This is a genomic window from Streptomyces iranensis, assembly GCF_017874715.1.
Classification (GTDB): Bacteria; Actinomycetota; Actinomycetes; order Streptomycetales; family Streptomycetaceae; genus Streptomyces; species Streptomyces iranensis.
On record NZ_JAGGLR010000014.1, the window covers coordinates 115343 to 228760 of the forward strand.

The window sequence follows — 113418 nt, forward strand, 5'->3', positions numbered from 1 at the left end:
CGAACCCGTCTTCGCGGCCTGCCGGGAGGCGGGCGTGCCGATGATCCGGGTCATGGCCGAGCTGGGACCCGACGGCTATGCCGCCTCGGTCCGGCGGGCCCGGCGACGGCTGGAGGACGCGGCGCCGCTCGCCGAGGGATATGGCGTCCAGGTCGGGGTGCAGCCGCACCACGGGCGCTATGTGTCCTCCGCGCTGGGGGTGATGGACCTCCTCGACGGCCTGCCGGTCCAGCACTTCCGGGTGATCTGGGACGCCGCCCATGACGCGCTGGCGGGCGACGATCCGCGGATCACCCTGCCGCTGGTCGCCGAGCGGCTCGGCATCGTCAACCTCAAGAACGCCATCCACAAGCGCACCGAACCGGCCGGTGAGGCCGTCGGCGGGCACTGGAAACCCTGGTTCGTGCCAGGGTCCGAAGGGCTGGCCGACTGGTCGGCGGCGCTCGGGCAACTGGCGGAGCTCGGCTTCACGGGCCCGGTGTGTCTGTCCGGGCAGTACTCCGACCCCGGTGTCCCGGTCGAGAAGCGCCTGGTGGCGGATCTGGCGGCGGCACGCGGTGCGGCGGGCGCCGTATGACGGCGCGTGGCGCGGCGGGCGCCGTACGTCCTGGGAAGAGCGGGAGAACGTATCCCGGGGGGAGCGGGAGAACCCCGCGCCCCCACTCCCCCCGGCTCCTCCTCCCAGAGGCTCCTACGGCAGGCCGCCCGGCTCCGGGCCCCGGTAACCAGGACGGGACGAGGCGTCGATGCCCACCTCGTAGCGGATACCGGGGTGGAGGGTGTTGCCCCCGACCCGGGCGCCGGTCGAGTGCTGGGCGAGGCCGATGGCGTGGTGGGTGGGCGCGGCGAACTCATTGCCGGTGATGGTGGCGTTCCGCACGTCCTCGAACATCAGGGCCTGGGAGGCGCGCAGTGTCTCGCAGTGGTTGCCCCTGATGGTGAAGTCGCCGGTGGTGCCGTGGCCGTCGCCCTCGCCGTCGTTGGGGCCCTCGGCCATCAGGCACATGTTGTCGATGTCCTCGCAGCGGTTGTTCTCGATGCGGACACGATGGCTGGGCGGGGTGTCGCTGGCGAAGGTCTGCATGCAGTCCGCGTGCCGGCCATGGCTGTTGTCGGTGTCGCGGACGGTGTTGTGCGCGATGGTCAGATCGTCGCCGAAGAACCGGATGCCATCGCCGTCCCCGCCCCTCGGGCCGATCACGGTGTTGTTCCGCACGGTGACACGATGGCCGGTCAGCTCGATCCCGGGTGCCTCCGGCCGTACGGACCGGAACCTGTCCACGATCACATCGTCGGCCTCGACGGTGATGCCGTCCACCGCGTCCCCGCCCCCGGCGTAGGTGATCGGGTGCGCCCGGCTCCCGCCCTTGGTGATGACCAGTCGCCGCCGCGACAGATCGCCGTCGAAGCAGACGGTGTCCCCCGGCTTCGCCCGGCGTGCCGCCTCCCGCGGGGTGGCGGCGTGCAGAGTGCAGTGCTCGGTCCGCTTCCCGGCGGTGAGCGACGCCGTCGGCCCGGCGGCGCCCCGGTCCTGGGGCCATGACGGACGCGCCAGGGCGGCCAGGAGGGCGAGGACCGAGACGGCGAGGAAGCCGAGGACGAGTCTCCAAGTGATCCGCATGGCGGGAACCGTAGAGCGGGACCCCGGGGACCGGTCCCGCCGTCAGCCGTGCGGCGCTGGCGTCCGGTTCACTCCAGCGTCACCATACGCCCCTAGGTTCACTCCGACACATGGAAGGGCGTGATCCCCGATGGAGACGCACAGAACGCAGCGAAAGAGACTCAGGAGCCGATCGGCGCTGGTCGGCGGGGGAGTGGCGGTGGCGGTCGGCGCGTTGCTCGCCCCGCTCGTCGAGGCCCCCGCGGCGAGCGCGGCGCCACGGGCCGACGAGGTACGCCACCCCGTCGACCACGTGGACCCGCTGATCGGCTCCGCGGGCGGTGGCAACACCTACCCGGGCGCCACCCTGCCGTTCGGCATGATCGCCTGGTCCCCGACCAGCACCACCGGCGACCAGACCAACACCGCGGCGGCCAACGGCTATTCGTACGACACCACCCGGGTCCGGGGCTTCAGCCTCACCCATGTCAACGGCGCGGGCTGCCACCCCGGAGCCGCGGGCGATGTGCCGATCATGCCGTTCGTGGGCGAGGTCGACAGCTCTCCCACCGCCGACACCAAGGACCAGAAGTACGCCGCCACCTTCTCGCACGAGAAGGAGAAGGCCGAGCCCGGCCACTACCGGGTGGGGCTCGACTCGGGCGCGGCCGCCGATCTCGCGGTGAGCGAGCGGGCCGGTGTCGCCGACTTCTCCTTCCCCCAGGACGCCCCGGCCCGTCTGCTGTTCCGCACCTCCAACTCGCTCAACGGCAGCGAGAACGCGCACATCGAGATCGACCGCGAGCGGCACAAGGTCACCGGCTGGGTGCTCACCGGCGCGTTCTGCGGACGGCGCGCCAACGGCGGGGAGAACAACCGCAAGACCTACTACCGCCTCTATTTCAGCGCCTCGTTCGACCGCGCCTTCTCCACCGTGGGCACCTGGGAGAACGACCGTCTCTCACCCGGCGCCACCACCGCCGACGGCGGCGAGGGCTATCTCACCGGCGCCGACCGGGCCGGGCGCGGCTCCGGCGGATACGTCGGCTTCGACACCGCGCGGGACAACGATGTCCGCATGCGGCTCGGCATCTCGTACGTCTCCCTCGCGGGCGCCGAGGCCAACCTGCGCGCCGAGATAGCGCCCCGGGCGAGCGTCGCCGACGTGGCCGCCGCAGGACGGGCCGCCTGGGACCGCCGGCTGCGCGCCATCCGCATCAGCGGCGGCAGTGAGCCGCGCCGCACCGCGTTCTACACCGCCCTCTACCACACGCTCCAGCAGCCCAACCTGATCAGCGACACCGACGGCCGCTACCCGGGCATGGACGGCGCACCGCACCGGATCGAGCGCGGGCAGACGGCGCAGTACAGCAACTTCTCCGGCTGGGACCAGTACCGCGCCCAGGTGCAGCTGCTCGCCCTGCTCCAGCCCGAGGTCGCCGGGGACTTCGCCCAGTCGCTGCTCAACTTCGCCCGGCAGAACGGCGGGGTGTGGGACCGCTGGGTGCACATCAGCGGCGCCACCCATGTGATGACCGGCGACCCCTCCGCCGCCACGCTCGCCACCTTCTACGCCATGGGGGTGCGGAACTTCGACGCCAAGGGCGCCTTCGACTCCCTCTACCGCCAGGCCACCGTCCCCCACCCCGACGGGCTCTCCGACAAGGGCTGCCCGGGGCAGTGCGAGGGCCAGCGCCCCGGCCTCGCCCAGTACCTGGAATCCCGGTACGCCGCACAGGACGCCTGCCACTGCTGGGGCGGCGCCGCGGAGACCCTGGAGGACTCCGTCGCCGATGACGCGCTCGCCCGCTGGGCCCGGCTGCTCGGCCGCACCAAGGAGGCCGACGAGCTCGGCGCGCGCGGCGGCTACTGGCGCAATGTGTTCAACCCCCGGGCCACCGGCACGGCGGGCTACGTCCAGGCCAGGAACCGGGACGGTTCCTGGGTGACCCCCTTCGACCCCGCGTCCGACCGGGGCTTCGCCCAGGGCAGCGCGGCCACGTACACCTGGATGGTGCCGCAGGACGTCCAGGGGCTCGCCGAGGCCATGGGCGGCCGCGACAAGGCGGCGGCCCGGCTGGACGGCTTCTTCCACAAGCCCGACGGCTCCTGGTCGGTCCGCGGCGGCGACCCGCTCCGCTACGACCCCACCAACGAACCCGGCATCCACGCCCCGTGGCTCTACAACGCGCTCGGGCAGCCCTGGAAGACCCAGGAGACGGTGCGCCAGATCGTCACCACCGTGTACGGCACCGGGCCGAAGGGGCTGCCCGGCAATGACGACCTGGGCACCATGTCCGCGTGGTACGTGTTCGCGGCGCTCGGCCTCTATCCGCAGGCCCCCGGGCGTGCCGAGGCACTGCTCACCGGTCCGCTCTTCCCCCGAGCGGTGATCGCCCCGGCGGGGCAGCGGCACGCCCTGACCATCGACGCCCCGGACGCGTCCGACACCCACCCCTATGTGCACGCGGTGCGGGTGAACGGCAGGCCGCACGACACCTCATGGCTCGACGGCTCCGTCGTGCGCCAGGGCGGTTCGCTCTCCTTCGACCTGGCCGACCGGCCCGACACCGGCTGGGCCACCGACCCGGGCCGGCTGCCCCGCTGACGCGCTAGGCCGTCGCGTCGGCGAACGTGTCGGCGCGGATATGGGTCATGGGCCGGCCCACCACCCGGTACCTGCCGTTGGGCACCCGGTCGGACCGGGACACGTGCACGGTGAGCGGGCCGGCCCACTCATAGCCCTTGTCCTCCGCATGGCGCATCAGATGGTCCGTCAGCTCCTGCCCCACATGACAGCCACGCCGGGTGAGCTCCTCGTGCACCGGGTCGGCGAGCTCGACGTCATAGACATTGGGCACGACCACCCGGGTCGGTCCGCACACCACGGTGTGGCTGTCGCATTCACGTTTCAGCGCGCCGAGGAGTTCGACGGGCTCGCTGCGGACCACCTTGGCGAGCAGCGATGCCTCCCAGCGCTCTATCGCCCGTTCCCATCGGTTCAGCGTCTGCATGCCCTCCCGCGTTCCCGGAACGGATCACCTCATGCCCTCGTCGGCGCGGCTCACCGTCATCTGCGCCCTTCACCGTCGCTACGGGTCCGCCGGAGCGTGAAGGTGTCCACGGGCTCGATACGGCCGTAGAGCCCGGTGACCGCGTAGTAGGTCACCGACATGGTGGTGGGGCCGCCCGGCCTGGTGCCGGGGTCGACGGTGAACGCGGCGAAGCCGTACGGGTTCACCCGGTCGCGCACCGCCGACCACGGGGCCGTCTCCGTCACATAGACCGGCGTCCTCCGGCCGTTCGCACCGGCGTCGCCGACCCCGGTGATGACATTGCACCGCGGGGTGTCGAACAGGACGTCCATCGACGGGATCGAGGTACCACCGCCACCGATGACCATGTGCACCGTTCCCTCGCCGGTGTCCACCAGATCGGTACGGGTGGCGGCGGGGGTCGGCGTCATCGTGTCGTTGGGCTCCCGGCCGCGGATCGGGTGGGAGCGCTCATAGTGGTGTTCATGGCCGCAGACGACCAGGTCGACGCCGTACTCGTCGAAGAGCGGCAGCCACTCCTGCCGGATGCCGAGGTCGGCGCCGTTGCCCGGGTGGTCGGCCGTGGAGACGACCACCTGGTGCATGACGACCACAATCCAGTCGATGGCCCGGTCGGTCCGGGCCCGGGTGAGCTCGGCCTCCAGCCAGCGCCGCTGCGCCCCGCCGGAGTAGCCCCGTACATAGGTGTTTCCGGCGTCCTGAAGGGCCACGTCGTCATTGGCCAGGCTCACGACGCGCACCGAGCCGACGGTGAAGGCGTACCACAGCCCCTGGGTCTCGTCGTCGCCGCCGTTGCCGGGCAGTGAGAAGTACGCCTGGTAGGCGGCGAACCCGAGCGGCCCGTTGCCCAGCTCGTTCTCGTGGTTGCCGACCGCGGGCATCCATGGCCGGAACCGCGAGGACCGGCTGGTCATGTCGAACCAGTCGGCCCAGGTGCGCAGCCGGTCCTCGGACAGATTGGCGTAGCACAGATCGCCGTTGATGAGATGGAACAGGGGCGCGACCCGCTCGACTGCGGTGGTCACGTCGTTGGCGTACGGCGAGCCGAGGTTGTCGTTGAGATAGCTGAGCTTCTCGGTGATCTTCGGCGGCCTGGGACCGTTCAGCTTGCCCACCGTGGGCGTGCCCTGGTCGCCGAAGCTGGTGAAGGTGAACGGCGCCCGGCCATCCGGTCCGGTGCGGAACGACCCCGCCTCCGGCGTCGCCCCGTCGTGGACGGCGGCGTAGACGTAGTCGGTGCCGGGGCGCAGCCGGCTCAGCCGGGCGTGGTGGACGTACATGCTCTGCCGGGACTTGGCGTCGCGGTAGAAGGTGGTCCGCGCGGTGACCTCGGTGCCCATGCCATGGGCCGGGGTGCCGAGCATGACGCGCGGCCGTCTCACCGGGACCGGTGTCTGCCAGGACACCACGACCTCCCGGGCGGCGTCGGCCCCGAACTGCAGATGCGGCCCGCTCACCGGTGGCATCCCGGCCCCCTCCGGCCGGGTCCACAGCACCGGCGAGGCCGCCACCGCCTCCTGCTGGGGCAGATACGTGCCCGCACCGGCCGCCGCGGCGCCCGCCACGCCCAGCAGCCCCCGGCGGCTCACCCGGGACGTGGTGGACGTGGTGGCCGCCGTTGCCGGTCCGGTGGCCGACGCCGCCGATGTGGTGGCCGTGTTCTTCGGTGTCGTCGTCATGAGGGCGAAGCTCCCACGCACCCGCCGTCGCCGGACACCGTGGCGCCGTGAACAGCGCGGTACGGCGGGCTACCGGCGGACGACCGGACGGCGAACCCCGACAACCATCTCGGTGGACAGTGGCGGATGTGCGTTGCCAGGGGCGGTGGCGGCGCCGCACGCTGGTGTCCGTGAGCGATCGGGACGAGGAGCTGCGCGGGCTGGACGCGGTGCTGCAGGAGCTGCGCCACGCCCGCCACGGGCTGTACGGACCGCTGGTGCGGGAGCGCTTCCTGGGCGGGCTGCCGGCCGGCGTCACCCCGACCGGCTACCGGGTGCTGCGCTTCGTCGAGGCCAGCTCCCCACCGCCGCCCACCGTGTCCGACATCGCCGCCCTGCTGCTGTCCGACCGGGCCCGCGCCGTGCGCGTCGTGGACCGGCTGGCGGCGGCGGGGCTGGTGACCCGGGTGCGGGACACCGTGGACCGGCGGATCCGGAGGGTGGCGCTGACCGGCACCGGGCGCCGCCATGTCGCCCTGGCGGCCGCCCGGCGGACCCGGCTGCTGGGCGAGGCCATCGCGGACTGGCCGGACGAGGATCTCGCCCGGCTGACGGACTACCTGGAGCGGCTCAACGCCTCCGTGGCCCGCCATCTGCCGGTGTCCGGCGCGTCCGGGGCGTCCGGCGTGCCCGAGGTGTCCGGCGATCGGTGACGCGGGGCCGGGGCGCCACCGGCCCCGTGTCACCGCCGCGGGTGCGCCGCGCCGTGAGAGGGGCCGTCGGCTACGCCTTGGACGCCCGGAAGTTCCGGAACAGCAGATAGGTGTCGAGGATGTCCGACGAGGCGCTTTCGACCGAGCGGTAGATGCCCCACTTGGGCCGCTGGTAGTCGTCCTGGTCGGGCATCTTCACATTGGACATGCTGCCCTGGACCGCCACCGGGGCGCCGGACCCGGTGCCGTTGCGCACCACGCAGGCCGCCTTGCCCTTCGAGCCGATGGTGAACGTCCACTCGATGGTGATCCACTTGTTGCGCAGCGGCGCGAGGTTCGTCGAGGCGATGTCCGGTGAGCCGGAGTTGGCGTACGCACGGGCCCGCAGCAGCTCCGTGCTGCCGCTGCGGCCCAGGTCCAGGGTGATGTACGGACCGCCGTTGTCCACCGGGGTCTTGGTCTGGAAGATATGGGTGAACTTGCTGGTGCCGTGCAGCGAGGTGGGCATGAACATCTCGTAGCCGAGGCTCCACGTCTCACCGTCGCGCATCTTCAGGGCGGAGCCGTCCTGCACCATGCCCTTGGACTCGGTGCGCTGGCGGTCGCCGCCCCCGGTGGTGTCCCGGTCGTCCTTCCAGATGTTGAAGCGGTAGTGGTCACCGCCCTCGACGAGCACGTACTTCCGGTCGGGGTGAGCGCCGCCGCGGTCGGCCTCGATGCCCTCGAACGCCTTGAGCCCGTCGCTGGACGGGTCAGGATGCCAGAGCAACTGCGCGGCCGCGGCGCGCGAGGCGGCGGAGGCCGGGGTGGCGCCCGAGGTCAGCTGCCCGAGGGCGATCGGTGTTCCGACGGCTGCCGCGGCCATCGAACCGAGGACGCGGCGGCGGCTCAACGGGTGGGGAGGGGGGAGTTCTGCCATGGTCGTTGACTTCCTTCCTGATCCGGTAAAGGAGCGGCGTGCTCATGGCGCACCACGCAGGTTGGACCGGACCAAATGGACCGTCAAGGCTCACGGGGGGTTCTTTACCCGAGAATTGGTTCAGGTAGCTGAACAAAATCTGCCGCTTTCTGGTGCATATGGCGGCATCTCCGTCCCTGATTTTGAGCGTTTGTTCGTTCTTGTGAACTCGTAGACAGTGTCTACGCACTTCTGGTAGACAGTGTCCATGGCTGAGCGTGAGCAGGACACAGGTCTCCGGTCCCGGTTGGTGGACGTCGGAGTGGAGCTGGTGGACGAGGAGGGCGTCGGGGCCCTTTCGCTGCGGGAGATCGCCCGCCGGGCCGGGGTGTCCCACGGGGCCCCGCGGCGGTACTTCCCGACACACCTGTCCCTGCTGTCCGCCATCGCGCGACGCGGCTTCGAGAGCCTGGCCGCCCAGGCCGGTGAGGCGATCGCCGCCCATGAGGGCGATCCACGTGCGCAGTTGACGGCGCTGGCGCGGAGCTGGCTCGACTTCGCGCTGACCAACCGCGGCATGTTCGAGCTGATGTTCCGTCACGATCTGCTACGGAGCGACCACTTGGGCCTGCGGGAGACGAGTCTGCCGCTCTTCGCCACCCTCGTCGACCTGGTGGCCGGGGTGCGGCCGGACTCCGGCGCGGAGCCACGGATCGTCGCGGGTGCGCTGTGGGCGAATCTGCACGGCATCGCCCAACTGTGGGGCTGGGGCAGCCTTCAGCTCGCGGTGGGAGGCGACGATCCCGAGCCGCTGCTGCGGGCCGCGCTCGACGCACACCTCGGCCCGGAGGCCCGATGAGCTCCCCGCGCGGACGGCGCCTCACCCTCGTCGCGAGCGTCACCGGAGCCGTGATCGTCGCCCTGGACGGCACCGTGCTGACCGTCGCCCAGCCCCGGCTGCAACGGGACCTCCATGCCACGTTCGCCCAGGTGCAGTGGACCAGTACGGGATATCTGATCGCCGTGGCGAGTCTGCTGGTCTTCGCGGGCCGCCTCGGCGACCGCTACGGCCACCGACGCGTCTTCGCCCTCGGAATGCTGGGCTTCGGCGCCGCCTCGGCGGGCATCGGGCTCGCGGGCGGCATCGGCTGGGTGATCGGACTGCGGGTCGCCCAGGGGGTTTTCGGGGCGCTGCTGCAACCCGCCACCCTCGGGATGCTGCGGGCCGCGTATCCGCCCGAACGGCTCGGCCGGCCCGTCGCGGTGCGGACCGGTGCCATCGGGCTGGCGGCCGTGGCCGGTCCGCTGGTCGGCGGGGCGCTGACCACCCATCTGGGGTGGCGGGCGGTGTTCTTCGTCAATGTCGCGCCCGCCCTCGCCATGGGTCTGGCGGCACTCGCCGTCCGGGCCCCTTCGGCACTCGCCGTCCGCCCTCCGGCTGCGCCCCGTGAGACCGCCCGGCCGCGGCTCGATCTGCCCGGTGCGGGCCTGCTCGCGGTGGCGCTCGCCGGGCTGGTGCACACGCTCGTCGGCATCCCGGAAACCGGCTGGACCGTGGCGACCGCGCTCGGGCTCGGGTGCGCCGTGTCGGCCGGGGGCGTCTTCGTACGGCATGAGCGCCGGACGGCGGATCCGCTGGTGCCGCCGGGCGTGCTGCGGTCGGGCACCGCGGGCCCGGCGCTCGGTGTGCTGGTGGCCGCGTCGGCAGCACTATTCGGGGCGCTGTTCCTCGGCACGTACTACCTCCAGGACGTGCTCGCGCTGGATCCGTTCGACAGCGGGCTGCGGGCGTTGCCGCTCGCGGTGATGATGGTGCTGGGCGCGCCGGTGGCGGCGCTGTTGACGCGCCGTCAGGGGCCTCGCCGGACGGCGGTGGCGGGGATGGTTCTGGTGGCGGCCGGTGTGCTGCTGATGTCCCGTCTCGGCCGGGGCTCGGGCGCGGAGGTGACCGGTGGCTGCTTCCTCCTGCTGGGCGCGGGTTTCGCCACCGTGATGGTCACCGCGACCACCGTCGTCGTGCGCGACGCGTCCGTGGACACCGCCGGGGTGGCGGGCGGGCTCCAGCAGACCGCCATGAACATCGGGCCCGCGCTGGGGGTCGCCGCCGCGACCACGCTGATGAGCGTGGCCGGGCGGGGGGACACCGCCGGACGGCCGCCTGGCGACGGGCCGCGCTGGGCGGCCGATGTCTTCCTCTCGGCGATGGGACCGGCGCTGACGGTCCTCGCGGCCGTGGCCGCGGCCGGTGTGCTGCCGGCCACCAGGCTGCCCGGCCGTGCGGCGGCGCGGCGGCCCGGGGATCAGCCGGTGGAAGAGCTCCCGGACGGGCCCCCGAGGTCCGAGATCGCGTCGAGCGCCTGACCCCACCGCGGGTGCGTCGCCACCTTCTTCAGATGCATGCCCATGACCCGTTCGCCGAGCGTGGGGTCCATGTCGTCCGACAGCTGGAACGCCGAGAGCTTCGCGATATGGGGGAGGATCTCGTCGTCGCCCGCGATGTGCACCGGGTCGTGCAGATACCGGTCCAGTGCCTCCAGATCGGCCACCGCCGCGCAGTAGGCGTGGGTGAAGCCCTCGGCGGAGTCGCCGAGGAACTGGCCGGCGGTGGAGAACGAGACCGCCTCCACCGCGCCCGTCCGGCGCATCGCCGCCAGAACCTTGGCCTTCTCCTTCTCCGTCGTGCCGTCCTTGAAACTGAACCGCAACACATTGACCAGCATGGGTGGTTCCCTTCGTGGTTGAACTGGTTGGTTCAAATTAGTGGCCGAATCAGTCAATGAACAAGAGGGTTGGGATTCTTGAACCAATGAGTTCAGTTCGAGGTGTCGTGGGATACGATGCGCGGATGACGGCAGTGACAGCCTCGTCCGGGCGAAAGGTTCCGCGAGGGCGTATCGACAAGCGGCAGGCGATTCTCGACGCCGCGTTCACGGTCTTCGCGCGCCGGGGGTACGGACAGGCGTGTGTCCAGGAGATCGCGAATGAGGCGGGGGTCGCCAAGCCCACGGTGTACAACCACCTCACCGACAAGGAGACCTTGTTCCGCCATGCCATCGAGGCCGCTGCCGACGCCGTGATGGCGGAGAACCTCGCCGTCGTCGAGCGGCTGCGCGAGCCCGGCGACGATCTGCGCGCCGCCCTGGAGGACATGGCGTACCGGATGCTCCAGGTGTGCTGCGGTGAGCGTTCCCGTGCCCTGCGGCGGCTCACCTACGCCCAGGCGGCCGACTTCCCCGATCTGATCGAGACCGTCCAGGGGCGTACGGCCGTCCGGCTCGGTGAGGCGCTGGCCGACCGGCTGGCCCGGCTGTCACTGTCCGGGCGGCTGCGGCCGGGTGATCCGGCGCAGGCCGCTGAGCAGTTGCTCGCGCTGCTCACCGGTCCCATGGAGGTGAGGTCCCGGCTGGGCACCCGCAAGGTCTCCACGGCCGAGGCGCGCACGGTCGCCCGGTCCGCGGTGGACACCTTTCTGCGGGCGTACGAAACCGCCGCCACCGGCCACCCCTGACCCGAGGGCCGGGGGACCGGTGGCGGCGGTGTGTGGCAGGTGTTCTCGGCTCAAACGAGGGCGACCAGCAGATCGCCGCCCTCCACCTGCTGAATCGCGTTGATGGCGATGCGCGACACGGTCCCGCTCCTCGGGGCCGCGATGGTGGCCTCCATCTTCATCGCCTCGATCGTGCCGATGGTGGCACCGGCCTCCACCTGGTCGCCCTCGGCCACCGCCAGCGTCACCACACCCGCGAAGGGCGCCGCCACATGGCCGGGGTCGCTCCGGTCGGCCTTCTCGGTGGCCGGCACATCGGAGGCCACCGAGGTGTCCCGCACCTGGACCGGGCGCAACTGCCCGTTCAGCGAGGCCATCACCGTACGCATACCGCGCTCGTCGGCGTCGCCGATGGCCTCCAGCTCGATCAGCAGCCGGACACCGGGCTCGAGGTCCACCGTGTACTCGTGCCGCGGGCGCAGCCCGTAGAAGAAGTCCTTGCTGTCCAGCACGCTGGTGTCGCCGTGGGCCTGCCGATGCGCCTCGAACTCCTTGGTCGGACCGGGGAACAGCAGCCGGTTCAGCGTGGCCCGCGGATCCTTCTCCAGCTGCTCCCGGTCCTCCGTGGAGAGCTCCGCGGCCGCCGGCTTGGCGGCGGCACGGCCCTCCAGCGCCTTGCCGCGGAACGGCTCGGGCCAGCCGCCCGGCGGATTGCCCAGCTCGCCGCGGAGGAACCCGATGACCGAGTCCGGGATGTCGTACCGGCCGGGCTGCGCCTCGAAGTCCTCCGGCGACACCCCCGCCCCCACCAGGTGCAGCGCGAGATCGCCGACCACCTTCGACGACGGGGTGACCTTCACCAGATGGCCCAGGATCCGGTCCGCCGCGGTGTACATCGCCTCGATGTCCTCGAAGCGGTCGCCGAGGCCCAGCGCGATGGCCTGGGTGCGCAGATTGGACAGCTGGCCGCCGGGGATCTCGTGGTGGTACACCCGTCCGGTCGGCGAGGCGAGGCCCGCCTCGAACGGTGCGTAGATCTTGCGCACGGCCTCCCAGTACGGCTCCAGTCCGCCGATCGCCTCGAGGTCGAGCCCGGTCGGCCGGTCGGAGTGGTCGGTGGCGGCCACGATCGCCGACAGCGACGGCTGCGAGGTGGTGCCCGCCATGGAGGCCACCGCGCCGTCCACCGCGTCCGCACCGGCCTGGACCGCCGCGAGATAGGTGGCGAGCTGACCGCCCGCGGTGTCATGGGTGTGGATGTGCACCGGCAGGTCGAACTCCCGGCGCAGCGCGGAGACCAGCTTCGCCGCGGCCGGGGCGCGCAGCAGCCCCGCCATGTCCTTGATGGCCAGCACATGCGCGCCCGCGTCCACGATCTGCTCGGCGAGCCGCAGATAGTAGTCGAGGGTGTAGAGCCGCTCCGAGGGATCGGACAGATCGGAGGTGTAGCAGAGCGCCACCTCGGCGATCGCGGAGTTCGTCTCCCGTACCGCGTCGATCGCGGGCCGCATCTGCCCGATGTCGTTCAGCGCGTCGAAGATCCGGAAGATATCGATCCCGGTGGCCGTGGCCTCCCGTACGAAGGAGGTGGTCACCTCCGTCGGGTACGGCGTGTAGCCCACGGTGTTGCGGCCGCGCAGCAGCATCTGCAGACAGATGTTGGGCACCGCCTCGCGCAGCTTGGCCAGCCGCTCCCAGGGGTCCTCGGCGAGGAAGCGCAGCGCCACGTCGTAGGTGGCCCCGCCCCAGCACTCCAGCGACAGCAGCTGCGGCACGGTCCGCGCCACCACCGGGGCCACGGCCAGCAGGTCCTTGCTGCGGACCCGGGTGGCCAGCAGCGACTGGTGGGCGTCCCGGAAGGTGGTGTCGGTGACACCGATGGTGGGCGACTCGCGCAGCCGGCGCGCGAAGCCCTCCGGACCCAGCTCGGTGAGCTGCTGCTTGGAGCCGGCGGGCGGCTCGCTGTCCGGCACCGGGGGCAGCTTGGTGGTCGCGTCGATCAGATGGGGCCGCTCGCCATGGGGCTTGTTCACCGTGATGTCGGCGAGATAGGTGAGCAGCTTGGTGCCGCGGTCGGCGGAGTGGCGCGCCGTCAGCAGATGCGGCCGCTGCTCGATGAACGACGTGGTGACGTGCCCGGCCCGGAAGTCCGGATCGTCCAGCACCGCCTGGAGGAAGGGGATGTTGGTGGACACCCCGCGGATGCGGAACTCGGCCACCGCGCGCCGGGCGCGGCCGACCGCGGTGGCGAAGTCCCGCCCCCGGCAGCTCAGCTTGACCAGCATCGAGTCGAAGTGGGCGCTGATCTCCGCACCGGCGTGGGTGGTGCCACCGTCCAGCCGGATGCCCGAGCCGCCCGGGGAGCGGTACGCGCTGATCATCCCGGTGTCCGGGCGGAAGCCGTTGGCCGGGTCCTCGGTGGTGATCCGGCACTGCAGCGCCGCGCCCCGCAGATACACGGTGTCCTGGGCGAGGCCGAGGTCGGACAGCGTCTGACCGGCGGCGATCCGCAGCTGCGACTGGACGAGATCCACATCGGTGATCTCCTCGGTCACCGTGTGCTCGACCTGGATCCGCGGATTCATCTCGATGAACACATGGCGGCCGTCGCGGTCCAGCAGGAACTCCACCGTACCGGCGTTGCGATAGCCGATCTCCCGGGCGAACTTCACCGCGTCCTCGCAGATCCGGGCCCGCAGCTCCGGATCGAGGTTGGGCGCGGGGGCCAGCTCGATCACCTTCTGGTGGCGCCGCTGCACCGAACAGTCGCGCTCGAAGAGATGGATGACATCGCCCTGCCCGTCGGCGAGGATCTGCACCTCGATATGGCGGGGCTCCACCACCGCCTTCTCCAGGAAGACCGTGGAATCACCGAAAGCGGACTCGGCCTCCCGCGCCGCCGCCTCGATGGACTCGCGCAGCGTCTCCCGGCTCTCGACCCTGCGCATCCCGCGCCCGCCGCCACCGGCGACGGCCTTGACGAACACCGGGAAGCCGAGCTCGTCCGCGGCCCGGACCAGCTCGTCCACATCGGCCGACGGCTCGGAGGAGCCGAGCACCGGCACCCCGGCCGCACGGGCCGCGGCCACCGCGCGCGCCTTGTTCCCGGTGAGCTCCAGGATCTGCGCGCTGGGACCCACGAACGTGATCCCCGCCTCCTCGCAGGCACGCGCGAGATCGGGATTCTCGGACAGGAAGCCGTATCCGGGGTACACCGCGTCCGCGCCCGCCTGGCGCGCCGCGTTGACGATCTCCTCCACGGAGAGATAGGCCCGCACCGGATGGCCCGGCTCGCCGATCTCGTACGCCTCATCGGCCTTCAGCCGGTGCAGTGAGTTGCGGTCCTCGTGCGGGAACACGGCGACGGTTCTCGCGCCCAGCTCATAGCCGGCGCGGAAGGCGCGAATGGCGATCTCACCACGATTGGCGACCAGCACCTTGCGGAACATGCCCGATCCCTTCTACCTGCCCGTTACCAACACACACGCTTGTCGGCGAACCCTACTGCCGCCCGCCACCTGGGACGCCCGGGGTGTGATCGAGTTCTCGTGGATGGCGGGCGGCACGGCATCCGGCCCTCTCGTCCATGGTCCCCGGGGATACACAGAGTGGCCCTGCGACCGCACCGGGTGGTGCTATACATGGACCCGGAACGCCGCTTCAACGCTGGGATCGGTGGGGGATGGAGCCAGGAGCCATCGGCGTCGGGGCGCGCGCGGCCGCGGCGGCGGCCGGTCCGCTGATCCGCAGACTGTTCGCCCAGCCGGCCCCGGGCGCCGAGCTGGTCCACCAGCCGGTGCGCATCTCCGGCCTGGTCGCCTGGCGGGGCGAGAAGCGGACCCTGACCGAGGACGACGTCCGCAAACTGGTCGGGGAGCTGGTCGAGCGCGCGGCCACCGCCAACCCCAATGAGCCCGCCGTCCCCGAGGGCGAGCGTCAGGCCGTCACCGACGCGCTGACGACGACCCTGCTGGCCCTGGGCCATATCGGCATGGCCGACGTCCAGGCCGTACGCCTGGGGTACCGCACCCTCGCCCACACTCTCAAGAAGCGGGTCCCGCAGGCCACCCGCCAGCTCAGCTCGGACGGCACCCACCTCTACAACAGCCTGCTGGACCTCAGCTGTCTGCAGATCCTCCACTTCTTCAGCCAGCGCTCCACCTTCATCGCCCGCACCCTGGCCGAGGCCACCCAACAGCTCCAGGAGCAGTCCCGGCAGCTCGGCATCCTGCTGGAGCGGGTCCCGCAGCCGGTGCGGGACGCCGGTTTCGAGCACCGCTACAGCGAGCACATCGTCGACAAGCACGGCATGCTCCGGATCCTCGGCCTCAGACTGCGCCACCAGGAAGGCGACAGCTGGCCCCTGGACGCCGCCTATCTGAGCCTGGAGGCCACCGCCCCCGAGGGCCCCACCCCCGAGGGCCCCGCGCCCGAAGGCCTCGGCGCCTACCACCACCCCCGGCCCACCTCGGTGGCCCCGCGCCGGGTGGAGATGCTGCTCCAGGGGCAGCGCCGGGTGCTGCTGCGCGGCCACGCCGGATCGGGGAAGACCACCCTGTTGCAGTGGCTCGCCACCACCACGGCCCGCCGCGCCTTCCCGGCCGAGCTCGACGAGTACAACGACTGCGTCCCCTTCGTCCTGCAGCTGCGCACGCTCACCCGGCGCGAGGCGCTGCCCAGCCCCGCCGGCTTCCTCTCCGCGGTGGGCAGCGTCCTCGCCGACGCCCAGCCGGACGGCTGGGCGGTCCGCATCCTGGAGTCCGGGCGCGCCCTGCTGCTGATCGACGGGGTGGACGAGGTGACCCAGCACCACCGGGAGCGCACCCGGGAGTGGCTGCGCGAACTGCTCGCGGCCTACCCCGACGTGCGCTGCCTGGTGACCGTGCGCCCCTCCGCCGTCCAGGACGGCTGGCTGCGCCGCGAGGGGTTCGCCGAACTGTGCCTGCTGCCCATGGGACGCGACGACATCGCCGCGTTCATCAGGCACTGGCACCGCGCGGCACGCGCCGAGTCCGCCGGTGAGCAGGAGCGCGCCCGGCTCGAAGCGCTGCGGACGGCGCTCACCGAGACCGTGGCCGTCAACCAGAGCATCGCCCGGCTCGCCGAGAACCCCCTGATGTGCGCGCTGATCTGCGCCCTGCACCGGGACGAGCAGGCACGGCTGCCACGGGACCGCAAGGGGCTCTACGAATCGGCGCTCGAGCTGCTGCTCGTCCGGCGGGACGCCCACCGCAGCATCGACGCCCCCGAGGGCATCCACCTGTCCAAGGAGGCCCAGCTGCGGCTGCTCTCCCGCATCGCCGCCTGGTTCACGCTGCAGAAGCAGTCGGAGGCCGAGCAGGAGGATGTGGTCGAGGGCGTCCTCGCCGAGACGCTGCCCTCCATCCGGGAGGCCCAGGAGCAGGGCGGACCACAGGAGATCTTCCGCTATCTGCTGCTGCGCAGCGGACTGCTGCACGCCCCGACCGAGGACTCGGTCGCCTTCATCCACCGCACCTTCCAGGACTACCTGGGCGCCAAGGCGCTCCAGGAGACCCGCTACTTCAACACGATGGTGCGCAACGCGCACGACAACCAGTGGGAGGACGTCATCCGCATGGCGGTCGCCCACGGGGACCGCAAACAGTGCGGTCAGCTGCTGCGCAAGCTCATCAAACGCGGTGACGACGTGCGCAGGCACCGCCACCGCCTCCATCTGCTTGCGGCCGCCTGCCTGGAGCACGCCACCGAACTGGACCCCGAGGTCCGGCGGGATGTGGAGGAGCGGATGGCCTCGCTCATTCCGCCGCGCACCATCGAGGACGGACACACTCTGGCGGCCGCCGGATCCGTGGTGCTGGATCTGCTGCCCAAGGAGCCGGACGGGCTGGGGGACGCGGAAGTGGCGGCCGTGGTGGCCACGGTCTGCCGGATCGGCGGCGAACCGGCCCTGGGCCGCCTCAAGCGGTTCCGCCACCACCCCTCGCCCGCGGTCCACGGGCAGTTCATCGAGGCGTGGGACACCTTCGACTGCGGGCCGTTCGCCCAGGAGATCCTGTCCCACCTGCCGGAGAACTCCCTGTTCACGGCGAGCTCCCGCGATCAGCTCCATGAGCTGCGCCGGATGGGCGGCCGGGCCACCACCCAGTGCACCGGTCCGATCAGGACCGTGGACTTCGCCACCGAGCTGGTGCCGGACGTCCTCAAACGCCTCAGCGTCTTCAACAACCCGCTCCTGGACGACCTGGCCTTTCTGCACACCCTCCCGAGACTCACGGAGCTGATGATCGGCCACTGCCCGGAGGTCAGAGGCGTCGAGCGGCTCGCCGGCCTTCCCATCGCCCTCCTGGCGCTGTACGCGACCACCGTGCTCGATGGCATGGAGGCCCTCGGCTCGCTGACCGCCCTGGAGACGCTGGCACTCGATCTTCCACTGCCGTGCGGCGCGCTCGGCGGTCTGCCCGTGGACGCGCCGCTCACCGCGCTCTACATCGGCCCGGCCACGTATGCCACCTCCGGGATGCGGGGCATCGGGCGATGGCCGACCCTGCGGCACATCTCGCTCTTCGACTCGGTACGGCTCTCGGCGGCCGACCGCTCCGAGATCCTCTCCCTGCCGCAGGTGGAGTCCCTCAGCCTCACCGGGGAGAGCGTCGCCCGGATGCGCGAGGCCGTGCCGATGCCGGGCATCTCCCATCTCTCCCTCGCGGGCGCCGTGGAGGCCGGGGACCTTAACCCCCTGCGGGACGCGTTTCCGGGGCTGCGGCGGCTGTTCCTGTCCTGGCGCCCGGGTCAGGGGCCGGTGGTGGACCTGACGCCGCTGAGCGGGATGCGGGAGCTGATCGTGCAGGTGAGCAATGCCGACCACGTCAAGGGCGTGGGCCGTTTCCCCGACGGCCGCGCCCTGGTGGTCCCGGCGCCGGCGCGCTGAGCCGGGCGCCCACCGGCGACCGGCTCAGCCACGCTCGTACGGGACCGGGGCGCCCTCGTACGGGACCGGGACTCTACGGGACCGGGCTCACCACTCGGCGAGCGAGCCGTCCGCATGGCGCCACACCGGATTCCGCCAGGCGTGGCCACGGCGGTCGGCGGCGCGCACCGCGGCCTCGTCCACCTCGATACCGAGTCCCGGGCGGTCGGTGCGCGAGAGCTGCCCGGCGGTGAACCGGAAGGGCTCCGGATCGGCCACGTAGTCCAGGAGTTCGGCGCCCTGGTTGTAGTGGATGCCGATGCTCTGCTCCTGGATGAGGAAGTTCGGCGTGGTGAAGGCGATCTGGAGACTGGCGGCGAGCGCCACCGGGCCGAGCGGGCAGTGCGGGGCGAGCTGGGCGCCGTGCGGCTCGGCGAGGGCGGCGATGCGCCGCAGCTCGGAGATGCCGCCCGCATGCGAGATATCGGGCTGGAGGACGGCCACCCCGGCCCGCAGCGGGGCGATGAACTCGCGCCGCGAGTACAGGCGCTCACCGAGCGCGATGGGGATGGGGGAGGCGTTCACCAGGTCCGGGACGATGTCCATGTGCTCGGAGAGCACCGGCTCCTCGACGAACAGCGGCGCCGCCTCGGCGAGCAGCGGCAGCAGCCGGCGGGCGTTGGCGGGGGAGACCCGGCCGTGGAAGTCGAGGCCGAAGTCGCGGTCGTCGCCGAGGACTTCACGGGCGGTCTCGGCGCGGCGCACCGCCGCGCGTATCTCCGCGCGGGTGGCGACCGGGGTCATCCGGCCGCAGCCGTTCATCTTGACGGCGGTGAACCCCGCCTCGATCTGCGCGGTGAGCGCGTCGCGGATCTCCTCGGGCTCATCGCCGCCGATCCAGGCGTATGCGCGGATCCGCTCCCGTACCGGACCGCCGAGCAGCTGGTACACCGGTACGCCGTAGTGCTTGCCCTTGATGTCCCACAGCGCCTGGTCGAGCCCCGAGACGGCGCTGGAGAGGACCGGCCCGCCACGGTAGAAGCCGCCCTTGGTCATCACCTGCCAGTGGTCCTCGATCCGCATCGGGTCCTGGCCGATCAGATACTCCGTGAGCACCTCGACCGCGGCGCGGACCGGTTCGGCCCGCCCCTCGACCACCGGCTCACCCCAGCCGACCACCCCCTCGTCGGTCTCCACCCGGACGAACATCCAGCGCGGCGGGGCCAGGAATGTCTCGATACGAGCGATCTTCACGGGCGGTGTCCTTCCCTGGGAGGGGCGCGGCTGCGAGGATAAACGATAAATTACGAGAACTTCGCATGCCTTCGGGGCCGAAAAAGACCTTGTGTCACGCCATGGCGAGTTCCGGCGATTCCGCCCATCATGCCGCCATGACAGCAAATCTGACGCGTCGTCACATTCTTGGTCTGGCCGCCCTGCAGAGCGCGGCGGCCCTCGGACTCACCCGTATCGGCCTCACCCCGGCGGCCGCGGCCGAGAGCGCCGACCACTTCCCGGCCGTCGTCATCGGCTCCGGCTACGGCGGGGCCGTGGCCGCGCTCCGGCTCGGCGAGGCGGGCATAAGAACGCTCGTCGTGGAGATGGGGCGGTTATGGGACGACCCGGGCCCCGACGGCCGGGTCTACTGTTCGATGACCGCCCCCGACCAGCGCTCCATGTGGTTCAAGAGAAGAACCGAGGCACCCCTGTCCACCTTCCTGTGGCTGGACGTCATCAACAAGGACATCACCCCCTACCCCGGCGTCCTGGACCGCGTCCGCTACCCCGGCATGTCCGTCTACGTGGGCCGCGGGGTCGGCGGCGGCTCGCTGGTCAACGGCGGTATCGCGGTCACCCCGCCGCGCTCGTACTTCCAGCAGATGCTGCCGCAGGTGGCCGCGGACCCGATGTACGACACCTACTTCCCGCTGGCCAACCGCATGCTCGGCGCCACCACCGTGCCGTCGGCGTGGTTCGAGGCCACGGAGTGGTACACCTACGCCCGGGTCGCCCGCGCCCAGGCCGCCAAGGCGGGCCTGAAGACCGTCTTCGTGCCCAACGTCTACGACTTCGACTACATGCGGCGCGAGGCCGACGGAACGGCGACCAAGTCCGCGCTCGCCCAAGAGGTCATCTACGGCAACAACTTCGGCAAGCGCAGCCTCGACAAGACCTATATCGCCGCCGCGCTCGGCACCGGCCAGGTCACCCTGCAGACGCTGAGCCGCGTCCGCGCCCTGCGGCGGGCGCCGGACGGCACCTATGTCCTCACCGTGGAGCGCGTCGACACCACCGGCACCGTCGTCGCCACCGACGAGATCACCTGCGGTTCGCTCTTCCTCGGCGCGGGCAGCCTCGGCACCACCGAACTCCTGCTGCGCGCCCGGGAGACCGGCGCCCTCCCCGAGCTGAGCGCGGAGGTCGGCCGGGGCTGGGGCGGCAACGGCAATGTCATGCTCGGCCGCGCCAACCACGTATGGAACCCGACCGGTGCCCGGCAGTCGACCATCCCGGTGATGGCGATCGACGACTGGTCCAACGCCACCAATCCGGTGTTCGCCGAGATCGCCCCGCTGCCGTCCGGCCTCGAGACCTGGGTCAGCCTCTACCTCGCCATCACCCGGAACCCCGAACGCGCCACCTTCACCTATGACGCGGCGAAGGACACCGCCGTACTCAACTGGACCCGCAACCAGAGCGCGCCCTCCGTGGCCGCGGCCAAGGCGCTCTTCGATCGCGTCAATTCCGCGAACGTCACGATCTACCGCTATGACCTCTTCGGTGACACCCGGGCATTCGCCGACGACTTCTGCTACCACCCGCTGGGCGGCTGCGTCCTGGGCCGGGCCACCGACGCGTACGGCCGGGTGACCGGCTACGACGGGCTCTATGTGACCGACGGCTCCCTCATCCCGGGCTCCATCGGCGTCAACCCGTTCGTCACCATCACCGCCCTGGCCGAGCGCACCATGGCCCGGGTCCTGGCCGAGGACCCCGTCGGTGGCCGGTGACCCCGCCGGGGGCGTGCCCGCGCCGTCAGCCCAGGGCCCGGTCCAGGTTGAACGCGGCGCTGATGAGCGCGAGATGGGTGAACGCCTGCGGGAAGTTGCCGATCTGCTCACCGGTGCGGCCGATCTCCTCGGCGTACAGCCCGACATGGTTGGCGTACGTGAGCATCTTCTCGAAGGCCAGCCGCGCCTCGTCCACCCGGCCGGCCCGGGACAGCGCCTCGACGTACCAGAAGGAGCAGATCGAGAAGGTGCCCTCCTCACCACGCAGCCCGTCCGGACTCACCGTGGGGTCGTAGCGGTACACCAGCGAATCGGCCACCAGCTCCTCGCCCAACGCGTCCAGGGTGGACAGCCACTTGGGGTCGGTGGGGGAGATGAACTTCGACAGCGGCATCATCAGCAGCGAGGCGTCGAGCACCTCCTCGCCCTCGCGCTGCACGAAGGCGCGCCGCTGCGGCGACCAGCCACAGCGCATGATCCGGCGGTAGATGTCATCGCGCGCCGTCGACCAGCGGGACATGTCCGCGGGCAGTCCGCGGTGGCGGGCGATGCGCATCGCCCGCTCGATCGCGACCCAGCACATCAGCTGCGAGTACAGGAAGCGCTGTGGACCGGCGCGGGTCTCCCAGACGCTCATATCGGGCCGGTCCCAGTTGTCGCACACCCAGCCGACCAGTTTGCACACGGCGTCCCAGTGGTCGCTGGACAGCGGCTGCCCCCACTTGTCGTAGAGGTAGAGGGAGTCCACCAGCGCCCCGTAGATGTCCAGCTGGAGCTGGTGGACCGCCGCGTTGCCGACCCGGACCGGGGACGAGCCCAGATGCCCCTCCAGCTGGGGGAGCATCTGCTCGGGGATCTCGCTGCGGCCGTCGATGCCGTACATGATCTGCAGCGGGCCGCCGGGGCCGTCCCCCAGCGCGATGCCCTCGGACAGGAAGCGCACGAACGCCTCGGCCTCCTGGGTGAAGCCCAGTCTCAGCAGCGCGTAGATGCAGAACGCGGCATCACGGACCCAGACGTATCGGTAGTCCCAGTTGCGCTCGCCGCCGATCTGCTCGGGCAGGCTGGTCGTCGGGGCCGCCACGATGGCGCCGGTCGGCGCGTAGGTGAGCAGCTTGAGGGTGAGCGCGGAGCGGTGCACCATCTCCCGCCACCGCCCGCGGTAACGGGACTGCGCGAGCCACCGGCGCCAGTAGCGGACGGTGGCGTCGAACAGCTCCTCCGCCTCCGCCTGCGGACAGTGCCGCGGCTGCACCGTACCGCCGATCCGGTCCAGCGCGAACACCGCGGCCTCGCCCTCGACCAGCTTGAACGTGGACACCGCATCGGGCCCGTCGACCTCCACGGTGACGCCGGAGGTCAGCGCCAGCGACAGCTCGGGGGACTCGAAGATCGTGAGGCCCTTCTCGGCGCGCACCGTGTGCGACTGCCGGCCGTAGTCGAACCGGGGCGCCACCCGGGCGGTGAAGGGCAGCGAACCGCGGACGCACAGCACCCGGCGGATCAGCCGGTGCCGGTCCGCCTCGCGCGAGTCGTCCACGATCGGCATGAAGTCCTGGACCTCGGCGACCCCGTCGTCCGCGAAGAAGCGGGTGATGAGGATGTTGGTGTCCGGGAAGTAGAACTGCTTCGTCCGGGCGGGCACCTCGGGTGTGAGCTGGAAGGAGCCGCCGCGGTCGGCGTCGAGGATCGACGCGAACACACTGGCGGCGTCAAACCGGACCGGGCAGTACCAGTCGATGGTGCCGCGCGTGTCCACGAGCGCGGCGGTGCGCAGATCGCCGATCAGACCGTGCTCGGCGATCGGCACATAGCGGGACGCGTCCGTCGGGCGGCGGATGCTCTCGGCGACGGTCATCGGAACCTCCCGCGCTGGGGGAGAGGCTGGAAACCCTTGGGCGGCGCGGACTCTCACTTCACCATACGACCGACGGACCGGTCCGGCGCAGCGCCCGGCCCACCAGGCGCCCCCGGCGCCCGCGCCGCACACGGACGCTGCCTCCGCGTCACCGGCCGTCACCATATGTGGCCGCGGGAGCCGGATGTCCGGCGGGGCTCCCGGCCCTCAGCGCAGGGCGGCGCTGGGGGCCGCAAGCCAGGACGCGACCGCCGCCGCGATGGGCTGACCGGTCTCGAGCTCGACAAAGCCGAATTGGCCGCCCTGGTTGCACTCCAGGAACCACCACACGCCCTCGGCGTCCTCGGCGAAGTCGAAGGCCCCGTAGGCAAGGCCGGTGAGCGTCATGTACTCATGCACGGAGCGGATGATTCTGGCGGGCACATCCACGGGTTCCCAGCGGTGTCCATGACAGCCATAGCGCCCATCCACCTGGCCGGAGGCGGCGGTCTTGCGCGCGGCGAATAACTGGCTTCCGACGCAGATCAGCCGGATGTCCGCCGCTTTGGGAATGTAGCGCTGAAGAAGGGTCGCGCCCGCCGCGACATCGGAGAAATCCGTGTCCGGTCCGATACGGGTGGTGGGCAGCGCGACCGGCGGATCGACGGACGGCGGACCGGAGGCGGATTTCACCACGATGTCCGAGTACTGGACGGCGAAATCGCGCGCCGCGCGCGGATAGGTGGTGACGAGAGTCGAGGGCACGGCGAAACCGCTGTGCTGGGCGACCCGCAACTGGAAGGGTTTGTGGCGGGCCGGTTCGGCGGCCGCGGGATGGTTCATCCAGTGTGCCGTTGTCGCGTAGAGCATCCCGTACAGGGCCTGTCCGCACTCGGCCGTCAGCCACTCCGACGGATTCGCCGCGTGCGCCGCCGGACGCCCCGGCCTGCGCACCCAGATGGACCGCACGCCGTGGATGCTGACGAGGCGTCCCTCGGTCGACAGAAATCCCGTGAAGTCACCACGGTCGAATTCGACCGACAGGGCGGCCTGATCCGGAAGGTCCGCCGGATCGAAACGCACCAGAGGGACGCCTTGTTCGCGCAGCTTCGCCACCACCAAGTCGGCAGTGACATCCTGGCGACAGGTCAGGATGAGTACCGTCATCGACGTGTGTGCAGGTCAGTCGTCGAAGTGCGTCTTGGAGCCGGCTGTGGACGTGGTCGTGCCGGTCGCCAGCAGCACCGCCCGGTCGGCGATGGCCGGACGGCCGTCGGAGAGGACATTCAACTGCAGGGCGGCGCTATAGGCGTAGGGAACACTGGCCGACGACCGCTCGGCGGGGATTGCGTGCTTCAGTACGAAGGGCTGCATGAGTGACCTCTTGGTGCTCCATGTATTCGTCTATCCACCACGCAACAGTACGTACTAAAAGTCTACGGCACTCACTAGCGGCGATTTTGTCCTGTGTACGGCGATATGAAGTGTGTCACAGGCTTCGAAGGCAACATATGCCTCAGGAATTGCGTCTTCGAATAGTCGGCCTGTTCCGGGGGAGCACCGGATCCGCCCCGGCGTTCCGAGGCGGACCACCGGGCTTGACCGCCCGTCGGGTCAGGACGTCCGTCCGCCCTCGCGGTGGGTTACGCGGATCTTCGACTGGCCGTGCGGCAGCTCCTCCCAGTCCGCCATGAAGCGCGCGGCCAGACCGTGTTTCTCCGCCAGGGCGATGAGCGTCTCGGTGCGGTAGTAGAAGTCCTCCCGCAGCACCTGGTGTTCCACGCCCTCGGTGCGGTCGAAGGTGAAGTCGAACCAGCCGCCCGGCGCCATGACACGGCCGACGTGGGCCAGGCACTCCTCTATGACCGGCAGTGGCGAGTGCGAGAACACGCTGTGCGCGTGCACCACGTCGAAGTGGGCGTCGGGCAGGAACCGCAGTGTCAGATCGCGGACCGGGGTGAGGGTGGGCAGGCGGCCCTGGAGCCCCTGGCGCACCAGCGTGTCCTGCGCGGCCGCGAGGATGTCGGGCGAGATGTCGATGCCGAAGTAGTGGCCCGGCTCCAGATAACTGATGAACCGCCAGCCCGCCCGCAGATTGCCACAGCCGATCTCCAGCATCCGGTGCTCCGGGCGCAGCCCGTGGCCGAGGAGATAGTCGAACTGCATCGCGCCCAGCGCCAGCCACCGCTCATGGCTGTGGCTGCCGACCGCCGCCTCCGGACTGGTACGGGTGTCCGACCGCATCACCGCGCGGTAGTACGAGACGTGGTCCGGATAGCGGTAGCGCAGCCAGGCGTCCCGGGTGGCACGGACCAGATGGCGCGGTACGCGCTGCGGATGGCGCAGTGCGTAGGAGACCCGGTGGCCGAGGGCGGAGCGGTTGACGCTGAGGTTCTTGGCGGGCATGGGGACTCTCTCGTGCTGGTGGTGGGGACGCGGTGGCCTGGTGGCCCATGCGTTCCCGCGTCGTCGTTGTCCGTACCAGCCTCGGCGCCGTGGCGGCGGCGGGGATCGGCGGAGCGGCCCCGGTCAGGAGGCGGTCCGGGTGACCGCCGTATCAACCGATCGGATGATGCGGCGCCCGGTCCGGCGCGTTAGGACTGGCTGAGGGAGTGAACCGAAGAGCAGAAGAGCAGGGGAGGGTCCGGGGTGCGGTCGGCGGTCGGGGCGGTCGGGGCGGTCGGGGCGGTCGGGCGGTCCGGGTCCGGGTGGGCCCGGTGGCCGGGGGTGTGGTCGGCGTGGTCCGGGCGGTCCGGATCCGACGGGCCGGACGATCCGGACGAGCGGTGGCTGACCGCGGTCCTGCACATCGCGTTCTTCCTGCTGCTGGGGTCCTCGCTGATCCGCTATCTGATCCGGGACACCGGCAGCGCGCCCAACGGCTGGGTCATCGCCCTCTTCGTGGCCTTCGGCGCGCTCTATCTGCCCGGCCGGTGGCCGGCGCCCGCGCCGAGCCCCGGCGGCCGGCCCTCCGGCCGCTATCTGGTCTGGCTGACCGCGGTGCTCGCCGCTTGGGTCGCGCTGCTGGTCCTCGCGCCGAGCGCCGCCTGGTGTGCCATGCCGCTGTTCTTCACCGGTCTGCACACCCTGCCCACCCGGTTCGCGGTGCCCCTGGCCGCCGTGCTCACCGCGCTGGTCGTCGCCTCCAAACTGCGGTTCATGCACGACGGCTTCGACCCCAACGCGCTGATCGCGCCGCCCGCCATCGCGGCCGTGGCCGCCGCCGTGCTCATTCATCTGCGGCGCCAGTCGGCGCGGCAGCGGGTGCTGATCGACGACCTGGTGCGCACCCGCCGGGATCTGGCCGCGACCGAGCGGCGGGCGGGGATCCTGGCCGAACGCCAGCGGCTGTCGTCGGAGATCCATGACACCCTCGCCCAGGGCCTGTCCAGCCAGCGGATGCTGCTGCAGGCCGCCGACCGCACCTGGGAGACGGACCCGCGAGCGGCCCGGGGACATATGCGGAACGCGGCGGAGATCGCGTCCCGCAGCCTCGTCGAGGCCCGCCGGTTCGTCCAGGACCTGGCCCCGGCCGACCTCGCCGAGGGCTCGCTTGCCCAGGCGCTCGGCGCGCTCGCCGAGCGGGAGAGCCGGGCCGGGCGGACAGTGGACTTCCGGCTCGACGGACCGCTCGGCCCGCTGCCGGAGCGGGTGGAGGCGGCGTTGCTGCGCATCGCCCAGGGCGCGCTGGCCAATGTGCGGGAGCACGCCGGGGCGAGCCGGGCCGGGCTCACCCTGACCTGCCTCGGCGACCAGATCTGTCTGGACATCGCCGATGACGGCCGTGGTTTCGACACCGACACCGACACCGACAGCGACGCCGTCCCGGTCCCTGGGGCGGACCGGTCGCGCGGACACGGGCTCCCGGCCATGCGGGCTCGCGTACGGCAGCTGGGCGGCACGCTCACCGTCGAGTCCGCACCGGGCGAGGGGACCGTCGTCTCGGCCGCGATCCCCGTCGAACCCCTTCCCGCTCCCGTCCCCGACCGCCCCGTGGAGGCCACGCCATGAGCCCGACCCCGTCCCCGACCCCGTCCCCGACCCCGTCCCCGACGCCGTCGGCCACCCCCGCCATCAGGCTGCTGCTCTGTGACGACCATGCCGTGGTGCGGGCCGGGCTGCGGGCGCTGCTGGCCAGCACCGACGGCATCGAGGTGGTCGGCGAGGCGGGCAGCGGCGAGGAGGCCCTCGCCATGGCCACCCGGCTCCAGCCCGCTGTGGTGCTGATGGATCTGCAGCTGGGGGAGGGGATGGACGGGGTGACCGCCACCCGGCGACTGGTCTCCGGTGACCCGCCCGCGCCCCGTGTGCTGGTGCTCACCATGTTCGACACCGACGCCGACATCACCCGTGCCATCGAGGCGGGGGCCACCGGCTATCTGCTCAAGGCCGAGCGGCCGGAGGAGCTGTTCGCGGCGATCCGGAACGCCGCCTCCGGCCGTACCGCGCTGTCGGCCCCGGTGGCCGACCGGGTGCTGGCCCGGATGCGCAGCCCGCGCCCCGGGCTGTCCGAGCGGGAGCGCGACATCCTCCAGCAGCTGGCCCGTGGCCTGGGCAACCGGGAGATCGCCCGTGCCCTGTTCATCAGTGAGGCCACGGTCAAGACTCATCTGGGACGGATCTACGGGAAATTGGGGGTCGAGACCCGGGCCGGGGCGGTGGCGGTGGCCACCGAGCGGCGGTTGCTGCCTTGACGGCTGACGGCTGACGGCTGACGGCTGACGGCTGACGGCCGACGGCTGACGGCTGAGAGCGTCAGATCGCCGGCCGGCTGGGCAGCGGCGTCCGGTCCTGGTCGGGCAGTACGAGCGTCCGCGTGGGCAGCGGGATCTCGATGCCCTCGGCGCGGAACCGGCGGTGCAGCTCCTTCATGAACTCATGCTTGATGAGGTACTGATCGCTGAACTCCAGGGCCCGCAGAAACACCGAGAAGTCGATGCCGGACTCTCCGAAGGTGTGGAAGCGCACACTCGTCTCGTGGTCGACGACCCCGCCCTCGACCCCGGACATCACCTTCCCGGCGACCTCGATGGTCACCCGCTCGACATGGTCCAGATCGCTTCCGTAGCCGACCCTCGCCTGGACCATGACGGACATCTGCTGCTCGGGCTGGTGAAAGTTGGTCATGATGGTGTTGCCCAGCTTGGCGTTCGGGATGATGACGAGGTTGTCCGACAGCTGCCGTACCGCCGTGTTGCGCCAGTTGATGTCGACCACATACCCCTCCTCCCCGCTGCTGAGCCGGATGTAGTGGCCGGGCTGCACCGTCTTGGAGGCCAGGATGTGCACCCCCGCGAAGAGGTTGGCCAGCGTGTCCTGCAGGGCCAGCGCGACCGCCAGACCACCCACGCCCAGGGCGGTGAGCAGGGGAGCGATCGAGACGCCCAGCGTCTCCAGCAGGATCAGCACACCCATGGCCAGGACGGCGATCCGTGTGATGTTGACGAAGATGCTGGCCGTTCCCGCCACTCCGGAGCGGGACAGCGCCAGCGAGCGCACCAGGTCGGCCACCACTCGCGCCGCCGTGACCGTGGTGACCAGGATCAGCACGGCCACCAGCGTCTGGTTGACGTCATGGCCGACCGTGCGGTTCAGCGGCAGCGCGGCGGCCGCGGCGGCGACACCGGCGGCCATCGACGCCCACGGGGCCAGGGTGCGCAGCGTGTCGACGATGATGTCGTCGCCGCTCCACCGGGTGGAGCGGGCCCGCTCGCCCAGCCAGCGCAGCGCCACGCGCAACAGCACACCACCGGCCGCCCCGCAGACCAGGGCCGCTCCGACGACGATGACATCGTGCAAGGTGAGAGCCCGGTTCATCGGCCACCGTCCGCTATCCCGGAAAGCGCGTCAGAAGCGGCCGTGCGGCATGCCGTCGTCGGTGCGGCCTCCGGTCTGGAATTCAGTGGGATCACCTTGTCACCTGCTCGTGCCTGGGTTCTACGGGTGGTGCCGGGCGTACATGTGTACGGCTCCGGCGTAAGGTGCCATCCTGCCGCATGTGATGAGGGCCGAATGACGGGATGCCCCGCTACCGCACGTAACCCGCCAGGCAGGGGGCGGCGCGCCACCGCGCTTGACGCACAGGTGTTTTGTGGTGGAATCAGGTCGTATGGACAGCCGCCGCAGTGACGTGGACGACGGGGAGAGGGGATGGCCGTTCCTGGCGGCCGCCTACGCCTTCGTGGTCACGATGTGCGGTACGACGCTGCCCACCCCGCTCTACTCGCTCTACCAGCGGGAGTTCGGCTTCTCCTCGTTCATGGTCACGGTGATCTTCGCCGTGTACGCGGCGGGGGTCATCGTCGCACTGCTGCTGCTCGGAAGTGTGTCCGACTTCGTCGGGCGACGGCCCGTCATGCTGGCCGCGCTGGTGCTCTCGGGCCTGAGCGCGGTGTGCTTTCTCCTCGCCCAGGGACTGCCGGAGCTGTTCGCGGGCCGCACCCTGTCGGGGCTGTCCGCGGGTCTGGCCACCGGCACCGCCACCGTGACGGTGATCGAGCTCGCGCCCGAGCATCGACGCCGTGGCGCCACCCTCCTCGCGACCGGGGCCAACCTGGGCGGGCTCGGGCTCGGCCCGTTGCTGGCGGGGGTGCTGGCGCAGTACGCCCCGGCGCCGCTGAAGCTGGTGTTCGTGGTGGACCTGGTGCTGGTGGCGGTGAGCGCCGCCGTGGTACTCGCCCTTCCGGAGACCGTACGGAAGCGGAGCCGCCCGCCGCTGCGGCCGCAGCGGCTGCGGGTGCCCAAGGAGATGCGCTCGACGTTCGCGGCCGCGGCCATGGCGGGTTTCGCGGGCTTCGCCACGCTGGGCCTGTTCACCTCGGTGTCGCCCACGTTCCTGAGCGAGGTGGAGGGGGAGAGCAATCTTGCGGTCGCCGGTGCCGTGGCGTTCTCCGTGTTCGCCGCCTCGGTCGCCGGGCAGGTGCTGGGGCGGCGGCTGGGCCCGGGACGTTCGCTGCCCGGGGGATGCGCGGTGCTGGTGGCCGGTATGGCGGCCATCGCCGTCTCGCTCGCGATCGCGTCACTGGAACTGCTGGTGCTGGGTGCCGTGATCGCCGGGACGGGGCAGGGACTGTCGTTCCACGCGGCCGTACGGGTGGTGACGGAGAGCAGCCCGGCCGATCACCGCGCCGAGGTCACCTCCGCCCTGTTCGTGCTGATGTATCTGGCGATCTCGATTCCGGTGATCGGCGTGGGCGCGCTCACGGTCGCGGTCGGGCTGCGGTCCGCCGGGCTGATCTTCACGGGCTGCGTGGCCCTGCTGGCCGTGGCCACCCTGCTGCGGCTGCGGGCGCTCTCCGCGGAGGCGCCCGGCCGCTGAGGGCCGGCCGCCGGGGCCGGCCGCCGTGAGTCAGCCGTTGAGGGCGTTCCGCGCTACAGCTCCAGGACCGTTCGCACCGGCAGATGGTCGCTGGGGAACTGGCCGCCCCGCGAGTACGTGTCGATGACGGCCTGGCGGGTGCGCACACCGGGTGAGGCCAGGATCCAGTCGATCCGGTCGCCGTCCGGGACCAGCGGGCCGAAGCCGTGGAACGTCCCGTACAGCGGGCCGCGCCGCTCGGCGGTGTCCCAGGTGTCCACCAGCGTGCCGCCGCCCAGCATGGCGTCGTAGACCGGGTTGCCGTGGGCCGCCACGTTGAAGTCACCGGTCACGATGCGGGGGAGCGCGGAGTCCAGACCGCCGAGCCGCTCGGTGATCAGCGCGGCGGAGCGCTCACGGGCGTTCTGGCCGCGGTGGTCCAGATGGGTGTTGAGGGCGTAGAACTCCTTGCTGGTATGCCGGTCGTGGAAGCGCACCCAGGTGACCATCCGGACCACGGCCCCGCCCCAAGTGTTGGAGCCGATCACATTCGGGGTGTCGGACAGCCAGAAGTGGTCGTACTCGAGGGGTTCGAGCCGCCCGGTGTCGTAGAAGACGGCCATGAACTCGTCCCGGCTGCCTCCCATCCGTCCGGTGCCGATCCACGAGTAGCGCTGCCCGAGGTCGTGGGCGATGTCGCGCAGCTGGCCGTACAGCCCCTCCTGAGTGCCCAGCAGATGGGGCCGGGCCTGGCGCAGCAGCTCCCGCATGACGGGGCGGCGCTGCCCCCAGGAGTTGGGCTCGGCGTCGGCGGCGTAGCGCAGATTGAACGTCATGACGGCCAGCCGGGGACCGTCGGCGGGGGCGATCGGGGTGACGGGGGCGGCCGCGGCCACGTTCTGCGGCTGGGAGGCGAGCGGAAGCGCGACGGCCGTCGCGGCCGCGGCGCGCATACCGTGACGGCGGCTGAACACAGGTGCGGGCATGGCTCCTCCAAGGTCTTGAAGGTGCGGTGACGGCCTCAAGTGTCGGACCCCACGGTGTGGGGGGTGTGTCCTGCGGTGGCCGTCCGGTGGAACGTACGGTCACGCCGAGCCGATCTCAAGAGCGCCCGCGGAGGCCGCCGGTGACGAGGGATTCCGCGAGTGACGGGAGTGGCCGGGAGTGGCCGGGGGTGCGCGGGGGCGGCGATGGGTAGGGAGGCCGGTAGTCGTCGGAGACGGAAGGGGCACCCGGGATGACCGTACGGCCGCTGACCTTCGTCGTGGGGACCGGACGCTGCGGTTCGACCGCTCTGTCGCGCATCCTGCGGCTGCATCCGGATCTGCTCAGCGTGAGCGAGCTGATCGCCTCGCTGGAGCCGGACGCGCTGCCCGAGGCGCCGCTGACCGGGTCGGAGTTCTGGCGGATCCTCGCCACTCCGCGCTCGTTCGCCAACCGTGTCATCCGCGATGGCATCCCGCTGCCCGAGTACCGGTATCCGCATGTCAAGGGGCGGTTCTCGGTGGCGGGCGGTGGCATTCCGGCGGTGTGCATGATGACGCTGCCCCATCTCACCGACGACCCCGACGCGCTGTTCGACGCCCTGGAGCCGGAGCTGTCCCGGCGGCCCGCGGCGCCGGTGGCTGATCACTACCGGGCGCTGTTCGGCCTGCTGGGGGAGCGGTTCGGCCGACGGGCCGTCGTGGAGCGGTCCGGCTATTCGCTGCGCTCGGTGCCCCGGCTGAGAGAGGCCTTCCCCGAGGCCCGGTTCGTCCACCTCCACCGGGACGGTGCCGACTGCGCGCTCTCCATGAGCCGCCACCCCGGATTCCGGCTGATCCAGCTGATGACGGAGCGCGCCACGAGCACCGAGGACCTTCCGGCCGGTCTCGCCGCGCTGCTCAGCGACGACGAGGCCGATCTGCGGCCGCTGTACGAACGGTCCGTGCCCGTGGCCGAGTTCGGCGAGCTGTGGTCGAGCACGATCGTCGAGGGGCTGGGGCATCTGTCGCGGCTCCCCGCCGCGATTCGGATGTCCCTGTCGTACGAGGGCCTTCTCGACGCGCCCGAGAGCGAGCTCACCCGGCTGGCCCACCACCTCGGGGTGGAACCCCTCCCGGAGTGGCTGGCGGCCGGACGCGCCCTGCTCGACGGCGACCGCCGCGGCACGGCCGCCGCGACCCTGCCGCCCGCCGAACTGACCGCCCTGCGCGAGAGCTGTGCCCCCGGTGCCCGTGCCCTGAGCCTGGCCCACGGTGGGTGAGAGGGGCCCACAGCCCGGCCCACGGCGGATGAGCGAGCCCCGGCGCCGGATGCGATAGGCCCGGCGTCAGGCCGTCGCCGCCTCGATGGCACCCCCCGACTGCTCGACCGCCACCGCCCGCAGCGCCTCCAGCAGGGCGGCCACCGCGGGCACCCTGGCCGCCTCCGGCCGCAGCAGCGCGCAGACATGGCGCCGGGGCCAGTCGTCCAGCGGGCGGGGCTCGACCCGCGGATGGGGCCGGGGGAGCAGCCCGAGGCCGTCCATCAGGGCGATGCCCACCCCGTCGCCCACCAGGCCGAGGGTGGTCGCCTGGTCATCGGTCGTGGTCACCACCCGGGGTTCGAACCCCGCCTCCGCGCAGCGCCGCAGCAGCCGCTCGCGGTCCCGCTCCAGGATCCACCGCTCCCGCGCCAGATCGGCGAGGCGGACGCTGCGCCGCCCCGCGAGCGCATGGCCGCGCGGCAGCACCACATGGCGGCGGTCGACCAGCAGCGGGACCCGGCGCAGCGGGGTCTCCGCGGGCTCCGCCGCCTCTCCGGGCTCGTCGTCGGCGACGATCGCCAGATCCGTCTCACCCGCGTTCAGCAGCCGGTACGCGTCATGGGAGGCGGTCTGGCCCAGCTCGACCTCCACCTCGATACGGGAGGCGCCCAGCCTGGCCAGCGCCGCGGGCAGCACGGCGACACAGACGCTCTGCACCGAGGACATCCGCACCCGGCCACGGGTGCGCGCGGCGAGCGCCTCGAACTCGTTCTCCACGTCCCGCAGCCCGGCCAGCACTCCCCGGGCGCGCTCGGCGAGTCTGTGCCCCGCGGGCGTGAGCCGCACCCCCCGTCCCGCCTTGACCGTCAGCGGCACGCCCACGGCACGTTCCAGCGCGCGCATGTGATAGCTGATGGCCGGTTGGGTGTAACCGAGATGGTCCGCGGCGGCGCTGTACGAGCCGGAGCGACAGACCTCTGCGAGCACGGTGAGCTGGCGAAGTTCGATCACCACAGGAAGATAGAAATCGTTTATCAATTCCCGAAAGACTTTAATTGGACGCGTGATCGATAGGCCGTCAAAATCATGGTGACGGATTTCGCCCGTACTCGCCCATTGGACTGACCGATCGGACACGGCCCCAACCGCACTGGCTGACCGTACGGTCATAGCCCGCCCACGACGGTTTCCTTCCCGACGATCCGGCCGGACCGGCAAGGGGAACCGGGCGCGGTGACTTTCCTCCCTCCGCCCGAATCCCCCGCTGGAATGGATGGATGGTGCCCGATGCATGATGGCTGGAATCGCATGACTCCGGTGGTCGCGGAGAACAATCCCTTCCATCAGATGTCGCTCAACGAAACCGTTCACCCTCCGCTTCCGGAAGTGGTGGACGCCGTCCTGCGCACCGCGCGGACCGCCCACCGTACCCTGGATGCCCTCGGCAGCGGGCTCTGTCAGGCCCTCGCCGCACATCTGGGAGTGGAGCCGGAGCACGTGCTCGCCGGACCGGGCTCCGGCGCGCTGCTCCAGCAGCTCTTCGCCACCCTCACCGGACCCGACACCCACACGGTGCACGCCTGGCCCTCCTGGGAGGCGTACCCGATGATGGCGGCCAACGCCGGATCCACCACCGTCCGGGTGCCGCTCACGGGATACGACCACGATCTGAAGGCGATGGCCGACGCCGTCACCGACCGCACCCGCATGGTCCTGCTGTGCACCCCCAACAACCCCACCGGCACAGGGTTGGAGCATGACCGGATCCTTCGTTTCCTGGACCGGCTCCCCGCACACGTCACCGTCGTCATCGACGAGGCGTACCGGGACTTCGCCGACCCCGGCGCCATCGCCGACGGCATCGCCCTGCACCGCGCCGATGAACGGGTCTGCGTGGTACGGACGTTCTCCAAGTCGTACGGGCTGCTCAGCCTGCGGGTCGGCTATCTCGTGGCGCATGAGCCCGTGCTCGCCCCGCTCCGCACGATCCTGCCCTTTTACCGGGTGAGCGCCGTGGCGCAGGAGGCCGCCATCGCCGGGCTCGGCGCCCATGAGCGGGTGCTCCGGCAGTGCGCCGAGACCGCCGGGGAGCGCGACCGGCTGCACCGGATCCTGCTGGACCAGGGCTGGGAGGCGCCCGCGAGCCAGGGCAACTTCCTGTGGCTTCCCATGACATCCGGCGTGGAGCGCTTCACCCAGTTCTGCGCCGACCACGGCGTGGTGGTGTGCGGCAAACCGGGCGAGGGGATACGGGTGACCGTCGCCGAGCCCGAAGCCAATCAGGCGTTCGCGGAGCTCGCCGGGAAGTACCGGGAGGCGTCCCGGTGACCCCGCCCGACGTCGCGGTCACCGAGGTGGCCGACCCGCTGGCCGAGGCCGCCCCGACCATGGAGCTCCTGCTGCGCGAGCTCGACCGGCGCTGGCCGCGGGAAGCCGAACGCCTCCACCAGATCTCCCGGTACGCCCTGCTCCCGGCCGGGAAGCTGCTGCGCCCGCTGCTGCTCATGGAGTCGGCCGAGGCGGTGGGCGGCGGCGGACCCGCCGTCGTACCGGCCGCGCTGAGCGTGGAGTACCTCCATGTGGGATCCCTCGTCCACGACGACGTCATCGACGGGGACACCATGCGGCGGGGCCGTCCGTCCGTCGCGGCGCGCTACGGCACCACCGACGCCATCGTCACCGGGGACGCCCTGATGCTGGGCATGTTCGGCGCGCTCACCGACGGCGCCGAGGACACCGGACTGCTGACCGAGGATGCTGGACTGCTGACCGAGGACGCCGGACTGCTGACCGAGGACGCCGGACTGCTCACCGAGGACGCCGGTGGGCTGCCGCCGGGCCGGGTCCTCGGCGCGGTGCGGGTCTTCGCCCGCGCGGGCGTCGACCTGTGCCGCGGCCAGGCGATGGAGGGCGAGCTCAGGGGCGATCTCGGCTGCGGACTCGACCGGTACCTCACCATGAGCGCCCTGAAGACCGGGGCGCTGTTCCGGGCCGCCTGCCGGGGCGGGGCGATCCTGGGCGGTGGATCCCCCGCCCAGCAGCACGCGCTCACCTCCTACGCCGAACATCTGGGGCTGGCCTTCCAGATGCACGACGACCTGCTGCCGTACACCAGCGACAGCCGGACCACCGGCAAGTCCGCGCTCAGCGACATCGCGGCCGCCCGGCCCACCTTCCCCGTCCTGCTCTGCCACGCCATGGCCGGCGCCCCGGCCCGCGTCCGGCTGGAGGCGGCGCTCGGCGGCGCCCTGCCCGCCGCCGACGCGCTGAGGACGGTGCACGAACTGCTGGAGACGACCGGCGCGCTCACCGCCGCGCGGGACCGGGCCACGGCCCAGGCCGACCGCGCCAAATCCTGTCTGGAGTCGCTGCCCCGCTCCCGGGCCACCGCCGTACTCGCGGCGGTGGCCGATCTGTCGGTCAGCCGGGACCGGTGACGCCGTGGCGGCCCCGCGCACCGCACTCCTGGCCCATCTGCAGACCTGGCGCCCGTACACCCTCTGGTACCCCGGGCTGGTCGGACTCGCCGGAGCCACCCTCGCCGGAGCGCACCCCACCACGGGGCAGTTGACGGTGGCCTGGGCCGCGCCGACCCTCGGCTGGGTCGCCGGCCACTATCTCGGCGACTACTACGACCGTGACCTCGACGCGCTCAGCAAGCCCCAACGCCCCATACCCTCCGGGCGGTTGAGCCCACGCACCGCCGTGGCCACGGGCATCGGCTGCATCGTGGCCGTCGCCGTGCTCGCCCTGTGGGCCAACTGGCGCGCCGTGGCCGTGGCCGCCGCCGCCATGGCGGGCATCGTGGCCTACAGCCGCGTCCTCAAGGGGCGGGGCCTGCCCGGCAATCTCATCCGCGGCGTGCTCACCGCGCTCACCGTGCTCTTCGGCGCGATGGCCGTCCAGCCGTGGCCACCGTGGCGGGCGCTGCCCTTCGCGCTGGTGTTCCTGGCCCATGACACCGCGTCCAACCTCGTCGGCACCCTCCGCGACGTCGAAGGCGACCGCGATGGCGGCTACGCCACCGTGCCGGTGCGCCGGGGCCTCCGCAGCGCCACCCACACCGCCGCCGCGCTGTATCTGGCCTCCGTGGCCGTGGCCTGCGCCGCCACCGGGCTGGTGCCCAGGGACACGGCCGGGTATCTCGTACTGCTGTCGGCGGCGGCGCTGTGCGGCGCGGGCGCCTTCGGGCTGTTGCTGAGAGCCTGTGTCATATCCCCGGCCGGGCGTGCGACGTCTGGCACGCTCCCCCAGCTACCGCTGGGAGGTGCCCCCTCTCGCGGCGTTGCCGAAACGCCCACGTGGCTCCGCCACGAGGGCGCTCCGGCGCCTTGCGATCGCACGCCCCAGACGCCGCACGCTGATCCGACCGGGGATATGACACAGGCTCTGAGGTCACCGGGACACCTCGCCCCCGCGCTGGCGCTGCGCGCCCACGGCGTCCTCGTCGCCGAACGCCTGGTGCTGGCCGCGGCGGTGGTGGCCGCGGGCGCCGGAGCGGCACCCGCCCTGGCGCTGCTGACGCCGCTCCTCGCGGTCAGCGTCATCACCCAGAGCCGGATGCGGTCCCGCCATGAATTCCCCGCGCCGCCCCTGGCCGACGGCGGGCCCACCCTCCCCGATCCCCGCCCCTGAGACGGCGCGCCACCAGCAGAAGGGTTCGATCGCATGCCCGCTTCCGCCTTGACCGAGAGCGTCGGCACGGCCATCACCACGGGTGCCGAGGCGCTCCTCGCCCACCGGCGCGACGACGGCGCCTTCGTCTTCGGCGCGCACCACGCCTCCCCGCTGAACACCGCCGGGGCCCTCACCGCACTGCACTTCGCCGACCCCGAGGGCTCGGCGGAGACCATCGAGCGCGGTGTCACCTGGCTGTGCGAGACCCAGCGGGACGACGGCGGCTGGGCCATGCGCTCGGTGCCCACCGAACCCCTCACCACCGCGCTCGCCGCCGCGGCGCTCCACCTGCTCGCGCCCCGCCGGGCGGCGTCGGCCGTACGCGCCGCACGGGCCCGGTTCGAGGAGCTCGGTGGCTCGGCGGCCGTCCCGGAACCCGCGATGACCGCCCTCATCCGCCAGTTCCACACCTTCGCCGGACTGCCCCACGAGGGCGCCCAGCGCCGACTCCCCCTGGAGCTGCTGCTCTTCCCCGGTCTCAGCCGCCGCCTGCTCAGCCTGCGACTGCCGATCTACGCCGGCCAGGCGCTCGCCCAGTCCGCCCACCGCCGCCGCGGCCCGGCCGGCCGTGCCCTGGACCGGCTGGCCCGGCCGAGGGCCCTGGCCATCATCCGTGACGCGTATGAACGCGAGGGCGCCACCGGCGGGTTCAGCACCGACCCCTGGCTCACCGGACTCATCTGCCTGGGCCTCGCCCGCTCCGGCCAGGCGCCCGACCTGGTGAGCGCCGCCGCCCGCTGGCTCCGCTCGGCGGCGAACCCCGACGGCTCCTGGGATCTGATGCCCCTCGATGTGACCTGGACGAACTTCACCACCGCCGCGCTGATCGAGGCCGGTCACGCCGACGACCCCCAGCTGATCGGCACCCGCGAGATGCTCCACCGCCACCAGCAGCCCGAACCGTTCGACGCGCTCGGCTGCCCGGCCGGCTACTGGGGGTTCTCCAGCCCGCGCAGCTGGCCGATGGCCCTGGAGACGGCCGAGGCCGGCGCCATCCTGCTCCGGCTGCCCGGCGGCGCGGACGACCGCCATGTGCGCGCCGGGCTGGCCTGGCTGACCGCCACCCAGGACGCGGCCGGGTCCTGGAGCCTCGCCGTACGGAACAGCAAACCCGGTGGCTTCGGACCCTGCCCCCAGATGACCGCCAAAGTCGTGGGCGCCCTGCTCGACTCCGGGGCCGGGGCGGACGACCCGCGCGTGGTCAGGGCGGTGCGCTGGCTGGTCGGCCGACAGCGCCCCGACGGCTCGTACGAGGCCATGTGGTACCGCGGCGGCACCCCCGGCACCGCGTCGGCGCTGGAGGCACTCAGCCGGGCGGGCCGTACCGAGGAACACCACCGGGCGGCGGGCCGGGCCAGGGACTGGCTGCTGCGCACCCAGCACCCCGACGGGTCGTGGAGCACGGGGGAGCGCACCGGGCCGGGCACCACCCGGCGGGGCACCGTCGAGGAGACCGCCTGGGCGCTGCGCGGGCTGCTCGCCGCCGGGTCGAGCCCCACCGACCCGGCCCTCGCGGCGGCGGCCCGCTGGCTCGTCGACGCCCAGCGGGCGGACGGCGGCTGGACCCCGGCCCCGGTCAACGAGTACATCCGCGGCTGTGCCCGCTACGCCGACGACGGCATCGCGGCGGGCCTGGCGGTGCGGGCCCTGGCCCACTACCGCTCGGCGGAGGCGGCGGAGGTCGTGGAAGCCACACGCGAAAGCGGCTGTCGCCGCGAGAGGGGTATGCGCGAGACCGGCACCCGCGCATCCGGCCCGCGTGAATCCGGCCCGTGTGAATCTGGCCCGCGCGAGGCCGGTCCGAGTGAATCCGGCATGAGCGAGACCGGCACCCGCGGATCCGGTCCGCGCGAGGCCGGTCCGAGTGAAACCGGTATGAGCGAGACCGGTATGAGCGAGACCGGCCCCCGCGCATCCGGCCCTCGCGAATTCGGCCCTCGCGAATCCGGCCCGTGTGAATCCGGCCCCCGCGCATCCCGTCCGCGCGAGGCCGGTCCGAGTGAAACCGGCATGAGCGAGACCGGCACCCGCTCATCCGGCACCCGCGGAACCCGCACCCGGGAAACCGGCACCCGGGAATCCGGCACCCGGGAATCCGGCACCCGGGAAACCGGCACTGACGAAGGAGGCAGGCGATGAGCCCCGATGTGCTGGTGTGCGGGGCGGGTGTCGGCGGTCTCGCGGCGGCCCGCGCGCTCGGCGGCCTCGGACTGGACGTCCTGGTGGTCGACAAGCAGCCGAGGATCCGCCCGATCGCCAAGGGCGAGGTGCTCCAGCCGGGCGCGCTGCGCCTGCTGCGCTCCTGGGGCGTGGAGAAGCGGCTCGACGCCCAGGGCGCGGTCCGGCTCGGACGGCTGGTCGTCCGCGATCCGCGCGGCACCGCGCTGATGTCCCTCGACTACGGCCAACTGCCCGCCCCCGACCAGTGGTTGCTGGCCCATGATCACACGGCCATCCTCGCCGCCCTGGCCGAGAGCCTCGGGCCGGGTGTCGAACTGCGCCGGGGTGTGCGCGCCGAGGCGCCACTGCGCGACGAATCCGGCCGGATCACCGGACTGCGGCTGGCCGAGGGCGGCAGGACCCACGAGGAGCGGGCCCCGCTCGTGGTCGCCGCCGACGGCATCTCCTCTCGGCTGCGGTCCTGGGCGGGCATCGAGGCCCAGCGGGTCGACTACCCGCACCGGCTGGTCTCCTTCGACATCGGCGACGCCGACGCGGCTGCGCGGGCCGACGACTTCTCCGCGTACGTCACCGACCGGGGGCTGCGGCTGCTCTATCCGCTGCCCGGTGGGCGGCTGCGGCTCTACCTCCAGGCCGGGCCCGATGAGCTGCGCGGCGTCAGGGCACGCGGGGAGTCGGCCGACTGGGCGGCCAGGGCGCTGTCCCAGGTGCCCGCCCTGGAGCCGCTGACCGCGTCCCTGCTCGCGCATCTCGACAGCCGCCAGACGCTGCCCGTCGGACGGCTGCTGTCGCCCCGGCTGGCCGGTCACGGCCTCGCGCTGGTCGGCGAGGCCGCGTACGCCGTCCATCCGATGGCCGCGCAGGGCATGAACACCGCCATCACCAGCGCAGGTGCCCTCGCCGAGCGGTTGTCGGGCCATCTGGAGCGCACCGGCGAGATGTCGGCCGCGGCGGTGGACGGCGCGCTGCGCGACTACCACGACCGGCAGCTGCCCCTGCTCGCCCAGGCGGCCACGACCAGCGGCAACGCGGCGCGGATGGTCACCGATCTGTCGTGGCGCGGCCGGGTCCTGGGCCGCCGGGCAGTCCGTCACACCGGCGCCAACCCGCGGCTGCTGCACACCGTCACCCACAACATGTCGGGCCTCGGCCCGCGCCCGCTGACCCTGCTGGACCGGCTGCAGCAGCTCGGTCTCCTCCCAGATCCGCGCGCCCTCCGAGTGCCGACCGCACCGGCCGGCCGACCGCAACCCATGTGAGGACGGTTTCCCATGCCCACTCCCGAACTGGTCGTGTCCCCCGTCTCCGGAGCGCTCGGCGCGGAGATCCGCGGTGTCGATCTGACCGAGCTCACCGACGAACTCTTCGAGCACATCCATGAGTTGCTGCTCAAGCACCTCGTGGTCTTCTTCCCGGACCAGGAACACCTCACCCCAAAGGCGCATATCGCGCTGGGACGGCGGCTGGGAGAGCTGGAGGTCCATCCGTTCCTGCCGAAGGCCGACGGCCATCCCGAAATCGTCGTACTGGACGCGGACCAGGGCGCCAAGGCCGACGAGTGGCATATCGACGTGACCTTTCAGCCCAATCCGCCGGTCGCCTCGATCCTCCATCTTCAGGTGTGCCCCGCCTCCGGCGGGGACACCATGTGGAGCAACCAGTACCTGGTCTACGAGGCGCTCTCCGAGCCGATGCGCGAACTCCTCGACGGGCTCACCGCCGTCCACGTCCTCAACACCCCGCAGACCGGCGAGCACTCCGCCGAACACCCGGTGGTGCGGATCCACCCCGAGACCGGCAGGCGCTCGCTGTACGTGACGCGCATGTGGACCTCGCACATCCCGCAGCTCAGCCGCCCGGAGAGCGACGCCCTGCTGCAGTTCCTCTTCGAGCACTCCGAGTCGCCCCGGTTCAACTGCCGCTACCACTGGCAGCCCGGGGCCGTCGCGATGTGGGACAACCGCGCCACCCAGCACCTGGCGGTCAACGACTACACCGGGCCCCGGAGGGGGCAGCGGGTGACCGTCCTCGGCGACCAGCCCACCGGCGACACCCCGCGCTGGAAGGAGTACCGGCCCGCACCCGACGAGCGCTACTACCCGCGCCACGTCACGGCCCGGTACGGCTACCGGTGACAGCCCGCCAGGACCGCCAGGACCGCCAGGACCGTTGGGCCCGTCAGCGGCTCGGGCGTCGCCGTCGTACGGTGGCGGCGACACCCGCGCCGAGCACCAGCACGGACGCGCCACCGGCGAGCAGCACCGGAGTGGTGTCGCCGTCGCCGTCGCCGTCGCCCTCGTCGGCGGCGGAGGAGGTGGCCCGGGAGGGCGTGGCGGCGGCACGGGACGCCTCCGTAGGCTCCGTGGCGGACTGAGACGGCGGGGCGGCGGCCTCGGACGGCGGGGCCGCGTCCGACGAATCCTTCGCCGGGGCCCTCAACACCACATCGGAGCAGGAGTAGTAGGTGTCCGGGGTGCTGGTGTTCCGCCAGATCGTGTAGAGCAGCTGACGGCCGGTCCGGTCGGCGGGCAGCGTGGCCTTGATGTGGTAGGCGTCGTCCACCAGCGCGGGGTCCTTGGCCGTGGCGAACGGCTTCGCCTCCAGATCCGACCACGTCAGCGGCCGCTTGGGATCGTAGCCCTCCTTGGTGAGGTACAGCTCGAAGGTCCCCGTGTGCGGGATGGTCGACCGGTAGGTGAGCGTGAGATCCGCCCCGGCCGACAGCCGCGTCGAAGGCCAGTCGGCGCGCGGCAGGTCCAGACCCCGGTATGCCTCCAGGCCCCCGCTGCACAGCCTTCCGTCCCGGATCCGCTCCCGGTCCTTGCCCGCCACCCCCGCGATCCGCAGATTGTCCCAGTCCGCGGCCGCCGGGTCGCCCGCGGCTCGGGCCGCCCGGCACGCCGCCGACCGCGCCGCGCCCCCGCCCTCGGGGGAGCAGGCGAACGTCCGGCTCACCGGGTCCGTCGGCGCCCCGTGCGCCTGCGCGGGCGGGGCGGCCAGCGCCGTGAACAGACAGGGGAGGGCCCCGAGAAGAGCGCCCACGGCGGCGGTGCGGTACGAGGTCATCCGGTGCGGCCCTCCGGGGTCGGTGCGGCGACGGGCGGCTCGCCCGTCCCGAGGGGTACGGGAAGCCCGGCCCGTGCGTTCAACGGGCCGCCGTAAGCCGGGCCATGACGGCGTACAACCATCCGCCATCTCCACATGTCTCCCTAGGCAGACGCAAACAGCGCCTACGCCCATGAAGAATCATTAAGGGGGACAAATGAATCTTTCTCGCCGTATGGCCGCCACCGCGGTTCTCGCCACCGCCATCGCGGGCACCGTGGCCCTGACGCCCCAGGCGTCCGCCGCCGCCACGGCCTCGTACAACGGTGTGTGCGGCAGCGGGTACAAGGTGGTGAACTCGGCGCCCATCGGCTCCAAGGGCACCGTCTTCCTCACCTACAACTCCGCCAAGGGCAAGAACTGCGTGGTCACCGTCCGGAACACCACGGGCAAGCCGGTTCCCATGTTCGCCTACCTGTACGTTCAGGGCGCCGACGAGTCGGCCGAGGACGGCGGCGCGTACACCTCGTACGCGGGCCCGGTGTACGGCGACGGGCGCGGCAAGTGCGTGGACTGGGCCGGGGGCATCGACAACCAGTCCACCTGGACCTACGGATCGAACTGCGGATCCCTGAAGGCCTACCGCGTGACCAAGGGCTGGTAAGCCCGAAGCCACACGGTCGGCAGAGCCGGCGGGGGAACACACGGGGGAGCGGCGGCCACCTCTTTCAAGGTGGCCGCCGCCATCGTCGTGCGGCGCGAGCCGCACCGGTCGGCTTACGTCTGGCGCTCGGTGAAGGCCACCGCGTGGGTGTCCAGCACGGTGTGGAGCTCCGCGAGGCGGTAGGCGGCGCCGTCGGAGCGGACCACGCAGCGGACCACACCGCTCGCGATCGGGGTCACCTGGCCGTCGGTGATGTTGGTGGCGTACATATAGGACACCACCGAGATGTCATCGCCGTCGACCCGCTCGATGTGGATGTTCGAGGCGTTGTGGCGCAGCGGATACCCGGCCGCCTCGCGGTGCTTCCGCTGCCAGGCGATCACCTGCTCGCGGCCCCGGTTGTCGGAGGCGATGAACTCCTCGTACGGGGACGTGCCGGTGTCCGAGCGGGAGGTGATGTGGACGTCCTCCGTCAGCAGCTCGGGCCAGACGTCGAACTGCCCCTCGTCGAAGGCGAACCACCAGCGGTGGATCAGCTCATGGACCGCCAGACGATCGAGCATGCGGAACTCTCCCCCCGAAGATTCAAGTGATCGACAGCATATCCCGCGGCCGCCAGTACGGTGGCCCCATGCCCGCCGTCCACGACCATCCCCAGCGCTGCGAACGCCCGCTCCGCGGCCGCATGGCGGCCATGGGGGCCTTGCGCCGCCATGACGCCATCGAGGCGGGCTGATGACGCCCGCGCACACCCCGCTGCGGCAGGCCGAGGAGATCTACCGCCGGGTGGCGTTCGACACCTTCGCCCAGGATCTGAAGATGGGACTCAACCTGGGGTTCTGCCGTACCTTCGCGGTACCGGAGATCGCCCGGGTGCTCACCGCCACCGGCCGGATGACCCGGCACACCCGGGCCCGCGCCAAGGCGACCGGCGAGCTGATGTACGGGATGTTCCGCCACGGGCTGGACGGCGAGGAGGGCGAGCGGACCGTCGCCGCGCTGAAGCGTCTGCACGCCCCCTGGGTCATCAGCGATGACGCCTACCGCTATGTGCTGGCCTGCTTCGACCTCGCCCCGATGCGCTGGTGCGCCGCCTACGCCTGGCGGGCGCCCACCGACACTGAACGGGACGCGTCCCACACCCTCTATCTCGCCCTCGCCGAGCGCATGGGCATTCCGGACGTCCCGCCGGACCGGCGGGAGTTCGAGGCGTGGATGGAGGACTTCGAGCGGGCCCACTTCACCTTCACCCCCGAGGCCCACGCCCTGTGGGGAGCCACTCGGGACCTGCTCGCCGGGCGCGTACCCGGTGTACTCGGCCCGCTCGCGGGCAGCGCCGCCGACTGCCTTCTGGACGACGGGCTGCGCCGGGCGCTCGGCGTTCCGCGGCCCCCGGCGCCGGTCCGCGCCGCGACCCACTCCGCGCTGTGGCTTCGCGCCGTCGTCGGGCGGGCGCACGGAAGAATTCGCGGAAGGCACCGACCCACCGGTATGGCAATGGTGCAATAGCCATGCAGGCTCTGGTATCAAACCTGGCCGTGGCCTCACGCTGCCGCGTTGAGCTGCGCATTGCCCGTCACAGGTGGAGGAACGTTCATGCACCCAGTCACCGGCTCCCGCGCTTCCGTCCCCGCCATGGGCCGCGCCCCCCGCCTGTCCGCCGACCGGGTCCGGACGCCGCCCCGGATGCCCGCCGCCCGTCCGCCGATCCGGTCGCGGGCCGACGCCGAGACCGTGGCGCTGCTGCACCGCGCCGCCCGGGTGCTCATCGAGGAGGTACCACGGCTGACGGACCGTATCGTCGCGCTGATGAAGGAGCGGGAGCCCGCCTACCGTTCCACCGTCGTGGACCCGCACGAGGTGTGGCGGGAGGTGCACGACTCGCTCAGCCACAATGTGCGCTCGCTGGTGCACCCCAAGGAGACGCGCGAATCGGCCCGGTCCTGCGCGTGGCGGATCGGCACCGACCGCGCCGCGCAGGGCTTTCCGCTGGACGCGCTGCTGCACGCGTACCGGATCGGCTGCACCGTGGTCTGGGAGCAGCTCCTGGAGACCGCCTCGAAGGAGGATCCGCTCGGCGCCCAGTCGCTGGTCCATGTCGCCGCCGATGTGTGGAACTTCGTCGACGAGCACTGCACCCTCGTCGCCACGGCCTACCAGGAGGTCGAGCGGCAGCTCTCCTGGCACCGGGAGAACCGCTACCGGATCATCGTCGCGGCCCTGCTCGACGGCACCGCCCGGGTGAGCGACTTCCCCGAGGCTGAGCAGGTCCTCGGCCTGCCCGAGCAGGGGCGTTACGCGGTCGTGGCGCTGGAGGACGCCGACGCGCCGTGCCGGACGCCGCACTCCGTCGAGGTGGGCGACGGACTCCGTACGGTCTGGCACACCGCGGAGGGCACCGCCCACGCCATCGTGCTGCTCGGCGAGGGCGGGGGCGAGGGCGACGGCGGCAGAGGCAGCGGCAGCGGCCCGGAGCGGCTGGTGCGCGGGCTGGAGGTGCCGCCCGGCGCACGGGCCGGGGTCAGCCCCGCCGTGACCGGCCTCGCCGCGATCAACACGGCCCGCCGGCTCGCCGATACGGCGCTGCGCACCCGCCCGGCCGCCGGGTCGGCGGCGCTGCTGGAGGAGCGTTATCCGGAGGCGCTGGTGGTGTCCTCCCCGGACCTCGGCACCGCGCTCGCCGACCGGATGCTCGGACCGGTCCTGGCGCTGGAGTCCGCCGACCGGGAGCTGCTGCTGACGACGCTGGCCGCCTGGCTGGAGGCCGGAGGGTCGGCGCGCCGCGCGGGCGGGCTGCTGTTCTGCCACCGCAACACGGTGCTCAACCGGCTGCGCCGCTACGAGGAGTTGATCGGGCGTTCGCTGGACCACCCGCGCGAGATCATGGAGTTGTCGCTCGCGCTGTCCGCGCACCGGCTGCTGACGCCCTGAGATTCACCCGTCTGCCTGAGCCGATGTGGGCGTGCACAACGCCCCCGCGCCGATCATGTGCGCCCGTCACACGGTCCGCCGGTTGGGCTGTACGCGACCCTCCTGACCTGCTGTCGTGGCGTTTCCGTCCCGGCGAACCGGGACGGAACCCGCACAAGGAGCCGCGACATGTCCGACCACGACCACCCCTGGGGCCCGTTCCCGTCCACCCCGTCCCGCACCGCGCCCCGCACCGCCACGTTCCCGCCCCGCCCCGCGGCGCCGCCTCCGCCGACACGGCGCTCACCGTGGCAGCGGCCGTGGCCCTGGTCGGCGCGGGCGGCCTGCACCGCGCTCGCCTGCCATGTGGCCGCCGTGGTGGTCAACTGCGCCGCCGAAGGCGTCGTCGACCTCGGCGCGGGCGGCGGGTTCACCGTGGGCGCCATGCTGATCGGCCTGGACACGGCGGTGCTGCTCACCGTCCTGGTCCGGGCCCACCGCCGGGCAGGCGCCGCGGGGGAGGGGGATCGGTGAGCTTCCTGGACCCCAGAACGCTCGCGTTCGTGCTCTTCGCGGGCTTCATGGCCGTCTCGTTCCTGCTGTGCATCCTCGCGGCCACCGGCAACGACGACCCCACCGAGTTCTACCTGGGCACCGGCGCGCTCAGCCCGATGCAGAACGGCCTGGCCATCGCGGGCGACTACATCTCCGCCGCCACCGTGCTCAGCACCACCGGCACCATCGCCCTGGCGGGATTCGACGGGGTGCTCATCGCCACCTCCACCGTGCTCTCCATCCTGATGTTCATGCTGGTCCTCTCCGGACCGCTGTGCGGACGGGGGCGGTTCACCCTCGGCGACGTCCTCTCCGAGCGGCTGAGCGAGCGCCCGGCCCGCACCGGCACCGCCGTCGTGGTGCTGGTGGTCGTCATGCCGCTGCTGCTGGTCCAGCTCAACGGCGCGGGCGCCATGCTGGCCCTGCTGCTCGGCATCCCCGGCAGCGGCGCGGTCACCGGCTGCACCATCTTCATCGGCTCGCTCATGGTCTGCTACGCCGCCCTCGGCGGGATGAAGGGCACCGGATTCGTCCAGATCCTCAAGACGGTGCTGCTGCTCGCCGCGTTCGTCCTGCTCGCCTGTCTGGTGCTGAAGCGCTTCTCCTGGAACCCGGCCACCCTCTTCGACGCCGCGGCCGACGCCAGCGGCTACGGCGACGGCTTCTGGCAGTCCGGCCGCCAGTACGGGGACTCCCTCAGCGGCCGCCTGGACGTCATCAGCGTTCAGCTCACCCTCGCCCTCGGCGCGGCCTGCATGCCCCATCTCACCATGCGGCTCCACCCGATCCGCAGTATGCGGGCCGCCCGCGCCGCCACCACCTGGGCGGTGGGCGCGGTCACCACCATCCTCGGGCTGATCGTGATCGTGGGCGCCGGAGCCACCGCCGTCGTCGGCGCCCGCGCCCTGCGTGCCTCCGACCCCACCGGCAGTAACTCGTTGCTGCTGTTGACCCTCGCCCTGGACCCGGCGGCGCAGGAGGCCGACCAGAGTCTGCTCTTCTCCGTCGTGGCCTGCGCGGTCGTCGCCACCACCCTCGCGGCGGTCGCGGGACTCACCCTGGCCGCCGCGGCCTCCCTCGCCCATGACGTCCTGGCCAAGGTCGTCTTCAAGGGCGGGCTGTTGGCGAACCGGGAGCTGGCCGCAGCCCGTACGGCCATCGTGGCCGTCGGCGTCGTGGCCGTCGTCCTCGCCATCGTCACCCAGCACTGGAACCGGCAGGTCCTGATCTCCTTCACCTTCGCGGCCGCCGCCTCGGCCCTGCTGCCGGTCGTGCTCTACGGCACCCTGTGGCGCGGCTTCACGGTGAACGGACTGCGCTGGGCACTGTACGGGGGGCTCCTGCTCACCGCCGTGGCCATCGCCTTCTCCCCGGCGATCTCCGGCAACCCCCTCGCGGTCTTCCCCGGGCGCGACTTCCACTGGTTCCCGCTCCGCAATCCGGGCCTGATCACCGTTCCGGCCGGCTTTCTGCTCGGCTGGCTCGGCTCCCGGTTCGGGGGCCGCGGACGGCGGGCCCGGCATGTCCAGGACCAGTCGCGGGGGGACACGCCCTACGCGATGCGCACCGGCTGACGCGTGGAGCCCTTACGGAGTCCGGGCTCCGGCCCTCGCCTTGGCGCGCCGGTGGGCGGCCACCCGCTCACGGGTCGCGCACCGGCGTGAGCAGTAGCGGCGTTCGGGTCCGCTGCCCACGGTGAGGAAGACATCGCCGCAGCCGGGGGAGGAGCACAGACCGCCGGGCGGGCGCTGCCCCTCCCAGAGCAGCACGGTCAGCGCCAAGCACGAGGAGGCGAGGAACCACTCGCCCCAGGGCGCCTCGTCATCGCTGTCCAGGTGGGGATGCCAGGGCGAGCGGCCGTCGTGCGAGCTGAGCCGGAGGGGGCCGGTGCCCTCCCGCAGCAGCCGGTTCAGCACCCCGGCGGCCTCGTCGACATGACCGGCGGCGAACACCTCGCGCAGCCGCAGCGCGGCGGCACGCATCCCCGCGACATCGTCGGCGGTGAGCTCGAGCGGGCCGGACTCGCCGTGGTCGAGCAGAAGCCCGGCGATCGCGGCGGGGTCCGGGCTCGGCTCCGTGGTCAGGGCGTTGACGAGGGCGGCGGTGCGCCGGGCGGTGGCCCGCACCGAATGCCGGGTGGACCAGTCGTCGTTCGAAGGCGGTGGCACGACGCCAACGTAACGCACCTGGCGAGGTTTTGCGTTAGCCCCGTAACGTGCTCGGCATGCCGGGGCGTTACGCGATGGGGTGCTATCTGGGCGGGGCGGCCGCCGCCCGCGCGGGGGACGAGACGTCCGGTCCCGCGCTGCTGCTGGCCGGGCCGGTGCTCACCGGTTCGCCCTCCTCGGGCTCGGCGCTGCTGGCGGGCATCATGGCCGCGGCCGCGGTCGGCGGACCGCTTTTCGGGGTACTGCTCGACCGCTCGGCCCGGCCGGGCCGGCTGCTGGCCGCGGCGCTCGCCCTCTACGCGGCGGGGCTGGCCGCGATCCTCCTGGGCCTGGGGCGGGTGCCGTTCGCCCTCACGGTTCTCCTCGCGGTGGGCGCGGGGCTGCTGGGACCGGCCCTGTCCGGCGGATGGACCTCCCAACTGCCCCGGGTGGCGCCGCCCGCGGGCCTCCCTCGCGCCACCGCGCTCGACGCGATGACGTTCAGCCTCGCCGCGCTGGTGGGGCCCGCACTCGCCGGGGTCGTCGCGGGTGCGGCCGGGGCACCGGCCGCCGTGGCGGTGTCCATCGCGCTGATCGGCCTCGCGCTGCCCGCCGCCTGGGCGCTCCCCGCGCCCGCGCGATCCGCCCGGTCGGCCCCACCGCCGGGCACGTCGGTCGTCACCGATCTCACCGCCGGGCTGCGCGCCATCGTCCGCAACCGGCCCCTGGCCCGAGCCACCGCCACCTCCGTCGTCTCCTGCGTGGGCCAGGGCGCGCTGCTCATCTGCTGGCCGCCGCTCGGCGCGGCCGTGCTCGGCGGCGCCGACCGCGGCGCCCTGCTGCTGTCCGCCACCGCCGCGTCGGCCCTCGTGGCCAACGCGGTCCTCTCCCGCCGCCCCCGCCCGCCGCGCCCGGACACCGTGCTCCTCGGCGGAGCCCTGCTGCTCGTCCTCGCGCCCCTGCTCGCGGCCACCGGCCACCCGGCCGCGCTGATCGCCGCCGTGCTGCTCACCGGCGCCGCCGAGGGTCCTCAGCTCACGGCCCTGTTCGCGATCCGCCACCGGGAGGCGCCCGAGCGGCTGCGCGGCCAGGTCTTCACCACCGGCGCCAGCCTGAAGATCACCGGCTTCGCCCTGGGAGCTGCCCTCGCCGGTCCGCTCGCCACCTGGTCGCCGCCCGGCGCCCTGGTGGCGGCCGGGGGGTGCGAGGCGCTCGCGGTTCTCGTCTTCGTATGCTTGCCGGACCCTGCGGAGGCTGTCGCTCCGCTTCCGCCCCCCGGGGGGGGCTGTATGACAGAGCCATGTCAGGCATCATGACCTGCATGGAAGACCTGAAAGACCTGCTCCCCGTCGAGGCCGTCCGGCTCGACGTGCGGGCGGCCGACTGGCGTGAGGCGATAGGCGCCGCCGGCCGTCTGATGGTGGAAACGGGAGCCACCACCGACGAGTACACCCGCGAGATGGTCGTCAACGTCGAGGAGAACGGGCCGTACATCGTCATCGCGCCGGGTGTGGCCTTCGCCCACTCCCGGCCGTCCCCGGCGGTGCTGTCCACCGGGATGTCCTGGGTCCGACTCGCCGGGCCCGTGGAATTCGGGCATGAGTCCAACGACCCCGTCACCCTCGTCGTCGCCCTGGCCGCCCAGGACTCCGCCGCGCACACCTCCGCGATGGCGAGCCTGGCACGGCTCCTGGGCGACCCCGACACGGCGGCCGCCCTGGCGGCCGCGCCCACCCCGGAGGCGCTGCACGCCGTACTGGCCGGGGAGCGGCCGGAGGACGACTCCGAGACGTCCGAACCCGCCACCACCCCGGAACCCGCCGAGCCCCGGGCGGGCTCGCTGCACAAGATCCTCACCGTCTGCGGCAACGGCGTGGGCACCAGCCTGTTCCTCAAGAACACCTTGGAGCAGGTGCTGGACCGCTGGGGCTGGTCGAGGTTCGTCACCGTGGAGGCCACCGACACCATCTCCGCGAAGGGCAAGGCGTCCGAGGCCGTGGTCCTGCTCACCTCCCGTGAGATCGCCAGGACCCTGGGCGATGTGGGACGGCCGGTCAAGGTCGTCCAGGACTTCACCAGCACCGCCGAGGTGGACGCGGTGCTCCGGGACACGTACGACGTCTGAACGACGGGGACTGAGGAAGTACCATGGGCTGGTTTGTCACCCTTGCCACGTTTCTCGTCAATGAGATTCTGAGCGAGCCCGCGTATCTGATCGGCATCATCACCGCCGTCGGACTCATCGCGATGAAGAAGAGCACCGGGCAGATCATCGGCGGCGCCATCAAGGCGACCCTCGGGTTTCTGCTGATCGGCGCGGGAGCGGGGCTGGTCACCGACTCCCTCGCCCCGCTGGGCACCATGATCCAGGGCGTCACCGGCGCCCACGGCGTCATCCCCACCAACGAGGCCATCGTCGGCATCGCCCAGGACCAGTTCGGCTCACGGGTCGCCTGGCTGATGATCCTGGGCTTCGTGGTCAGCCTGCTGCTGGCCCGGTTCACCCCGCTCCGCTATGTCTTTCTGACCGGGCACCACATGCTGTTCATGGCCACGCTGCTGACCGTGGTCCTGGCCAACGGCGGCCGCTCGACCATCGCCGTGGTGGCCATCGGCGGTGTGCTGCTGGGCATCATGCTGGTCGCGATGCCCGCGTTCGCGCACCCCTGGACCAAGCGCGTGACCGGCAGCGACACCGTCGCCATCGGCCACTTCGGCACGGCCGGTTACATCGTGGCGGGCGCGGCCGGAAAGGTGGTCGGCAAGCGCAGCCGCTCCACCGAGGAGATGAAGCTGCCCGAGGGGCTGCGCTTCCTGCGCGACTCGATGGTGGCCACCGCCCTGTCGATGCTGCTGATCTACCTGGTCATGGCGGTCCTCCTGCTCGTCAAGGAGGGACAGCAGGCCGCCTTCAAGGCGTTCGCCACGGGCACCGGTGGCGCCGTGGCCACCGACACCGGCAACTATCTGATGCAGTCCGTGATGCAGGGGCTGCAGTTCGGCATCGCCGTCGCGGTGATCCTCTTCGGCGTCCGTACGATCCTCGGTGAGCTGGTCCCCGCCTTCCAGGGGATCGCACAGAAGGTCGTCCCCGGCGCCCTGCCCGCGCTGGACGCGCCCATCGTCTTCCCGTACGCGCAGAACGCGGTGCTGATCGGCTTCATCTCCAGCTTCACCGGCGGGCTGATCGGGCTGGCCCTGCTCACGTGGGTCTTCAACCCGGCCTTCGGCCTCGCCCTGGTGCTGCCCGGACTGGTGCCGCACTTCTTCACCGGCGGCGCGGCCGGGGTCTACGGCAATGCCACCGGCGGCCGGCGCGGCGCGGTGGTGGGGGCGTTCCTCAACGGGCTGCTCATCACCTTCCTCCCCGCCCTGCTGCTCAAGGTGCTCGGCGCGTTCGGCGACCAGAACACCACGTTCGGCGACGCCGACTTCGGCTGGTTCGGCGCGCTCATCGGCAACGCGGGCAAGGCCGGTGGCGCCGCCGGGCTCGTGGTCATCGTGCTGCTCGGCCTCGCGGTCCTCGGGGGCGCGATCCTGGTGCAGAAGCGGGTGGTCGACACCGGCTGGGACCCGGGCGCGGCGCGTGACGCCCTGATGCCGCGCGAGAGCGTGGTGGCGCCCGCCGAGGCGGGCGCCACCACGGCCGCCTACGCCAAGATCCCGCCGCCCGCGGGCGCTCCCGCACCGCCGCCCGCGCCCTGACCGGCCGTGCCGCCCTGGTGGTCCCGCCGACGGGACCACCAGGGCGGGGGCTCACGTCCGCTTGACGTAGTCGCGCAGGTGGACGGCGGTGAGGGAGCCGCCGGTGTCCACGAGGTCGGCGGGGGTCCCGGTGAACACCACCTGACCGCCGTCGTGCCCCGCCCCGGGACCCATGTCGACGATCCAGTCCGCATGGGCCATCACGGCCTGGTGGTGCTCGATGACGACGACCGTGTTGCCCGTGTCGACAAGCCGGTCGAGCAGGGCGAGCAGCTGGTCCACATCGGCGAGGTGCAGTCCGGTGGTCGGCTCGTCCAGGACGTATGTCGAGCCGCTCCGCGCCATGTGGATGGCCAGCTTCAGCCGCTGGCGCTCACCCCCGGAGAGCGTGGTGAGCGGCTGGCCCAGCGCCAGATAGCCCAGCCCCACCGCGGCCAGCCGGTCCAGGATCACCCGGGCCTGACCGGTGGTGAAGAACTCCAGTGCCTCGGCCACCGACATGCCCAGGACATCGCTGATGTTCCGCCCGCGCAGCCGGTACGTCAGCACCTCCGGCCGGAACCGCTTCCCCTCGCAGCCCTCGCACACCGAGGCCACCTCGGCCATCATGGCGAGGTCGGTGTAGATCAGCCCGATGCCCTTGCACCGCGGGCAGGCGCCCTCCGAATTGGCGCTGAACAGCCCCGGTTTGACGCGGTTGGCCTTGGCGAACGCCGTGCGGACCGGATCGAGGAGCCCCGTATAGGTGGCCGGGTTGCTGCGGCGGGAGCCACGGATCGCCGACTGGTCCGCGACGATCACCTCCTCCCGCCCGGACAGCGACCCAAGGATCAGGGAGCTCTTGCCCGATCCGGCGACACCGGTGACGACGGTGAGCACACCGAGCGGGATGTCCACGCTCACGTCCCGCAGATTGTGCAACCGGGCGCCCCGCACCGGCAGTTGCCCGGTGGGCCGCCGCACCTTCTCCCGCAGCCGCACCCGGTGGTCCAGATAGCGCCCGGTCAGGGTGTCGGAGGCGCGCAGGCCCGCCAGGTCGCCCTGGTAGCAGATCCGCCCGCCCGCCACCCCGGCGCCGGGCCCCAGGTCCACCACATGGTCGGCGATCCGGATGGTCTCCGGTTTGTGCTCCACGACCAGCACCGTGTTGCCCTTGTCCCGCAGCTGGAGCAGCAGCCGGTTCATGCGCTCGATGTCATGCGGATGCAGGCCCACCGTGGGCTCGTCGAAGACATAGGTGACATCGGTCAGGCTGGAGCCCAGATGCCGGACCATCCGCACCCGCTGGGCCTCGCCGCCGGACAGGGTGCCGGACTCCCGGTCCAGGCTCAGATATCCCAGGCCGATCTCGACCAGTGAGTCGAGGAGCGCGCGCAGGCTCTCCAGGACCGGCCCGACGGAATCGTCCCGGATCCCGCGTGTGAACTCCGCCAGATCGCTGATCTGCAGGGCCGAGCAGTCCGCGATGGAACGGCCGTCGATCCGGCAGGACCGGACGGCCTCGCACAGCCGGGCGCCCTCACACTCGGGGCACTCGGTCAGGGTCATGGCCCGGTCGGCGAACGCGCGCATGCGCGGCTGCATCGTCTCCCGGTCCTTCGCCAGGTACTGCCGGCGGACCTTGGTCACCAGCCCCTCGTAGGTGAGGTTGTTCTTCCCCACCTTGATCTTGGTGGCCGGTTTGTGGAGGAAGTCCTCCCACTGGGCCGGGGTGTAGTCCCGGAGCCTGGTATCGGGGTCGAAAAGGCCGGAGGCCGCCATAACCTGCCAGTGCCAGCTGTCCACCTCGAATCCGGGAACGGTGATCGCCCCCTCCTTCAACGACTTCTCCCTGTCGATGAGTTGGCCGACGTCGATGTCGGTGACCCGGCCGAGCCCCTCGCACCGCGGACACATGCCCTCGGCGGTGTTGAAGCTGAAGGCGAGGGGAGGGCCGACGTACGGGCCGCCGATCCGGCTGAACAGGATCCGCAACAGGGTGTGGGCATCGGTGGCGGTGCCCACGGTGGAACGGGAGTTGGCGCCCATCGGCTCCTGGTCCACGATGATCGCCGCGCTCAGATTCCGCAGCGAGTCGACGTCCGGACGGCCGAGCGTCGGCATGAAGTTCTGGACGAACGCCGTATAGGTCTCATTGATCAGCCGCCTCGACTCCGCGGCGATGGTGTCGAAGACGAGCGAGGACTTACCGGATCCGGAGACACCGGTGAAGACCGTGAGCCGTTGCTTCGGAATGTTCACACTCACGCCCTGGAGGTTGTTTTCCCTGGCGCCACGGACCTTGATTTCGCTGACATCCATGCCTTCAAGTGTTTCATTGAAGTGCACGTTGAGACTTTTCCCGGCTTTCTGCCCAACCCCCGCCGGACACACCGCGATGGAGCCGACGATAACCTTCAACTCGCCCGTGAACCCTCGACCCGAAGGTGACGAACCGTGAGCCGTACGGACGCCGCGCTGCGCCCCGTCGATCTGGCCCGTATGGCGGGTGTCTCCACCCAGCAGATCCGCAACTACGTCGACGCGGGCATCCTGCCCCCGGCCACCCGCACCCCCGCCGGATACCGCAGACTCGACGGCCGGCACCGCAGAGCCCTGCTGACCTACCGTGCCCTGATGCCGGGATACGGCGCGGAAACCGCCCGCGCGGTCATGCGGGCCGTCCACGACGAGGACGTCGCCCTGGCGCTCACCCTGGTCAACGCCGGTCATGCGGCGCTCCATGACCAGGGGCTCTCCCTCCAAGCGGCGGGGAAGGCGCTCGAAGCGGTCGCCGAGCAGACCCCGGACGCGTCGGCGCCGTCACGCTCCGGGCCGCTGCGCATCGGCGAGGTGGCCGCCCGTCTGGGGTTGCGCACCTCGGCCCTGCGGGTGTGGGAGTCCGCCGGTCTGCTGCGCCCCCGGCGCGACCGGAGCACCGGGTACCGCGTCTACGGGCCGTCCGACGTCCGGGACGCCCGGATGATCGACCTGCTGCGCCAGGTCCGCTATCCGCTGCCCCAGATCCGGCCCGTCCTCGACGGCCTGCGCCGCACGGGGAGCAGCGAGGCCCTGCGCACGGTCATCGCCCGACGTCAGGAGGGGCTTGCCCAGCGCGCCACGGCGATGCTCGAGGGCTCCTGCCGGCTGCATCACTACCTCACCGACAACGCGCCGCCCGAGGACCGATGAGTTCCCGGCGGGGGAGCGGTCTGTAGGGGTAAAGGCTCCCCAACGCAGGAGGTACCGATGGCCAGCGACGGATTCACCACGTGCCTGTGGTTCGACGGCCAAGCCGAAGAGGCGGCGCAGCACTACATCTCGATCTTCAAGAACTCCAGGCTCGGAGGGATCACCCACTACACCGGGGTCGAGCCCGGCGGCCCGGCGGGGAGCGTGCTGACCGTCGAGTTCGAGGTCAACGGACAGAAGTTCGTGGGGCTCAACGGCGGGCCGGAGTTCACCTTCAGCGAGGCCATCTCCTTCCAGGTCCACTGCGCGGACCAGGACGAGGTGGACTACTACTGGAGCAGGCTCTCCGAGGGCGGTGAAGAGGGCCCCTGCGGCTGGGTGAAGGACAAGTTCGGGGTTTCCTGGCAGGTCGTCCCCACCGCCCTGCTCGGCATGATCGCCGACTCGGACCCGCAGAAGGCCAAGCGGGCCACCGAGGCGATGATGAAGATGGGCAAGCTCGACATCGCCGCGCTTCAGGCGGCGTACGACGGCGCGTAATCCATCGTGGTGGGCGGGTGGGCGGCGCCCGTACGGCATCCGGTCAGGCTGCCGTACGGGCGCCGCCCAGCCGTGTCGATATGCGGCCCCGCCGCGTGGGACCAGCCACGACGGCGCCGCGGTCGGGCAACGACGCATCGCGCCACTTCCCGCGGAGCGCTCAGCGGCCGTGGGTGAGGTCCGCGGGGTCGGTGTTGGCACCGCAGAGGAGCACGGCGACCTTCTCCCCGGGCCGCGGCCGGTAGGCGCCGGAGGTCAGCGCCGACAGTGCCGTGGCCGCCGCGTGCTCGACCGCGATCCTGCGGTCGTCCCACAGCGCCCGGCGCGCGGAGACGATCGCCTCGTCGGACACCAGGACGGACCGCACCCCGTCCTTACGGGCCCACTCCAGGGCGGCCGAGGACACATGGCGGGCCCCGAGCGAGTCCGCCGCCACCGAGTCCACCGGGACGTCGACCACCGCACCGGCCTCCAGCGCGGCGTTCAGGGCCCGGCATCTGTACGGCTCCACGGCGACGACCCGCACCCCGCGCTCCAGGGCGGACACCGCGACCCCGGTGAACAGTCCGCCGCCCCCGACCGCCACCACCACGGTGTCCAGGTCGGGCCGGGTCTGGAGGATCTCCTCCATCACGGTGCCCGCGCCGGCGGCGATCAGCGGGTGATCGTACGCGTGCGACAGCAGGGCACCGGTCTCGGCGGCGTGCTTCTGGGCGGCATCCCGCGCGTCGGCGTACTCGGTGCCGATCTGATGGACCTCGGCGCCGAGCCGGCGCAGCCGGTCCACCTTCACCGCGGGCGCGGTCTCGGGGACGAACACGGTGGCGGGCACGGAGTGCCGCGCGGCCGCCCAGGCGCACGCCAGCCCGGCGTTTCCGCCCGAGGCGATGACGGCCCCCGCGTCCGGCAGGGTGCCCGCCTCCCGGTGGGCCCTGATGAAGTTGAACGCACCCCGCGCCTTGAAGGTGCCCGTGTACTGCAGGAACTCCAGGGCCAGCCATCCCTCGGCCGCATCCCACGCCCCCTGCTCCACCGGCGCGAGCGCCACGGGCCGGATATGTCCCGCGACCCGCTGGGCCGCGGCTGTTACGTCCTCAATGGAAACAGTCACTGAAACACTGTAACAACCACTGGTACGCTCGGTCCGTGCGAAACAACCGGGGCCGAGCCGACCAGCCCACCCTGGAGGCCATCGCCGAGGCCGCCCTGACCGTCGTCGACGACGAGGGGCCCGAGGCGCTGAGCTTCCGCAGGGTGGCGCAGCTGCTGGGGGTCTCCCATGCCACGGTCTTCCGCCGCTGCGGCGACTTCGACGGTCTGGTGAACGCGTGCGCGGACCGGCTGGCCGCACGGATGCCGCTGGTGGGGCAGGACCAGGACTGGGCCGCCGCCACCGAGGCCCGCTTCGCCGCGTTCTACGAGGTGCTGATCGAGCACCCCGGGCTGGTGGCGCTGCGGTCGGGCCGCGCCTGGTGGGGGCCGCATCTGCTGAGCCGCCTCGTGGAGCCGCAGCTGGCGCACAACATCGCCGCCGGAATGACCCCCGAGGCGGCGATCCGCGTCTACCGGCGGCTGTATCTGCTCACCCTGGGCGCCGTCGCCTTCGTCGACCACCGCAACGCCGAACAGGTCCGCACCGCCGCGCGTACCGCGCTCGCCGCGCTGGACCCCGAGGAATTCCCGGCCCTCACCGGAAACCTGGGCGTCGTCGTGCCCGCACTGACCGACCACGAGGTCTACCACGGCGCGCTGCGGCAGCTGATCGACGCCTCCGCGGGGGCCTGTCTCGGACGGTGACCGACGCGAAGCGGGGCGGGCCCCGAGTGGGCCCGCCCCGCCTCACGCCGAGGCGTGGCTACAGCGTCTGCTGCACCCGCTCCGCCACCAGCTTGATGAAGCGCGACGGATCGCTCAGCTCACCGCCCTCGGCGAGCAGCGCCATGCTGTGGAGCAGCTCGGCGGTCTCCGCGAGACCGCTGTCGTCCTTGCGCTCGGCGTGGGCCTTGCGCAACCCGCTGACCAGCGGATGGGTCGGGTTCAGCTCCAGGATGCGCTTGATCTCGGGCAGGCTCTGGCCCATCGAGCGGTAGATGTTCTCCAGGGCCGGGGTGACATCGAAGGTGTCCCCGACGATGCAGGCCGGGGAGGTGGTCAGCCGTGAGGACAGCCGTACCTCCTTGACCTGGTCGCTCAGCGTCGACGTCATCCAGGAGAGCAGCTCGGCGAAGTCCTTCTGCCGCTGCTCCCGCTCGGCCTCCGCCTCCTCGTCCTCCTCGTCCCTTGAGTCGAGGTCGACCTGCCCCTTGGCGATGGAGCGGAGCTGCTTGCCGTCGAACTCCGGCACGGCGTCGACCCACAGCTCGTCGATGGGGTCGGTGAGGAGGAGCACCTCGAAGCCCTTGTCCCGGAACGCCTCCATATGGGGCGAGCTCTCCATGATCGACCGGGACTCGCCGGTCATGTAGTAGATGTGCTCCTGCCCGTCCTTCATGCGCTCGGCATAACCGCGCAGCGTGGTCGGCTGCTCGGCGTCATGGGTCGAGGCGAACGAACACACCTCGAGGATCGCCTCGCGGTTCTCCAGATCGCTGAGGAGACCTTCCTTGAGAACGCGGCCGAATTCCTTCCAGAAGGTCGCGTAGCGTTCCGCGTCGGAGGACAGGATGTCCTTCACCGTCGAGAGCACCTTCTTCACCAGACGCCGCCGCATCAGCTGAATCTGGCGGTCCTGCTGAAGGGTTTCCCGCGAGACGTTCAGCGAGAGGTCCGCGGCGTCCACGACGCCCTTGACGAAGCGGAGGTATTCCGGCATCAGCGCTTCGCAGTCGTCCATGATGAAGACGCGCTTCACATAGAGCTGCACACCCCGCTTGCGGTCCTGCATATACAGGTCCTGCGGTGCACGGGCCGGAATGAACAGCAGCGACTGGTATTCGAAGGTGCCCTCCGCCTGCATGCGGATGGTCTCGAGCGGATCGACCCAGTCATGGCTGATGTGCTTGTAGAACTCGTGGTATTCCTCGTCGGTGACCTCGTCCTTGGGACGGGCCCACAGCGCCTTCATCGAGTTCACGGTCTCGAGCTCGGGCGACTTCTCGTCGCCCTCCTCCGCCTGCTCCGCCTCGTCCGCCGGGGCCGGGGCCTGGGCGGGGGCCATCCTGATGGGCCAGGTGATGAAGTCCGAGTGCTGCTTGACGATTTCCCGGATCTTCCGAGGCGAGGCGTAGTCGTAGAGGTGGTCCTCGGTGTCCTCCGCCTTGAGCTTCAGCGTCACGGAGGTGCCCTGGGGGGCGTCGTCGAACGGCTCGATGGTGTAGGTGCCCTCGCCGCTGGAGACCCAGCGGGTGCCCTGGCTCTCCCCGGCGTGACGGGTCTCCATGGTCACCTCGTCGGCCACCATGAAGCTGGAGTAGAAGCCCACTCCGAACTGCCCGATGAGATCCGCGGAAGCGGCCGCGTCCTTCGACTCCCGCAGCTCCTTGAGGAATTTCGCGGTGCCGGAGTTCGCGATGGTGCCGATGAGCTCCACGACCCCCTCATGCGACATGCCGATGCCATTGTCGCGGATGGTCAGTGTGCGCGACTCCTGGTCGACCTCGATGGCGATATGGAGATCGGAGGTGTCCGCCTGGAGGTTCTCGTCGCGGAGCGATTCGAGGCGCAGTCTGTCCAGCGCGTCGGAAGCGTTGGAGATGAGCTCGCGCAGAAAGACGTCCTTGTTCGAGTAGATCGAATGGATCATCAACTGCAGAAGCTGTCGTGCCTCGACCTGAAACTCGAAAGTCTCGACCCCTGTAGTCAACTGTTTCCCCTCATGAGATAAGTGTCGACGCCGTCAAGCACAGTGCGTCATCGGCAGCCTATCGAAGGTGAGGGGTGTCGAGCGGCCTTCCGGGTAGATGACGGACGGCCGCTCACGGAGCCGGATGCGGTGGCCCCGGGCGAGGGGGCCCGGTGGCCCCGGGCGACGGGGCCGGAGCGCGTCAGCCGCCGCCGCGCACCTTGCTCCAGTCCAGGGCCTCGGCGGCCTCGCGCTGGATTTCCTCGGCCGCCTCCCGGGCCTCCGCGGGGACGTCGCCGTGCTCCGCCACGAGGCTGTCGTAGATCGGCACGAAGTCTGATTTGTCTGTCGCGGTCATGTGGCGCACTTTCTTGGGTACGGATTCCGGGTCGGCTCCCGGCTACCCGATCTATCAAACAGGCATGCTTTGGCGTCGATCACAGGGGGGCTCCCGGTGATCCGCAGGCGCCCGGCGCGCCGGAACGCGCCGGGACCCGCCGGTCAGTGCGCGGTGGCCGCCGCCTCCAGCACGAAGACCGGGATCTGGCGGTCGGTCTTCGTCTGGTAGTCGGCGTAGTCCGGGTACGCCTCGACGGCGCGCTCCCACCACCGGGCCTTCTCCTCGCCGGTGACCTCGCGCGCGGTCATGTCCTGCCGCAGCGGGCCGTCCTGGAGCTCGACCCGCGGGTCGGCCACGACGTTGTAGTACCAGACCGGATGTTTGGGGGAGCCGCCCAGTGAGGCGACGACGGCGTAGGCGCCGTTGTGCTCCACCCGCATCAGCGGGGTCTTGCGGATCTTCCCGCTCTTCGCGCCCAGCGTCGTCAGGACGATCACGGGCATGCTCCGCATGGTCGTTCCCTCGGTGCCACCGGAGCTCTCGATCAGTTCGACCTGATCGCGTACGAACTTCTCCGGGCTCGGCTCGTACTCACCTTGCAACGGCATGATGTCCGTCCCCTTGTCTCGTGTGCGAAGACTCGCCTTGCGTCTCCCCGTGCCGATGGTCAACACGGGGAGTGCGCGAGATCATCCCGGCGGCTCCGGCCGTCGGGGCGGCGACGCGAGGGGATCGGCCGCGGGCCGGGGGTTCGTCCGTCACGCCGCCAGGCGGCGCCGGGCGGGGGAGGGCGAGGGGGAGGGGGCGGAGGCGGGGGTTTCCTGGTCACCGTTCCGCTCCGCCGCGCGCTTCGACTCATCGGAGTGACGTCCCTGAGGAGGGAAGGTCAGGTCCGGTACGTCGACGACCGGCGGCAGATCGGGAGTGAGCATTGACTGCTCATTTCTGTTCATGGCCAGCGGGTACCCAGGCGCGGCGGACTCACCCTGCGATACCGGTCACAGTCGGACATGGTGGTCAGATCGACGGTTCGTCCCCGTGCGGGACGGGCCGCCGAACGGCCGGTGTGCACCCCCGCGGCACACCGGCCGCCGCACGGCGGCCGGTGTGGCCGGTTCAGCCCACGCGTTCGATGCGTGCGTTACGGATCAGGAATTTGCCCGGCTCACGGACCTGCTCGAAGGCGGTGTTGTTGAGCAGGGCGCAGCTGCCCGAGGTCGAGGTGACGGAGACAGTTGTCGACTTGTCGTTGTCGAGATTGGTCACCTTGAGCTTGGTGCCGACCGGGAACTCATTGCTGGAGGCGGCCGGGGCCCCGCCCTCGCCGGACAGGGTGACGGTCGACCCCGCGCAGACGACCTCGCCCGAGGCGCCGGCATCTCCGGCGCCGGGGTCCGAGGCCCCCGCCGAGGCGGAAGCCGACGCGGAGGCGCCGCCCTCGTCATGGCCCGCTGCCTCGTCCTGGCCCGCGGCTCCCTCCGCCTGGCCCGCGGCCTCGTCGACGGCGCACCCCGAGGCCTGCTGCTTCCGCTTGATCTCCTCGATGACGGCCTGCCGGTTGGCTATCCGCGCCTCTGACTGCGCATCCGGATTGGCCTGCTGATCGGCGATGAACTTCGCGTTGTTGGCCAGCGCCTGCTCCAGCCCGGCGCAGGCCGTCGAGGACTGTGCCGCGCCCTCGGTGCTGGCGTTGCTGGTGGCGGCCAGCACCCCGGCGCCGGTGCCCGCCAGTGCCAGCGAACCGATCAGCAGGCCAAGCTTCTTCTTGCCGCTGAGTGTCCTTTTGCGTGTCATGTCGACTCCTTTTCGAGCTGTCCGCCATGCCATACGGGCGGATGCGGGAGTCGTCTCAGGGCCGGGCGGAAATTTTTCGGGGAAATGTGGTTGAGAATTGAACGGTGGCGAGTTCTGCGGGCTCGACCTTAAAAGGGCCTTAAGGCTTCATGAAGCCTTAAGGCCTTTTCCGGAGGTGACCCGATTTCGTCAGTCCAGCCGCTGGTGCAGGAAGCCCAGCGTGCTCTGCCAGGCGGATGTCGCGGATTCCGCGTGATAGGACGGGCGCTCGTCATTGAAGAAGGCGTGACCCGCGGGGTAGAGCCGGAAGTCCGGCTCCACGCCGGACTCCTCCCGCATGACCCGGCGCAGCCGCTCCAGGCCGTCCAGCGGAATGGTGTTGTCGTTCTCCCCGAAATGGCCCAGGACGTCGGCCCGCAGCCCCGAGAAGTCCGGCAGCTCGCCCTGGATGACGCCGTAGAAGGGCACCGCCGCGCTGACCCGGGGATCGGCGGCGGCCAGATACAGCACGAAGCCGCCGCCCATGCAGAAGCCGACCGCCCCCACGGTGGGGGAGGTGACCTCGGGCCGGCCGAGGAGATGGTCCACCGCCCCGGAGAGCAGCTCGACTCCGCGCCCCACCGGCAGTTCCTGCATCATCCGGTACGCCTCGTCGGCGTTATGGGCGACGCCGCCCCCGTACAGATCGGGCGCCAGCGCGACGAAGCCCTCGCGGGCCAGCCGGTCGGTGACATCGGCGATGTGATGGTCCAGGCCCCACCACTCCTGAATGACGATCAGCCCGGGGCCCCGCCCGGACGGCGGCAGCGCGAGGTAGCCGTGCGCGGTGGCTCCAGCGCTGGGGAAGGTGACGTGTCGGCGGGCGGGGGAGCCGGTCGGCTCCGGGGCCTCGGGCATGGCGGATCGCTCCTGTCGTACCGATCGTCGGTGGCCCCACCCATCGTAGGGACGGCCCGCGCCACCTGGGCCGGAGTCCAGCCGCCCTGTTCGGCGACCTCAAGTACCGCGGTGATGGTGGCCTCCTCGTTGTGTGCGGTCGTCCCGGGTGGCATGGGTGGTCAGCCGTCCCGGCTCACCAAGGCGGTACTTGCCGGTGAGCTTGCCGCCCGCGAGCGGGCCCCACGCCAGCACGGCCAGGTCGAAGGCGCGCGCCTGGGGGAGGAGTTCGCGGCCGGGGGTGCGCGCCAGCAGGTTGTAGCGCAGTTGTGAGCCTGCGAAGCAGGTCCAGCCGCGCAGCTCGGCGAGAGAGCGCTCCAGGGCAACTCACCGGGTGTGGCGGCGGTCGCCGCCACACCCGGTGAGGCGGGTCACGACACGGCCGAGGCGCGGATGTCGTGTCCGTCCGCGGTCAGACAGCGGCCCGTGGTCAGGTCGTAGCGCCAGCCGTGCAGGGTGCAGGTGAGCACCTCGCCCTCGATCTGCCCGAACCGGCCGAGGTCGGCGCGCAGATGGGGGCACCGCCGCTGCACCCGCCAGCCGTCCAGCTCGATGTCCTGGCCGTCGTCCTGGCAGGAGTCGTAGTAGTTCTCCACGTACTCGATGCGCTCCATCGACAGGCACTTGAAGAACACATAGAGGAATTCGTTGTACGGCCCGACCCGGCTCGCGGTGAACCGCATCGACAGCAGCAGGCTGTTGGACCAGTCCACCTCGCGCCGCTCGATGTTGGTGGCCACCAGATCGGCCGAGGTGGACAGCGTGTAGCGGCAGCGCTCACCGTCCCAGAGGCGGACCTCCCGCGCCGGGAAGTCGATCACGATCGGCACCTCGCCCACATCCAGCCGCGCCGGGCCGCCGACGCCCGCGCAGATCCGGTCGGCCCTGGTCAGCAGCGGTTCCCACCACTGCTTCAGCTCGGTCAGCAGCCGCTCGCGCGGCAGCGCGGGGGACCGTGAGGCGCGCTCGGCGGCGAGCGCGGTCCGCTGCCGGCGGGCGAACTCCCGTAAGTACGCGGGCTTCTCACCGAAGATGTGCTCGATCTCCGCCTCGGTGTAGCGGTGGGTGAGCTTGCACGCGGTCTCCTCCGGCTCCGCCACCGTTCCCGGCAGCAGCAGATGCGCCGTCACCCGCGGGCGCGCGCGGCCCAGCTGGCGCAGGAACTCCAGCTGGTCCACGAAGATGCTCTCCCCGTCCTGACCGGTGCCGTTGTGCTCGAAGAGCTCGTCGTCGAGGAAGCACGGCGGACCCGCGTTGGGGAACACATGCTTGGCTTCCACCGCGTCGATGTAGCGCAGCGCCCGGTCGAACTGCCCCTGCCGCTTGCGCGCGGCGAACTCCTTCTTGGCGGAGAGCGGCAGCTGGTACACCATCGGGTACCAGATCGCCCCGGAGAACTGGACGAAGTACGCGTCCACCTCGCCGAACTCCCGGATCGCCGCGATGTCCAGCGGATGGGCGTCGTTCTGGTTGAGCAGCACCGTCCGGCCGTCGTCCAGCGAGAGCGCGGAGTCGCCGATGGGGCCGTCCCCGGGGCCGGTCAGCGCGGTGATCATGATGCGCAGACCGTCGCGCTCGACCGGTGTACCGGAGGGGGCGCGGAGGAAGTTGGTGAAACCCAGCGCGCTCAGCTCGCGTTCCAGCTCATCGGTGGCGAAGGCCGGAAGCAGCACCGTGATGTCCTTGCGCACGTTCCGGCGCAGGTTCTCCGCGTCGAAGTGGTCGCGGTGCAGATGGGAGACATACAGATAGTCCGCCGCGCGCCCGTAGTGCGCCCAGTCCAGATCGGTGTTGTCCGGGAACGGAAACCACGAGCCGAAGAAGGCGGGGTTGACCCATGGATCGCAGAGCACCGACCCCGCCGCGGTCTCGATGAACAGCCCAGCATGTCCAAGTCCGGTCACGCGCATACCACAGCACCCCAACCCGGTCGGTGATGTCCGATATCTCCACCGTGTCGGGGTTCATGGCCATGTGCATCCGCGGCTGCGCTTGCCGGGTGGTGCGATCCGCCACCCGGGTCATGTCGGTGTCTTCGTCATGAGACGGTGGGCGCGACGGTCGTCCGCCGCTTGGGCGCGGATCCCGGAAGGCGCCCTCCACGTCGGCGAGGGGTGCGGATGAGGAGGGTCTGGGTGGTGCGGATCACGTTGCTCGCGCCCGCCGTCAACGCGGCGCTGCGGCAGGTGCGGTTCGACGACGCCCCGCCGGACGCGGCCGGGGTGCGCCGGGCCACGGCGGCGGCCGCGGCGCTGCCCCACCACGACATGGCGTTCACCGCGCCCGCCGAGCGCTGCCGCGGTACCGCCGCGGCCCTGGGGCTCGACGCCACCGTGACGCCGGAGCTGGGCGGTCTCGACATGGGCCGCTGGCGGGGCCGTTCGCTGGACGAGGTGGGACAGGAGGCGCCGGAGGAGGTCGCCGCGTGGCTGTCCGACCCGGCCGCGGCGCCGCACGGCGGCGAAACGCTGCTGCAGCTGGTGGAGCGGATCGGGGCCTGGCTGGAGGCGCGGCGGGAAAGTCCGGCACCGGCGGCGCCGGTCGCACCGCCCGCCCCCGCCGGTGAGACGCACCGGGAGGGCCCGCACCCGGCCGCGCCGCCCGCACCGCCCGTCCCCGCCCGTGAGGCGCGGCTGCTCGCCGTCGTGGAACCGGCCGTGGTCCGGGCCGCGCTCGTCCACGCCCTCGGCCTGCCCGCGCCCACCTTCTGGCGGCTGGACGTCGCCCCGCTGACCGCGACGGAGCTCAGCGGTCGCGCGGGCCGGTGGAATCTGCGCTGCGGACACCCGCTGGCGGGGAGCGCGCCGTAACGAAATGATCTCTCCGATGGCGTGTCACCACCGGATGCGCTGTCGTGTCCTGATGGCATCCCCCACCACCAGGCTCCGCCCCGCCACCAGGCTCCGCCCCGCCACCGCCACCGTCTGCGCCGCCGCGCTGGCGCTGCTCACCGCGTGCGGCGGTGGCGGTGGCGGTGGCGGTGGAGGCGATGAGACCAAGGGCGGCGACGGGGCCGGGAAGAGCACGGCCGCACCCGTCGTCACCCCCACCGCGACCGCTCCCGTCCCCCGGGGCAAGGGCAGCGCCCTGGCGGACGACCTCAATGGCGACGGCCGCCCCGAGCTCGGAATCCCGATCGCCTCCGACGACGACGAGCTCGGCGGCCTGCGCCGTATCGCCTATGTGTACGGCTCGGCGAAGGGCCCCGACCCCGCCGTCCGCACCGTGCTCGGCCGAGCCGACCTCGGCCTGCCCACCGGCGCCGGGTGGCAGGGCACCGCGGGCGAGATGGACTCCGCGACCACCGCCGACCTCGACGGCGACGGCTACGCCGATGTGATCGCCACCGCCACCAAGGAGCGCGACCCGGCCAGTAGCGAGCGCGTGCACATCACCACCCAGACGCTGCCCTACATCGCCTGGGGCGGCCCCGACGGGCCACGCCGGGGAACCCCCGCCACCCCGGTACGGCTGGCCGACGCCGACGACGGCCTCGAGAACTCGCGGCCCCTGGCGACGGGCGACTTCAACGGGGACGGACACCACGATCTGGCCGCCGTGCGCCAGAGCGGCAAGGACTTCCATGTGCTGTACGGCCCGTTCGGCCGCGACGGCAAGGCGGCCCGTACCGAGACGTACGCCAACCCCCTCGGCTCCAGTGGCCAGATCGCGGAGCTGTACGCCGACGCCATCGACGGCGACCACCCCACCGATCTGGTGGTGCACGAGCAGGGCGACGACGATCAGACGAGGTCCGCGCTGCTCACGGCGGGCCCGGACGGCCTCGCCACCACCGGCCGCACCCTCCGCAAGGGCAACGCGATCGCCTTCGGCGACTTCGACGGCGACGGGAAGCGGGATGTGGCGGTCGCCGACACCGGCAGTCGCAATGACGAACCGGGCTATGAGACCGAACCCGCGGACGTCAGCCAGTCGGTGAGCGTGTACCCCAAACGCACGGCCGGCTCGACCCCCGAGCCGATCAGGATCCCCGCGCTGGGCGGCGATGTGCTCGCCGCCGCCGACACCGACGGGGACGGCACCGACGAGCTGGCCGTCTCGCTGCGCACCGGCGGCACCGAACTGCTGACGATCCGCCCGGACGCCCCCGGAGAGATCGCCCACCGCCGCACCCTCGACCGCACCGTCCCGTCCCGCGTGGACGGCCGCGAGGTGCCGAAGAAGCGGCGCGCCGTCAAGCTCTACGGCGCCGGGGACTTCGACCACGACGGCAAGGACGAGGTCGTGCTGGCCTGGGGGCCGGACCCGCTCTTCGCGCTCTACGGGGAGAAGCCGCAACGGTTCTGGGTGACCGACGGCACCGACGACACGGTGGTGTTCACCAGCGAGCCCTACGGCAAGGGCGGCTCATGAGGCCCGGTGCGCCACCGCACGCGTGTCCGCGCGCACGACCTCTTCGCCCGGCCCGGCCGACGCCCTACTGTGGGCGTCAGCCGGCTGGGGAGGGGGAGGCGGATGACGACCGGGGGAACCTCCGGGGAGGATGAGCGGGGGAGTGGTCCGGAACCGCCCCATGGGGCCGTGATCGGCGGCCGGTACGAGCTGCGCGGGCGCATGGGCCGGGGCGGCCTGAGCACGGTGTGGGACGCCCGCGATGTGGTGTCCGGCCGTCCGGTCACCGTCAAGGAGCTGCACCCGGTCGAGGATCCCGACCCGGTGGCGTACCGGCGGTGGGTCGAACGGCTGCGCCATGAGGTACGCCTCCTCGCCACGACCGTGCATGAGCACCTGCCCGCCATCTACGACCTGGCCCAGCGGGACCGCCGGGTCTGGATCGTCATGGAGCGCCTCGACCAGCGTTCGCTGGCGGACCGGATACGGGAGTGGTACGGGCGGCCGGACGTGCTCGAGATCGCCCGGATCGGCCTGGGAGTGCTGAGCGGATTACGCGCGCTGTACGCGATGGGCATGGCCCACGGGGACGTCAAACCGCTGAACATCCTCTTCCGTCCGGGCGGCGGCCCGGTGCTGGTGGACCATCTCGGCCTGGCCTTCGAGCGCGACGGCACGATGGTCGGGACTCCCCGCTACATGGCACCGGAACGCTTCACGCCCCCGTCCTCCCCGGCGGCCGGAGAAGCGATGTTCAAGGCCGATCTGTGGTCCCTGGGCGTGACCCTGTACGAGGCCGTCGAGGGCCGCGCACCGTTCGTGGGGGACACGGTGTCCGAGGTGATGCACGCGGTGCTCAACGACTCGCCGCCGCCCATGAGATACGCGGGTCCGCTGCGGCCGCTGATCGAGGGTCTGCTGGTCAAGGAGCCCGAAGGGCGGCTGACTGCCGGGCAGGCCGAGGCGCTGCTGCGCGACGTGGCCCGGGGTGAGCCCAGGTCCGGCCCCAGCGTCGGGGCAGCGGCCCGCCCGGCCCCCGCGGGGGCCGCCGAGGCCATGCGGCCGGCCCCCCGGGCGAGCGGCGCGGGCGTCGGAATCCTCGCCCCGATCGCCGTCGTGCTGGGGGTCCTCCTGGCCGTGTCGGGGACGGTGGCCCTGCCCTCGCTGAGCCCGGACTCCTGGGACGACGTTCCGGGATGGGTGGGGCCCGGGTGTCTCGGCCTGCTGTGGCTGGGGCTCGCGGCGCGCGGCTTCGCGTCGGCCAGACAGCGGGACGGGCGGGCGCGCCGGCTCGACGCCCTGCGCCCGGACGCCGGGGTGGGGCCCGCCCGCCCCGCCGGGCCCTGGCAGGCGCTGCGCGAGGGATATCTGGCGTCCCTGGCGATCCCTCAGCCCCCGGCCCGGCGGGCGCGGCGTCCGGTGGAGCGAGAGATGGAGCGGGACATGGCCGACTTCCTCACCGCGCTCGGCCCGCCTCCGCCACGGGCGGCGGGCACGGACCCCGCACCCCGTCCGGACCGTCCGGGGGAGGCTCCGTGACCGAGAACGCGAGTGAGAATCCCACGCCGGGCAGCCCGCCGGAGACGGCGGTGCCCTGGGGCGACCGGCTGCCGGTGGAGCAGGCCAAGGAGTGGGAGGCGGTCAGGCCCGGCACGGTGGAGTGGATGCTCACCGAGCTCCAGCGGGAGCGTGAGCACCGCCGCCGCATGGACTGGGTCCACACGGGGCTGCAGGCGTTCGGCTCGCTGCTGGGCGCGGGCACGGTCGTGGCGTACATCTGGGTGGCCACGTACTTCCTCGCCCACGACGCCGCGACCCAGGGCGCGGCCATCCTCGGCGGCGGCACGGCCGCCCTGGTCGGGGGGTTCCTCGGCAAGCGCTACGGCGACCGGCGCTGATCCCGGGGGGCCGCGGTCCGCCCCACCGGGATCCGCGGCTCCGGCCGGGGAGTGAGCAGGACGTCGCTTCCTTACGTATGAGGGGGTGGGCCTTCGCCGTCCGAGGCCCCCGGCTGGATCGACGTAAGGAGACAGGGTGGTGAAGCACATGCGGCGCGGCGTGCGCCGGGTCGTGCGGTTCGCGGCTGTCGGGGCACTGGTCTGTGGCGGGGTGATGGTCTCTCAGGCCGGGCCGGGCGGATCGGCCCACGGGACGACCGGGAGCGGCGGTCCGAGAGCCCTGAGCGCGGACCGGACGGACGATGTGGGCGGACGGCTGGTGTCCGCGCTCGGCGCCTCCCGTACGGCGGGCAACTGGATCGGGGCCGACGGGCGCCCGGTGGTCGCGGTGACGGACGACACGGCGGCGGACGAGGTCGGCCGGGCCGGGGCCACCGCCAAACGGGTGCGCTACAGCATGGCGGACCTGGACTCGGCGACCGAGAGGCTGCGCTCGGCGCCCCGGGTGGCGGGCACCGCCTGGATGGTGGACCCCAAGTCCAACCAGGTGGTGCTGGCCGGTGACAGCACCGTCTCCACCGCCCGCTGGTCGAAGATGAAGGACCTCGCCGCGGAGGTGGGCGGCGCGGTGCGCGCACAGCGGACGGAGGGCTCCTTCACCACCAGAACCGCCGGTGCCTCGCCCATGTTCACCAACGGCAGCCGCTGCTCGGCCGGTTTCAACGTCACCAACGGCCAGACCAATTTCATCCTGACGGCGGGACACTGCGGCCCCAACGGCACCCCCTGGTTCACCGACGGCACCGGCTCCACCCGCATCGGCACCACGGTCCAGACCAGCTTCCCCGGCAATGACTTCTCCCTGGTGCGCTACGACAACGCCGCGCTCGACCAGAACAGCGTGGTCAACGTCGGTGGCGGCCGGACGGTGCGGGTCACCGGTGTGGCCGATCCGGTCGTGGGCCAGGAGGTGTTCCGCAGCGGCAGCACCACCGGGCTGCGCTCGGGCAAGGTGACCGGGCTCAACGCCACGGTCAACTACCCCGAGGGCACGGTCACCGGGCTTGTCCAGACCACCGTGTGCGCCGAGCCCGGCGACAGCGGGGGGCCGCTCTTCGCCCAGGGCGTGGCGCTCGGCGTCACCTCCGGCGGCAGCGGCGACTGCGACCGGGGCGGGGTGACCTTCTTCCAGCCCGTGACCAAGGCGCTGACCGCGCTCGGGGTGTCCATCCCGGGCGCCAAGACCCAGAGCCCCAACCCGTCCATCGCCTCCGGCGCGTCCGGGAGTTCAGGGGTCGACGACGGTGTCTCGACGCTCGACGACGTCGTGGCGTACGCCCAGGGCTTCGGGCCCGGTCTGGTGGTCATCGTGGTGGGGTTCGTGGGGCTGCTGTCGACGCTGACCATCCGGCCCCGGCGGCGTCGCTACCGCGGCTACTCGACCGGCTGGGGATGAGAGCCTGTGTCATATCCCCGGCCGGGCGTGCGACGCCTGGCACGCTCCCCCAGCTACCGCTGGGAGGTGCCCCCTCTCGCGGCGTTGCCGAAACGCCCATGTGGCTCCGCCACGAGGGCGCTCCGGCGCCTTGCGATCGCACGCTCCCCCAGCTACCGCTGGGAGGTGCCCCCTGACGCCGCACGCTGATCCGGCCGGGGATATGACACAGGCTCTGAGCCGCCCCGGTGGCCTCCCGGGGCGGTGGCAGCGCGCAGATCGCGATGCCTCGCTCGATGAGGCTGCCCATGACGAGGAGATCGCCGAGCGCACACACGCTCGTGGCCATCCGGTACGGGGTCCGGCGCCGCACCAGATGGCGGACGACCCGGCCGTCGGGGGCGATCGCCAGGGCGCGCACCGTGCGCCGCGGGCGGGGGCGGAGCCGGGTGGCGACGGGCACCGCCACCCTTCTGAGCGGGCCGGGTGCGCGGTGCAGCAGATCGAGGGCGGGCTCCCGCGGCGCGGCTATGGCCACCCAGATGACACCGTCGGGGCCACGGGTGAGATTGTCCGGGAAGCCCGGCAGATCGCGGAGGAGGAGGTCCCGTGTCCCGGCCCGGCGGCCGGTCAGCCACAGCCGGCTGATCCGGTAGGCGCCGCTCTCGACCACGGCCACATACGACTCGTCGGCGGCGAGGGCGACCCCGTTGGCGAACCGCAGCCCGTCCAGCACCACCTCCGGGCGGCCGCCCGGCCGCAGCCGGAGCAACTGCCCGGTGGCGGTGTTCTCCAGGATGTCGCCGAGCCAGTCCTCCAGGCCGTGGCGGCGGCTGGACACGGTGAAGTACACCGTGCCGTCCGCAGCCGTGGCGACGTTGCTGCAGAACCGCAGCGGACTGCCGGCCACCTCGTCGGCCACCACCCGTACGGACCCGTCGTCCGGGCCGACCCGCAGCAGCCCGCGCCGCGCGTCGCACACCAGCAGCCCGCCGTCGGGGCAGGGGACCAGCCCCAGCGGCCGGCCACCGGTGTGCGCGAGCACCTCGGAGCGGACGAGCTCATGGTCCGGCGACAGCGTCAGCCGCCGGACGGCGCCGTCAGCCGTCCCGGTGAGGATCCGGCCCTCCGCGTCCACAGCGACATGTTCCGGCCCGTGCGCCTCCGGCGCCAGAACCCGTGGCAGCGGCAGCGGTTCGGCCGCCACGCCCATCGGCGTACGGGACCGTGTCCGCGTACCGGCTCGCTTGCGCGGCATGGGCTCACACCGCCTTACGGGCCTTGGCGGCCCTGAGGCACCGCCGCATCTCCTCGGCGTAGGGCAGCACCACGCACGCGCCGATGCCGAGCCCGATGGCCGCCAGATAGCGCACGGGCAGCGGGTTGTCCTTGGGCAGCAGCTTCCAGTCCTCGGGCCGGTCCCCGCCGCGCAGCGCCGCCCGGACCTGGTCCCAGTGCAGACAGCAGGTGAACGCCATCGCCGACAGCGGCAGCACCTCCAGGAAGCTGTGGATGTGCTGCTCCACCGGGCGCACCTCACGCTCCCCGGTGGCCAGGCTCACATCCCACAGCGCGGTGGCGCCATGGGCGACGGCCGCTCCGCCCATCACCGACAGCACCAGCGGATTGACCCTGGCCAGCAGCCCCATCGCCACGGGGACACCGGCCTCCGTCATCATCAGGGCGTGGATCGCCGACTCCTTCGTGCCCGACGTCTCCTCGATCCTGGTCCGGCGGTGCATGAGCCAGTCCGCCACCGCCGGGACGAACCACAGCGGCATCACCCCGTACATCAGGAACCGCCGGTTGGCGTCCTCGACGTCCACGGCATTGCCCGGCACCCGCAGATCGCGTGGCCGCCGCCACCGCCGCCACGCACGGGTCACCGGGCTACGGGAAAGGGTCATCTCGCCTCCAGCACGACGTCGGAGAAGTCGGGTGCCCTCTTCGTATCGCGGACAAACGGCCGCGGGAGGCTTCCACCCGTCCGGCGTGGCGCGGCTCGGCGTGCGGCTCGGCGGCCCACTCGTCCGCCCCTCAGCCGTCACCGGCCTCGAGTGCGACGATGCGCTGGGCGCCGTCCGCCGCGCCCGGATGACGGCTGGTGAGGTCCAGCCGCAGCCGTGAGGTGCGCACCGGGTCGAAGGTGATGACGGTCGGGGTGTCGGAGGCGGTGGCCCAGGTGATGGACGCCCCGCACACCGGGACGTACGCGTGGCCGTTCCACGCGGACACCTCGATCGAGGCGGGCAGGGTGTGCGTGGCGTCCACGGTGAAGGACACCTCGACACGGCGCAGCCGCCGCCTCCCGCTCCACGTCACCGATACCCAGTCGGCCTTCCGGGCGCCGTCGAAGGCGGGGAGCAGCGCCGTCGCGGGCTTGCGGAAGGCGTTGGACCAGCCGGTGGCCGGATCGCCGTCCAGCATCGCCGCGGGCAGGGTCGTCGGCGCGCCCGAGTAGCTCGCGTCGGCCAGTGGGTGGTGAGGAGCGCCGGGGCCGGGGTCGGGCGCGAACGGCGTCGGGCGGGTGACCGGCTCCGAGGTCCCGCCGGTGGCGCGGACGGTGGCGGTGGCGGTGCGCAGCCCCGCCGAGCGGGCGGTGATGGTGAGCGGCCCGGCCTCGGTGCCGGCGCGGACGATGGCCAGGGCCTTGCCGTGGAAGGCGGTGCGGGTGCTCGCCTGATAGCGCTCGGCGCTCTCCTGGCGGCCGTTGTCGACCCCGGCCAGGGAGCCTCCGGTGACCTTGAAGGCGATCGGGTGATCGGCGTCCGGCACCACCACACCGTGGGCGTCGACGACTTCGGCGGTCACGAAGCACAGCGAGCGGCCGTCGGCCTCGACGGTCTTCCGGTCGGGGGTGAGCCGTACGGCGTGCGGGCGTCCCGCCGTACGCAGCACATCGGTGGCCACCACCCGGCCACCGCGCCGGGCCACGGCCTTCAGCTCGCCCGGTGCGAACGGCACCTTCCAGATGAGGTGGAGCTTTCCGGCGCTGCCGCCCGGACTGGTGTAGCTGCCGGGGTAGGGGCCGGAGGTGACGGTCTTGTCGTCGCCGGTCGGCTCGGTGGTCTCCAGATAGGCGCGGCCGTCGGTGGTCTTCTTGGTGTCGAACTCACGGACGCCCAGCGATCGGCCGTTGCGGAACAGCTCCACGGTGGCGACGTTGGAGTAGGCCCACACCTCCACCGTCTCGCCCGGCCGGTGGCCGGTCCAGTCCATGGGGACCAGATGGACCATCGGTTCGCTCGTCCACTGGCTCTTGAAGAGGTGGTACATGTCCTTGGGGAAACCCGCGGTGTCCACCGCGCCGAAGAACGACGCCTTCACCGGGAACACGTCGTACGGCGTGGGCTCGCCGATGTAGTCGATGCCCGACCACAGGAACTGCCCGGCGAAGAACCTCCGGTCCCGGTCCTTCTTCAGCCCGTACTCGCCGCTCATCGTCCAGGAGGCGAGGTTGTTGTCGTAAGCGGAGGTCTGGCGCCTGCCGGGGGTGTGGTTCTCGCCCGTGTTGAGGTGTTCGGGCTCCTGATAGGCGCCGCGGGTGGAGGTCTCCGAGGAGGACTCGGACTCGAAGAGGAACAGATGCGGATAGCGGGCGTGCAGGGCGTCCACCGAGGCGGCGGTGTTGTAGTTCAGGCCCAGCCCGTCCAGCTTGGCCAGCATCAGATCGGCGGGGGAGCCCTCGGCGGGCAGCACGCGGTACTTGTCCGAGCCGATCACCACGGGCCTGGTGTCATCGGCCGCGCGCACGGCGTCGATGAGCCGCTGGGCCATCCCCAGCCCCGGGGCGCTGGTGGAGTCGGGGATCTCATTGCCGATGGACCACATGACGACGGCGGGGGAGTTGCGGGCGGCGCGCACCATCTCGGTGATGTCCGCCTCGCAGTGCTCGTCGAAGAAGCGCCCGTAGTCATAGGTGTTCTTGCCGGTGCGCCAGCAGTCGAACGCCTCCACCAGCATCACGATGCCGAGCCGCTCGCAGACCTCGATCAGCTCCGGCGCGGGCGGATTGTGCGAGGTGCGCAGGGCGTTGACGCCCATGCTCTTCATGATGGTCAGCTGGCGCAGCAGGGCGTCGGCGTCGACGGCGGCGCCGAGCGCGCCCAGGTCATGGTGGAGATCGACGCCCTGGAGCTTGGCGTATTGGCCGTTCAGCGAGAATCCGCGGTCGGGGTCGAAGGTGGCGTGGCGGAGCCCGAAGGGGGTGCGGTACCGGTCGGTGGTGTCCTGGCCCACCCGCAGTTCGGTCTCCAGGACATAGCGCCGCGGGGTGTCGAACGACCACAGCCGCGGCCGGTCGATCCGCAGCTCCTGGGTGGCGGTACGGGTGTCGCCCGCCCCGACGGTGAGGGTGGAGTGCGCCTGGACCACCATGTGCCCGTCAAGGTCCTTGACCGTGGAGACCACGGTCACCGGCTTCCGGCCGTCCGACTCATTGACCACAAGCGTGCGCACCCGCACGGTGGCAGGCCCGGCGCGCAGGGTGGTGGCCAGGCCGGGGGTGGTGATGTACGTGCCCCACCGGGCCACATGGACCGGGTCGGTGACCACGAGCCTGGCGTGGCGGTAGATGCCGCTGCCGGAGTACCAGCGGCTGCTGGGAAGCCGGTTGCGCACCTTGACGGCGAGGACGTTGGGGGTGGCGCCGTCGGTGTGGGCCACCTCGGTGAGGTCGAGGGCGAAACCGGTGTATCCGTAGGGGTGCTCGCCGAGGAGCCGTCCGTTGCAGTACACGGACGAGTCCATGTAGACACCGTCGAATTCGACGGAGATCCGCTTGCCCTCGAGGGCGCGCGGCAGAGTGAAGGTGGTGCGGTACCAGCCGAGGCCGCCGGGCAGGAAACCGGTGCCGCCGCTGGTGCCGTGGTCGGTGGTGGGGGTGAGCTCGATGCTCCAGTCGTGCGGAACCGCGACCTCGCGCCAGGCCGAGTCGTCGTACGCCGGGTCGTGGGCGTGTCCGTACGCGCCGGTCGGGTCGGTGATGCCGCCGGGGTTGACGAGGGCGAACCGCCAGCCGTCCGTGAGCGGGACGGTCCGTCCCCCCATGGCGCGGGACGCGGTGGCGGACTGGGCGGGAGCGGCCGTGACGAGTGCCCCGGCCATCGGGGCGGCGGTGCCTGCGATCAGTAACGATCTGCGAGTGACCGCCATCGCGATCCCCTTCTCTTCGATTGTGTGGTGTGCAAGGGCTTGTGCGGTGCCCGAGAGCCGTTGACCGACCACAACTGCCCTTTGTGCAACAGATTCTGACAGTTTCAAACAGGGAACTGTCAAGGGTCCCGCAGGAGGCTCAGCGCCCTCCGCCCTCCCCGGGGGAATCGTACGAACGACGAGGTGGCCCCCACCCGCGGCGGGGGCCACCTCGTCGGAAAGGGGACTGACCGGCACTCAGTAGTCGTAGTGGTGGTGGTGCCGGTGACGCTCGGGCTCCTCGACCACCGGGGGCGCCACGGCGCCCGGCTCGACCACGCGCCGGCGCTTGTAGACACTCACATACGCGCATGTGCCGATGACGCCGACTGCCATCAGAATCAGGCCGACCAGGTGGACGTTGAAGCCATTGGCGTTCCAGTCGGTGGCGAAGGTGAGAATCCCTCCCACCGCGATCATCAAAATGCAACCGCCGAGGCCCATCAGTTCTGCCTCCGTACGTGAGTTCGCTGTTGTGGGCTGGTTGTCACCGAGTACCCAGGCCCGCCGGGGCCAATCTCATGCCCCGCCGTCCTCGCGCTCCACGGCCGCCGCCGTCTCCTCCAGCGCCTGGCGGTCCGCACGCGCCTTCGCCCGGTCCTTGGCCGAGGCGTCGGTGACATCGAGGAACACCTGGTCGGCGTGCGGCCAGAGCTCCGCCATCGCCGTCTTGACGCGCACCAGGACCTCCTCGACCTCCTCGCTGTCGAGTCCGGGGACGAGGTCGACCCGGGCCGCCACCAGCGTCGAGCCATTGCCCAGACGCATCGTCAGCAGCGTGGTCACGGTGTCGATCTCCGGCTGCGTCTCGAGGAACCGGCGGAGCTCCCGGCGCTGGACCGGGTCGATCGCCTCGCCGATGAGCCGCCCGCGCGACTCCCTGGCCAGCCGGTAGGCCACATAGACCAGCAGCGCCCCGATCAGGAAGGAGGCCGTGGCCTCGTAGACCACCTGGCCGGTCACCATGTGCAGCCACATGCCGAGCAGGGCGAACACCACGCCGAGACAGGCGGTGGAGTCCTCGGCCAGAACGGTGCGCAGCGTGGGATCGTCACCCTTGCGCAGCTCGGTCGCCATGCCGCGGCCCGCCTCCCGGGCGTGTCCGCGCACCTGGATCAGCGCCCGGACCAGCGAGGAGCCCTCGGCGATGAGCGCCACGCCCAGGACCGCGAGGCCCACCAGATAGCCGCTGTGGTCCTCGGAGCTGCCCGCGCTCAGCGCTTCGGCACCCTGGAAGAAGGAGAAGCAGCCGCCCATGACGAAGATGCCGACGGCGGCCAGTAGCGCCCAGAAGTAGCGCTCCTTGCCGTAGCCGAAGGGGTGCTGGTCGTCGGGGGCCCGCCTGCTGCGTTTGAGGGAGGCGAGCAGGAACACCTCGTTGAGGCTGTCCGCGACGGAGTGAGCGGCTTCCGAGAGCAGCGCGGGGGAGCCGGCGAAGATCCCGCCGACGGCCTTGGCCAGCGCGATCACCACATTGGCGCCGAGCGCGACGAAGACGGTGACGGCGGTCCGGGAGTCCCGGCTCTGCCGCGCGCCGGATCCCTCCGGCCCGTGGTCGCTGTCCGGCGCATGCGGCGTACGCGGTGTTCCGTGCCGGTCGGAGGAGTGCGTGGTGGAACGGCTCATCGGCGGGAAACTCCGTAGGCGGGAAGTCCGTGCCGTCCTGATGACCCTCTCCGCCGGGGCGGCCGGACGGCCTGTCCCCTTCGCGGGTGTCCCGATGCCGGGACCTCAATCGTGACACGCCCGCCCGAGGGAGCGCGCCCCGCCGGATCCATCCGGTCCGCGGGGCGCGCTCGGACGGGGTCAGCCGGTCGGCGCGTTCGGGGACGCGGGCACCTTCGGCAGGTCGCTGAAGACGTCGAGCCCCATGGCGGCGGCGATCAGCAGACCGATCACGCCCAGCGCCACCGCTCCCCAGGCCACCGCGGTCACCCAGGACGCCCCGGCCGTGACGGGCCGCCGCTGCCGCAGCAGCACCACGGCGGCGATCACCACGGCGGCCAGCGCGAACAGTCCGTTGACGAGGGCCGTGGTGTGCCACGGAGTGCCGTACACCGCGGAGATCTGATCGGCGGCCGACCCGGACTGGGCCTTGATCTGGCCGGTCAGCTGCTTGCGCTCCTGGAGCATGGTGCCGAGCCAGGTGCCGGAGAGCGAGGCGAGCCCGAGGCCCGCGGCGACGACCGAGGCGGCGCCGGGGACGATGCCCGGTGTGGTGACCGGGGGAGGGTCCGCGATGTCGTCGGCGGGGTCTGATGCTTCCAGCGGGTCCGGGGTTTCCTCCGCGTCCGGGGTTTCCTGCTGGTCCGAAACAGCGTTCGGGACACCCTCCGCCGTGGCTTCATCGGCTTCTGCGGGCTGCGCTGCGGTGTCGGTCGGTTGGTCGGTCTTGGTGGTGTCCATGTGCCGCAACCGTACGGACCGAAGATGAAAACTCACTGAGAAAGCGATGTCCTTCGGCCGGCGGCACCGGCCGGGTGGTGGCCGGCCGCGCCGCATACGCTGACCGAAGGGTCTCACCGATGGCCGGGGACCTCCTCGAGTACGACGGGAGCACCCCGTGGTCTCCTCCACCTCTGGCGGCGCCGCCCCCGACGGCGGGGTACGGCACCGGCTGCGCGCATGGCTGCTGGAGGGCCTGACCGACATCGCCAAGCGCCAGCCCGGCCCGCACGCCGAGCCGGAGGGCGCACAACGGGGCCGGCCGTGGTGGCGGGTGATGTGCCTGACCGGTCTGGACTACTTCTCCACCCTCGGCTACCAGCCCGGAATCGCCGCCCTGGCGGCCGGGCTGCTCTCCCCGCTGGCCACCGTGGTGCTGGTGGTGGTGACCCTGGCGGGCGCGCTGCCGGTGTACCGCAGAGTGGCCGCGGAGAGCCCGCACGGCCAGGGCTCGATCGCGATGCTGGAGCGGCTGCTGACCTTCTGGAAGGGCAAGCTGTTCGTCCTCACCCTGCTGGGCTTCGCGGCCACCGACTTCCTCATCACCATCACCCTCTCCGCCGCCGACGCCACCGCCCACCTGGTGGAGAACCCGCATCTCACCGCGACCCTGCGCGGCCATGAGGTGGCCGTCACCCTGATCCTGGTGGGACTGCTCGGGGCGGTGTTCCTCAAGGGGTTCACCGAGGCCATCGGGATCGCGGTGGCGCTGGTCGCCGCCTATCTGCTGCTCAACGCCGTCGTGGTGGCGGTCGGGCTGTGGCATGTGTGCACCGCGCCCCACGTGATTCCCGACTGGTCCCAGGCGCTGGTCGCCGAGCGCGGCAGTCCGCTGGTGATGGTCGGCGTGGCACTGGTGATCTTCCCGAAGCTGGCGCTCGGCCTGTCCGGGTTCGAGACGGGCGTGGCCGTCATGCCGCATATCGAGGGCAAGCCGGGTGACACCGAGGAGCGCCCCGCCGGACGCGTCCGGGGCGCCCGGAAGCTGCTGACCACCGCCGCGGTGATCATGAGCATCTTCCTCATCACCTCAAGCTTCATCACCACCCTGCTGATCCCACAGCGGGCGTTCGAACCGGGTGGCGAGGCCAATGGACGCGCCCTGGCCTACCTCGCCCATGAGTACCTGGGCTCGGCGTTCGGCAGCGTCTATGACGCCTCCACCATCGCCATCCTCTGGTTCGCCGGCGCCTCGGCCATGGCCGGGCTGCTCAATCTGATGCCCCGCTATCTGCCGCGCTACGGCATGGCACCCCACTGGGCGCGTGCGGTCCGTCCCATGGTGCTGGTGTTCATCGCCATCGCGTTCCTGGTGACCTGGCTCTTCAAGGCGGATGTGGACGCCCAGGGCGGCGCCTACGCCACCGGGGTGCTCGTGCTCATCACCTCCGCCGCCATCGCCGTCACCATCGCCGCCCGGCGCGCCCGGCAGCGCGGTTGGACCGTCGGTTTCGGTGTCATCTCGCTGATCTTCCTGTACACCACCGCGGTCAACGTCATCGAGCGGCCCGACGGCGTCAAGATCGGCGCCTGCTTCATCGCGGGCATCATGGCCGTATCCCTGCTGTCCCGGGTGGCCAGGGCGTTTGAGCTACGGGTCACCAGCGTGACGTTCGACGCCCTGGCCGAGCGGTTCGTCCGTGACACCGCCCACCGCAGGATCCGCTTCATCGCCAACAAACCGGAACGCCGCGACCTGGCCGAGTACCGCGAGAAGCAGCATCAGATCCGGGGGGACAACGACATCCCGCCCGAGGACGACATCATCTTCGTCGAGGTCACGGTGGCCGACCCGTCCGAGTTCGAGAGCGAGCTGCGGGTGTGCGGCGAGGTGGTGCACGGCCGCTACCGCGTGCTGACCCTGCAGAGCGCCACCATCCCCAACGCGCTGGCGGCGCTGCTGCTGCGGGTGCGGGACCTGACCGGGCAGCGCCCGCACATCTACTTCGAGTGGACGGAGGGCCATCCGCTGGCCCACTTCCTGCGCTTCTTCCTCTTCGGTCAGGGAGAGGTCGCCCCCGTCACCCGTGAGGTGCTCCGCGAGGCCGAGTCCGACCGCGGCCGCCGCCCCCACGTCCACGTCGGCTGAACGGATCCCGTCGAGCCGGTGGCGGCGGCCACGTCAGGGCGCCACCGGTTCCGGGTCCTGGTCCACGGCGGGCAGGCTGTCCATGAACGAGCTCACCGAGAACACCGCCCGCCCCGGGCCGGGCGGGCCGTATCCGGGTGGCGAGGACAGCCCGAAGTCCTCGAGCGTCGCCCGGTAGGTCTCCAGCAGCCGGATGTGGTACTCCAGCGGGGCGCCCTGCGGATTCTCCTTGCCCAGCGGTGTCGTCGGCTCGGGGCACCAGGTGGTGAACCGGGGCACGATCCCGTGCGACATGAAGAAGCGCAGGCCCTCGGCGGTGGAGTCGATCGCCTCGGCCACGGATGCGAAGCCGAGCGGCTGGGCCATCTCCACGCCCGCCACGAAGTTGGGGATCACATTCCGGGCGCCGAACACCTCGGCCGAGTCCAGGATCCGGCGGTGCCACTCCTCCCGGCCGATGTAGCGCTCCTTGCCCGGACAGTACAGCTCGAACAGCCGCCGGTCCCACACCTCGAAGTTGGGGTGGTAGATCCGCACCCCGTAGTCGTGGAACCGCTGGACGTCTTCCTTGGGCAGCGCCTGCGCCACCACCTTGCCGATCCACCGGCCCGGGAAGCGCTCCTCGATGGCCTTCGCGTACTGGCCGTAGAAGTCGGCCTCGTCACGGCCGCCCACATGCGAGGTGATCGCGCCGCCGGTGAGGGTGTACGCCTGCGAGGTGCGGGCGGTGTCATGGCGGTCGATGATCTCCAGCGCCTCCAGCACCTCCTCGACCGGCTTCACCCCGGTGTACGGGCGGCCCGCCGCCTTGTGCTGACGCCAGTTGTGGTTGATGTCGCAGTACTGGCACTCCTCCTTGGCGCCGAAGTACTGGCACACCCGGAAGACCGTCAGATAGACCAGATAGCCCCACTGGATGGTCGGCGCGACCTCCATCACCGACTTGCCGTTCGACAGCGTGTGGCGGTAGTAGTCCGGCATCGGCGGCAGCCCCACATCGGCGATGCGCGCACCGTCCAGATACAGCCCCAGCGCACCGTCCTCCCCGGCCCGGACCACATACGGCGACTCGGGGTTGACGCGGACGGACACCACGGTGCGGCGGAGCTCGTACGGCCCGCCGGTGAGCACGATCTCCTCGGGCGGCCGCTTGAGGGCCGCGGCCTCCAGCTCCGGCAGGGTGCGGTGGTCGAACGAGAAGATGAAGTACGACTTCGGCTTGACGTCGCCGTCCTCGTTGCCGCTGAGCGCGGACTCGTCGAAGGCCATGCCGCCGCGCAGCAGGTCCTCCTTGAGCACGGCCTCCCGGGGCACCTGGGGGAAACGCCCCATCAGCCCCTCGATCAGCGCGGTTCGTCCCTCTCTCGCCATCTGCTGCACCATCCCCCTGTCTCCGTACGGGTGCGGTGTGGTTCCCACGCAGGTCTCTGTGCCGCTGAACAGACACCATAGATCAGGACGGATGCTCGGCTCCATGGCGCCCGCCCGGTGTCCGCCTCACGCCCGCCGCGTGTCCGCCCCACGCCCGCCCCGACCCGCCGCGTGTCCGCCCCGAGCCCGCCCCGTGTCCGTCCGATGGGCGCTCCGGGGCGGGGCCATCTACGGTGGAAGGGCGATGGCTGTCAACCGGCTCGGCATGGTCGTCCACCAGGCCCGCCCCACCGCCGTCGCGGCGGCCCGCACCGCCCGCGCATGGGCCGCCGCGCGCGGCATCTCCTGCTTCGAGCTGGACGTCTGGCGTGGCGACCAGCCCCGGCGCAGCGCCCAGGAGGAGTCGGAGGCGGCCGGCCACCCCGATCTGATCGTCACCTTCGGCGGCGACGGCACCTTTCTGCGCGGTGCCCGGCTCGCCGCCAGGAACGGGGCCGCGGCGCTGGGGGTGAACGTGGGGCGGGTCGGCTTCCTCACCGAGATCAGCGTCGACCAGGTGGAGGACGCGCTGAACGCCGTCCACGAGGGCCGGGCCACGATCGAGGAGCGCATGCTGCTCACCCTGCGGGCGTCCCGGCCGCTGGAGATGCCCGAGGGCATGGAGGCGCTGCTGCGCTACGGGCGGGGTCCCGTACCGCCCCCGCCCAAGGTCCGCCCCGGCCGCGGCGGCCCCGAGGAGGCCGGCTGGGGCATTCCGCTGGATGTCAACGCCGTCAACGACGTGGTCTTCGAAAAGCTCGCCCGCGATCGCCAGGCCGGTCTCGGCGTGTATGTGTCCGCGCAGCTGCTCGCCTCGTACTCGGCCGACGCGATCATCGTGGCCACCCCGACCGGCTCCACCGCCTACAGCTTCGCCGCCGGCGGGCCGGTGGTCTCCCCGTACCTGGACGCGGTGGTCTTCACCCCGGTCGCCCCGCATATCGCCTTCGACCGCACGGTGGTGGCCGCGGTGGACGAACCCGTCGCGGTACGGGTGCTGCCGACCTCGGGGCAGGTGGCGGTCAGCCTCGACGGGCAGCTGCGCGGGGTGCTGAATCCGGGTGACTGGGTGGCGGCCTACCGGGCACCGGTCCGGCTGCGGCTGGTACGGCTCGCGCCGACGCAGTTCTACCACCGGCTGCGCGACCGCTTCCGGCTGGCCGACTCGCCCGCCGCCGACACGGCCCCGCCGTTCTACCGCCCCAGCTCCCCGATCCCACCGGACCTGGCACATCTGCGGCTTCCCCCGGTGCCCGACGACCCACCGGAGCCGGGGCCGGACGGCCCACGCTGAAGATGCGGGGCGCACACCCCGATGCCAGGCTGAGGGGTGTGACAGCCCACGCGTTTCACAGCGACTTCGCGCTGCGTGTCAACGGTGCCGACCGCCCCCTCACCCTCGACCACCGGGTGACCCTGCTGGACGCCCTCCGTGAACACCTGGCGCTGACCGGGGTCAAGAAGGGGTGCGACCACGGGCAGTGCGGGGCCTGCACCGTCCTGATCGACGGGGAGCGCGTCAACAGCTGCCTGGTGTTCGCCGTGGCCGCCCAGGGCCGGGACATCACCACCATCGAGGGCGTGGCCGGGCTCGCCGCCCCCGAGGAACTCCACCCGCTGCAGCGGGCGTTCCTGGACCACGACGGCTTCCAGTGCGGCTACTGCACACCAGGCCAGATCTGTTCCGCCATCGGCGCGCTCACCGAGGCCGCGCGCGGCTGGCCCAGCCAGGTGACGGAGGACCTGGCGGCCGGGGTCGGCGCGCCGGATGAGCTGGACGCCGACGAGATCCGGGAGCGGATGAGCGGCAACCTGTGCCGCTGCGGGGCGTACCCCGGCATCGTGGCCGCCATCCGCGAGGTCGCCGGGGCCGACGGCGGCGGGGCGCCCGCCCGCGCCGGCGCGCCGGGAGGAGCGCGATGAAGCCCTTCGGCTATGAGCGCGCCACCGATCCCCAGGCCGCCGCCACGCTCGTGGCCGACTCCACCGAGGCGGTGTACCTGGCCGGGGGCACCAACCTGGTGGACCTGATGAAGCTCGGGGTGACCGAGCCCGCCCTGCTCGTCGACATCACCCGGCTCCCGTACGACACCGTCGAGCACCGTCCGGACGGCGGTGTGCTCATCGGCGCGCTGGTCCCGGGCAGCCGCCTCGCCGGAGACCCCGGCATCCGCGAGCGTTTCCCGGCGCTGGCCGAAGCGCTGCTGTCGGGGGCCTCCGGGCAGCTGAGGACCGTGGCCACCACCGGTGGCAATCTGCTGCAGCGCACCCGCTGTGTGTACTTCCAGGACGTGACCAAACCCTGCAACAAGCGGCGGCCGGAGACCGGCTGTTCGGCCGTCCAGGGCCTCCACCGCGACCTGGCCGTGCTCGGCACCTCCGACTTCTGCGTGGCCAACCACCCCTCGGACATGGCGGTGGCGATGGCCGCGCTCGACGCGGTGGTCCATCTGCGGCGGGTGAACGGCAGCCCCCGCACAGTGCCGCTGAACGACTTCTATCTGCTGCCCGGTGACACCCCGCACCGCGAGACGGTGCTGCAGCCCGGCGACCTGATCACCGGTGTCGAGCTGCCACCGCCGCCCGGGGGCGCCGCCATGTCCTACCGGAAGGTCCGCGACCGCTGGTCCTACGCGTTCGCCCTGGTGTCGGTGGCCGCCGTCGTGGCCACCGAGGCCGACGGCACACTGCGGGAGGTCCGGCTGGGGCTCGGCGGCGTGGGCACCCGCCCCTGGCGGGCCCGCGAGACCGAGCGGCTGCTGACCGGGCGGCAGCCGACCGAGGAGCGCCTGCAGGAGGCCGCCCGCGCCGAGTTCGCCTCGGCGCGCCCGCTGCCGCAGAACGCGTTCAAGGTCGACCTCGCCGTGGACGTCATCACCGCGGCCGTGCGCGACCTCGTGGGAGGGCGGCGGCGATGACCACGCTCCAGCGGACCGTGGGCGCGGAGGTGACCCGCGTCGAAGGGCGCGAGAAGGTCACCGGTGCCGCGCTCTACGCGTACGAGTACCCGGTGCCGGACGCCCTGTACGCGTGGGCGGTGCAGTCCACCATTCCGCGTGGCACGGTGCGCGCCGTCGACACCGCCGCGGCGCTGTCCCTGCCGGGCGTGGTCGCCGTGCTCGACAGCCGTAATGTGGCCCGGCTGCGCCCGACCGACACCCCTGAACTCGCCGTTCTGCAGTCCCCCGAAGTGGCCTACCGCGGGCAGATCGTGGCGGCCGTGGTGGCGGACACCTTCGAGACGGCCCGTCAGGCGGCGGCCGCCGTGCGGGTCGAGTACGACGTGGACGACCACGACGCCGAGCTGATGGACGGCGATCCGCGCGTCTTCGTCCCCGAGACGGTCAACGGCGGCTACCCGGGGCACACGGAGACCGGCGATGTGGACGCCGCCCTCGACGCGGCGCCGGTGGTCCTCGACGCCACGTACACCACGCCCCCCGAGCACACGGCCACGATGGAACCGCATGCCACCATCGCCGTCTGGGACGGGGACACGCTCACCCTCTACAACGGCGACCAGGGCCCCTGGATGACGGCCGCCAGGGTGGCCGAGCTGTTCGGCCTGCCCGAGGGCGCCGTCCGGATCGTCGCCGACCACACCGGCGGCGGCTTCGGCTCCAAGGCGATTCCCCGCCCGCCCACGGTGCTCGCCGCGCTGGCCGCCCGCGCCGTGGGCCGCCCGGTCAAGGTGGCGGCCACCCGGCAGCAGATGTTCACCATGGTCTCGTACCGCACGCCCACCATCCAGCGCATCCGGCTCGGCGCCGAACGGGACGGCAGGCTCACCGCCATCTGGCACGACGCGCTGCAGCAGAGCTCCACGCTCACCCCGTACTGCGAGCAGACGGTCACCTGCACCCGCGTCATGTACGCCGCGCGCCACCGCCGGACCACCCATCGCCTGGCGCAGCTGGATGTGCCGACGCCCTCGTGGATGCGGGCCCCCGGCGAGGCGCCCGGGATGTTCGCGCTGGAGAGCGCGATGGACGAGCTCGCCGTGGAGCTGGGCATGGACCCCATCGACCTGCGGGTGGCCAACGAGCCGTCCGTGGACCCCGGGACCGGTCACCCCTTCAGCAGCCGCAACCTGGTGGCCTGTCTGCGGGAGGGCGCCGCGCGCTTCGGCTGGGTGGGCCGCGACCCCGCGCCGGGGGCCCGCCGGGAGGGGCACTGGCTGCTCGGCACCGGAGTGGCGGCGTGCAACTACCCCGCCCTCACCTGGCCCTCCACCGCGACCGCCTGCGCCGAGCCCGGCCGAGGCTTCACCGTACGGATCGCCGCGGCCGACATCGGCACCGGAGCCCGCACCGCGCTGACCCAGGTGGCGGCGGACGAACTCGGTGTGGGGATCGACCGGGTCACCCTCGACATCGGCCGCAGCGCCTACGGCCAGGCACCGTGGGCGGGCGGCTCCATGGGCCTCAGCTCGTGGGGATGGGCGGTGGCCAAGGCGTGCCGGGCGCTGACCAAGCGGCTGGACGAGGTCTCCGGCGCGATCCCGCCCGGCGGACTGGAGGAGCGCGCGGACACCGCCGAGGACGTCGAGGCGCGCCGGGCGTTCTCGCGCCACGCCTACGGCGCCCAGTTCGCGGAGGTGCGGGTGGACACCGTCACCGGCCAGGTGCGGGTCGACCGGCTGCTGGGGATGTTCGCCGCCGGGCGCGTCATCAACCCCCGGACGGCGGGCTCGCAGCTGCGCGGCGGCATGTGCATGGGGCTGTCGATGGCGCTGCACGAAAACCTGGAGACGGACCCGCGGTTCGGCGACTTCGCCAACCACGACCTCGCCACGTATCACATCGCGGCCAACGCGGATGTGCGCGATGTCCAGGCGCACTGGCTCGAGGAGAACGACGACGAGCTCAACCCGATGGGCAGCAAGGGCATCGGGGAGCTGGGCATCGTCGGCACGGCGGCGGCGATCGCCAACGCGGTGTACCACGCCACGGGGGTGCGGGTCCGCGATCTGCCGATCACGGTGGAGCGGGTGCGCGCGGGGCTCTCCGCGGGCCTGCCCGCCGGATCCTCCGCCGGACCGTCCGCCCGCTGAGCGGCCGCCCGGCCCGTCGCGGCTCCCGGGGTGTCCCGCGGTGACGGCGCGGGACACCCGGTCGCGTGGGATCAGCCGTTGTCTGCTGCCCCACCGGCGCCGTCCGCGCCCGCGCCGTCCCCGGCGGCCCCGGAGCCGTCAGCGCCACCGTCGTCCGCCGCGCCACCGCCTCCGGCCGCACCGCCGTCCCCGATCTTCGCGCCGACCGCCTCCAGCGCGGTCGTCACCGGCTGGAAGAAGGTCTCACCGCCGGAGGTGCAGTCACCGCTGCCGCCGGAGGTCAGGCCGATGGCCTGGCCGTCCGCGCTGAACAGCGGGCCGCCGCTGTCGCCGGGCTCCGCGCAGACATCGGTCTGGATGAGCCCGCTGACCGTGCCCTCGGGATAGTTGACCGTCGCGTCGAGACCGGTGACCGAGCCGTCGTTGAGCCCAGTGGTGCTGCCCATGCGCTGCACCTGCTGGCCCACCGTGGCCTCGCCCGCCCCGGTGATGTCCACGGTCTGGTCGCCGGTGTTCACCGTGCTGGGGGCCTCGGTGTTGGCGTCGTCGTAGGTGACCAGCGCGAAGTCCCCGTCACCGGGGAAGGTGGCGTCCTGCACGGTGCCGATCGCCGCGCCGTTCTGCGAGTCCGACCACTGCTCGGCGGCCACGCCGCAGTGACCGGCGGTGAGGAACGCCGGGGCGCCGCTGTCCGTGGTGACGTTGAAGCCGAGCGAGCAGCGCGCGCCACCGCCGAAGATGGCGTCGCCGCCCGCGACGAAGGGCTTGAACTCGCCCGTGGACTTCTTCAGGGTGGCCATGCCGTCGCCCAGCGACTTCACGGTGGACTCGAGGGTGTCCCACTTCGCCCCGGTGACCGTGGAGTCCGCGGTGACCCGCAGCTCATTGGTCTTGGGGTCCACCGACCAGGAGGTGCCCGGGATGGTCGCCTTGGTCTTGAGCGTCTTCGCGGCGGTCTGCAGCGACTTGGTGCTGTTGTCGACCTTTCTGGCCACCGCTCCGGCGCTCTTGACCTGGACGTTCACATTGTTGTTGTCGCCGACGACATTGACGATGACCTGCTGCTTGTCCTTGTCGTAGTAGGCCCCGCCGAACGCCTCGCCCAGCTGCGACGCGAGCTCCGCGGCGATGTCCGCCGCCGACGCGGCGTTCACCTTCTTGGGCTGGGCCGCCTCGGCCTTGTCGTCCTGTGAGGCGTTGGCGTTGGGCAGGATGATCGCGGCTGCCGCCACGGCGGCGGCCCCGGCCCCCGCGAACACGATCTTTCGCTTGGGTACCCGTTTATGGCTCAACTCATGACCTCCTGTTGGGGGGTTACGGGATCCGCTCATCCGCGACGAGCATGACCCGGCAGTGGATACGGGCGGCGCACGAGTTGTGTTCAGAGTGATTTAGGAGATCTTTACGGGGCCGCCTCCAGCAGCCCGGTCGCCGGCGGCCCCTGCGCGGTGACCGGGGCGGCGATCAGCTCGCGCCACTCGGGCGCCCGGTGGCAGGCGGCCGTGCGCCCCCGGCCCACCGGGGCGGGTACGGGCGCGGTGCGGCAGGCGTCGGTGACGAACGGGCAGCGGTGGGCGAAGACACAGCCCTCCCGCGCCGTCCAGACGGGCGGTTCGGCCGACGGCCGCAGCGCCGCCGCGCCCGGCCCGCCCTCGGCGCGTACGCTCGGCGCGGAGGCGATGAGCAGCGCGGTGTACGGATGCAGGGGCCGGTCGAACACCTCCCGTACGGGGCCCTGTTCCACCACCCGGCCGCGGTAGAGCACCGCCACCCGGTCGGCGATGCCCGCCAGCGAGCTGAGGTCGTGCGAGATGACCACGACGGCCATGCCGCGCTCGGTGCGCAGCCGGTCCAGCAGCCGCAGCACCCGGTTGCGGTTGGAGGCGTCCAGGGCGCTCACCGGCTCATCGGCGATCAGCAGCCGGGGCCGGGTGACGATCGCCCGCGCGAGCAGCACCCGCTGGCGCTGACCACCCGAGATCGCGCCCGGCAGCCGATCGCCGAGGCGCGCCCCGTCCAGGCCCACCGTCTCCAGCGCCTCGGCCACGCGGGCGGCGATGTCCGTGTCGCCGAGGTCCCCCGCCACGGCGAGCGGCTCGGCCACGGCCCGCCGGACCGTCAGCTCCGGGTCCAGCGCCCGCAGCGGATCCTGGAACGCGTAACTCAGCTGCCCCGAACGGCGGAACGCGCGCAGCGCCCGCCCCCGCAGCCCGGAGATCTCGCGCCCGTCGAAGACCACCCGCCCCGAGCGCGGCGGGACGAGCCCCACGGCCGTACGGGCCAGTGTGGTCTTGCCGGATCCGGTCTCCCCGATGACCCCGACGATCTCCCCCTCGCCCACGGACAGTTCCACGCCGTCGAGCACCGGCCGCGCGCCCCGCCGGCCGAAGGCCACGGTCAGCCCGGAGAGCTCCAGCAGCCCGCTCATACCGCCACCTCCCGGAGGGAGCGCCCACCGGCCCGCGACAGATCGAGCTCCTCGCCGCGGACACACCGCACCCGCCGCCCGTCGGGGGTCTCCCTCAGCGGCACCGGACCGCTGAGGCACTCGGGTGCGGCGAACGCGCACCGGTCGGCGAACCGGCAGCCCGGCAGCCGCGCGCCCACCTCGGGCGGTGCGCCGGGGATCACCTCCAGCTCGCGCCGCTCCCAGTCACCGACCGTGGCCACGCGCAACAGCGCCTCGGTGTACGGATGCAGGGGATCGTTCAGCACCCGCTCGGCCGGGCCGTCCTCGACGAGTTCCCCGGCGTAGGCCACCAGAACGCGGTCGCACACCTCGGCGATCACCGCCAGGTCGTGGCTGACCAGCAGCAGCGCCAGATCGTGCTCGGCGCGCATCCGGGCCAGCAGTTCCAGGACCTCGGCCTGGACCACCACATCCAGCGCGGTGGTCGCCTCGTCGGCCACCAGCAGATCCGGTGCGCAGGCCACGGCCACGGCGATCAGCACACGCTGCAGCATTCCGCCGGACAGCTCGTGCGGATGGCGCCGGGCAACCTCGGCCGGGTCGTGCAGCCCGACCGCGGCGAACAGCTCGACGGCCCGCGCATCGGCCCGCGCCCGGTCAAGACCCAGCTTCACCCGCAGCACCTCGGTCAGCTGACGCCCCACGGTCAGCGAGGGGTTGAGATACGAGGCGGGGTCCTGGAAGACGGCGCCCACCCGGGTGCCCCGTACGCGGTCCCACTCCCGGCGGGACAGCCCGGTCAGCGCCTCACCGGCCAGTGTGATCTCGCCCTCGGACACCGCGCAGCCCGCGGGCAGCAGTCCGAGCACCGACCGGCAGATGAGGGTCTTGCCGCTGCCGGACTCGCCGACCAGGCCGACGGCCTCACCGCGGCCCACGGTGAAGGACACATCGTTTACGGCCGTCAGCCGCCCGGACGAGACGGTGACGCCGAGCCCCTGGACCGACAGTGCGGCCGACGGGTCAGCGGGCGCGCCGGGCGTGACGGGGTCAGACGACGGGGAGTGTGGCATCGGCCCGCTCCTTGGTGGTGTCGGGGGATTCGGCGGTGGCGGCAGGGGAGCCGGTGGCCGGGTCCGGAGCGCCGCCGGGCAGCAACTCGTCCGCCCCGGCGTCGCGTACGGCGTCGGCCAGCAGATTGAGCGCACCGGCGGTGATGACGATCAGCGCGGCCGGGAACACCGGCGCCCAGATCTGCTGGGTGAGGAAGCCCAGATCGGTGGCGAGCGTGCCGCCCCAGGTGGCGGCCGGAGGTTGCACACCGACCCCGAGGAAGGTCAGCGAGGAGACCACCAGCAGACAGGTGGCCAGCGCGTGCGCGGCCGTGACGATGACCGTCGGCAGAACCTTGCTCCAGATGTGGGTGCGCAGCACCCGCCCCACCGAGGCGCCGAACAGCTCGGCCGACTCCACGTACTGGGCGTGCCGCAGGCTTAAGCCGGCGGCGCGGGTCATCCGGAAGAACAGCGGGGCGTAGAGCACCCCGAGCGCCAGCATGGCCTGGTGCATCCCGTTGCCCAGCGCGCCCACCACCGCGATGGCGAACACGGTGAACGGCAGCGTCATCAGCGCGTCGACGGCGCGCTGCGCGAGCCACTCGCCCACCCGCCCCATCCACAGCGAGGCCAGTCCGGTCGGCACCCCGACCGCCATCGCGGCGGCCACCGCCTCCACGGCGCCCGCCACCGAGCGGCCACTGCCCTCCAGTAGCCGGCTGAGCACATCGCGGCCCAGATAGTCGGTGCCCAGAAGATGGCCGGGGCCGGGCCCGCGCAGCATGTTCCGGGGGTTCTGGGCCAGCGGGTCATGGGGCGCGAGCCAGCCGCCGAACACCGCCAGCAGCGCGATGGCCAGCAGCACCAGCAGCGCCACCTTGGCGGAGGCCGGCCGCCACGCCCGTCGCAACGTCCTCATCCGCGCGTCACCTCCCGGCGCCGGGCGGCCGGATTCAGCGTGAGCAGCGCCGCGTTGACGGCCACATTGACCACCAGCACCACCGCGATGGTCACCAGCAGCGTCCCCTGGATCACCGGGATGTCGTGCTGCTCCGCCGACTGGAGGGTGAGCTGGGCGAGCCCGGGGAGGGCGAATATCTGCTGGGTGACCACCGCACCGCCGAGCAGCATCGGCACGCTCATTCCCAGCGCCGTCAGCGCGGGTCCCGCGGCGTTGCGCAGGGCGTGGCCCAACACCACCCGCCGGGCGGGCAGTCCGCGCATCACCGCGCCCGTCACATAGTTCTCCCGCAACGTCCCCACCAGCGAGGTGCGCAGCTGACGGGCGATGGCGGCCGCGGCCTCCAGGCTCAGCGCGAACGCGGGCATCACCGTGTACCGCAGCCACTGCGCGGGGTCCATGTCCAGCGGCACATACCCACCGGACGGCAGCCACCCCAGCTTCAGCGAGAACACCGTGACCAGCGCGATGGCCACGACGAAACCGGGCAGGGTGCCGAGCAGCGCGCACAGCGCGGTGACGGCGCGGTCCAGCCGTCCGCCCGCCCTGAGCGCGGCGGCGACCCCGGCGGCCCCGCCCAGCACCACGGCCATCAGCAGGGCGAGCCCGGCGATCGACAGATCCACCGGAATGGCCTGCCGGATGCTCGTCGTCACCGGGACCGTGGTGAACCACGAGCGGCCCAGGTCGCCGGTGAAGGCATGCCCCAGCCAGGACACGTACTGCTCCCACAGCGGCCGGTCGAGGCCGAACTGATGGTTCATCCGGGCGATGTCGGCGGGCGTCGCCGTCTCGCCGAGCACGGCCGCCGCCGGATTGGCCCCGGAGAGCGCGCCGAGACCGAAGGTGAGCGCGGACGACAGCAGGAACACCGTGCCCGCCGTGGCGAGGACCCGGCCGAGCGAGCGCGGCAGCCGGGCCGGGCGTACGGCCTTCCGGCGCGTACGCGCGAGGTGCGTGGTCAGCGTGGTCATCCGGCCGTCACCCCCTCGAACCGCTGCACCACCGGGAGCGAGGGGATGGCGGACACCGAGGACGTACGGGCGAGAGCGCGCGGCACCGTGTAGAGGAACACGTTCGGCATCGTGCGCACCGCCACCGCGGTGGCCGCCCGCAGCACCTCCGGATAGCGCGGCGACTCCAGCGGGGTGCGGCGCACCGCGGCCACGGCCGCGTCCAGTTCGGGCGTGGTACGGCGTGAGGGGTTCATCAGCCCCTCCGCGCCGAAGAGCACCTGCATCGCCTGCACCGGTGACTCCCGCCCGGCGAACTGGTCGATGTACAGGGCACGCGAGTGCTGGACGTACACCACCTGCGACGCCCGTGCCTCGGGGATGACCTCGATCCGGGCCCGGAACCCGACCCGGTTCAGCTGCGCCTGCAGCTGCTCGGGCGCCCCCTGCGGCTGGGCGGTGGTGATGGTCACCTCGACACCGCCGTGATGTCCGGCCTCCTTCAGCAGTGCGCGCGCCCGCTCCGGATCGTGCCGGTACACCGCGCCGAGCGACGGGTCGAAGCCCGTGTAGCCGGGCGGGAAGGGCTGGTGGTCCACCTCGCCATGGCCGAACTGCTCGCTGTCCAGCAGGGCCTGGCGGTCCACGGCGTACTTCAGGGCCTTGAGGACGGCGGGGTCGTCGAAGGGCTTCATGGAGGTGTTCACATCCAGGACGCGCACCACCATCGACGGGATGAGCTGCACCGAGAAACCGGCCTCACGCGCCGCCTCGACCTGGCTGAACGGGATCTGGGCCACATTGAGCCGCCCGGACTGGAGCGCCGCGAGCGCCGTGGTCTCATCCGGCTCGGGAAACGCCTCGAAGCGCTCGACGGCGATGTGCTCGGCGTTCCAGTACCCGGGGTCGCGGCGCAGGCTCGCCATGGAGTTCTGGGTGTACGACACCAGCCGGAACGGGCCGTGGCCGACCGGCCTGGTGGCCAGCCGCGCCTCGTCCTTCCCGAACGCGGTGGGGCTGACCACCATGCCGGTCTTCCCGGCCAGCAGCGCGGGCAACTGGTAGTCGGCCTCGGTGAGTTCGAGGACCACGGTGTGCGGGTCGGCGGCCCGTACCGTGTCGATGGTGGTCAGCTGGGACGCGATCAGGGACTTGGGGTGGTTCTTGCCGCGTTCGAGGCTCTTCTTGACGGCCTCGGCGTTCACCGGTGTGCCGTCGGAGAACCGCAGTCCCCGGCGGAGGGTGAAGGTGAGCCGCCGTCCGTCGTGGGAGTAGCGCCAGGAGGAGGCGAGCGCGGGCTTGGCGCCGCCCTTGGCATCGAGTTGGGTCAGCCCGGAGTAGACGAGCGACAGCAGATGGACATCCCAGCCCTTGGAGGAGAACACCGGGTCCCAGGTGGAGGGCAGATCCCAGCCCCAGCGCAGGGTCTCGCCCCCGCCGCCCGCGCCGGTGGTCGCCACCCCGCCACAGGCGGCCAGCAGCAGGGAGCCACCCGCCCCCAGGGCCAGCCCGAGTACGGAGCGCCGGTCGGGTGCGGCGCCCGGCACGGAGTCCGGAGCGGGGCCCGGTGGCGGATCGGGCGGACGGCGGACGGGCGGTGGCGGGGCGGCGGGAGTCATGGCTGGACGTCGCCTTTCGTGGTGTCAACTGCCCCCGGACGGCGCGGATTTACGGCCGTCCACGGCCGCACGCGTCAGCGAGGGCACGCGGACGGGCAGCGTCAGGAAGGCCGGAAGCGGCGGACCCGGGGAGGAATACGAGGAATACGAGGAATGCGAGGGGGACGAGCGGCACGAGGCGCTCGGGGCGCGGCGGATCGTCGCGGATCGCGGAACGGGAAAGGGGCGATCAGCGACAGATGGCGCTGGCGGTGCGCCGGAAGTCCACGTATCGGCACACCACACCGGGGTGCGTCGTCAGCATGTGCCCATGGTGAGGGGCGAGGACCGGCGAAGTCAATGGACACCTTTCGGTGTCTCATTCGCCAAGACGGCTACGACCTGGGGATTTTCGACTCCCCGGCGGTGATGAGCGCTGGATGGGTCGCTGCCTCGTCCGGGTGCAGCCACAGCGGTCCGCCCGCCGTGTCGACCCGTACGGCCGCGGGCGGGGGAGTGGTTCCGCCCGTCAGCGTGGACAGATCGGGCCCGGTCAGGCTGCGGTACTTCGCCAGGGCCTCCCCGGCGTCGATCGGTGTCGCCTCCCAGCGCTGACGGGGATCCACCGTGCGCAGCGCCGCCAGGTACTCGGGCACGCTCCGCCACCCCGGCGCGGCCACACGCCCGCCGGGGCCGGAGAACACCAGCGTGGGCAGCGCGTAGCGCACCCCGTCGTCGGTTTCCTTCACCCCCGTGCCATGCGGCCCCGGTGCGTGGAAGGCATGCGCCTCCGGAATGGGGTCGCGGGCCTCGGCGTGGTCCCGCCGGACGGCCGCCACCACCTCCGGATCGCCCAGCTCCGCTCCCAGCCGCCCCACGTCGACACCGCCGAGGCCGGTCAGGGCGGACCGCACCCGCTCCGCCGTATCGGCCGGGGTGCCCAGCACGAACGTGGTCTCGCGCAGCCGCCGCAGCACCCGCTCCGCGGCCGTCGCGCCCTGCCGCTCGGCCGCCTTCGCGGCGAGCGAGGCGGGCCGGCTGGTGGCCGCCACCCAGCGCAGCCGGTGGGCGTAGGGCGCCCGGGTATGGCGGGCGATATCGGCGATGTAGCGGCCGTACCAGGCGGTCTCGGCGGCCGGATCCGGTGCCGGGTCGTCGTCCTCGTCGAAGAGGATGCCGAACACCCGGCGCCAGCGGGCCCGCCCCGCGGTGAGCGCCCGCAGCAGGCGGAACGCGGGCTCGGAGCCCCACGCCCACGGGCAGGCCGGATCGGTGTACTCCACGATCTCGACGGCCCCGTCGCCGTCCGCCCCGGGGGATTGGAGGCGGCCAGGGCGAACGGACGTCATGCGGCCAGCCGTTCGCGGACCAGATCGCTCAGGGCGGTGGAGGTCAGCACCTGGCGCACATGCGCCTCCATCCCGCGCCACACCCCGGGCAGTCCGGCCGCCGGACCGCGGTAGCCGAGGTCGTCCAGCCGCTCGCCGCGCAGTGTCAGGAACGCGCCGTCCACCGCGAGCACGATGTCCGCGAGCGTGGTCTCGGCGGGGTCGCGGGCGAGCCAGTAGCCACCCTCGCAGCCGCGCTGGCTGCGCACCAGACCGGCCTGGCGCAGATCGCGGAAGACCGCCTTGAGGAACCGGAAGGGGATGTCCTGGGAGGTCGCTATCGCCTCACACGTGAGCGGCCTGCCGGTGTCCGCGGCCAGCTCCGCCAGCGCCCGGACCGCATAGTCCGCCTTCGCCGAGATCTGCATACGGCCATTATGCAGCGTGGATTTCACGGTGTTGTGCCTGGTGAGGGAAAGGACACCTGTTGACATCCATTACCGGTGCTTTCTACGGTCGGGGCATGACGACGCCCGGCGGCGATCCCGCGCAGCAGCACGACGCGTTCCATCCGCATCTGAACGCCACCGCCCCCGACGGCCCGTTGCGGTCGCGTCTGCACCACATCCGCACCGAGGACGTCGACCCCGGCACCGCCCAGACCGAGGGCATGCGGCGGTTCGCCGCGATCAGCGGCCAGTCGGTGGGGTCCGAGCGGCTCTGGATGGGCCAGACCCATGTGGCGCCGGACACCGCCTCCGCCAACCACCACCACGGCGAGTCCGAGACGGCCATCTTCGTGGTGCGGGGCCACCCCGAGTTCGTCTTCGCCGAGGAGCGGGACGGACACGTCGAGGAGGTCCGGCTGCGCACCCGGCCGGGTGACTACATCTTCGTACCGCCCTATGTGCCGCACCGGGAGGAGAACCCGGACCCCGACGACGAGGCGGTGGTGGTCATCGCCCGCAGCACCCAGGAGGCCGTGGTGGTCAACCTGCCGGAGCTGTATGTGCTGGAGCGCGGGGAGTAACCGGCCGCGCGCACGGATGGCCGCATCGGACCGGCCGGCCATGCATCCACCCGGCGCTCGTGGGTAATCGCCTCTGCTGTGCCCCCTCCATCGACGAAAGGAGCGGCATCGTGAGCGACGACCGGCGAGCGGAGGAACGCGAGGAGCGGGGCGGGGTCCCCAGGGACCTCCCCGACCAGCAGGCGCAGGACGGGCCCGACCACCTGGATGTGGCGGGCGCCGGCCACGAGCCGGGCGATGTGGACGACCTCCCCGAGACGGACGAGTCCGGCACCGGACGGCGGGGGAGGCCGCAGACCGGGAGTGTGCACCCGGAGCGGCCCGTCCCGGACGAGCCCTCGGGGTGAGTACCCCGGGGTGAGCACCCAGGGCGCGACGGGGGCGGGTCAGGTACCGGTGGGGCGGGCGCGGACATGGAGGCGCTCGCCCTGCGCCCCGAACAGGGAGAGGAATTCCACCGGCTGGTCCCCGGCGTTGGCGAAGCCATGGGGGGTGCGGGTGTCGAATTCGGCGGCCTCACCGGCCGTGAGCACCAGATCGTGCTCGCCCAGCGCCAGCCGTAGCCGCCCGGAGAGCACATAGAGCCACTCATAGCCCTCATGCACCCGCTGCTCCAGCGGTTCATCCCTCCGGTCCTGCGGCCGGGGCGGCATGATCAGCTTGTACGCGTGCAGCCCGCCCAGATAGCGGGTCAGCGGAATGAATGTCTGGCCGCGCCGGGAGAACGGCCGTGGATGGACGCGGGGATCCCCGGTGGCCGGCGCCCCCACCAGCTCGTCCAGCTGCACCCCGTACGCCTTGGCCAGCGGCAGCAGCAGCTCCAGGGTCGGCTTGCGCTGCCCCGACTCCAGCCGCGACAGGGTGCTCAGCGAGATGCCCGTCGTCTCGCTGAGCTGGGAGAGGGTGGTGCCACGGGTGCGCCGCAGCGCCCGCAGCCGGGGTCCTACGGCGGTCAGCACCTCGGTGAGGTCTTCGTCAGCCATACTTTCATTTGCCACCCCGGCAAAGAAGTTTGTCAAGTGGCCACGGCCGGACGCACTCTCTTGACCCAACGAAGGGAGCGCATCCGACATGACCACCAAGCCGCACGACATCGCGCCCGACACCACGCACGGGGAGTTCTGGGACACCTTCTACAGCGCCGAGGACCGCGTCTGGAGCGGCAGGCCCAACGCCGCCCTGGTGCGCGAGGTCACCGGGCTGACCCCCGGCCACGCACTGGATCTGGGCTGCGGCGAGGGTGCCGACGCCATCTGGCTCGCCCGGCAGGGCTGGCGGGTCACCGCCGTCGACGTCTCCCAGGTGGCCCTGGACCGCGGCGCAGGACACGCGGCGTCGGAAGGTGTCGGCGACCGCATCGAATGGCAGCCGCACGACCTGTCCGTGTCCTTCCCGGCCGGAGTCTTCGACCTGGTCTCCACCTACTTCCTGCACTCCTGGCTCGAGCTGCCCCGGGAGCGGATCCTGCGCAGCGCCGCGGCCGCCGTCGCACCGGGCGGCGTGCTGCTGATCACCGGACACGCCGGATTCCCGTCCTGGGCGACGGACCCCGATCCGGACATCCACTTCCCCACCCCCGAGGAGGTGCTCGCCGGGCTCGACCTCGCGGAGGGGGAGTGGGACGTCCTCGTCAGCGAGGTGCATGAGGAGAAGATGACCGACCCCGAAGGAAAGCCGGCCACCCGCATCGACAACACCGTGAAGGTCCGCCGCCGCTGACGGAGATTCCGGCCGCCGACGGGGAGGCGCCGCGGCTCCCTCGGGAAGCGTCCCTCAGGAAGCGTCCCGCCTCCCTCAGGAACCGGCCGACGAACCGGTGCGCCGGAACGCCCAGTCCATGCGTGGCTCCACCACGGCGCGCAGGACCCGTCGCACCGGTTCCGTGCACAGTGCGGTGATCATGAGCACCGCGGCCGCCGTGACGGTGAGCTCCCCGAGCGGGGTGTGCAGCCACGGATGGTCGTACCAGTCCCAGAAACGGGACGACTTGATGATGAAGCCGTGCAGCAGATAGCCGTACAGCGTGCCCGAGCCGAGCGCGGTGAACCAGGTCCGGCGCCCCGGCACCCAGGCCAGGAAGCAGGCCGTCAGCACCAGCGCCAGACCGAAGAGCGCGGGTGTGGTGAGCAGACCGGCCCAGGACGGTACGCCGTCCAGCTTGGCGACGCTCTTGCGGTGGTAGAACCACTCCGCGTCCATCCAGGGCGCCACCGCGTACGCGGTGCACAGGGCGAAGGCCGCCACCGGAAGGGCGACCAGCCGGGCCCGCCGGGTCCGCAGCCGGGTGAAGTGGTCCGGGCGCAGGGTGAGTCCGACCACGAAGAACGGGAGGAACGCCAGCACCCGCTGGAGACCGAGATCCCCGCCGGCCTCCGGTGAGATCGAGGCCAGCGCGGCCACCGCCAGCGCGACCGGTACCGGATGGCGCAGCGCGAGCCACAGCGGGGTGGTGACCCGCCAGATGAACAGCGCGACCAGGAACCACATCACATACCAGGGGTCGAGCAGGCTGATCGGATAGCCCGGATCGTCCTGCGCCCAGCGGTAGAAGAGCGTGTACGCCACCTCGAAGACCAGGTACGGCACCACGACGCCCGTGAGCAGCCGCTTCACCCGCCCCGGCGCCATGTCGAAACTCCGCGAGAAGTAGCCCGATATGAGGGCGAACGCGGGCATGTGGAACGCGTACACCGTCAGGTAGATCGCGGTGGCCGCCCGGCTGCCGTAGGTGAGCGGCTCCCATGCGTGGCCGCACGCCACCAGCACGATGGTGAGGTACTTCGCGTTGTCGAAGTACGGGTCGCGCGTCCGGCCTCCGGTCGCGCCGCCTTCGCGTGGCCGTGGCACGGCCGGTGGCGTGGTCACATGGGCGGCGGTCTCCTGCTGCACAGATTCTCCCGGACACCTTTGATCGAACCGACAGTCGAATCCTGGTCGTCTGCCCCGCTCTGCTCCTCTCATGCGGGCCAGGACTCGGAGCCCAGTACGTGCGGCCCGGCCGCGGCGTTCACCGGCGGGCGGCACGTCCCGGGGATCCCCTGATGGCCTCGGCCTTCCTCCTCAGGACACGGGGAGCCGGCCGATCGAGGTGAGCTCGGCGTGTGCGGAGGCGAACAGCAGGGCGACGGCCAGGGCGCCCGGGTCCGGGACGCCGCGCGAGTGGTCGCCGGTGTAGCTGGCGCGCCCGCGGCGGGCGCGCAGATCGGTCGTGGAGCGGGCGCCCCGATGGGCCGCCACCGCGGCCACATGGAGCGCGAGCGCGGGGTCGGCGGTGGGTTCGCAGGAGGCGAGGGCCCGCGCGGCGGGGACGAGGGCGTCCACCATCGTCTTGTCGCCCACCTCGGCCTCGCCGACCCGCTGGATCGCGGCCGCGCCGGAGGCGGTGCCGAGGGCCAGGGCCGCGGTCCCGGGCGGGTCGGCCGCCATCCCCAGCGCGTCGGCGAGCTCCTGGAAGAGCAGCCCGAACAGGGGGCCGCTGGTGCCGCCCACGTCGTCGAGGAAGACCCGCGCCGCGGCGTCCAGCGGCGCGTCCGGTCCCCGCCGGTCCCGCTCGCCGTTCCCCGCGCCCGCGGCCAGGGCGTCCAGCGCGCGGCGCACGCCGTCCATCCCGGTGACCAGATTGGCGCCGAAGTCCCCGTCGCCCGCCTTCTGGTCGAGCGCGGTGAGCTCGGGCTCCACGGAGCGTACGGTGGCGGCGAACCGTGTCATCCAGTCCATGACGGCGGTGTGGGTGAGGCCCTTGGGGCCGGGCTGGTCGGGCATGAGCGGGGCAACTCCTCGGGGCGGTGGCGGGGTCACGGGGGCCGGACGGATCACAGGGGCCAGGCGGGGGTGCGGGCGGGGGCGTCCCACAGCCGCAGCGCCTCCGCGTCGGTGGCGAACAGGGTCAGCGAGAAGCCCCGCATGTCCAGGGCGCTCACGAAGGTGCCGGTCAGGGACCGGTCGAGGCCGACACCGCGGTCGTCCAGGGCCTTGGCGACCGCGTGGCGGATGCCGTACAGCTCCAGCGAGGTGATCGAGCCCAGCCCGTTGACCAGGGCGAGCACCCGTGTCCCGGCGCTGTCGGGCAGCGCGGCCAGCAGCTGGTCGGTCATGGTCTCGACCAGCTTGCCGAGCGGTGCGTGCGGGGTGGTCCCCTCGGCCCGCTCGCCGTGGATGCCGACCCCGAACTCCAGGACGTTGTCGGGCAGGGTGAAGGCCGGTGTCCCGGACTGGGGCGTGGTGTGGGCGGCCGCGGCGACGGCGAGGCTGCGGGCCCGCCGGGTCACATCGGTGCCGAGCGCCACCAGGTCCTCAAGACCGCGGCCCTCGTCGGCGGCGGCGCCGAGGATCTTCTCGACGATCAGGGTGGCACCGGTGCCGCGGCGGCCGACCGCGATGTCGTCGGAGTCGGTGGCGAGGTCGTCGTCGATGAGGAGACGTGCGCAGCGGATGCCCTCGTGGGCGAGGCGCTCGGCGGCGATGCCGAAGTTGATGCGGTCGCCGGTGTAGTTCTTGACGATGTGCAGCACTCCGTCGGCTCGGGCGACGGCCCGGCTGGCCTCGAAGATCTGCCGGTTGTGGGGCGAGGCGAAGATCCGGCCGGGGCAGGCGGCGTCCAGCATCCCCGTACCGAGGAAGCCGGAGTGCAGCGGTTCATGGCCGGAGCCGCCGCCCGAGACCAGTCCGACGCGGCGGGTGGGTGCGGTGTGGCGGGTGCGGAAGTATCCGTGGTCGGGGCTGTAGGCGACGAGATCGGCATGGGCGGCGGCGAAGCCCGCGAGCGCGTCGGGAACGAGAGACTCGGGCGAGTCGCGGAAGTACTGGGGCATGATCTCGGCTCCCTGGGCGAGTGGGGCGGACGGGGTGGACTCGGCGGTCGAGCGCCGTCTCGGCGGTACGAGGGCTCAGGCACAGATAGTCGCCGCGACCCGGCGGCAGGGTGCTCAGGCTGGACAGCAGCGGGACCCCAACGGCCTACTGGCATACGCCGGTCGGGTACTGACCGGGGTGGCCGGGCAGGGCTCGGGCCGGGTGCCGGCGGGACGGGTGGAGAGGGAACCGTGTGCCGAGGGGGAGGGGCGGGGTAGGGATCGGCGGACATCCGGCACCACCCACAAGGAGCCACCCATGTCCCTCGATGACTTCGAGCGCCACCCCCTGCTGTTCGGCCCCAGCCCGATCCACCCCCTGGACCGGCTGAGCGAGCGTCTCGGAGGGGCGCGCGTCTGGGCCAAGCGCGAGGACTGCAACAGCGGGCTGGCCTTCGGCGGCAACAAGACCCGCAAGCTGGAGTACCTCGTCCCCGACGCGCTCCGGAAGGGCGCGGACACCCTGGTGAGCATCGGCGGTGTGCAGTCCAACCACACCCGCCAGGTCGCCGCGGTGGCGGCGAAACTGGGGCTGAAGGCCGTCCTGGTGCAGGAGAGCTGGGTGGACTGGCCCGACTCCGTCAACGACAAGGTGGGCAACATCCTGCTCTCCCGGATCATGGGCGCGCGGGTGAGGCTTGTCGACGCGGGATTCGGCATCGGCTTCAAGGACAGCTGGACCCAGGCCCTGGAGGACGTCCGCGCCGAGGGCGGCACGCCGTATCCGATTCCCGCCGGGGCCTCCGACCATCCGCTGGGCGGTCTCGGCTTCGCCAACTGGGCGCGGGAGGTCCAGGAACAGGAGCGGGAGCTGGGGGTCTTCTTCGACACCATCGTGGTGTGCAGCGTCACCGGCTCCACCCAGGCGGGCATGATCGCGGGCTTCGCGGACCAGGACCGCCCCCGCCGGGTGCTGGGCATCGACGCCTCCGCCAAGCTGGCCGAGACCCGTGCCCAGGTGGAGAAGATCGCACGCGAGACGGCCGGGCTGATCGGCCTCGGCCGGGAGCTGCGCGATGAGGAGATCACCGTGCTGGAGGGCTGGGCCGGGGACCTCTACGGCGTCCCGGTCGACTCCACCCTCGAGGCGATCCGGCTCACCGGAAGCCTCGAAGGGGTGATCCTCGACCCGGTCTACGAGGGCAAGTCCATGGCCGGGCTCATCGACCTCGTCCGCGACGGCGACATACCCGAGGACTCCAACGTGCTCTACGCCCACCTCGGCGGCCAGCCCGCGCTCAACGCCTACAGCGGCGCCTTCGGCTGAGAAGTCCGCCGAGAAGTCCCCGCTGAGAAGTCCACTGAGAAGTCCGCAGAGAAGGACGAACGGGGGCGATGGACGGCCTTGGCCGGGGTACCCGGTCCACACCCCGGGCCACGCGAACCCCGTGGCCTCCCCACCCCCGTAAGACCAGGGAGCCAGGGTGACGGACATGAACACCGGGAAGGACCGGCACGCCGGAGAGGCCGCGCCCTCCTACGGCCCGCTGTCGGGCTGCGTGGCGCTGGTGACCGGCGCGTCCAGCGGCATCGGAGCGGCCACCGCCGTGGCGCTGGCCCGGCAGGGAGCCGATCTCGCACTGGTGGCCCGCCGTACCGAACGGCTGGAGGACCTGGCCGCCACGGTGCGGAAGGAGGGCCGCTCCTGCGCCGTCCTCACCGCCGATCTGCGGGACACGGCGCAGGCCCGCCAGTGTGTCGAGGACGCCGTCGAGCGGTGCGGACGGCTCGATGTGCTGGTGAACAACGCCGGGTCCGTGGTGCCCGGCAAGGTCGAGGAGAGCGACCCCGAGGGCTGGGAGCGGATGCTCGACCTCAACGTCAGGGCCGTGCTGCACACCTCCCAGCAGGCGCTGCCGCATCTGCTGCGTACGGCGTCCGACGGCCCGCGCGGAGTGGCGGACGTGGTGAACGTCAGCTCGGTGGCCGGCCGGCTGGCACGTCCCGGCAACGGCGTCTACTCGGCCACCAAACACGCGGTGGGCGCCATGAGCGAGGCCATGCGCCAGGAGGTGACCGCCCGCGGTGTCCGGGTGGGGCTGATCGAGCCGGGCATGGTCGCCACGGAGCTGACGGCCGGCAGCGCGGTCGCCACCGTCGGGCGCGGCATGCCGCGCGAGTCCTGGCTGCACCCCGAGGACATCGCCCGCGCGATCGCCTTCATGGTCACCCAGCCCTCGCACGCCGCCGTCAACGAGATCATGGTGCGCCCCACCGCCCAGGAGCACTGACCGCACCGCCCCGACCGCCCCGTTACGCCATGGCGTGACGGGGCGGAGGCGCACGTCGCCCTCGGCCCGGTGTCCCGGCCGAGGGCGGTACCGGTCCCTGGGCACGTGGCGAAAGCGTGGCCCCGTTTCGGCCCCGGCCTGGCCCTCGCGGAAGCCTGCGCAAGGGATTTACAACGTTGGAAATTCTCTCTAGCGTTGCGCCACGCAGGGTCCGGGCCCCTCTCCCCCTTCACCACTCCTCCCGAGGGAGCGTGCATGACCACGCCGTACCGAAGACTCCTCCTGCCCACCCTGCTGACCCTCCTGGCCGTCCTGGGCTCGCTCCTGGCCGTTCAGGCACCCCCGGCCGCGGCCGCCTCCGGGACCCTGCTGCGCGACGGCACCGGCCTCTACCCCCGCGCCCTGCGCCTCCAGCACAACGGCGCCGCCAACGCCCGCATCCTCGCCTCGGTGGTCACCTTCCGCGGCTCGGACGGGCTCGGTGCCATCTACGAGAGCACCGACGACGGCGCCACCTTCCGGCAGGTGGGCGAGGTGGCCGACCCCGAGGCGTCCGGCGGACAGGGCGAATGCTGCGCCACCCTGTACGAACTGCCGCGGGCCGTCGGCGCCATGCCCGCGGGGACCCTGCTGTGGGCGGCCTCCATCGGCCAGGACGAGCCGGATCGCCGGATGGCCATCCGGGTCTTCCGCAGCAACGACCAGGGCCGCACCTGGTCCTATCTGTCCACCGTGGCCACCGCCCCCAACGCCAAGGGGCTGTGGGAGCCGGAGTTCTCCATCGACTCCGGCGGACGGTTGGTGGCCCACTACTCGGACGAGACCGACCCCGCGCACAGCCAGAAGCTGGTCGCCGCCCGCAGCGCGGACGGGATCACCTGGACGGGCCACCACGCCACCGTCGCCAGCAATCTCGCCTCCGACCGGCCGGGTATGCCCATCGTGCGCAAACTGCCCGACGGCCAGTACTTCATGGCATACGAGATCTGCGCTGCCCAGGGGCAGTACTCATGCGTGGTCCACTACCGGACCTCGCGGGACGGCTGGGACTGGGGCGACCCCGCTCACCTCGGTTACCGTCCCGAGACCGCCGACGGGAAGTACTTCACCCACACGCCGAACCTCGCCTGGGCCCCTGAGCCCGGAAATCCCCGGGGCAGGCTGTTCCTCGTCGGCCAGGTCCTGAACAACGCCGACGGCACCACCGCCACCGGCAGCGGTGCCACCGTCTGGACCAACAGCAATGGCGGCACCGGGGCCTGGCGTTCGATCTCCGCACCGGTGCGGGTGGATTCCAAGGTGGTCGACTGGTGCCCCAACTACAGTTCGGCGCTGCTGCCCTCGGCGGACGGCAGCCGAGTGCTGGAGATCGCCACGGACTACGTGGGCACCGTGTGCAAGCCGTTCTACGCCACCGGGGGGAGCTGACCCGGCGGAACGCTCGCTGAGCGGTGCGGTGTTCACCGGGCCGCGGATCCCCCGTCCGGCCGTTCGGGGCCGGCGCCCAGCATGGTGCGCACCACCGTGTCCACCAGGGCGTCGGCCTCGGCGCGCGTCGGTGTGCCGAGCCGTTCGTCGAGCAGCAGTGTGCTCAGCCCGTGGACGAGGGCCCAGATCCCGATCCGCAGCGGCTCACGCCGCTCCGGTTCCGCGACGGCCGCGATGTGCTCCGCCACGATGGCGATCGCGGCGTCGGAGGCGGCGATGGTGTCGGGGTGGCTGCTGCACGCCTGCCCGAACATCAGGCGGTACACCCCGGGGTGGTCCAGCGCGTAGTCGACCGCCGCGCACGCCATGGCGATGACCTCCGCGCCGGGCTCCTTCCCGGGGGCGACCGCGGCGAGGCGTTCGCCCAGCTCCGTGAAGCCCCGGGTGGCGAGGGCGGCGAGCAGCGCCTCCTTGTCGCGGTAGTGGCGGTAGGGGGCGTTCGGGGAGACCCCGGCGTGCCGGGCGACCGCCCGCAGTGACAGCTCACCCGGGCCCGCAGTGTTGAGGAGCGCCAGAGCGGAGTCCAGCAGGGCCGCTCGCAGATCCCCGTGGTGGTATCCCGAGCCAGTGGATGTTGACAGTGTCCACACCTCCATCCTTCAATGTGGACATCGTACACATCGATGCGGGCCGGTCCATGCGGACGCGGCCCGCGCACAGGAGTGCCCGATGACCGAACGACTCGCCCCACCCGCTCAACGCCCCTGGCTGTGCCTGTGGGGCGGCGCCGCGGCGTCCTTGCTGTCCGTCGGCGGCCGGTTCGACGTGCCCCTGGCCGCATGGGTGGCGCCGCTGCTCCTCCTCCGCTTCCTGCGCCACACCCGCCCACTCGTGGCCCTGCCCGCGGTGTTCGCCGTCACGGTGGCGTCGGCCGCGGTGTGGATGGCCGAACTCGCCGTACCCATCACCTGGCTCGTCTTCCTGGGCGTTGTGGCCCTCGGAGTGGCCTACGGTCTGCCGTATGTGGTCGACCGGCTGCTCGGCCCGCGCGCCGGCACCCTCGGCCGGGTGCTGCTGTTCCCCGCCGCGGCCATGTCCGTGGAATTCCTCCTCGGCACGTACGGCCCGTTCGGCACCGTCTACGGCATGCGGGCCGCGTCCCAGCACACGAGCACCGCGCTGCTGCAGATCACCGCGCTGACCGGGCCGTACGCCATCGCCTTCGTCATCGGGGCGGGAGCGACGGTCGGCAATCTGGTCTGGGAGCGCGGGCCGCACCGGCCCGCGCCGCGCTGGGCCGCCGCCTACGCCACGGCCGTCGCGCTGATCGTCGTCGGCGGGCAGCTCCGCACGATGTCCACGGACACGGGCGGCGACACCGTCAAAGTGGCCGGCGTCAACCCGAGCCACGCGGCCATCGACGCCGAGACGGCGGTGCACGGCGCCTCCCGGCTCGCCGTCACCGACCCGCGCCGCGTCGACCGGGCCGATGTGCGCCGGGCCATGCGACCGCTGCTCGACGACCTCTTCCGCCAGACCGACCGGGCGGCCGCGGCCGGTGCGCGGATCGTCGTCTGGTCGGAGAACGCCGCGCGGGTGGCCGACGAGGACCACCGCGCGTTCCTGCGGCAGGCATCGGCGGCGGCGGACGCGCACAACGTCTATCTCCTGGTGGCCGACCTGACCTATCTGCCGGACGCGCCCCACGGCAGGGACGAGACGCATCTCTTCGGCCCCGACGGCAGCAAGCTGTGGGACTACGAGAAGGCCCGGCCCATCCCCGGGCTCGAGATTTACACACCCGGCGACGGCCACGTGCCCGTCGTCGACAGCCCGTACGGCCGGCTGGCGAACGTCATCTGCTTCGACGCCGACTTCCCGGCGGGCAATCACATCGACGCCGACATCGTCCTCGTCCCCGGCGGCGACTGGCCCGAGATGGGGCGCACCCACACCGCCATGGCCGGGCTGCGCGCGATCGAGAACGGCTACGCGCTGGTCCGGCAGGACTTCAACGGCCAGTCCAGCGCCTACGACGCCACCGGACGGCTGCTGTCCACGCAGGACACCACCACCGACACGGGCGTCTGGTACGCCGACGTCCCCGTCCACGGCTCGCGCACCCCGTACTCCCGCACGGGCGACATCCTCTCCTGGGCCGTGCTCGCCGGCACCGTGGCCGCGGCGGTGGTTCTCGCCAGGCGCACCCGGCGCCACCCCGCTCCGCCATCCGGGTCCGCCTCCTCCGCGCGGGCGTCCGCCGTTGGCCCGGGCAGGTGACGGACACCGGACGGGCCATGACCCGAACGCCGTACGGCGGTGGCCGGGGGAGCGGACCCGGGACACCTACCGCGACGTGACCGCCGCACCCCGTACGGCCGTCGCACCACACCCCAAGCCACGCCGCTGACCTGCACCGACGGTCGCGGCGGTGGCGGGGTGGCGGGGCATCGCACGGACGGAGGGCGAGCGGCCGGAGCCGCTTTCCGAGGCGCCGGACGCCCGCCATCCGGCCGACGGCACGGGCCGTGTGGGTGCTCGACCTGCCCCGCCCCGGATGACAGCGTGGCCGACATGGAGCACAGCCCAGGACCGCAAAACGTGCGCGCGAGGCTGCTGCTGGCCAGCGCCACCATGCTCTTCGTCGAGCTGGCGCTGATCCGGTGGACCGGCGCCAATATCGTCCATCTGAGCTATTTCTCGAACTTCATCCTCTTGGGCTCGTTCCTCGGGATCGGCCTGGGATTCCTGCTGCCCGCCGGCCGTGGTCAGTGGCTGACCCGCTGGGCGCCCGTCCCGCTCGCCGTTCTCGTCGTCCTGGTGCGCGAGTTCCCCGTGCAGGTGCGGCAGACCAGCGGCGAGGTCATCTACTTCACCGCCGTGAAGACCACCGGTCTGCCCCAGTGGGTGACCCTGCCGGTGCTCTTCGGGCTGACCGCGCTGATCATGATGGCCATCGGGAAGATGACGGCCGATCAGTTCCGCCGGCTGCCCTCGCTGGAGGCGTACCGCTTCGACCTGATGGGCTCGCTCACCGGCTCGGTGTCCTTCGCGCTGCTGTCCTGGCTGCGCGCACCGTCGGTGGTGTGGGGGGTGATCGCCGCGGTGGCGCTGCTGACCCTCGGCGGCCGCCGCAACACCATCAGATATTCGGTGCCGCTCGCGCTGATGGTGGCCATCCTGGCGCTGGAGACGGCGGCCAGCGGCATCTCCTGGTCCCCGTACTACAAGATCGAGGTCACCAGGCCGACCTCCGGCAGCCGGGACTACAAGATCTCCGCCAATGGCGTACCGCACCAGTCCATCGCCCCGCTGAGGGTGCTCAGACGCCCCGACTCCCCGTACGAGCAGCCCTACCGCGAGACCCCACGCAACTCCCACCGCCGGGTGCTCGTCATCGGGGCGGGCAACGGCAACGACGTGGCGATGGCGCTCGCCCACGGCGCCCAGCGGGTGGACGCGGTGGAGATCGACCCCCGGCTGCAGGAGATCGGCGCGTCACTGCACCCGGCCCGGCCCTACGCCAACCCCCGGGTGCATGTGCACATCAACGACGGCCGGGCCTTCCTCGAGCGCACCAAGACCCGCTACGACCTGGTCGTCCTCGCCCTGCCGGACTCCCTCACCCTGGTGTCGGGCGCCAGCAACCTGCGCCTGGAGAGCTATCTGTTCACCCGGCAGGCGTTCGAGGCGGCACACCGCCACCTCGCCCCCGGCGGCGCGTTCGCCATGTACAACTACTACCGGCAGAACTGGCTGATCGACCGGTTCGGCTCCTCGCTCACCTCCGTCTTCGGGCACGCCCCCTGCATCACCCACTACGGAGGCAAGAAGGCGGCCATCCTGGTGGCCGGTGTCACCTCCGGCGATCAGTCCTGCACCGCCTCCGCGTGGCGCCCCTCCGGTCCGGTGCCCTCGGCCGCCGGGGACGACCACCCCTTCCCGTATCTGCTGCACCGCACCATCCCCACCCTCTACATCGGGGTCCTGGGCGCGATCCTGCTGGTGACGCTGGTGTCGGTGCGGCTGACCGGGGTCCGGCTGAGGCGCACCGCCCGCTACGTGGACATGTTCCTGCTCGGCGCGGCGTTCATGCTGCTGGAGACCAAGAACGTGATCGGGTTCGCCCTCTACTTCGGCACCACCTGGCTGGTCAACGCGATGGTCTTCGCGGGGGTGCTGCTCGCCGTGCTGTGCGCGGTGGAGGTCCGGCGCAGGCTGCGCCGGGTCAATCAGCTGGTGCTGCAACTGATGCTGTTCGCCAGCCTCGCCATCGCCTGGCTGGTCCCGTCCCATGTGGTGCTGGGGCTGCCCTTCGCCCCCCGGCTGGCCGCCGCGATCGCGCTGGCCTTCGCCCCCATCTTCTGCGCCAACCTCATCTTCTCCGACCGGCTGGCGGCGGCCGCCGACCCCACGTCGGCGTTCGGCGCCAACCTGCTGGGCTCCCTGTTCGGCGGCACCCTCGAGTACCTGGCCCTGCTCACGGGCTATCAGGCGCTGCTGCTGGTGGTGGCGGTGCTGTACGCGGGGGCCTGTGTGGCCATGCGCTTCACCCGCCGTGGCCCCGGCGACGTTGCCACCCAGGAACCCCTCACCGTGCAGACGGCGCCACGCCCCTGAGCGCTCCTTCCCCGGCCGCCCCCGGCCGCCCCCAGCCGCCCCCGGCCGTCTTCCGGCCGGGGGCGGCCGCGTGCGTGGTGCGGGCCGCCGAATTCCCGGCGCGGGCCACCGCGGTCACTCGAACATGACGTAGTCCGGGCGTGGCCGCAGGGCCAGCACCTCCTCCGGGGTCATCAGCCGGCTCCCCTCGGTGTCCTCCTCGTAGAAGAGCTTGAAGCCGGTGCGCACGCCCTCGGGCTGGTTCCTGACCAGCTGCCGCCAGGTGTCCCGCTTCATCCCCGGCGAACCTATGCCGTCCGCGCTCTTGATGAACACCACCCCGGGCTGCGGGCGCAAGCCGGACTGGTCGCGGACGACGGACACGGCCACCTGGTGGAAGACGAGCGGCTTCTGCGGCAGATCGTGTTCATCGACGATCCCGGAGAGAAAGCGGGCCACATCGGTGAGCTCCTTGCCGCTGGTGTGGCCGTAGGTGTCCCCCGGCACCTCGCCCGGACCCATCTCCCACTCCGGGTCCAGGGCTATGCCGACATCGGGGTGGACCAGCCATTCGCGCAGCGCCTTGACCTCGCCGAGGACCGAGGCCCGGCCCGGCTGGATGTTCAGCAGCAGCAGGGCACGGTGGCGCTTGGCCGCGTCGTGGAAGCGGCGGATCGTGTCGGAGGAGGTGCGGGAGCGGTAGGTGCCGCCGGGGCCCGCGGCGCTGTTGGCGACGGTCGCGAGGAGTTCGAGCACCGGCTGCGGTTCACGGTCCGCGGCGTAGGCACGGGCGGTCTTCTCGATCTGCCGCACCTGGTCGTCGAGGTCCCCGACACCGAGCCGGCCGAGCGCGGCGGCCCCGGGCAGTCCGCAGTAGCCCACCAGCCGGTAGCGGGACAGCTCCCGGCCGCCTCGCGGCAGCTCGGGCCGCGGTTTCGGAGTGGGGGAGGGGGAGCGCCCGGACGGGGTGGCGGACGGGGAGCGCCGCGCCTTCGTGGACCCCTGTGGACCCGCTCCGGAGGCGGAGCCCGCCGACTCCTCGCCGCAGCCGGCGAGCAGGCCGAGTCCGGCCGCCGCGGCCACCGAGAGCATGCCGCGCCGGCTCGGTGGCGGGGTCCCCGGCCCTCCGCCGCCGTCGCCGTCGCCGTGCCGTAGGGCGTCCTGCCCGGCCGATGCCCCGTCGGTCGTCGGCTTTCCGGATGTGCTGTGAGCCACGTTCCCTCCGTCCGCGGCGCCGGGTCGGTGGACCGGGCACCGGTCTGTCGTGCGGGCCGATGGGTTGTCCGTGCCAGGCAGCCTGTCCGGTATGACGAAGGCGAAACGGAATAGTGTCCACCGGGCGGAGGGCATGCGTCGCTTTCAGCCGGGCATGCGAACAGTGGTCGGGTACGGAGCATCCGAACGAGGTCGGCGAGGTCGCCGACCGGTTCCAACGCGTGTCGGAATACGCCCCCTTGGCGCTCCTCGGGGTCGGGTCAGCCGGCCGGTTCGGGCGGGCTCAGACGGCGGATCGGCGTGCCCTGAAGATAGGCGCTGATGTCCTCCACCACATCGCCGTAGAACCGCTCGTAGTTGCCCCGGGTGACATAGCCGAGATGCGGGGTGGCCAGCAGATTGGGCAGCGTACGGAACGGATCGCCCGGCGGCAGCGGCTCCCGCTCGAACACATCGACGCCCGCGCCCGCGATCCAGCCGTCCCGCAGCGCCTGCGCGAGCGCGGTCTGGTCCACGATGGCGGCGCGGGAGGTGTTCACCAGGAGTGCCGTGGGACGCATCCGCCTCAGCTCGGGCGCGCCCAGCAGCCCCCGGGTGCGGTCGCCGAGCACCAGATGCACCGAGACGATGTCGCTGGTCTCCAGCAGCTCCTCCTTCGAGTCCGCCAACCGGACCCCCTCCGCCTCCGCGCGCTCGGCCGTCAGGTTCTCGCTCCAGGCGGCCACCTCCATGCCGAAGGCCCGGCCGACCCGCGCCACCTGGGTGCCGATCCTGCCGAGACCCAGCAACCCCAGACGGCGGCCGTGCAGATCGGTGCCGACGGTGCTCTGCCACGCTCCGCCGTCCCGCAGCGCCGTGCTCTCCGGCACCAGATGGCGGGCGAGCCCCAGGATCAGCGCCCAGGTGAGCTCGGCGGTCGGTTGCGCGGCGCTGCCCGTGCCGCACACGGTGACGCCGTGGCGGGCGGCGGCCTCCAGGTCCACCGACGCATTGCGCATCCCCGTGGTGACCAGCAGCTTCAGCCGTGGCAGCCGGGGATAAAGCGACGCGGGGAAGGGGGTGCGCTCCCGCATGATGACCACGATCTCGCAGTCCCCGATCGCCTCGGCCACCGCGTCCTCACCGGCGATGTGCTCATGGACCGGCACCACGTCCACCGCGTCGAGCACCCCCGACCAGTCGGCCGCCGACAGCGCCACATCCTGATAGTCGTCGAGCACGGCGCAGCGCAACTTCATGGGACTACCTCGACTACCTCGGTTTCCTCGGACAGGTACGGTGTTTCTACCACCCATGTGATGGCACCCCGGAAACGGGGGCCTGACACGTCGTCACCGTGTTTGCGGCGCCACCCTTCCGGATGACATCCGGCGCGCGGGCGTGGTGTCACAGACGTGTTTTTTCACCGAAAGTTGGCCTCTCATGGGGTGCTGAGACATGTGTGGTTGTTTTGCGTAGTGGCACACAGGGCACCGCACACCACTGACAGCAGGCATAATCGCTGCTGCGATGGGCGCAGACGCCCAGAAAGGGGACGAAGTGAAGTGAACGCGTTGAGCGCGGACAGCAGTGTTGGTTCGACCATCGAGGTGCTGGAGGCCGAACTCCCTCAGCTGCAGAAGCAACAGGAGGCACTCAAGGGTGATTTGGAGGCCGTCACCAAGCGGCTGGAGGCGGTCAGCACCGCCCTGAGCAGTCTTCAGTCCCTCTCCACCTCCGCGGTGCCCGAGCAGGGCGGCAACGGAGCCCCGGTGGCGGTGGCGGAGCCCGTGGCCCAGCCGGCCGCGGAACCGGCCACCGAGGCCGCCGCGCCCGAGTCCGCCGAGGACACGGCCACCACCGGCCGTACCTCCGCCGCCACCCGCAAGGCGGCCATCGGCCGTCAGCGCAGTGGCGGCAAGGCGGGCAAGGCGCCGGCCACCGGACGGGGCACCAAGGCGGCGGCCAAGAAGACCGCCGCCAAGAAGACCGCGGCGAAGGCCGCGGCGAAGGCTCCCAAGTCCGCGAAGGCCACGGTGAAGGCCACCAAGGCCACGGCCAAGACCGCCAAGAGCACCAAGGCCGCGGAGAAGCCGGCGGAGAAGGCTACCAAGGAGACGGCCACCACCTCCGAGCGCTCCACCGGGCTCGCCGACAGCGTGCTGACCGCGCTGCGCAAGGCCGGCCGCCCCATGCGGGCCTCCGAGGTCAACGAGGCCCTGGGCCGCGACGAGTCCCGCACCAATGTGAACTCGGTGCGCAACACCCTCGAGCGGCTGCGCTCCTCGGACCGGGCCCAGCGCTCCGGCCGTGGCCTGTACGAGGCCACGGCCACCAGCTGAGGGGTGCCGTCAGTTCACCGCCACCCATGTGTAGCGGTGTTCCGGACGGCCGGTGTCCCCGTACTTGAGCGTGAGGCTGATACGGCCCGCATGCTCGAGGTACTTCAGATAGCGCTGGGCCGTGGAGCGGCTGATGCCGGTGCGCTCCGCCACTTCATGGGCGGAGAGCGGGTGGTCGGCCTGGTCCAGGACCCGGCGTATGAGGTCGACGGTGGGCGCGGAGTGGCCCTTGGGGAGGGTGGGACCGGAGGTGTCGGCGGCCGCGAAGGCGCCGAAGATCCGGTCCACCCTCTCCTGACCGGTCTCGCCGCGCCCGCCGACGCCCTCGAGAGTGCGGCGCAGTGCCGCGTAGCCGTCCAGCTTGGCCCGCAGCCCGGCGAAGCTGAACGGCTTGACCAGGTACTGGAGTGCGCCATGGCGCATGGCGGCCTGCACGGTGGCCAC

99 protein-coding genes (2 of these 99 only partly in view) are annotated in these 113418 nt (G+C 72.0%); 49 read left to right on the top strand and 50 right to left on the bottom strand.

Annotation, left to right across the window (positions count from 1 at the left end; all coding sequences use genetic code 11):
- On the top strand, positions 1–577 hold the 3' portion of the coding sequence (locus J2Z30_RS25435) for a sugar phosphate isomerase/epimerase family protein (protein ID WP_044580055.1). It extends 218 nt beyond the left edge of the window; 577 of the gene's 795 nt are visible here — the last part of the coding sequence; its start codon lies beyond the left edge, outside the window; its stop codon occupies positions 575–577.
- Between the two features lie 114 nt (positions 578–691).
- On the opposite strand, the gene J2Z30_RS25440 is transcribed toward J2Z30_RS25435, so the two are convergent.
- Positions 692–1621, bottom strand: coding sequence for a right-handed parallel beta-helix repeat-containing protein (locus J2Z30_RS25440; RefSeq protein WP_044580056.1), 930 nt, complete (start codon positions 1619–1621; stop codon positions 692–694).
- 193 nt (positions 1622–1814) lie between these two features.
- Here J2Z30_RS25440 and J2Z30_RS25445 point away from each other — a divergent pair, with 193 nt between their 5' ends.
- Positions 1815–4208 carry a GH92 family glycosyl hydrolase gene (locus tag J2Z30_RS25445; protein ID WP_372453303.1) on the top strand — a complete coding sequence of 798 codons (2394 nt, stop codon included), beginning with the start codon at positions 1815–1817 and terminating at the stop codon, positions 4206–4208.
- Positions 4209–4212: 4 nt separating this feature from the next.
- Here J2Z30_RS25445 and J2Z30_RS25450 read toward each other — a convergent pair whose 3' ends face one another.
- Together J2Z30_RS25450 and J2Z30_RS25455 are read right to left on the bottom strand one after the other, a co-directional pair.
- Positions 4213–4614: a DUF3662 domain-containing protein gene (locus J2Z30_RS25450; RefSeq protein WP_044580058.1), complete on the bottom strand. Its 402-nt coding sequence runs from the start codon at positions 4612–4614 to the stop codon at positions 4213–4215.
- A 56-nt stretch (positions 4615–4670) separates the two neighbouring features.
- Positions 4671–6335 (bottom strand): purple acid phosphatase family protein, encoded by a 1665-nt coding sequence (locus tag J2Z30_RS25455; protein ID WP_078957147.1) that lies wholly within the window; start codon positions 6333–6335, stop codon positions 4671–4673.
- A 170-nt stretch (positions 6336–6505) separates the two neighbouring features.
- Between J2Z30_RS25455 and J2Z30_RS25460 the strand changes: the two genes are divergently transcribed.
- Positions 6506–7027: a MarR family winged helix-turn-helix transcriptional regulator gene (locus J2Z30_RS25460; protein ID WP_209468833.1), complete on the top strand. Its 522-nt coding sequence runs from the start codon at positions 6506–6508 to the stop codon at positions 7025–7027.
- Between the two features lie 70 nt (positions 7028–7097).
- Here the strand turns inward: J2Z30_RS25460 and J2Z30_RS25465 are convergent, their stop codons facing one another.
- Positions 7098–7946 carry a hypothetical protein gene (locus J2Z30_RS25465; protein WP_044580059.1) on the bottom strand — a complete coding sequence of 283 codons (849 nt, stop codon included), beginning with the start codon at positions 7944–7946 and terminating at the stop codon, positions 7098–7100.
- On the opposite strand from J2Z30_RS25465, the gene J2Z30_RS25470 reads away from it, so the two are divergent.
- The 3 genes from J2Z30_RS25470 to J2Z30_RS25480 are packed head-to-tail and all read left to right on the top strand — an operon-like array spanning position 7945 to position 10286.
- Positions 7945–8160 carry a hypothetical protein gene (locus J2Z30_RS25470; RefSeq protein ID WP_209468834.1) on the top strand — a complete coding sequence of 72 codons (216 nt, stop codon included), beginning with the start codon at positions 7945–7947 and terminating at the stop codon, positions 8158–8160. The two genes, J2Z30_RS25465 and J2Z30_RS25470, sit on opposite strands and share 2 nt — an antisense overlap.
- 33 nt (positions 8161–8193) lie before the next feature.
- Positions 8194–8784 (top strand): TetR/AcrR family transcriptional regulator, encoded by a 591-nt coding sequence (locus tag J2Z30_RS25475; RefSeq protein WP_044580060.1) that lies wholly within the window; start codon positions 8194–8196, stop codon positions 8782–8784.
- Positions 8781–10286, top strand: coding sequence for an MFS transporter (locus tag J2Z30_RS25480; protein ID WP_044580061.1), 1506 nt, complete (start codon positions 8781–8783; stop codon positions 10284–10286). The genes J2Z30_RS25475 and J2Z30_RS25480 overlap by 4 nt, the downstream gene beginning before the upstream one ends.
- On the opposite strand, the gene J2Z30_RS25485 is transcribed toward J2Z30_RS25480, so the two are convergent.
- Entirely contained in the window at positions 10226–10645 is a 420-nt protein-coding gene (locus J2Z30_RS25485; RefSeq protein WP_044580062.1) for a Dabb family protein, read from the bottom strand. The genes J2Z30_RS25480 and J2Z30_RS25485 overlap by 61 nt on opposite strands.
- Before the next feature lie 125 nt (positions 10646–10770).
- Between J2Z30_RS25485 and J2Z30_RS25490 the strand changes: the two genes are divergently transcribed.
- Entirely contained in the window at positions 10771–11433 is a 663-nt protein-coding gene (locus J2Z30_RS25490; protein ID WP_044580063.1) for a TetR/AcrR family transcriptional regulator, read from the top strand.
- Positions 11434–11483: 50 nt separating this feature from the next.
- On the opposite strand, the gene J2Z30_RS25495 is transcribed toward J2Z30_RS25490, so the two are convergent.
- A complete protein-coding gene (locus J2Z30_RS25495) occupies positions 11484–14861 on the bottom strand; it encodes a pyruvate carboxylase (protein WP_044580064.1) in 3378 nt (1125 codons plus the stop codon).
- A gap of 233 nt (positions 14862–15094) precedes the next feature.
- On the opposite strand from J2Z30_RS25495, the gene J2Z30_RS25500 reads away from it, so the two are divergent.
- On the top strand, positions 15095–18322 hold the full coding sequence (locus tag J2Z30_RS25500; RefSeq protein WP_052701832.1) for an NACHT domain-containing protein: 3228 nt from the start codon (positions 15095–15097) through the stop codon (positions 18320–18322).
- 87 nt (positions 18323–18409) lie between these two features.
- Here J2Z30_RS25500 and dgoD read toward each other — a convergent pair whose 3' ends face one another.
- The gene (dgoD, locus tag J2Z30_RS25505) at positions 18410–19555 is read right to left on the bottom strand and encodes a galactonate dehydratase (RefSeq protein ID WP_044580065.1); all 1146 of its coding nucleotides are present in this window, start codon (positions 19553–19555) and stop codon (positions 18410–18412) included.
- Between the two features lie 137 nt (positions 19556–19692).
- On the opposite strand from dgoD, the gene J2Z30_RS25510 reads away from it, so the two are divergent.
- On the top strand, positions 19693–21312 hold the full coding sequence (locus tag J2Z30_RS25510) for a GMC oxidoreductase (RefSeq protein WP_044582444.1): 1620 nt from the start codon (positions 19693–19695) through the stop codon (positions 21310–21312).
- 25 nt (positions 21313–21337) lie between these two features.
- On the opposite strand, the gene J2Z30_RS25515 is transcribed toward J2Z30_RS25510, so the two are convergent.
- The 4 genes from J2Z30_RS25515 to J2Z30_RS25530 all read right to left on the bottom strand — a co-directional run bounded on the left by J2Z30_RS25515 (position 21338) and on the right by J2Z30_RS25530 (position 25555).
- Positions 21338–23170: a glycoside hydrolase family 15 protein gene (locus J2Z30_RS25515; protein WP_044580066.1), complete on the bottom strand. Its 1833-nt coding sequence runs from the start codon at positions 23168–23170 to the stop codon at positions 21338–21340.
- Positions 23171–23377: 207 nt separating this feature from the next.
- Positions 23378–24316 (bottom strand): ATP-grasp ribosomal peptide maturase, encoded by a 939-nt coding sequence (gene tgmB / locus J2Z30_RS25520; protein WP_044580067.1) that lies wholly within the window; start codon positions 24314–24316, stop codon positions 23378–23380.
- Between the two features lie 15 nt (positions 24317–24331).
- A complete protein-coding gene (gene tgmA, locus J2Z30_RS25525) occupies positions 24332–24523 on the bottom strand; it encodes a putative ATP-grasp-modified RiPP (protein WP_044580068.1) in 192 nt (63 codons plus the stop codon).
- Positions 24524–24763: 240 nt separating this feature from the next.
- Positions 24764–25555, bottom strand: a complete 792-nt coding sequence (locus tag J2Z30_RS25530; protein WP_044580069.1) for a class I SAM-dependent methyltransferase — start codon at positions 25553–25555, stop codon at positions 24764–24766.
- 384 nt (positions 25556–25939) lie between these two features.
- On the opposite strand from J2Z30_RS25530, the gene J2Z30_RS25535 reads away from it, so the two are divergent.
- Together J2Z30_RS25535 and J2Z30_RS25540 are read left to right on the top strand one after the other, a co-directional pair.
- Positions 25940–27160 carry a sensor histidine kinase gene (locus J2Z30_RS25535; protein WP_245388445.1) on the top strand — a complete coding sequence of 407 codons (1221 nt, stop codon included), beginning with the start codon at positions 25940–25942 and terminating at the stop codon, positions 27158–27160.
- Positions 27157–27843 carry a response regulator gene (locus J2Z30_RS25540; protein ID WP_044580070.1) on the top strand — a complete coding sequence of 229 codons (687 nt, stop codon included), beginning with the start codon at positions 27157–27159 and terminating at the stop codon, positions 27841–27843. Before J2Z30_RS25535 ends, J2Z30_RS25540 begins: the two co-directional genes overlap by 4 nt.
- 61 nt (positions 27844–27904) lie before the next feature.
- Here the strand turns inward: J2Z30_RS25540 and J2Z30_RS25545 are convergent, their stop codons facing one another.
- Entirely contained in the window at positions 27905–28966 is a 1062-nt protein-coding gene (locus J2Z30_RS25545) for a mechanosensitive ion channel family protein (RefSeq protein WP_044580071.1), read from the bottom strand.
- Positions 28967–29258: 292 nt separating this feature from the next.
- Between J2Z30_RS25545 and J2Z30_RS25550 the strand changes: the two genes are divergently transcribed.
- Positions 29259–30467, top strand: coding sequence for an MFS transporter (locus J2Z30_RS25550; protein WP_044580072.1), 1209 nt, complete (start codon positions 29259–29261; stop codon positions 30465–30467).
- A 53-nt stretch (positions 30468–30520) separates the two neighbouring features.
- Here J2Z30_RS25550 and J2Z30_RS25555 read toward each other — a convergent pair whose 3' ends face one another.
- Entirely contained in the window at positions 30521–31432 is a 912-nt protein-coding gene (locus tag J2Z30_RS25555; protein WP_044580073.1) for an endonuclease/exonuclease/phosphatase family protein, read from the bottom strand.
- Positions 31433–31683: 251 nt separating this feature from the next.
- On the opposite strand from J2Z30_RS25555, the gene J2Z30_RS25560 reads away from it, so the two are divergent.
- Complete coding sequence (locus tag J2Z30_RS25560) at positions 31684–32691, top strand: sulfotransferase (RefSeq protein WP_044580074.1); 1008 nt, start codon at positions 31684–31686, stop codon at positions 32689–32691.
- A 66-nt stretch (positions 32692–32757) separates the two neighbouring features.
- Here the strand turns inward: J2Z30_RS25560 and J2Z30_RS25565 are convergent, their stop codons facing one another.
- Positions 32758–33684, bottom strand: a complete 927-nt coding sequence (locus J2Z30_RS25565; protein ID WP_044582446.1) for a LysR family transcriptional regulator — start codon at positions 33682–33684, stop codon at positions 32758–32760.
- A gap of 336 nt (positions 33685–34020) precedes the next feature.
- Here J2Z30_RS25565 and J2Z30_RS25570 point away from each other — a divergent pair, with 336 nt between their 5' ends.
- The 6 genes from J2Z30_RS25570 to J2Z30_RS25595 are packed head-to-tail and all read left to right on the top strand — an operon-like array spanning position 34021 to position 41666.
- Complete coding sequence (locus tag J2Z30_RS25570) at positions 34021–35001, top strand: aminotransferase class I/II-fold pyridoxal phosphate-dependent enzyme (RefSeq protein WP_044582447.1); 981 nt, start codon at positions 34021–34023, stop codon at positions 34999–35001.
- Positions 34998–36110, top strand: coding sequence for a polyprenyl synthetase family protein (locus J2Z30_RS25575; protein WP_052701836.1), 1113 nt, complete (start codon positions 34998–35000; stop codon positions 36108–36110). Before J2Z30_RS25570 ends, J2Z30_RS25575 begins: the two co-directional genes overlap by 4 nt.
- Positions 36111–36114: 4 nt before the next feature.
- Positions 36115–37308, top strand: a complete 1194-nt coding sequence (locus J2Z30_RS49865; RefSeq protein WP_052701838.1) for a UbiA family prenyltransferase — start codon at positions 36115–36117, stop codon at positions 37306–37308.
- A 33-nt stretch (positions 37309–37341) separates the two neighbouring features.
- Positions 37342–39489 carry a prenyltransferase/squalene oxidase repeat-containing protein gene (locus J2Z30_RS25585; protein WP_245388431.1) on the top strand — a complete coding sequence of 716 codons (2148 nt, stop codon included), beginning with the start codon at positions 37342–37344 and terminating at the stop codon, positions 39487–39489.
- Positions 39486–40790: an FAD-dependent oxidoreductase gene (locus J2Z30_RS25590; RefSeq protein ID WP_044580075.1), complete on the top strand. Its 1305-nt coding sequence runs from the start codon at positions 39486–39488 to the stop codon at positions 40788–40790. Before J2Z30_RS25585 ends, J2Z30_RS25590 begins: the two co-directional genes overlap by 4 nt.
- 12 nt (positions 40791–40802) lie before the next feature.
- Complete coding sequence (locus tag J2Z30_RS25595; protein ID WP_044580076.1) at positions 40803–41666, top strand: TauD/TfdA dioxygenase family protein; 864 nt, start codon at positions 40803–40805, stop codon at positions 41664–41666.
- Positions 41667–41709: 43 nt separating this feature from the next.
- Here the strand turns inward: J2Z30_RS25595 and J2Z30_RS25600 are convergent, their stop codons facing one another.
- On the bottom strand, positions 41710–42597 hold the full coding sequence (locus tag J2Z30_RS25600; RefSeq protein WP_052701840.1) for a lytic polysaccharide monooxygenase auxiliary activity family 9 protein: 888 nt from the start codon (positions 42595–42597) through the stop codon (positions 41710–41712).
- A gap of 214 nt (positions 42598–42811) precedes the next feature.
- Between J2Z30_RS25600 and J2Z30_RS25605 the strand changes: the two genes are divergently transcribed.
- On the top strand, positions 42812–43240 hold the full coding sequence (locus tag J2Z30_RS25605) for a spore-associated protein A (RefSeq protein ID WP_078957151.1): 429 nt from the start codon (positions 42812–42814) through the stop codon (positions 43238–43240).
- Positions 43241–43353: 113 nt separating this feature from the next.
- Here J2Z30_RS25605 and J2Z30_RS25610 read toward each other — a convergent pair whose 3' ends face one another.
- The gene (locus tag J2Z30_RS25610) at positions 43354–43803 is read right to left on the bottom strand and encodes a nuclear transport factor 2 family protein (protein ID WP_044580078.1); all 450 of its coding nucleotides are present in this window, start codon (positions 43801–43803) and stop codon (positions 43354–43356) included.
- 172 nt (positions 43804–43975) lie between these two features.
- On the opposite strand from J2Z30_RS25610, the gene J2Z30_RS25615 reads away from it, so the two are divergent.
- The 4 genes from J2Z30_RS25615 to J2Z30_RS25630 all read left to right on the top strand — a co-directional run bounded on the left by J2Z30_RS25615 (position 43976) and on the right by J2Z30_RS25630 (position 48279).
- Entirely contained in the window at positions 43976–44749 is a 774-nt protein-coding gene (locus J2Z30_RS25615; RefSeq protein WP_044580079.1) for an oxygenase MpaB family protein, read from the top strand.
- A gap of 87 nt (positions 44750–44836) precedes the next feature.
- Positions 44837–46171 (top strand): PucR family transcriptional regulator, encoded by a 1335-nt coding sequence (locus J2Z30_RS25620; protein WP_078957152.1) that lies wholly within the window; start codon positions 44837–44839, stop codon positions 46169–46171.
- Positions 46172–46339: 168 nt separating this feature from the next.
- Positions 46340–46684 (top strand): hypothetical protein, encoded by a 345-nt coding sequence (locus tag J2Z30_RS25625; RefSeq protein WP_044580080.1) that lies wholly within the window; start codon positions 46340–46342, stop codon positions 46682–46684.
- Entirely contained in the window at positions 46681–48279 is a 1599-nt protein-coding gene (locus J2Z30_RS25630) for a sodium/solute symporter (RefSeq protein ID WP_052701842.1), read from the top strand. The genes J2Z30_RS25625 and J2Z30_RS25630 overlap by 4 nt, the downstream gene beginning before the upstream one ends.
- A 12-nt stretch (positions 48280–48291) precedes the next feature.
- On the opposite strand, the gene J2Z30_RS25635 is transcribed toward J2Z30_RS25630, so the two are convergent.
- On the bottom strand, positions 48292–48873 hold the full coding sequence (locus J2Z30_RS25635) for a CGNR zinc finger domain-containing protein (protein WP_209468835.1): 582 nt from the start codon (positions 48871–48873) through the stop codon (positions 48292–48294).
- 56 nt (positions 48874–48929) lie between these two features.
- Here J2Z30_RS25635 and J2Z30_RS25640 point away from each other — a divergent pair, with 56 nt between their 5' ends.
- From J2Z30_RS25640 to ulaA, 3 genes are read left to right on the top strand one after another with little or no spacing between them, the layout of a single operon-like run.
- Complete coding sequence (locus J2Z30_RS25640; protein WP_078957154.1) at positions 48930–50168, top strand: MFS transporter; 1239 nt, start codon at positions 48930–48932, stop codon at positions 50166–50168.
- Between the two features lie 5 nt (positions 50169–50173).
- The gene (locus J2Z30_RS25645) at positions 50174–50977 is read left to right on the top strand and encodes a PTS sugar transporter subunit IIAB (protein ID WP_044582455.1); all 804 of its coding nucleotides are present in this window, start codon (positions 50174–50176) and stop codon (positions 50975–50977) included.
- 23 nt (positions 50978–51000) lie between these two features.
- Entirely contained in the window at positions 51001–52557 is a 1557-nt protein-coding gene (gene ulaA, locus J2Z30_RS25650) for a PTS ascorbate transporter subunit IIC (protein WP_044580082.1), read from the top strand.
- 51 nt (positions 52558–52608) lie between these two features.
- Here ulaA and J2Z30_RS25655 read toward each other — a convergent pair whose 3' ends face one another.
- On the bottom strand, positions 52609–54858 hold the full coding sequence (locus J2Z30_RS25655) for an ATP-binding cassette domain-containing protein (RefSeq protein ID WP_044580083.1): 2250 nt from the start codon (positions 54856–54858) through the stop codon (positions 52609–52611).
- Positions 54859–54993: 135 nt separating this feature from the next.
- Between J2Z30_RS25655 and J2Z30_RS25660 the strand changes: the two genes are divergently transcribed.
- Positions 54994–55728, top strand: coding sequence for a MerR family transcriptional regulator (locus J2Z30_RS25660; RefSeq protein ID WP_052701843.1), 735 nt, complete (start codon positions 54994–54996; stop codon positions 55726–55728).
- A 57-nt stretch (positions 55729–55785) separates the two neighbouring features.
- A complete protein-coding gene (locus J2Z30_RS25665; protein ID WP_044580084.1) occupies positions 55786–56268 on the top strand; it encodes a VOC family protein in 483 nt (160 codons plus the stop codon).
- Positions 56269–56428: 160 nt separating this feature from the next.
- On the opposite strand, the gene J2Z30_RS25670 is transcribed toward J2Z30_RS25665, so the two are convergent.
- The gene (locus J2Z30_RS25670; RefSeq protein WP_209468836.1) at positions 56429–57379 is read right to left on the bottom strand and encodes a serine/threonine dehydratase; all 951 of its coding nucleotides are present in this window, start codon (positions 57377–57379) and stop codon (positions 56429–56431) included.
- 35 nt (positions 57380–57414) lie between these two features.
- Between J2Z30_RS25670 and J2Z30_RS25675 the strand changes: the two genes are divergently transcribed.
- Positions 57415–58065, top strand: coding sequence for a TetR/AcrR family transcriptional regulator (locus J2Z30_RS25675; protein ID WP_044580085.1), 651 nt, complete (start codon positions 57415–57417; stop codon positions 58063–58065).
- 58 nt (positions 58066–58123) lie between these two features.
- On the opposite strand, the gene htpG is transcribed toward J2Z30_RS25675, so the two are convergent.
- The 8 genes from htpG to J2Z30_RS25715 form a co-directional block, all read right to left on the bottom strand.
- Complete coding sequence (htpG, locus tag J2Z30_RS25680) at positions 58124–60070, bottom strand: molecular chaperone HtpG (RefSeq protein ID WP_044580086.1); 1947 nt, start codon at positions 60068–60070, stop codon at positions 58124–58126.
- Between the two features lie 181 nt (positions 60071–60251).
- Complete coding sequence (locus J2Z30_RS25685; protein ID WP_209468837.1) at positions 60252–60407, bottom strand: hypothetical protein; 156 nt, start codon at positions 60405–60407, stop codon at positions 60252–60254.
- Between the two features lie 143 nt (positions 60408–60550).
- On the bottom strand, positions 60551–60997 hold the full coding sequence (locus J2Z30_RS25690; protein ID WP_044580087.1) for a nitroreductase family deazaflavin-dependent oxidoreductase: 447 nt from the start codon (positions 60995–60997) through the stop codon (positions 60551–60553).
- Positions 60998–61147: 150 nt separating this feature from the next.
- The gene (locus tag J2Z30_RS25695; protein ID WP_209468838.1) at positions 61148–61321 is read right to left on the bottom strand and encodes a hypothetical protein; all 174 of its coding nucleotides are present in this window, start codon (positions 61319–61321) and stop codon (positions 61148–61150) included.
- 184 nt (positions 61322–61505) lie between these two features.
- Positions 61506–62183 (bottom strand): SCO2207 family protein, encoded by a 678-nt coding sequence (locus J2Z30_RS25700; RefSeq protein ID WP_044580088.1) that lies wholly within the window; start codon positions 62181–62183, stop codon positions 61506–61508.
- Positions 62184–62372: 189 nt separating this feature from the next.
- On the bottom strand, positions 62373–63080 hold the full coding sequence (locus tag J2Z30_RS25705) for a dienelactone hydrolase family protein (protein ID WP_044580089.1): 708 nt from the start codon (positions 63078–63080) through the stop codon (positions 62373–62375).
- 99 nt (positions 63081–63179) lie between these two features.
- On the bottom strand, positions 63180–63440 hold the full coding sequence (locus J2Z30_RS25710; RefSeq protein WP_372453304.1) for an aldo/keto reductase: 261 nt from the start codon (positions 63438–63440) through the stop codon (positions 63180–63182).
- Between the two features lie 50 nt (positions 63441–63490).
- Complete coding sequence (locus tag J2Z30_RS25715; RefSeq protein WP_044580091.1) at positions 63491–65029, bottom strand: Rieske 2Fe-2S domain-containing protein; 1539 nt, start codon at positions 65027–65029, stop codon at positions 63491–63493.
- A gap of 225 nt (positions 65030–65254) precedes the next feature.
- Between J2Z30_RS25715 and J2Z30_RS25720 the strand changes: the two genes are divergently transcribed.
- The 5 genes from J2Z30_RS25720 (at position 65255) to J2Z30_RS25740 (ending at position 70826) form a co-directional block, all read left to right on the top strand.
- Positions 65255–65929 (top strand): histidine phosphatase family protein, encoded by a 675-nt coding sequence (locus J2Z30_RS25720; RefSeq protein ID WP_308280059.1) that lies wholly within the window; start codon positions 65255–65257, stop codon positions 65927–65929.
- 52 nt (positions 65930–65981) lie between these two features.
- Positions 65982–67493 (top strand): FG-GAP repeat domain-containing protein, encoded by a 1512-nt coding sequence (locus J2Z30_RS25725; protein ID WP_245388433.1) that lies wholly within the window; start codon positions 65982–65984, stop codon positions 67491–67493.
- Between the two features lie 102 nt (positions 67494–67595).
- On the top strand, positions 67596–69011 hold the full coding sequence (locus J2Z30_RS25730) for a serine/threonine-protein kinase (RefSeq protein ID WP_078957155.1): 1416 nt from the start codon (positions 67596–67598) through the stop codon (positions 69009–69011).
- A complete protein-coding gene (locus J2Z30_RS25735; RefSeq protein WP_044580094.1) occupies positions 69008–69370 on the top strand; it encodes a hypothetical protein in 363 nt (120 codons plus the stop codon). Before J2Z30_RS25730 ends, J2Z30_RS25735 begins: the two co-directional genes overlap by 4 nt.
- Positions 69371–69509: 139 nt before the next feature.
- On the top strand, positions 69510–70826 hold the full coding sequence (locus tag J2Z30_RS25740; RefSeq protein ID WP_044580095.1) for a S1 family peptidase: 1317 nt from the start codon (positions 69510–69512) through the stop codon (positions 70824–70826).
- Here the strand turns inward: J2Z30_RS25740 and J2Z30_RS25745 are convergent.
- From J2Z30_RS25745 to J2Z30_RS25770, 6 genes are all read right to left on the bottom strand, one after another.
- A complete protein-coding gene (locus J2Z30_RS25745) occupies positions 70735–72063 on the bottom strand; it encodes an SMP-30/gluconolactonase/LRE family protein (protein WP_372453300.1) in 1329 nt (442 codons plus the stop codon). The two genes, J2Z30_RS25740 and J2Z30_RS25745, sit on opposite strands and share 92 nt — an antisense overlap.
- A 4-nt stretch (positions 72064–72067) precedes the next feature.
- Complete coding sequence (locus J2Z30_RS25750) at positions 72068–72712, bottom strand: diguanylate cyclase (RefSeq protein WP_209468839.1); 645 nt, start codon at positions 72710–72712, stop codon at positions 72068–72070.
- Positions 72713–72842: 130 nt separating this feature from the next.
- Complete coding sequence (locus tag J2Z30_RS25755; RefSeq protein WP_044580096.1) at positions 72843–75959, bottom strand: glycoside hydrolase family 2 TIM barrel-domain containing protein; 3117 nt, start codon at positions 75957–75959, stop codon at positions 72843–72845.
- Positions 75960–76196: 237 nt separating this feature from the next.
- Entirely contained in the window at positions 76197–76442 is a 246-nt protein-coding gene (locus J2Z30_RS25760; RefSeq protein WP_044580097.1) for a hypothetical protein, read from the bottom strand.
- Between the two features lie 75 nt (positions 76443–76517).
- Entirely contained in the window at positions 76518–77624 is a 1107-nt protein-coding gene (locus tag J2Z30_RS25765) for a cation diffusion facilitator family transporter (RefSeq protein ID WP_044580098.1), read from the bottom strand.
- 180 nt (positions 77625–77804) lie between these two features.
- Positions 77805–78404 (bottom strand): hypothetical protein, encoded by a 600-nt coding sequence (locus tag J2Z30_RS25770; protein ID WP_044580099.1) that lies wholly within the window; start codon positions 78402–78404, stop codon positions 77805–77807.
- 157 nt (positions 78405–78561) lie between these two features.
- Between J2Z30_RS25770 and J2Z30_RS25775 the strand changes: the two genes are divergently transcribed.
- The gene (locus J2Z30_RS25775; RefSeq protein WP_044580100.1) at positions 78562–80532 is read left to right on the top strand and encodes an APC family permease; all 1971 of its coding nucleotides are present in this window, start codon (positions 78562–78564) and stop codon (positions 80530–80532) included.
- A gap of 33 nt (positions 80533–80565) precedes the next feature.
- Here J2Z30_RS25775 and J2Z30_RS25780 read toward each other — a convergent pair whose 3' ends face one another.
- Complete coding sequence (locus J2Z30_RS25780; protein WP_044582460.1) at positions 80566–81903, bottom strand: radical SAM protein; 1338 nt, start codon at positions 81901–81903, stop codon at positions 80566–80568.
- 244 nt (positions 81904–82147) lie between these two features.
- Between J2Z30_RS25780 and J2Z30_RS25785 the strand changes: the two genes are divergently transcribed.
- From J2Z30_RS25785 to J2Z30_RS25800, 4 genes are read left to right on the top strand one after another with little or no spacing between them, the layout of a single operon-like run.
- Positions 82148–83236 carry an NAD(+)/NADH kinase gene (locus J2Z30_RS25785; protein ID WP_044580101.1) on the top strand — a complete coding sequence of 363 codons (1089 nt, stop codon included), beginning with the start codon at positions 82148–82150 and terminating at the stop codon, positions 83234–83236.
- 2 nt (positions 83237–83238) lie between these two features.
- Positions 83239–83865, top strand: a complete 627-nt coding sequence (locus tag J2Z30_RS25790) for a 2Fe-2S iron-sulfur cluster-binding protein (RefSeq protein WP_044580102.1) — start codon at positions 83239–83241, stop codon at positions 83863–83865.
- Entirely contained in the window at positions 83862–84860 is a 999-nt protein-coding gene (locus tag J2Z30_RS25795; protein ID WP_044580103.1) for an FAD binding domain-containing protein, read from the top strand. Before J2Z30_RS25790 ends, J2Z30_RS25795 begins: the two co-directional genes overlap by 4 nt.
- Positions 84857–86995, top strand: coding sequence for a xanthine dehydrogenase family protein molybdopterin-binding subunit (locus J2Z30_RS25800; protein WP_044580104.1), 2139 nt, complete (start codon positions 84857–84859; stop codon positions 86993–86995). The genes J2Z30_RS25795 and J2Z30_RS25800 overlap by 4 nt, the downstream gene beginning before the upstream one ends.
- A 71-nt stretch (positions 86996–87066) precedes the next feature.
- Here J2Z30_RS25800 and J2Z30_RS25805 read toward each other — a convergent pair whose 3' ends face one another.
- The 8 genes from J2Z30_RS25805 to J2Z30_RS25840 all read right to left on the bottom strand — a co-directional run bounded on the left by J2Z30_RS25805 (position 87067) and on the right by J2Z30_RS25840 (position 95728).
- On the bottom strand, positions 87067–88287 hold the full coding sequence (locus J2Z30_RS25805) for a S1 family peptidase (RefSeq protein WP_044580105.1): 1221 nt from the start codon (positions 88285–88287) through the stop codon (positions 87067–87069).
- 110 nt (positions 88288–88397) lie between these two features.
- Positions 88398–89423, bottom strand: a complete 1026-nt coding sequence (locus J2Z30_RS25810; protein WP_209468841.1) for an ABC transporter ATP-binding protein — start codon at positions 89421–89423, stop codon at positions 88398–88400.
- Positions 89420–90478: an ABC transporter ATP-binding protein gene (locus J2Z30_RS25815; protein WP_052701847.1), complete on the bottom strand. Its 1059-nt coding sequence runs from the start codon at positions 90476–90478 to the stop codon at positions 89420–89422. Before J2Z30_RS25815 ends, J2Z30_RS25810 begins: the two co-directional genes overlap by 4 nt.
- Entirely contained in the window at positions 90456–91379 is a 924-nt protein-coding gene (locus tag J2Z30_RS25820; RefSeq protein WP_052701848.1) for an ABC transporter permease, read from the bottom strand. Before J2Z30_RS25820 ends, J2Z30_RS25815 begins: the two co-directional genes overlap by 23 nt.
- Positions 91376–92395, bottom strand: coding sequence for an ABC transporter permease (locus J2Z30_RS25825; RefSeq protein ID WP_052701849.1), 1020 nt, complete (start codon positions 92393–92395; stop codon positions 91376–91378). The genes J2Z30_RS25820 and J2Z30_RS25825 overlap by 4 nt, the downstream gene beginning before the upstream one ends.
- A complete protein-coding gene (locus J2Z30_RS25830) occupies positions 92392–93993 on the bottom strand; it encodes an ABC transporter substrate-binding protein (RefSeq protein WP_078957156.1) in 1602 nt (533 codons plus the stop codon). The genes J2Z30_RS25825 and J2Z30_RS25830 overlap by 4 nt, the downstream gene beginning before the upstream one ends.
- Before the next feature lie 374 nt (positions 93994–94367).
- Positions 94368–95321: a DsbA family oxidoreductase gene (locus J2Z30_RS25835; RefSeq protein WP_044580107.1), complete on the bottom strand. Its 954-nt coding sequence runs from the start codon at positions 95319–95321 to the stop codon at positions 94368–94370.
- The gene (locus J2Z30_RS25840; RefSeq protein ID WP_020874300.1) at positions 95318–95728 is read right to left on the bottom strand and encodes an RrF2 family transcriptional regulator; all 411 of its coding nucleotides are present in this window, start codon (positions 95726–95728) and stop codon (positions 95318–95320) included. The genes J2Z30_RS25835 and J2Z30_RS25840 overlap by 4 nt, the downstream gene beginning before the upstream one ends.
- Before the next feature lie 95 nt (positions 95729–95823).
- Between J2Z30_RS25840 and J2Z30_RS25845 the strand changes: the two genes are divergently transcribed.
- Positions 95824–96330: a cupin domain-containing protein gene (locus J2Z30_RS25845; RefSeq protein ID WP_044580108.1), complete on the top strand. Its 507-nt coding sequence runs from the start codon at positions 95824–95826 to the stop codon at positions 96328–96330.
- A gap of 110 nt (positions 96331–96440) precedes the next feature.
- Positions 96441–96677, top strand: a complete 237-nt coding sequence (locus J2Z30_RS25850) for a hypothetical protein (protein WP_044580109.1) — start codon at positions 96441–96443, stop codon at positions 96675–96677.
- Positions 96678–96716: 39 nt separating this feature from the next.
- Here the strand turns inward: J2Z30_RS25850 and J2Z30_RS25855 are convergent, their stop codons facing one another.
- Positions 96717–97313, bottom strand: coding sequence for a helix-turn-helix domain-containing protein (locus J2Z30_RS25855; protein ID WP_044580110.1), 597 nt, complete (start codon positions 97311–97313; stop codon positions 96717–96719).
- Positions 97314–97401: 88 nt separating this feature from the next.
- On the opposite strand from J2Z30_RS25855, the gene J2Z30_RS25860 reads away from it, so the two are divergent.
- Positions 97402–98049 carry a class I SAM-dependent methyltransferase gene (locus J2Z30_RS25860; protein ID WP_044580111.1) on the top strand — a complete coding sequence of 216 codons (648 nt, stop codon included), beginning with the start codon at positions 97402–97404 and terminating at the stop codon, positions 98047–98049.
- A gap of 75 nt (positions 98050–98124) precedes the next feature.
- Here the strand turns inward: J2Z30_RS25860 and J2Z30_RS25865 are convergent, their stop codons facing one another.
- The 3 genes from J2Z30_RS25865 to J2Z30_RS25875 all read right to left on the bottom strand — a co-directional run bounded on the left by J2Z30_RS25865 (position 98125) and on the right by J2Z30_RS25875 (position 101141).
- Complete coding sequence (locus J2Z30_RS25865) at positions 98125–99219, bottom strand: acyltransferase family protein (RefSeq protein WP_078957157.1); 1095 nt, start codon at positions 99217–99219, stop codon at positions 98125–98127.
- Positions 99220–99390: 171 nt separating this feature from the next.
- On the bottom strand, positions 99391–100092 hold the full coding sequence (locus J2Z30_RS25870; RefSeq protein ID WP_044580112.1) for a DAK2 domain-containing protein: 702 nt from the start codon (positions 100090–100092) through the stop codon (positions 99391–99393).
- A gap of 50 nt (positions 100093–100142) precedes the next feature.
- On the bottom strand, positions 100143–101141 hold the full coding sequence (locus J2Z30_RS25875; protein ID WP_044580113.1) for a dihydroxyacetone kinase subunit DhaK: 999 nt from the start codon (positions 101139–101141) through the stop codon (positions 100143–100145).
- A gap of 298 nt (positions 101142–101439) precedes the next feature.
- On the opposite strand from J2Z30_RS25875, the gene J2Z30_RS25880 reads away from it, so the two are divergent.
- From J2Z30_RS25880 to J2Z30_RS25890, 3 genes are all read left to right on the top strand, one after another.
- Positions 101440–102447: a 1-aminocyclopropane-1-carboxylate deaminase gene (locus J2Z30_RS25880; RefSeq protein WP_044580114.1), complete on the top strand. Its 1008-nt coding sequence runs from the start codon at positions 101440–101442 to the stop codon at positions 102445–102447.
- A 166-nt stretch (positions 102448–102613) separates the two neighbouring features.
- Positions 102614–103411, top strand: coding sequence for an SDR family oxidoreductase (locus J2Z30_RS25885; protein WP_044580115.1), 798 nt, complete (start codon positions 102614–102616; stop codon positions 103409–103411).
- A gap of 255 nt (positions 103412–103666) precedes the next feature.
- On the top strand, positions 103667–104839 hold the full coding sequence (locus tag J2Z30_RS25890; protein ID WP_044580116.1) for a sialidase family protein: 1173 nt from the start codon (positions 103667–103669) through the stop codon (positions 104837–104839).
- A gap of 32 nt (positions 104840–104871) precedes the next feature.
- On the opposite strand, the gene J2Z30_RS25895 is transcribed toward J2Z30_RS25890, so the two are convergent.
- Positions 104872–105489 (bottom strand): TetR/AcrR family transcriptional regulator, encoded by a 618-nt coding sequence (locus tag J2Z30_RS25895; protein ID WP_209468842.1) that lies wholly within the window; start codon positions 105487–105489, stop codon positions 104872–104874.
- 79 nt (positions 105490–105568) lie between these two features.
- Here J2Z30_RS25895 and J2Z30_RS25900 point away from each other — a divergent pair, with 79 nt between their 5' ends.
- Both J2Z30_RS25900 and J2Z30_RS25905 read left to right on the top strand, forming a co-directional pair.
- Positions 105569–107119 carry a nitrilase-related carbon-nitrogen hydrolase gene (locus tag J2Z30_RS25900; protein WP_052701851.1) on the top strand — a complete coding sequence of 517 codons (1551 nt, stop codon included), beginning with the start codon at positions 105569–105571 and terminating at the stop codon, positions 107117–107119.
- A 321-nt stretch (positions 107120–107440) separates the two neighbouring features.
- The gene (locus J2Z30_RS25905; protein WP_308280065.1) at positions 107441–109459 is read left to right on the top strand and encodes a spermine/spermidine synthase domain-containing protein; all 2019 of its coding nucleotides are present in this window, start codon (positions 107441–107443) and stop codon (positions 109457–109459) included.
- Positions 109460–109573: 114 nt separating this feature from the next.
- On the opposite strand, the gene J2Z30_RS25910 is transcribed toward J2Z30_RS25905, so the two are convergent.
- On the bottom strand, positions 109574–110653 hold the full coding sequence (locus tag J2Z30_RS25910; protein WP_052701853.1) for a hypothetical protein: 1080 nt from the start codon (positions 110651–110653) through the stop codon (positions 109574–109576).
- Between the two features lie 260 nt (positions 110654–110913).
- Positions 110914–111891: a D-2-hydroxyacid dehydrogenase family protein gene (locus J2Z30_RS25915; protein WP_044580119.1), complete on the bottom strand. Its 978-nt coding sequence runs from the start codon at positions 111889–111891 to the stop codon at positions 110914–110916.
- 306 nt (positions 111892–112197) lie between these two features.
- Between J2Z30_RS25915 and J2Z30_RS25920 the strand changes: the two genes are divergently transcribed.
- Entirely contained in the window at positions 112198–112974 is a 777-nt protein-coding gene (locus J2Z30_RS25920) for a hypothetical protein (RefSeq protein WP_044580120.1), read from the top strand.
- 9 nt (positions 112975–112983) lie between these two features.
- On the opposite strand, the gene J2Z30_RS25925 is transcribed toward J2Z30_RS25920, so the two are convergent.
- Positions 112984–113418, bottom strand: the 3' portion of a protein-coding gene (locus J2Z30_RS25925) for a response regulator (RefSeq protein WP_044580121.1). Its footprint extends 258 nt past the window's final position; 435 of the gene's 693 nt are visible here — the last part of the coding sequence; its start codon lies beyond the right edge, outside the window — the gene reads right to left on this strand; it ends in the stop codon at positions 112984–112986.

Coding starts and splice junctions, on each gene's coding strand:
- J2Z30_RS25440 (WP_044580056.1), bottom strand. CDS start 1,621: ATGCGGATCACTTGGAGACTCGTCCTCGGCTTCCTCGCCGTCTCGGTC.
- J2Z30_RS25450 (WP_044580058.1), bottom strand. CDS start 4,614: ATGCAGACGCTGAACCGATGGGAACGGGCGATAGAGCGCTGGGAGGCA.
- J2Z30_RS25455 (WP_078957147.1), bottom strand. CDS start 6,335: ATGACGACGACACCGAAGAACACGGCCACCACATCGGCGGCGTCGGCC.
- J2Z30_RS25470 (WP_209468834.1), top strand. CDS start 7,945: ATGGTCGTTGACTTCCTTCCTGATCCGGTAAAGGAGCGGCGTGCTCAT.
- J2Z30_RS25465 (WP_044580059.1), bottom strand. CDS start 7,946: ATGGCAGAACTCCCCCCTCCCCACCCGTTGAGCCGCCGCCGCGTCCTC.
- J2Z30_RS25475 (WP_044580060.1), top strand. CDS start 8,194: ATGGCTGAGCGTGAGCAGGACACAGGTCTCCGGTCCCGGTTGGTGGAC.
- J2Z30_RS25480 (WP_044580061.1), top strand. CDS start 8,781: ATGAGCTCCCCGCGCGGACGGCGCCTCACCCTCGTCGCGAGCGTCACC.
- J2Z30_RS25485 (WP_044580062.1), bottom strand. CDS start 10,645: ATGCTGGTCAATGTGTTGCGGTTCAGTTTCAAGGACGGCACGACGGAG.
- J2Z30_RS25490 (WP_044580063.1), top strand. CDS start 10,771: ATGACGGCAGTGACAGCCTCGTCCGGGCGAAAGGTTCCGCGAGGGCGT.
- J2Z30_RS25495 (WP_044580064.1), bottom strand. CDS start 14,861: ATGTTCCGCAAGGTGCTGGTCGCCAATCGTGGTGAGATCGCCATTCGC.
- J2Z30_RS25500 (WP_052701832.1), top strand. CDS start 15,095: ATGGAGCCAGGAGCCATCGGCGTCGGGGCGCGCGCGGCCGCGGCGGCG.
- J2Z30_RS25510 (WP_044582444.1), top strand. CDS start 19,693: ATGACAGCAAATCTGACGCGTCGTCACATTCTTGGTCTGGCCGCCCTG.
- J2Z30_RS25515 (WP_044580066.1), bottom strand. CDS start 23,170: ATGACCGTCGCCGAGAGCATCCGCCGCCCGACGGACGCGTCCCGCTAT.
- tgmB (WP_044580067.1), bottom strand. CDS start 24,316: ATGACGGTACTCATCCTGACCTGTCGCCAGGATGTCACTGCCGACTTG.
- tgmA (WP_044580068.1), bottom strand. CDS start 24,523: ATGCAGCCCTTCGTACTGAAGCACGCAATCCCCGCCGAGCGGTCGTCG.
- J2Z30_RS25530 (WP_044580069.1), bottom strand. CDS start 25,555: ATGCCCGCCAAGAACCTCAGCGTCAACCGCTCCGCCCTCGGCCACCGG.
- J2Z30_RS25540 (WP_044580070.1), top strand. CDS start 27,157: ATGAGCCCGACCCCGTCCCCGACCCCGTCCCCGACCCCGTCCCCGACG.
- J2Z30_RS25545 (WP_044580071.1), bottom strand. CDS start 28,966: ATGAACCGGGCTCTCACCTTGCACGATGTCATCGTCGTCGGAGCGGCC.
- J2Z30_RS25550 (WP_044580072.1), top strand. CDS start 29,259: ATGGACAGCCGCCGCAGTGACGTGGACGACGGGGAGAGGGGATGGCCG.
- J2Z30_RS25555 (WP_044580073.1), bottom strand. CDS start 31,432: ATGCCCGCACCTGTGTTCAGCCGCCGTCACGGTATGCGCGCCGCGGCC.
- J2Z30_RS25560 (WP_044580074.1), top strand. CDS start 31,684: ATGACCGTACGGCCGCTGACCTTCGTCGTGGGGACCGGACGCTGCGGT.
- J2Z30_RS25570 (WP_044582447.1), top strand. CDS start 34,021: ATGTCGCTCAACGAAACCGTTCACCCTCCGCTTCCGGAAGTGGTGGAC.
- J2Z30_RS25585 (WP_245388431.1), top strand. CDS start 37,342: ATGCCCGCTTCCGCCTTGACCGAGAGCGTCGGCACGGCCATCACCACG.
- J2Z30_RS25590 (WP_044580075.1), top strand. CDS start 39,486: ATGAGCCCCGATGTGCTGGTGTGCGGGGCGGGTGTCGGCGGTCTCGCG.
- J2Z30_RS25595 (WP_044580076.1), top strand. CDS start 40,803: ATGCCCACTCCCGAACTGGTCGTGTCCCCCGTCTCCGGAGCGCTCGGC.
- J2Z30_RS25600 (WP_052701840.1), bottom strand. CDS start 42,597: ATGACCTCGTACCGCACCGCCGCCGTGGGCGCTCTTCTCGGGGCCCTC.
- J2Z30_RS25605 (WP_078957151.1), top strand. CDS start 42,812: ATGGCCGCCACCGCGGTTCTCGCCACCGCCATCGCGGGCACCGTGGCC.
- J2Z30_RS25610 (WP_044580078.1), bottom strand. CDS start 43,803: ATGCTCGATCGTCTGGCGGTCCATGAGCTGATCCACCGCTGGTGGTTC.
- J2Z30_RS25615 (WP_044580079.1), top strand. CDS start 43,976: ATGACGCCCGCGCACACCCCGCTGCGGCAGGCCGAGGAGATCTACCGC.
- J2Z30_RS25620 (WP_078957152.1), top strand. CDS start 44,837: ATGCACCCAGTCACCGGCTCCCGCGCTTCCGTCCCCGCCATGGGCCGC.
- J2Z30_RS25625 (WP_044580080.1), top strand. CDS start 46,340: ATGTCCGACCACGACCACCCCTGGGGCCCGTTCCCGTCCACCCCGTCC.
- J2Z30_RS25640 (WP_078957154.1), top strand. CDS start 48,930: ATGCCGGGGCGTTACGCGATGGGGTGCTATCTGGGCGGGGCGGCCGCC.
- J2Z30_RS25645 (WP_044582455.1), top strand. CDS start 50,174: ATGGAAGACCTGAAAGACCTGCTCCCCGTCGAGGCCGTCCGGCTCGAC.
- ulaA (WP_044580082.1), top strand. CDS start 51,001: ATGGGCTGGTTTGTCACCCTTGCCACGTTTCTCGTCAATGAGATTCTG.
- J2Z30_RS25655 (WP_044580083.1), bottom strand. CDS start 54,858: ATGGATGTCAGCGAAATCAAGGTCCGTGGCGCCAGGGAAAACAACCTC.
- J2Z30_RS25665 (WP_044580084.1), top strand. CDS start 55,786: ATGGCCAGCGACGGATTCACCACGTGCCTGTGGTTCGACGGCCAAGCC.
- J2Z30_RS25685 (WP_209468837.1), bottom strand. CDS start 60,407: ATGACCGCGACAGACAAATCAGACTTCGTGCCGATCTACGACAGCCTC.
- J2Z30_RS25690 (WP_044580087.1), bottom strand. CDS start 60,997: ATGCCGTTGCAAGGTGAGTACGAGCCGAGCCCGGAGAAGTTCGTACGC.
- J2Z30_RS25695 (WP_209468838.1), bottom strand. CDS start 61,321: ATGCTCACTCCCGATCTGCCGCCGGTCGTCGACGTACCGGACCTGACC.
- J2Z30_RS25700 (WP_044580088.1), bottom strand. CDS start 62,183: ATGACACGCAAAAGGACACTCAGCGGCAAGAAGAAGCTTGGCCTGCTG.
- J2Z30_RS25705 (WP_044580089.1), bottom strand. CDS start 63,080: ATGCCCGAGGCCCCGGAGCCGACCGGCTCCCCCGCCCGCCGACACGTC.
- J2Z30_RS25715 (WP_044580091.1), bottom strand. CDS start 65,029: ATGCGCGTGACCGGACTTGGACATGCTGGGCTGTTCATCGAGACCGCG.
- J2Z30_RS25725 (WP_245388433.1), top strand. CDS start 65,982: ATGGCATCCCCCACCACCAGGCTCCGCCCCGCCACCAGGCTCCGCCCC.
- J2Z30_RS25730 (WP_078957155.1), top strand. CDS start 67,596: ATGACGACCGGGGGAACCTCCGGGGAGGATGAGCGGGGGAGTGGTCCG.
- J2Z30_RS25745 (WP_372453300.1), bottom strand. CDS start 72,063: ATGCCGCGCAAGCGAGCCGGTACGCGGACACGGTCCCGTACGCCGATG.
- J2Z30_RS25750 (WP_209468839.1), bottom strand. CDS start 72,712: ATGACCCTTTCCCGTAGCCCGGTGACCCGTGCGTGGCGGCGGTGGCGG.
- J2Z30_RS25755 (WP_044580096.1), bottom strand. CDS start 75,959: ATGGCGGTCACTCGCAGATCGTTACTGATCGCAGGCACCGCCGCCCCG.
- J2Z30_RS25760 (WP_044580097.1), bottom strand. CDS start 76,442: ATGGGCCTCGGCGGTTGCATTTTGATGATCGCGGTGGGAGGGATTCTC.
- J2Z30_RS25765 (WP_044580098.1), bottom strand. CDS start 77,624: ATGAGCCGTTCCACCACGCACTCCTCCGACCGGCACGGAACACCGCGT.
- J2Z30_RS25770 (WP_044580099.1), bottom strand. CDS start 78,404: ATGGACACCACCAAGACCGACCAACCGACCGACACCGCAGCGCAGCCC.
- J2Z30_RS25780 (WP_044582460.1), bottom strand. CDS start 81,903: ATGGCGAGAGAGGGACGAACCGCGCTGATCGAGGGGCTGATGGGGCGT.
- J2Z30_RS25785 (WP_044580101.1), top strand. CDS start 82,148: ATGGCTGTCAACCGGCTCGGCATGGTCGTCCACCAGGCCCGCCCCACC.
- J2Z30_RS25790 (WP_044580102.1), top strand. CDS start 83,239: ATGCGGGGCGCACACCCCGATGCCAGGCTGAGGGGTGTGACAGCCCAC.
- J2Z30_RS25795 (WP_044580103.1), top strand. CDS start 83,862: ATGAAGCCCTTCGGCTATGAGCGCGCCACCGATCCCCAGGCCGCCGCC.
- J2Z30_RS25800 (WP_044580104.1), top strand. CDS start 84,857: ATGACCACGCTCCAGCGGACCGTGGGCGCGGAGGTGACCCGCGTCGAA.
- J2Z30_RS25810 (WP_209468841.1), bottom strand. CDS start 89,423: ATGAGCGGGCTGCTGGAGCTCTCCGGGCTGACCGTGGCCTTCGGCCGG.
- J2Z30_RS25815 (WP_052701847.1), bottom strand. CDS start 90,478: ATGCCACACTCCCCGTCGTCTGACCCCGTCACGCCCGGCGCGCCCGCT.
- J2Z30_RS25820 (WP_052701848.1), bottom strand. CDS start 91,379: ATGAGGACGTTGCGACGGGCGTGGCGGCCGGCCTCCGCCAAGGTGGCG.
- J2Z30_RS25825 (WP_052701849.1), bottom strand. CDS start 92,395: ATGACCACGCTGACCACGCACCTCGCGCGTACGCGCCGGAAGGCCGTA.
- J2Z30_RS25830 (WP_078957156.1), bottom strand. CDS start 93,993: ATGACTCCCGCCGCCCCGCCACCGCCCGTCCGCCGTCCGCCCGATCCG.
- J2Z30_RS25835 (WP_044580107.1), bottom strand. CDS start 95,321: ATGACGTCCGTTCGCCCTGGCCGCCTCCAATCCCCCGGGGCGGACGGC.
- J2Z30_RS25840 (WP_020874300.1), bottom strand. CDS start 95,728: ATGCAGATCTCGGCGAAGGCGGACTATGCGGTCCGGGCGCTGGCGGAG.
- J2Z30_RS25845 (WP_044580108.1), top strand. CDS start 95,824: ATGACGACGCCCGGCGGCGATCCCGCGCAGCAGCACGACGCGTTCCAT.
- J2Z30_RS25855 (WP_044580110.1), bottom strand. CDS start 97,313: ATGGCTGACGAAGACCTCACCGAGGTGCTGACCGCCGTAGGACCCCGG.
- J2Z30_RS25860 (WP_044580111.1), top strand. CDS start 97,402: ATGACCACCAAGCCGCACGACATCGCGCCCGACACCACGCACGGGGAG.
- J2Z30_RS25870 (WP_044580112.1), bottom strand. CDS start 100,092: ATGCCCGACCAGCCCGGCCCCAAGGGCCTCACCCACACCGCCGTCATG.
- J2Z30_RS25875 (WP_044580113.1), bottom strand. CDS start 101,141: ATGCCCCAGTACTTCCGCGACTCGCCCGAGTCTCTCGTTCCCGACGCG.
- J2Z30_RS25880 (WP_044580114.1), top strand. CDS start 101,440: ATGTCCCTCGATGACTTCGAGCGCCACCCCCTGCTGTTCGGCCCCAGC.
- J2Z30_RS25885 (WP_044580115.1), top strand. CDS start 102,614: ATGAACACCGGGAAGGACCGGCACGCCGGAGAGGCCGCGCCCTCCTAC.
- J2Z30_RS25890 (WP_044580116.1), top strand. CDS start 103,667: ATGACCACGCCGTACCGAAGACTCCTCCTGCCCACCCTGCTGACCCTC.
- J2Z30_RS25900 (WP_052701851.1), top strand. CDS start 105,569: ATGACCGAACGACTCGCCCCACCCGCTCAACGCCCCTGGCTGTGCCTG.
- J2Z30_RS25915 (WP_044580119.1), bottom strand. CDS start 111,891: ATGAAGTTGCGCTGCGCCGTGCTCGACGACTATCAGGATGTGGCGCTG.